The sequence below is a fragment of the [Clostridium] aminophilum DSM 10710 genome (genome assembly GCF_000711825.1).
GTDB lineage: Bacteria > Bacillota > Clostridia > Lachnospirales > Lachnospiraceae > Clostridium_R > Clostridium_R aminophilum.
Window position 1 is genome coordinate 115,343 of sequence record NZ_JONJ01000001.1, and the last position, 115,343, is coordinate 230,685.

General features: G+C 51.6%; 88 protein-coding genes, 2 tRNA genes and 3 pseudogenes (2 of these 93 running past the window's edge). 11 read left to right on the forward strand and 82 right to left on the reverse strand.

Features of this window, described 5'->3' with window-relative positions; all coding sequences use genetic code 11:
• The 23 genes from BR86_RS0100560 to BR86_RS0100675 form a co-directional block, all read right to left on the reverse strand.
• On the reverse strand, window positions 1-1,233 hold the 5' end (the start) of the coding sequence (locus BR86_RS0100560) for an EAL domain-containing protein (RefSeq protein ID WP_031471075.1). Its footprint begins 2,151 nt before the window's first position; 1,233 of the gene's 3,384 nt are visible here — the first part of the coding sequence; its start codon is at window positions 1,231-1,233; the stop codon falls past the left edge of the window.
• A 63-nt stretch (window positions 1,234-1,296) separates the two neighbouring features.
• Complete coding sequence (locus BR86_RS0100565; RefSeq protein WP_075034395.1) at window positions 1,297-2,955, reverse strand: ABC transporter substrate-binding protein; 1,659 nt, start codon at window positions 2,953-2,955, stop codon at window positions 1,297-1,299.
• Window positions 2,956-3,307: 352 nt separating this feature from the next.
• Window positions 3,308-5,965 carry a heavy metal translocating P-type ATPase gene (locus tag BR86_RS0100570; RefSeq protein ID WP_031471077.1) on the reverse strand — a complete coding sequence of 886 codons (2,658 nt, stop codon included), beginning with the start codon at window positions 5,963-5,965 and terminating at the stop codon, window positions 3,308-3,310.
• Window positions 5,966-5,987: 22 nt separating this feature from the next.
• Window positions 5,988-6,290, reverse strand: a complete 303-nt coding sequence (locus BR86_RS0100575; protein WP_031471078.1) for a metal-sensing transcriptional repressor — start codon at window positions 6,288-6,290, stop codon at window positions 5,988-5,990.
• Window positions 6,291-6,659: 369 nt separating this feature from the next.
• Window positions 6,660-7,211, reverse strand: a complete 552-nt coding sequence (locus BR86_RS0100580; RefSeq protein WP_031471079.1) for an NAD(P)H-dependent oxidoreductase — start codon at window positions 7,209-7,211, stop codon at window positions 6,660-6,662.
• Between the two features lie 29 nt (window positions 7,212-7,240).
• Entirely contained in the window at window positions 7,241-8,725 is a 1,485-nt protein-coding gene (locus BR86_RS0100585; RefSeq protein WP_031471080.1) for a leucine-rich repeat domain-containing protein, read from the reverse strand.
• 308 nt (window positions 8,726-9,033) lie between these two features.
• Window positions 9,034-9,792, reverse strand: a complete 759-nt coding sequence (gene aroD / locus BR86_RS0100590; RefSeq protein ID WP_031471081.1) for a type I 3-dehydroquinate dehydratase — start codon at window positions 9,790-9,792, stop codon at window positions 9,034-9,036.
• A 173-nt stretch (window positions 9,793-9,965) separates the two neighbouring features.
• On the reverse strand, window positions 9,966-11,492 hold the full coding sequence (locus BR86_RS0100595; protein ID WP_242841535.1) for a tripartite tricarboxylate transporter permease: 1,527 nt from the start codon (window positions 11,490-11,492) through the stop codon (window positions 9,966-9,968).
• Window positions 11,493-11,579: 87 nt separating this feature from the next.
• The gene (locus BR86_RS0100600) at window positions 11,580-12,128 is read right to left on the reverse strand and encodes a tripartite tricarboxylate transporter TctB family protein (RefSeq protein WP_031471083.1); all 549 of its coding nucleotides are present in this window, start codon (window positions 12,126-12,128) and stop codon (window positions 11,580-11,582) included.
• Between the two features lie 154 nt (window positions 12,129-12,282).
• Window positions 12,283-13,341 carry a Bug family tripartite tricarboxylate transporter substrate binding protein gene (locus BR86_RS0100605; protein WP_051684485.1) on the reverse strand — a complete coding sequence of 353 codons (1,059 nt, stop codon included), beginning with the start codon at window positions 13,339-13,341 and terminating at the stop codon, window positions 12,283-12,285.
• A 213-nt stretch (window positions 13,342-13,554) separates the two neighbouring features.
• A complete protein-coding gene (locus tag BR86_RS0100610; RefSeq protein WP_031471085.1) occupies window positions 13,555-15,330 on the reverse strand; it encodes a sensor histidine kinase in 1,776 nt (591 codons plus the stop codon).
• The gene (locus BR86_RS0100615; protein ID WP_161767249.1) at window positions 15,327-16,886 is read right to left on the reverse strand and encodes a response regulator; all 1,560 of its coding nucleotides are present in this window, start codon (window positions 16,884-16,886) and stop codon (window positions 15,327-15,329) included. Before BR86_RS0100615 ends, BR86_RS0100610 begins: the two co-directional genes overlap by 4 nt.
• 159 nt (window positions 16,887-17,045) lie before the next feature.
• Window positions 17,046-18,791 carry an ABC transporter ATP-binding protein gene (locus tag BR86_RS0100625; RefSeq protein WP_031471087.1) on the reverse strand — a complete coding sequence of 582 codons (1,746 nt, stop codon included), beginning with the start codon at window positions 18,789-18,791 and terminating at the stop codon, window positions 17,046-17,048.
• Complete coding sequence (locus BR86_RS0100630) at window positions 18,792-20,591, reverse strand: ABC transporter ATP-binding protein (RefSeq protein WP_031471088.1); 1,800 nt, start codon at window positions 20,589-20,591, stop codon at window positions 18,792-18,794.
• A gap of 202 nt (window positions 20,592-20,793) precedes the next feature.
• Window positions 20,794-21,429, reverse strand: coding sequence for a methylated-DNA--[protein]-cysteine S-methyltransferase (locus BR86_RS0100635; RefSeq protein WP_031471089.1), 636 nt, complete (start codon window positions 21,427-21,429; stop codon window positions 20,794-20,796).
• A 267-nt stretch (window positions 21,430-21,696) separates the two neighbouring features.
• A complete protein-coding gene (locus tag BR86_RS0100640) occupies window positions 21,697-22,209 on the reverse strand; it encodes a nitroreductase family protein (protein WP_031471090.1) in 513 nt (170 codons plus the stop codon).
• Between the two features lie 62 nt (window positions 22,210-22,271).
• Complete coding sequence (locus BR86_RS0100645; RefSeq protein ID WP_031471091.1) at window positions 22,272-22,709, reverse strand: flavodoxin; 438 nt, start codon at window positions 22,707-22,709, stop codon at window positions 22,272-22,274.
• A gap of 153 nt (window positions 22,710-22,862) precedes the next feature.
• Window positions 22,863-23,645 carry a 5'-methylthioadenosine/adenosylhomocysteine nucleosidase gene (locus BR86_RS0100650; RefSeq protein ID WP_081843940.1) on the reverse strand — a complete coding sequence of 261 codons (783 nt, stop codon included), beginning with the start codon at window positions 23,643-23,645 and terminating at the stop codon, window positions 22,863-22,865.
• A gap of 181 nt (window positions 23,646-23,826) precedes the next feature.
• Entirely contained in the window at window positions 23,827-24,978 is a 1,152-nt protein-coding gene (locus BR86_RS0100655; RefSeq protein WP_031471093.1) for a PP-loop family protein, read from the reverse strand.
• A 62-nt stretch (window positions 24,979-25,040) separates the two neighbouring features.
• Entirely contained in the window at window positions 25,041-25,811 is a 771-nt protein-coding gene (locus tag BR86_RS0100660) for a tRNA threonylcarbamoyladenosine dehydratase (protein WP_031471094.1), read from the reverse strand.
• Between the two features lie 185 nt (window positions 25,812-25,996).
• A complete protein-coding gene (locus BR86_RS0100665; protein WP_031471095.1) occupies window positions 25,997-27,106 on the reverse strand; it encodes an HNH endonuclease domain-containing protein in 1,110 nt (369 codons plus the stop codon).
• A 3-nt stretch (window positions 27,107-27,109) separates the two neighbouring features.
• The gene (locus BR86_RS0100670; RefSeq protein ID WP_031471096.1) at window positions 27,110-27,703 is read right to left on the reverse strand and encodes a class I SAM-dependent methyltransferase; all 594 of its coding nucleotides are present in this window, start codon (window positions 27,701-27,703) and stop codon (window positions 27,110-27,112) included.
• A gap of 18 nt (window positions 27,704-27,721) precedes the next feature.
• Window positions 27,722-28,234 (reverse strand): O-acetyl-ADP-ribose deacetylase, encoded by a 513-nt coding sequence (locus BR86_RS0100675; RefSeq protein WP_031471097.1) that lies wholly within the window; start codon window positions 28,232-28,234, stop codon window positions 27,722-27,724.
• A 93-nt stretch (window positions 28,235-28,327) separates the two neighbouring features.
• Between BR86_RS0100675 and BR86_RS15865 the strand changes: the two genes are divergently transcribed.
• Both BR86_RS15865 and BR86_RS0100680 read left to right on the forward strand, forming a co-directional pair.
• Entirely contained in the window at window positions 28,328-28,519 is a 192-nt protein-coding gene (locus tag BR86_RS15865; protein WP_154661352.1) for a hypothetical protein, read from the forward strand.
• Between the two features lie 204 nt (window positions 28,520-28,723).
• Entirely contained in the window at window positions 28,724-30,499 is a 1,776-nt protein-coding gene (locus BR86_RS0100680; protein ID WP_031471098.1) for a S41 family peptidase, read from the forward strand.
• Window positions 30,500-30,711: 212 nt separating this feature from the next.
• On the opposite strand, the gene BR86_RS0100690 is transcribed toward BR86_RS0100680, so the two are convergent.
• From BR86_RS0100690 to ftsH, 28 genes and pseudogenes are all read right to left on the reverse strand, one after another.
• Window positions 30,712-32,931: a clostripain-related cysteine peptidase gene (locus BR86_RS0100690; protein WP_161767251.1), complete on the reverse strand. Its 2,220-nt coding sequence runs from the start codon at window positions 32,929-32,931 to the stop codon at window positions 30,712-30,714.
• 176 nt (window positions 32,932-33,107) lie between these two features.
• Complete coding sequence (locus BR86_RS15875; protein ID WP_154661353.1) at window positions 33,108-33,260, reverse strand: hypothetical protein; 153 nt, start codon at window positions 33,258-33,260, stop codon at window positions 33,108-33,110.
• Window positions 33,261-33,373: 113 nt separating this feature from the next.
• Window positions 33,374-33,544: a hypothetical protein gene (locus BR86_RS15880; RefSeq protein WP_154661354.1), complete on the reverse strand. Its 171-nt coding sequence runs from the start codon at window positions 33,542-33,544 to the stop codon at window positions 33,374-33,376.
• An 18-nt stretch (window positions 33,545-33,562) separates the two neighbouring features.
• Window positions 33,563-35,740 carry an ATP-binding cassette domain-containing protein gene (locus BR86_RS0100705; RefSeq protein ID WP_051684486.1) on the reverse strand — a complete coding sequence of 726 codons (2,178 nt, stop codon included), beginning with the start codon at window positions 35,738-35,740 and terminating at the stop codon, window positions 33,563-33,565.
• A gap of 7 nt (window positions 35,741-35,747) precedes the next feature.
• A complete protein-coding gene (locus BR86_RS0100710; RefSeq protein ID WP_031471101.1) occupies window positions 35,748-37,904 on the reverse strand; it encodes a cysteine peptidase family C39 domain-containing protein in 2,157 nt (718 codons plus the stop codon).
• A 29-nt stretch (window positions 37,905-37,933) separates the two neighbouring features.
• The gene (locus BR86_RS0100715; protein ID WP_031471102.1) at window positions 37,934-38,515 is read right to left on the reverse strand and encodes a hypothetical protein; all 582 of its coding nucleotides are present in this window, start codon (window positions 38,513-38,515) and stop codon (window positions 37,934-37,936) included.
• A 314-nt stretch (window positions 38,516-38,829) separates the two neighbouring features.
• Window positions 38,830-39,591, reverse strand: coding sequence for a carboxymuconolactone decarboxylase family protein (locus BR86_RS0100720; RefSeq protein WP_031471103.1), 762 nt, complete (start codon window positions 39,589-39,591; stop codon window positions 38,830-38,832).
• An 11-nt stretch (window positions 39,592-39,602) separates the two neighbouring features.
• Window positions 39,603-40,649: an aldo/keto reductase gene (locus BR86_RS0100725; protein WP_031471104.1), complete on the reverse strand. Its 1,047-nt coding sequence runs from the start codon at window positions 40,647-40,649 to the stop codon at window positions 39,603-39,605.
• Between the two features lie 36 nt (window positions 40,650-40,685).
• Window positions 40,686-41,360: a flavodoxin gene (locus BR86_RS0100730; RefSeq protein ID WP_031471105.1), complete on the reverse strand. Its 675-nt coding sequence runs from the start codon at window positions 41,358-41,360 to the stop codon at window positions 40,686-40,688.
• A 61-nt stretch (window positions 41,361-41,421) separates the two neighbouring features.
• Window positions 41,422-42,036 carry a TetR/AcrR family transcriptional regulator gene (locus BR86_RS0100735; RefSeq protein WP_031471106.1) on the reverse strand — a complete coding sequence of 205 codons (615 nt, stop codon included), beginning with the start codon at window positions 42,034-42,036 and terminating at the stop codon, window positions 41,422-41,424.
• An 82-nt stretch (window positions 42,037-42,118) separates the two neighbouring features.
• Entirely contained in the window at window positions 42,119-43,057 is a 939-nt protein-coding gene (locus tag BR86_RS0100740; protein ID WP_031471107.1) for an aldo/keto reductase, read from the reverse strand.
• 119 nt (window positions 43,058-43,176) lie between these two features.
• Window positions 43,177-43,386, reverse strand: coding sequence for a hypothetical protein (locus tag BR86_RS15470; RefSeq protein ID WP_242841536.1), 210 nt, complete (start codon window positions 43,384-43,386; stop codon window positions 43,177-43,179).
• 55 nt (window positions 43,387-43,441) lie between these two features.
• Window positions 43,442-44,887, reverse strand: a complete 1,446-nt coding sequence (locus tag BR86_RS0100750; protein ID WP_143099279.1) for a hypothetical protein — start codon at window positions 44,885-44,887, stop codon at window positions 43,442-43,444.
• A 583-nt stretch (window positions 44,888-45,470) separates the two neighbouring features.
• A complete protein-coding gene (locus tag BR86_RS0100755) occupies window positions 45,471-46,490 on the reverse strand; it encodes a PDDEXK nuclease domain-containing protein (RefSeq protein ID WP_031471110.1) in 1,020 nt (339 codons plus the stop codon).
• 671 nt (window positions 46,491-47,161) lie between these two features.
• The gene (gene lysS / locus BR86_RS0100760; protein WP_031471111.1) at window positions 47,162-49,120 is read right to left on the reverse strand and encodes a lysine--tRNA ligase; all 1,959 of its coding nucleotides are present in this window, start codon (window positions 49,118-49,120) and stop codon (window positions 47,162-47,164) included.
• 152 nt (window positions 49,121-49,272) lie between these two features.
• Window positions 49,273-49,755 carry a transcription elongation factor GreA gene (gene greA, locus BR86_RS0100765; protein WP_031471112.1) on the reverse strand — a complete coding sequence of 161 codons (483 nt, stop codon included), beginning with the start codon at window positions 49,753-49,755 and terminating at the stop codon, window positions 49,273-49,275.
• A gap of 327 nt (window positions 49,756-50,082) precedes the next feature.
• A complete protein-coding gene (gene dusB / locus BR86_RS0100770; RefSeq protein WP_031471113.1) occupies window positions 50,083-51,036 on the reverse strand; it encodes a tRNA dihydrouridine synthase DusB in 954 nt (317 codons plus the stop codon).
• Between the two features lie 20 nt (window positions 51,037-51,056).
• The gene (locus tag BR86_RS0100775; protein ID WP_051684514.1) at window positions 51,057-51,467 is read right to left on the reverse strand and encodes a DUF6145 family protein; all 411 of its coding nucleotides are present in this window, start codon (window positions 51,465-51,467) and stop codon (window positions 51,057-51,059) included.
• 413 nt (window positions 51,468-51,880) lie between these two features.
• Window positions 51,881-52,855, reverse strand: coding sequence for a 6-phosphofructokinase (pfkA, locus tag BR86_RS0100780; protein ID WP_031471115.1), 975 nt, complete (start codon window positions 52,853-52,855; stop codon window positions 51,881-51,883).
• Window positions 52,856-53,087: 232 nt separating this feature from the next.
• On the reverse strand, window positions 53,088-56,579 hold the full coding sequence (locus BR86_RS0100785; RefSeq protein WP_031471116.1) for a DNA polymerase III subunit alpha: 3,492 nt from the start codon (window positions 56,577-56,579) through the stop codon (window positions 53,088-53,090).
• A 213-nt stretch (window positions 56,580-56,792) separates the two neighbouring features.
• Window positions 56,793-57,044 (reverse strand): HPr family phosphocarrier protein, encoded by a 252-nt coding sequence (locus BR86_RS0100790; RefSeq protein WP_031471117.1) that lies wholly within the window; start codon window positions 57,042-57,044, stop codon window positions 56,793-56,795.
• A gap of 14 nt (window positions 57,045-57,058) precedes the next feature.
• Window positions 57,059-58,024 (reverse strand): DNA-binding protein WhiA, encoded by a 966-nt coding sequence (gene whiA, locus BR86_RS0100795; protein ID WP_031471118.1) that lies wholly within the window; start codon window positions 58,022-58,024, stop codon window positions 57,059-57,061.
• Window positions 58,025-58,027: 3 nt separating this feature from the next.
• Window positions 58,028-58,900 carry an RNase adapter RapZ gene (rapZ, locus tag BR86_RS0100800; RefSeq protein WP_031471119.1) on the reverse strand — a complete coding sequence of 291 codons (873 nt, stop codon included), beginning with the start codon at window positions 58,898-58,900 and terminating at the stop codon, window positions 58,028-58,030.
• Between the two features lie 157 nt (window positions 58,901-59,057).
• A complete protein-coding gene (gene murB, locus BR86_RS0100805) occupies window positions 59,058-59,978 on the reverse strand; it encodes a UDP-N-acetylmuramate dehydrogenase (protein WP_031471120.1) in 921 nt (306 codons plus the stop codon).
• A gap of 27 nt (window positions 59,979-60,005) precedes the next feature.
• Window positions 60,006-60,935, reverse strand: coding sequence for an HPr(Ser) kinase/phosphatase (gene hprK, locus BR86_RS0100810; protein ID WP_031471121.1), 930 nt, complete (start codon window positions 60,933-60,935; stop codon window positions 60,006-60,008).
• Window positions 60,936-61,086: 151 nt separating this feature from the next.
• A complete protein-coding gene (gene uvrC, locus BR86_RS0100815) occupies window positions 61,087-63,015 on the reverse strand; it encodes an excinuclease ABC subunit UvrC (RefSeq protein WP_051684487.1) in 1,929 nt (642 codons plus the stop codon).
• Window positions 63,016-63,996: 981 nt separating this feature from the next.
• Window positions 63,997-64,230: pseudogene (locus tag BR86_RS16530) on the reverse strand (DUF1653 domain-containing protein); the annotation flags it as partial.
• Between the two features lie 132 nt (window positions 64,231-64,362).
• Window positions 64,363-66,675 (reverse strand): ATP-dependent zinc metalloprotease FtsH, encoded by a 2,313-nt coding sequence (gene ftsH / locus BR86_RS0100825; protein WP_081843944.1) that lies wholly within the window; start codon window positions 66,673-66,675, stop codon window positions 64,363-64,365.
• A 317-nt stretch (window positions 66,676-66,992) separates the two neighbouring features.
• On the opposite strand from ftsH, the pseudogene BR86_RS16535 reads away from it, so the two are divergent.
• Both BR86_RS16535 and BR86_RS0100830 read left to right on the forward strand, forming a co-directional pair.
• Window positions 66,993-67,445: pseudogene (locus BR86_RS16535) on the forward strand (DNA-deoxyinosine glycosylase); the annotation flags it as partial.
• A gap of 27 nt (window positions 67,446-67,472) precedes the next feature.
• Window positions 67,473-68,384, forward strand: a complete 912-nt coding sequence (locus BR86_RS0100830; RefSeq protein ID WP_031471125.1) for a radical SAM protein — start codon at window positions 67,473-67,475, stop codon at window positions 68,382-68,384.
• 90 nt (window positions 68,385-68,474) lie between these two features.
• Here BR86_RS0100830 and BR86_RS0100835 read toward each other — a convergent pair whose 3' ends face one another.
• From BR86_RS0100835 to BR86_RS0100855, 5 genes and pseudogenes are all read right to left on the reverse strand, one after another.
• The gene (locus BR86_RS0100835) at window positions 68,475-69,230 is read right to left on the reverse strand and encodes an amino acid ABC transporter ATP-binding protein (RefSeq protein ID WP_031471126.1); all 756 of its coding nucleotides are present in this window, start codon (window positions 69,228-69,230) and stop codon (window positions 68,475-68,477) included.
• A 73-nt stretch (window positions 69,231-69,303) separates the two neighbouring features.
• Window positions 69,304-70,017 carry an amino acid ABC transporter permease gene (locus BR86_RS0100840; RefSeq protein WP_031471127.1) on the reverse strand — a complete coding sequence of 238 codons (714 nt, stop codon included), beginning with the start codon at window positions 70,015-70,017 and terminating at the stop codon, window positions 69,304-69,306.
• Between the two features lie 88 nt (window positions 70,018-70,105).
• Window positions 70,106-70,735 (reverse strand): annotated as a pseudogene (locus BR86_RS0100845) (amino acid ABC transporter permease); the annotation flags it as partial.
• A 38-nt stretch (window positions 70,736-70,773) separates the two neighbouring features.
• On the reverse strand, window positions 70,774-71,808 hold the full coding sequence (locus BR86_RS0100850) for a uroporphyrinogen decarboxylase family protein (protein WP_031471129.1): 1,035 nt from the start codon (window positions 71,806-71,808) through the stop codon (window positions 70,774-70,776).
• A gap of 131 nt (window positions 71,809-71,939) precedes the next feature.
• The gene (locus tag BR86_RS0100855) at window positions 71,940-72,911 is read right to left on the reverse strand and encodes a transporter substrate-binding domain-containing protein (protein WP_031471130.1); all 972 of its coding nucleotides are present in this window, start codon (window positions 72,909-72,911) and stop codon (window positions 71,940-71,942) included.
• Window positions 72,912-74,797: 1,886 nt separating this feature from the next.
• Here BR86_RS0100855 and BR86_RS14930 point away from each other — a divergent pair.
• A complete protein-coding gene (locus tag BR86_RS14930; protein WP_051684488.1) occupies window positions 74,798-75,727 on the forward strand; it encodes a DUF5688 family protein in 930 nt (309 codons plus the stop codon).
• Between the two features lie 119 nt (window positions 75,728-75,846).
• Here the strand turns inward: BR86_RS14930 and uvrB are convergent, their stop codons facing one another.
• From uvrB to BR86_RS0100885, 3 genes are all read right to left on the reverse strand, one after another.
• Window positions 75,847-77,841 carry an excinuclease ABC subunit UvrB gene (gene uvrB, locus BR86_RS0100875; protein ID WP_031471133.1) on the reverse strand — a complete coding sequence of 665 codons (1,995 nt, stop codon included), beginning with the start codon at window positions 77,839-77,841 and terminating at the stop codon, window positions 75,847-75,849.
• 188 nt (window positions 77,842-78,029) lie between these two features.
• Window positions 78,030-79,277, reverse strand: coding sequence for a PP-loop family protein (locus tag BR86_RS0100880; RefSeq protein ID WP_075034384.1), 1,248 nt, complete (start codon window positions 79,275-79,277; stop codon window positions 78,030-78,032).
• A gap of 99 nt (window positions 79,278-79,376) precedes the next feature.
• Window positions 79,377-79,449, reverse strand: a tRNA-Gln gene (locus BR86_RS0100885).
• 435 nt (window positions 79,450-79,884) lie between these two features.
• On the opposite strand from BR86_RS0100885, the gene BR86_RS0100890 reads away from it, so the two are divergent.
• Together BR86_RS0100890 and BR86_RS0100895 are read left to right on the forward strand one after the other, a co-directional pair.
• Window positions 79,885-81,033 (forward strand): trans-sulfuration enzyme family protein, encoded by a 1,149-nt coding sequence (locus BR86_RS0100890; RefSeq protein WP_031471135.1) that lies wholly within the window; start codon window positions 79,885-79,887, stop codon window positions 81,031-81,033.
• A 108-nt stretch (window positions 81,034-81,141) separates the two neighbouring features.
• Window positions 81,142-82,323: a MalY/PatB family protein gene (locus tag BR86_RS0100895; protein ID WP_031471136.1), complete on the forward strand. Its 1,182-nt coding sequence runs from the start codon at window positions 81,142-81,144 to the stop codon at window positions 82,321-82,323.
• A gap of 195 nt (window positions 82,324-82,518) precedes the next feature.
• Here BR86_RS0100895 and BR86_RS0100900 read toward each other — a convergent pair whose 3' ends face one another.
• From BR86_RS0100900 to BR86_RS15480, 6 genes are all read right to left on the reverse strand, one after another.
• On the reverse strand, window positions 82,519-84,663 hold the full coding sequence (locus BR86_RS0100900) for a type 2 periplasmic-binding domain-containing protein (RefSeq protein ID WP_051684489.1): 2,145 nt from the start codon (window positions 84,661-84,663) through the stop codon (window positions 82,519-82,521).
• Between the two features lie 71 nt (window positions 84,664-84,734).
• Window positions 84,735-85,502, reverse strand: coding sequence for a response regulator (locus BR86_RS14425; protein ID WP_038287381.1), 768 nt, complete (start codon window positions 85,500-85,502; stop codon window positions 84,735-84,737).
• The gene (locus BR86_RS0100910) at window positions 85,499-89,812 is read right to left on the reverse strand and encodes a response regulator (protein WP_051684490.1); all 4,314 of its coding nucleotides are present in this window, start codon (window positions 89,810-89,812) and stop codon (window positions 85,499-85,501) included. Before BR86_RS0100910 ends, BR86_RS14425 begins: the two co-directional genes overlap by 4 nt.
• A gap of 510 nt (window positions 89,813-90,322) precedes the next feature.
• Window positions 90,323-91,846: an anti-sigma-I factor RsgI family protein gene (locus BR86_RS0100915; protein WP_143099281.1), complete on the reverse strand. Its 1,524-nt coding sequence runs from the start codon at window positions 91,844-91,846 to the stop codon at window positions 90,323-90,325.
• 2 nt (window positions 91,847-91,848) lie between these two features.
• Complete coding sequence (locus BR86_RS0100920; protein WP_242841538.1) at window positions 91,849-92,412, reverse strand: RNA polymerase sigma factor; 564 nt, start codon at window positions 92,410-92,412, stop codon at window positions 91,849-91,851.
• Between the two features lie 709 nt (window positions 92,413-93,121).
• A complete protein-coding gene (locus BR86_RS15480) occupies window positions 93,122-94,057 on the reverse strand; it encodes a LysR family transcriptional regulator (RefSeq protein WP_143099282.1) in 936 nt (311 codons plus the stop codon).
• Between the two features lie 172 nt (window positions 94,058-94,229).
• On the opposite strand from BR86_RS15480, the gene BR86_RS0100935 reads away from it, so the two are divergent.
• The 4 genes from BR86_RS0100935 to BR86_RS0100950 are packed head-to-tail and all read left to right on the forward strand — an operon-like array spanning window position 94,230 to window position 98,132.
• Complete coding sequence (locus tag BR86_RS0100935; RefSeq protein WP_051684491.1) at window positions 94,230-95,141, forward strand: MBL fold metallo-hydrolase; 912 nt, start codon at window positions 94,230-94,232, stop codon at window positions 95,139-95,141.
• An 18-nt stretch (window positions 95,142-95,159) separates the two neighbouring features.
• Window positions 95,160-95,660 carry a TRAP transporter small permease gene (locus BR86_RS0100940; protein WP_031471144.1) on the forward strand — a complete coding sequence of 167 codons (501 nt, stop codon included), beginning with the start codon at window positions 95,160-95,162 and terminating at the stop codon, window positions 95,658-95,660.
• The gene (locus tag BR86_RS0100945) at window positions 95,657-96,943 is read left to right on the forward strand and encodes a TRAP transporter large permease (protein WP_031471145.1); all 1,287 of its coding nucleotides are present in this window, start codon (window positions 95,657-95,659) and stop codon (window positions 96,941-96,943) included. The genes BR86_RS0100940 and BR86_RS0100945 overlap by 4 nt, the downstream gene beginning before the upstream one ends.
• Before the next feature lie 58 nt (window positions 96,944-97,001).
• Window positions 97,002-98,132 carry a TRAP transporter substrate-binding protein gene (locus BR86_RS0100950; RefSeq protein ID WP_031471146.1) on the forward strand — a complete coding sequence of 377 codons (1,131 nt, stop codon included), beginning with the start codon at window positions 97,002-97,004 and terminating at the stop codon, window positions 98,130-98,132.
• 66 nt (window positions 98,133-98,198) lie between these two features.
• On the opposite strand, the gene BR86_RS0100955 is transcribed toward BR86_RS0100950, so the two are convergent.
• From BR86_RS0100955 to infB, 17 genes are all read right to left on the reverse strand, one after another.
• Window positions 98,199-98,286, reverse strand: a tRNA-Ser gene (locus BR86_RS0100955).
• Between the two features lie 97 nt (window positions 98,287-98,383).
• On the reverse strand, window positions 98,384-99,469 hold the full coding sequence (mnmA, locus tag BR86_RS0100960) for a tRNA 2-thiouridine(34) synthase MnmA (RefSeq protein WP_031471147.1): 1,086 nt from the start codon (window positions 99,467-99,469) through the stop codon (window positions 98,384-98,386).
• Window positions 99,470-99,547: 78 nt separating this feature from the next.
• Window positions 99,548-100,729, reverse strand: coding sequence for a cysteine desulfurase family protein (locus BR86_RS0100965; protein ID WP_242841539.1), 1,182 nt, complete (start codon window positions 100,727-100,729; stop codon window positions 99,548-99,550).
• A gap of 17 nt (window positions 100,730-100,746) precedes the next feature.
• Window positions 100,747-101,580 carry an EFR1 family ferrodoxin gene (locus BR86_RS0100970; RefSeq protein WP_031471149.1) on the reverse strand — a complete coding sequence of 278 codons (834 nt, stop codon included), beginning with the start codon at window positions 101,578-101,580 and terminating at the stop codon, window positions 100,747-100,749.
• An 81-nt stretch (window positions 101,581-101,661) separates the two neighbouring features.
• Window positions 101,662-102,693 carry a threonine aldolase family protein gene (locus BR86_RS0100975; RefSeq protein ID WP_031471150.1) on the reverse strand — a complete coding sequence of 344 codons (1,032 nt, stop codon included), beginning with the start codon at window positions 102,691-102,693 and terminating at the stop codon, window positions 101,662-101,664.
• A 348-nt stretch (window positions 102,694-103,041) separates the two neighbouring features.
• Window positions 103,042-104,481 (reverse strand): amidohydrolase, encoded by a 1,440-nt coding sequence (locus BR86_RS0100990; protein WP_031471152.1) that lies wholly within the window; start codon window positions 104,479-104,481, stop codon window positions 103,042-103,044.
• 138 nt (window positions 104,482-104,619) lie between these two features.
• Window positions 104,620-105,348 (reverse strand): amino acid ABC transporter ATP-binding protein, encoded by a 729-nt coding sequence (locus tag BR86_RS0100995; RefSeq protein ID WP_031471153.1) that lies wholly within the window; start codon window positions 105,346-105,348, stop codon window positions 104,620-104,622.
• Between the two features lie 4 nt (window positions 105,349-105,352).
• Complete coding sequence (locus tag BR86_RS0101000) at window positions 105,353-106,132, reverse strand: amino acid ABC transporter permease (RefSeq protein ID WP_051684492.1); 780 nt, start codon at window positions 106,130-106,132, stop codon at window positions 105,353-105,355.
• Between the two features lie 111 nt (window positions 106,133-106,243).
• Complete coding sequence (locus BR86_RS0101005; protein ID WP_031471155.1) at window positions 106,244-107,239, reverse strand: transporter substrate-binding domain-containing protein; 996 nt, start codon at window positions 107,237-107,239, stop codon at window positions 106,244-106,246.
• Between the two features lie 135 nt (window positions 107,240-107,374).
• Complete coding sequence (locus BR86_RS0101010) at window positions 107,375-108,406, reverse strand: CPBP family intramembrane glutamic endopeptidase (protein WP_031471156.1); 1,032 nt, start codon at window positions 108,404-108,406, stop codon at window positions 107,375-107,377.
• The gene (gene ptsP, locus BR86_RS0101015; protein ID WP_031471157.1) at window positions 108,406-110,049 is read right to left on the reverse strand and encodes a phosphoenolpyruvate--protein phosphotransferase; all 1,644 of its coding nucleotides are present in this window, start codon (window positions 110,047-110,049) and stop codon (window positions 108,406-108,408) included. Before ptsP ends, BR86_RS0101010 begins: the two co-directional genes overlap by 1 nt.
• A 101-nt stretch (window positions 110,050-110,150) precedes the next feature.
• Window positions 110,151-110,408 carry an HPr family phosphocarrier protein gene (locus BR86_RS0101020; RefSeq protein WP_031471158.1) on the reverse strand — a complete coding sequence of 86 codons (258 nt, stop codon included), beginning with the start codon at window positions 110,406-110,408 and terminating at the stop codon, window positions 110,151-110,153.
• Between the two features lie 44 nt (window positions 110,409-110,452).
• A complete protein-coding gene (locus tag BR86_RS0101025) occupies window positions 110,453-111,385 on the reverse strand; it encodes a bifunctional riboflavin kinase/FAD synthetase (protein WP_031471159.1) in 933 nt (310 codons plus the stop codon).
• A 9-nt stretch (window positions 111,386-111,394) separates the two neighbouring features.
• Window positions 111,395-112,315, reverse strand: a complete 921-nt coding sequence (truB, locus tag BR86_RS0101030) for a tRNA pseudouridine(55) synthase TruB (protein WP_031471160.1) — start codon at window positions 112,313-112,315, stop codon at window positions 111,395-111,397.
• Window positions 112,308-113,279, reverse strand: a complete 972-nt coding sequence (locus BR86_RS0101035) for a DHH family phosphoesterase (protein WP_031471161.1) — start codon at window positions 113,277-113,279, stop codon at window positions 112,308-112,310. Before BR86_RS0101035 ends, truB begins: the two co-directional genes overlap by 8 nt.
• A 2-nt stretch (window positions 113,280-113,281) precedes the next feature.
• On the reverse strand, window positions 113,282-113,686 hold the full coding sequence (gene rbfA, locus BR86_RS0101040; RefSeq protein ID WP_031471162.1) for a 30S ribosome-binding factor RbfA: 405 nt from the start codon (window positions 113,684-113,686) through the stop codon (window positions 113,282-113,284).
• 87 nt (window positions 113,687-113,773) lie between these two features.
• On the reverse strand, window positions 113,774-115,343 hold the 3' portion of the coding sequence (infB, locus tag BR86_RS0101045) for a translation initiation factor IF-2 (protein ID WP_051684493.1). It continues 1,463 nt past the right edge of the window; 1,570 of the gene's 3,033 nt are visible here — the last part of the coding sequence; its start codon lies off the right edge, out of view; it ends in the stop codon at window positions 113,774-113,776.

The following is a 115,343-nucleotide window of genomic DNA, read 5'->3' on the forward strand; positions in this document are numbered from 1 at the left end:
CAGATCCGTCATCCGGTCATAGAGTATCTGATGATTCAGGTTCTCAATGTACTGCCGGATCTGATCTCTCATCCGCTTGAATGCGCCGGTCAGGGCACCGATCTCATCCCGCCCCTCATAATTCAGGTCAACCGTGTAATCGGCATCCGCAAGCCTCTGGGAAGCATCCGTCAGCTGTTTCAGCGGATGCATGATCGCTCCCATCAGGAACGACACCAGAACGGCAAACACACCAATGATCAAAATCGCAATCATCGCAATGTCACGGACAAGCCGGATCCACGGCGCATTGATTTCGTCGGTCGGCACAACACAGAAAAGTGTCAGACCGTTGGAAAGAGTGGAGTAGGACACCTGCCGGTTCACATTATCCGCAGTATAACGGATCAACGCATTGCCACTGTTTTTGCCCTGCAGGAGCTGCTCATCCACTCCAAACTGCATCTCATCCTTTCCGGTGCCGATCGGGAAATCCGGGTGATAGACCACCCTGCCGTTGGCCGCCAGAAGACATACATATCCCGTCTTGTAAATCCGGACGTCCTTCAGCTGATCCACCAGCGTATCGCAGGAAATATCCATGCCGATCAGTCCGATAAACGTCCCCGCCTTATAAATCGGCACAAAATAGGAGTACACCCACTGGTCTTCGAAGACATACGGTCCAACCCAGCCCGGCCGGCCCATGCTGACAGCCGCCTCGTACCATGTGGCGCCCAAATACTCCTCCGGTTCAAGATTTACAACATCCAGCGGCGTCTGTTCAATCAGTCCGGTTTTCCCGATCTTCCGGTAGTAGAATCCCTGTTCACTGCTGCTGAATTCCGGATTGATGCAGTAGAAATACGAAATGATTCCCTGCGTATTGTCCGCCACGCCGGAGAAAAGATCCTGAAGCCGGCCACAGTATGCGTGAAGATATTCATCAAGCGCTGTCTTCTGTTCCGGCGTCTGCTCCGAAGTCCCGGTCCGGACTGCACCGGATTCGGTCAGAAAAACGCTGTCCAGATCTTCAATTGCGACATTTGCCATAATCTCGGCAGACTGTTCAATACTGCCGAAATACTTCTCCAGTGTTTTTTCCCGGTCTTCATTGATCAGGTTCATCATTCTCACGGAATTCTGATCCGTCTCATTGTGACCGATGAGATAACTGGCCCCCAAAACGGCCATCGTACTCGTAAGAATAATCAGAACCGTGCTCACCGTAATGGTAAATCGTATCGAACGCATCCCTGCTCACCTCATTCCTGTCTGCCGCCGCGCTCATTCTGCGATCGTTTTATACCAAAAGAATTATTCCTTTTTATCGGTTATGGTCATCTCCCGATACTTGTTCTTGACAGAACCGTTCCAGGATGCCTGAATGCCGCCCAGTCTTTCCGACGTGACATAATAGCGCTCTCGGGAATACAAAGGAATCCAGGCTGCATCCTCCTGTACAATGGTCCGCTCCAGATCCTGATACTCGCGGATGCGATCCTTTGGATCCGCGATTCCCCTCGCGATCTGAATGCGGTTCATCACGCGGTGATCCGGATAGCACAGGCTCCGGTACGTCGTATTATGCTCATTGCCGAAGAAGGTGAAGATGAAATTATCCGGATCATTGAAATCTGCCATCCATTGCGCAGTATAGCATGTCAGTTTTCCCTTCTTGCGCCGGTCCATAAAATCTTTCTCGTCGATGACTTCAATATTCGCGTGGATTCCGATCTTTTCCCACATGGCCGCCGCCAGCCGGAGAACGGACAGCTCCCATTGGGTGGAAGCGGAATTCACGCTCACCGTCAGTTTACAGCCGTTCGGATATCCGGCCTCTTCGAGGAGTCTGCGGGCATTCTCCGGATCATAGGGAATCTCCGGAAGTTCCGGATTGAACCCATACAGCCCGTGCGGAAAAATACCGTTTTCCACCAAGCCCCGGTCTCCATACACTGCCGTCAGCAGCTGCCGCCGGTTCAACGCCATCTGCATCGCCATGCGAACCGCTTTCCGGTTCAGCGGCGCGATCGTCTCATTCATTGCAATATATGTGATGCCGATCCGCGGAACATGGAAAAGCCGTTCCTGATACCGGTCCCCGTGCAGAAAATACTCTGCCGCATTTCCGACTTCATCCAGATCGAGCACGTCGATTTCCCCGTTTTCAAACATTCTCCGGATTTCTCTTGCATCATTGGCAAACCGAAGGTCAAGGCCGTCACATTTCGGCGCCCCCTGCCAGCATGCTGGATTCGCTTTCAGAAGCATTCCTTCCTGCGGAATCCACTTCCAGAGGATGAAGGATCCGGTTCCGACCGTCCACTCCGGATCGGTTCCAAACCGGTCACCTGCCTCCGTGGTTGTCTCCTGATCCAGAATGGACGCGCCCGGCATGGAAAGACAGGCTAAAAACGCCTCAAAGGGCTGCGCCAGCGTGATCCGGAAATCATGGTCGTTCAGGATCTCAAATCCGGTCAGATGATCGGTTTCTCCGTTTTTCAGGGATTCCGCGCCCTCGATGATGTCCACGATATCGCTGTTACAGGAATCCGGATGCGTCAGGAGACGCTCAAAGGTATACAGCACATCCGATGAAGTCAGATTCTCTCCGTTGCTGAACGTCACATTATTTCTCAGATGAAACGTATAGCTTTTTCCATCCTCCGAAACATCCCAGGATTCGGCCAGCGACGGCAGAATCTCCATATTTCCGCCCGCATCATTTTCCATCTCGACAAGACGGTTGAACACATTCTGCGCAACCGTGTAGTGAATGGATGTGCACTGAAAATCGACCGTATCCGGTTCATCCTCCACGGCAACAAGAAAACGGCTCACATCCGGTTCCTGCTCTTTCTCCTTCCGGTTCGATTCGTCACCGGAAAATCCGGCTCCACATGCAGAAGCAGACAGTGCAACCTGTATCGCAAGAAAACAGGCAAACGTCCGTTTCAGAAGCGTACGTTTCATGACGGTCTCCTTTCCCTGGCCGATCGCCGGCAAATGATCAACAATGTGCGTGTTTTCCCCATGTTATGATTCTTTAATTGAATTTTACCATGCTTTTTTACAAAAATCTCCATTATTTTTGTAATATTCCATACATTTTCACAATACGCCTTCTTCCCTTTGCGGCGTGCGTATTCCCTCATTCCTAAGGGACGCGCACGGACTCTGCGCGCCGCCAGGGCCTCACCGAGGCGTGAGCTTTGGCGAGTCAGCCTCGTAAATGAAAAACAGGCTGCCGCATCCGCTTTCGCAGATGCAGCAGCCCGCCGCGTTCCCGGTTCATTCCGGTTCTTACCCGATTCATTTCCGGTTCTTACGCCATGCCGCCGTACTCATATCCGGCATCTTCCACAGCCGCCCGGATGAGTGCCTCATCGACCTCTTTGGAATTGGTGATGGTTACCAGATTCTCTTCATGGGACGCCGCTGCGCTCTCAATCCCGTCGATCGCCTCCAGCGCCTTTTTCACATGAGCCTCACAATGTGCGCACATCATTCCGTTAACCGTAATTTTCATTTCGTTTTCTTCCTTTCGTGTCTCTGTTGCTTTTGCATCCACTGCTTTTGCTTCCGCTGTATTTGTTTCCGCAGTTTTTGTTTCCATTGCTTTTTCATCCACAGCGTGTGTTCCCGCCGTTTCCGCGTCCACGGTTTCCGTCTGCTGTGACAGCAGTTTTCCGGTTACCGTGTTTTGGATCTTTTTGTCCTTTTTATTGTCATATACCCGCAGCAGGTTCAGCCTCAGCGCGTTGGATACGACGCAGAAACTGGAAAGCCCCATGGCGGCCGCACCGAACATCGGATTCAGTGTCCAGCCGAACGCGGCCACATAGCATCCTGCTGCCAGCGGTATACCAATAACATTGTAGAAAAATGCCCAGAACAGGTTCTCGTAAATGTTCCGGATCGTCGCCCTGGAGATGCGGATCGCTGCCGCCACATCCAGAAGGCTCCCCTTCATCAGAACAATATCCGCCGCATCGATCGCGATATCGGTTCCGGCTCCGATCGCAACACCGACGTCTGCCCTTGTCAGAGCCGGCGCATCGTTGATTCCGTCGCCGACCATGACGGTCTTCCCGTGATCCATCAGTTTTCGGATGACTTCCTCTTTTCCGTCCGGAAGAACACCGGCCACAACCTCGTCAACGCCTGCCTGATCCGCGATGGCTTTCGCGGTCACCGGATTGTCTCCGGTCAGCATCACAACATGCAATCCCATTTTCTTCATCTGGGAGATCGCTTCCGCCGAGTCATCCTTTATGGTATCCGCCACAGCGATCATACCGATCAGTTTATGGTCTTCCGCAAAAAGAACCGGTGTTTTACCTTGCGCTGCAAGTTTCTCCATCTGTGCGTTCTGCTCTGCGGTCAAACCGCCGGTCAGGCCGGAAATGAACCGGGCGTTTCCGCCTGCGTATCTCACACCTCCGATCGTCGCCTGAAGACCGTTACCCGGAAGTACCTCAAATTCATCATTTTCCAGCATGGCAGTTCCGTTCTCTTCCGCATACGCCACAATCGCCCGGGAGATCGGATGCTCGCTTTTTCCTTCCAGCGAAAAAGCGGCACGAAGAAGATCGTCCGGACTCACGCCCTCCATCGGGGCCACATCGGTCACACGCATCTGGCCGGTTGTGATGGTGCCGGTCTTGTCGAGTGCGATGATCTGCGCTTTCCCGGCCATCTCCTGCACTGCGGCCGTCTTAAACAGTATGCCGGTCCTTGCGCCGACGCCATTGCCCACCATGATCGCAACCGGAGTCGCAAGGCCGAGCGCACACGGGCAGCTGATGACGAGAACCGATACCGCCCGCGCCATCGCGTAGCCGAATGACTCGCCCGCAAGAATCCACGCAGCGAAGGTGACTGCCGCAATCGCGATGACCACCGGCACAAACACCCCCGATACCCGGTCGGCGATCTTGGCGATCGGTGCCTTCGTCGCCGCGGCATCGCTGACCATCCGGATAATTCCGGCAAGCGTGGTGTCTTCTCCGACGCGGGACGCCTCGCAGACAAGATATCCGGAGGTGTTGATCGTCGCCGCGGACACCTTATCGCCCGCCTGTTTTTCCACCGGGACACTCTCCCCGGTCAGTGCGGATTCATTGACCGCACTCGCTCCCTGAATGACGATACCGTCCACCGGTATGCTGTCGCCGGGTCTGACCGCAAACCGGTCGCCCACTTTGACTTCCTCGACGGGCACTGTCCGCTCGGTCTCTCCATCCAGAAGCACCGCGGTCTTCGGCGCCATCTTCATCAGTGATTTCAGCGCGTCGGTGGTCTTTCCCTTGGATTTGGCTTCCAGCGTTTTTCCCACGGTGATCAGCGTCAGGATCATCGCCGCCGACTCAAAGTAAAACTGATCCATGTAATACATGATTCCCGCTTCATTCTGCGCCATCACGGCGGAAGTCATTGCAAACAGGGCATAGACACTGTAGGCAAATGACGCCGACGCGCCGAGGGCAACCAGCGTATCCATGTTCGGCGATTTGTGGATCAGTCCTTTCCATCCACTGATGAAAAACTTCTGGTTGATCACCATGACGATGCCGGAGATCAGCAGCTCATACAGTCCCATTGCAGCATGATTGCCGTCCAGAAACGCCGGAAGAGGCCAGTTCCACATCATGTGCCCCATCGATACGTACATCAACGGGATCAGGAAAATCAGCGAGGCGATCAGTCGCTTTTTCAGCTTCGGCGTCTCGGTATCCTTCAGCGCATCCGCTTCGTTTCCCTGCGAAGCCTTTGCCGCGCCGGCCGTTTTCAGGCTTGCGCCGTATCCCGCCTCTTCCACCGCTTTGATGATTTGCTCCGGCGATGCATTTCCCTCGACCCCCATGGAATTGGTCAAAAGACTGACGGCGCAGCTTTCCACGCCCTCAACAGCGTTGACCGCCTTCTCCACCCGGGTCTGGCAAGCCGCGCAGCTCATACCGGTTACATTGTATTGTTTCATCGTGTCACACTTTCTATTTTCTTCACTTCATCAGTTTCTGCAGCGTAACGACAAGCTCATCGATGATCTCATCGTTTCCCTGACGGATATTGTCCGCCACACAGGATTTCATGTGATTGGCAAGAAGCACCTTATTAAAGCTGTTCAGCGCGCTGGTGATGGCGGAGACCTGCACAAGGATATCCGTACAGTACGCATTGTTCTCCAGCATGCCTTCCACGCCGCGGACCTGTCCTTCGATCCGCTTCAGGCGGTTCATCAGATCCTTCCGCTCTTTCTCATCCCTGTCCTTGTGTTTTCCGGAACAGTGCGGACAGGCTGTCATTTCTGCGGTTTCTGTTGTTTCTGTTGTTTCCATATATCCCGTTGTTATTTTGGTCTCCTCAGATTTGACGGATTCATTCATTCCGCCGGTCTCCGTTGCACAGTGTTTGCACTTCGTCATTTCAGGCCTCCTGTTGAAAACGTGTTAAAACACGACTTTGTCGTATCCTCGCGGAGCGTATTCATGTCATAGAAAATTCGGAGAGTTTTCCTATGACATGCTATCAGCATTTCGGGAAAATTCCCGATAAAGTACAATACCCCACAGGGGTATATATCGTTCTTGAATCACAATATATACCCCCGCAGGGTATTTGTCAATTCCTGTTTGCTTTTTTTCTATCTGTTTTTTCTGCTCTTTTATCCGGTTTTATTCGATCTCTTCTTTTGCTTCCTCGATCAATGCCTTGACATCCGCGCCTTCCACATCCAGTCCGGTTGCCTTGATCACCTTGAACTCCGGAATCCCGTAGAAGCCCTGGGCCAGTGCCTTCACATATCCTGCGCCGTATACTTCCGGAACAAACCCTCCGCCGGCCGTTGTAACATATGTCAGCTTCTTTGCCCTGCAAAGTCCGACAGGCACGCCTTCCGGTGAATAGGAAAATGTGATCCCTACCACATTGATCTGCTCGAAATACTGCTTCAGCGTGGCCGGAAATGACAGATCCCAGAACGGTGCCGCGATCACAATCTCATCCGCTTTCGCAAACTGTCTCGCCCGCGTAAACATGGGATCTTCCCATTTTCCTTCCGCAATCAGCCGGTCCCTCCGGTTTAGAAAATCCTCATCCGCAGACGGAAAGGTCTCGTTATGTAAAACCACTTCCTCCACCGGCTCATTCCGTTCTGCCAGGAGGCACTCTGCCAGCTCTTTTGTTCTGGATCCTTTCCGCACACACGCGTTGATAAATAAAATCATCGTCTACCTCATTTCCTTCATTATTTCCTTCATTTTGAAAAATGAACCGTCGCCTGCGTCAGGAATTCATTTCCTTCTTCGATCTCCACCGCCTTCCATTCCGCCTCGGTTCCCTCATAGTAAATATCCTTTAATCCGGCAGCGGTTATGAAGGCCTGCTTCCCGATCTTTTTCAGACTGTTCGGGAAGTACAGTGTCTCAAGACCTTCACAGTACGCCATAGACTGCGGACCGATCACTTTGATTCCCTCGGCATAATGTGCTTCTTTCAGTTCGCCCGCATAGATTCCCGGAACCGGCTCGATCTCCTGCGGCCCAATATAGGAGGACGGGAAATAGATCACCCGGAACGGCGACAGATGGATCGCTCCCGGTTTCAGATGCTCCGTTCCCGCCGGAATAGAATAGATCTCATCGTTTTTTGCCTGCGGGTACGAAATCATTTCCTTTCCGTCCTTCGTGAAGAGCACACCGTCCACCGCCTTGAACAGCGGATTGTTCTCTGCCAGTTCAAAGGACTCCAGCTTATGATTGCCGCCGAAGGCCTCGCTCATCTCTTTCACACTGGACGGGATACGGATTCGGGTAATTTCTGTCAGATTTTTAAAGCTCACCGGTGCCAGCGTCTCGACGCCTTCCGGTATCTCATATCCGGTCTTTCCGTTCAGGTTCGGGACACGGTAGATTGTTTTTCCGTCTCTGGAATACAAAATGCCGTCCTTCGACATATAACGTTCATTGCCTTCGGCCACATCATATGCCGAAATGGGATAATTCAGAAATGCGGAAGGAGCCATATCTTTCAGTGTCGATGGAAATACCACACTCACCCTGGAATCAATATCCGCAAAGGCATACTGATCGATATACTCGCACCCTTCCGGAATGACGATCCGGCCGGTATTTCCGCCGATTGAACTAACCGCAAAGCAGTCTTTTTCAAGAATTCTCACATGCGGCATGTTAACATTGTTCAGCTTTTCACAGTAGTAAAATGACGCCTCTCCCACGTAATCCAACGACTTCGGAAGTTCCGTGCTCTCCAAAGCGGTAAAATTCAGAAAGGCACATTTTCCGATTCCGGTAATGCCTTCGTCCACGATCACATGCTGTGCCTTGTCCTTATACTCAATCCACGGCGGATAATCCCCTTCATAGTCATGTTCCGCAAAAAGCGAACCTCCGTAGTCCTTCATCGGACCTGTCCCCCGGATCCGGATTGTTGCGGTACTGTCGTTATACTCCCAGGTCAGCCGGTCCTCTGTAACCACCGCTCTTTCTGTGTAATCTTTAACCTGTACAGTCTCAGACGTAGTCTCCTGCACCGCTGTCTCTTCGCCGGCGGCTCCGCTCTCACCGATCGCTCCCGCAGCGGTCTCCGCTCCGGACACGGCCCCCTCGGCAGACACCGGCGCCGCAGAAGAATCGGCTGCGCCGGATCCTCCACAGCCGGCGGTAGCGGCTAACGCCGCGATTGAACCGATGATCATAAGATATCCCAATCTTTTTTTCATAAGCAGGTCCTCCCCGTATGCTGGCAAAGCCTATTCCAAATTCATAAGTTGATGGTTTTCTACTTTTAAATTCATTATACATAATTCCCATTATGAAAGAACTAAGGAAACACTAATTATATCAGCGTTTCCTTAGAGCCTCCGACGGATGTCACGGATTTTCAAAGGAAATTGCTGCTTTGCAGCGAAAATCCGGCCGGGGAAACGCTTTGCTCAGCGTTTCCCTAAAAAAATCCCGCTGACAGAGCCCATACTCCGTCAACGGGATAGATGATTATAACATGCTTTTTATCGTATTTCCTTACCGCTTACAATGCGCTGTGCAGAATTTCCATCGACTCCCTTAACTGGCCTACCGGAATCTGGCCCGGTGCAGAGGCTGCGCCCACGGTTCCAAAGGTCATGGAGGATCCGAACACCTCTCCGCACAGGCGGGAGATCACGCCCGTTGCCGACATGGACATGGTGATGATCGGCCGGTCCGCATAACGCTTCATCTCTTCCGTCGCGGCAAGAAGCGTCAGAACATCGTCCTTATTCTGCGGCATCACCGCGATCTTCGGGATATCCGCTTCCATGTCCTGCATCTTCCGAAGGCGATAGATCAGATCGGCCTTCGACGGAGTCCTGAAAAAGTCATGGTTGGATCCGATGACCACTTTACCGGCCGTATGGATTGCTTCAATGTTCCGGCGGACCACATCATCGCCGCTGAAAATCTCCACATCCAGCGCATCGGCATTTCCGCTCCCGGCCACGGCGGCATTCATCTCCGTATAAGCATCGGCATCCATTGCCTTCTCTCCGCCCTCCTTCTTTGTGCGGAAGGTGAAGAGCAGTGCCTTCTCCCCCAGGGCCTCCCGAAGTTCTTTCAGGGTTTCCAGCACTTTTCCGGTGTCAAACACATCATCATAAAAATCCGCGCGCCATTCCACCATATCCAGATCCATACCGGAGAGTTCCTTTCCCCGGCTCACGATCTCTTCTCTGCTTCTGCCCACAATCGGAACAATAATCTTCGGCATGCCTTCGCCGACTTCAATGTTCCTGATTTTTACTGTGTTCATAGTTGTTCCTCTCTTTACTGTATACCATGCCTGATACCCGCCCGCGCCGAATCCGTCGCCGCAAAAATCATTTCAGCCGAATCCGTTTCCGCAAAATCATTTCAGCCGAATTCGCCGTCATAATCTCTGTCTCGTTTCTCCGCAGCGTTATCCCGGCATATCCGAACGCATCGTTATCCGAGGGCTTCCCTCTTCGTTTCCTTCTTTTCCTCCCTCTTTGCTTTCCAGTTCTTGTAGGTCTCCGTCTGTGTCGCGAAGAGGAATACCAGCAGTGCAAACAGAACCATGGAGATCGGGCTGGTAAAAATACTTCCCAGCATTCCCTGTACCGATCCCTCCAGCATGACGCCGCGGCGGTAATTCTCCTCGCAGAGTTTGGTGAGAATACAGCCGAGAACGATCGGCGCGATCGGATAGTTGTACCGTTTCAGGAAGTAACCGATCAGACCAAAGCCGAACATCCAGAAAATGTCATAGACACTGTTCCGGATTGCAAAGGAGCCGATAACGGACAGAATCAGGATCGTCGGCATGAGAATCCCCTTCGGGATCTCCACGATTTTGGTAAATGCCCGGATTCCGGTCAGTCCGAATACCAGCAGGAAAAAGGATGCAAGAAGCAGGCTCGCAACGATGAGCCAGAAAAGATCCGGTGTCTGGGCGATCAGATTCGGTCCCGGCCGGAGTCCCTGAATCGTCAGTGCACTGATCAGAACCGCCGTCACCGCATCGCCCGGAATGCCGAGCGTCAGCATGGGGATAAATGCGCCGCCGATGGCCGCATTGTTGGCAGACTCCGGGGCAATGATTCCTTCCACCGCTCCCTTGCCAAACGGAGCCGTCGGCTTCTTCACCGATCGTTTTGCCTGGTCATAGCTCAGAAGCGCTGCGATATCGCCGCCGGCGCCCGGAAGCGCACCCACGAGCACGCCGATAATCGATGACTTAATGGTCAGCGGCAGGAACCTGGCCGCCTCTTTCCAGGACGGAAGAATCCGGTCCACCTTCTGCTTCACCGGTGCCTGGGACATGTCCGTGATCTGACTGAGCGCCTCGGAAGCGCCGAAGAGACCGATCATGGCAACGACGTAGTCCACGCCGGAATTCAGATAAACGATGTCAAAGGTAAAGCGCTTTACCGCCGTCTGACCGTCCACGCCGACACAGCCCAGGAAAATGCCGATACAGCCGGCGATGAGTCCAAACTTGACGGATCGCCCGCTCAGGGAACCGACCATCATCAGTCCCATAAGGGAAAGAATCAGATAGTCAATGGAATGAAAATTGCGCGCAAGTCCCGCAACCAGCGGAGCGCAGGTTGCCAGCGCAAGTACGCCCAACAGTGTTCCGATAAAAGACTGGGAAGTCGCAAGTCCCATCGCCTCACCGGCACGCCCTTTCTTCGCAAGGGCGTATCCGTCCAATGCCGTGGCCACCGCCGCCGGCGCGCCGGGAATATTTAACAAAATGGCCGATCGGGAACCGCCGAATACGGAGCCGACGAATACGCCGATCATGACCGCCAGCGCACTGTGCGTCTCCCAGCCGAACGTGAATGACACCAGGAGCGAAACCGCCATGGTTCCGGAGAGTCCGGGAATGGCGCCGACATAGACGCCCGCGCAGGTTCCCGCCGCCACCAGAGCGATCAGCCACGGTTCCTGGAACACCACAGCCATATAAGATAATGCTTCCATCATATTAATCTCCATTCCGCCGCCTTCGATTGACGGCACAAACCGTGATGAAAGTTTCGACCTACCTCCACCCTGCTTTCACCTCATGATTTACGGAAATACGACGCTGAACAGCATCCGGAACACCAGGACAATGAACGCCATCACGATGGCGGTCCAGAGGATGTTCTTTCCATAATCTTTTCTTGTCAGATAGCACATGGCACCGTACAGAAACAGCGGTGTCGCAATGTAAAAGCTGATGCCCTGAAGCAACAGGACGCAGTACACGAGGATCATCCCAATGACCGCCATGACATTCATGGGAAGCGCATAGCCAATCGCGGCTTTTATCTTCTCCGCAATGCGCTTTTTGCCCGACAGCGGCGTGGACTGCTTTACATTTTCGATCACGGTGAGCAGCGCCATCAGGCTCCAGAGGCCGCTGACAAACACCGGAACCGCCGCTGCGGACGCAATCTTCGGTTCCTTCATTCTTCCCCACAGCTCCATCGCCATCGCGAACGCAATGAGCCCGGCAACCAGCAGCACAATCGCGAAAACCTTCTCTCCTGCCTCCAGCGGATGTTCCCTGACAAGGATCATCTCATCCGTACTGACCTCTTCCGCCGGTTCCAATGTCACATTTTCTTCCTTCATTCCGGCACTCCTTCCTACTGCAAAATTTATGGCTGAGATCCCGTCAGCCAGACGTTTTTCCCTTTCCGGTTCCTGTTTTTGGGTATAAAAGTGGCAGGGGCATATCGCCCCTGCCGGGGGGCCTACGATCAGAACCCGTCCTTGCATGTATGATTTACTTAATCGCACCGCTCTTCTTCAGCGCAGACACGGTGTTCTCTCTCCAGGAAGCGATATAATTCTTCGCCTCTTCACCGGTATAGCCGAGGAAATTGATGTTGAAGTTCTTCAGAACCTCCTGATAGCTCTGTTCCGGTCCTGCTTCAGAGAATGCCTTTGCCAGAGTCTCCGTGATCGCCGGATCGGTGCCTTCCTTTACAAATACGCCGTAGAACGGTCCCCACGGAAGGTATTTCTCAAAGTCCGGATATTCCTTTGTGATCAGCGGAACGTCCTTCATGATCTCTACCGGCTTCTCGGAAAGGAGACATAAGTAGTTCAGTTCGCCGGCTTTCCAGTCTTCGACGCCGGACTGAACCTTGCACACGGTGAAGTCGCACTCGCCGCTGATGACCGCTGTTTTCGCGGATGCATCGCTGTCATACGGAACCTGATTGAATGTTGCGCCGGTAATGTCGGTGATAAAGGATCCGACCTCCCACGGAAGTCCGCCGGTACCGGTTGTGGAAAGTTTAATGGTATCCGGAGCCGCCTTTGCCGCTTCGACAATCTCGGTAAAGCTCTTGTACGGAGATTCTTTTCCGACCACAATACCCACAACCTCGTCTCCGATCAGGTAGACACAGTCAAAGTTTTCGTAAGTCAGTTCACTGATGTCAAGGGCATCGTACAGTGCCGGATTTTCGGCGCCCATCAAAAGGTTATAGCCATCCGCAGCGGCATCATAGACATACTGTGTAGCGACCGAGCCGGTAGCGCCGGTCATATTCTGAATGACAATGGATTTGCCGAGTTTCTGTTCTGCCAGAGCGGAAAGCGGACGCATCAGGGAATCCGTACCGCCGCCGGCGCCCCACTGGACAATACCGTTTACGTTCTGCGTCGGATAATTTGCGGAATCTCCGGTATTGCCGGATGTGGATGCAGCTGCGGCTGCCGCCGTTGACGCTGCCGCTGTGGATTCCTGTGATGCGGTCTTCGCGGGCGAACTGCCGCAGGCCGCCATGGAAAGAGTCATCGCAATTGCAAGTGCTGCTGATAAAGCTTTTTTCATCTTACTTCCTCCTGTTTCGTTCGTTTGTAAAACCCTTACTGCCTACCTGATCCTTTCCTCATAGAATTCATTTCAATGCTCTGCGGCGGTACTGAGATAACCACCGCAGATTTTAGAGGATTACGACATTCCCCCCTGTCGTAACTTCATAATAACTTGCAATTCCTCAAAATAAAACCGAATATCTTGTTTCCCGAAGGTGGACTATTTTGATTACAGCGGTATCCGTATCTCCACTCGCATCCCGCCCCCGTCCGGCTCTTCCAGACTCATTGTTGCGCCGCCGGGGAAGAAAAGCTGCAGTCGGAGCAGAATATTCACAAGCCCGATGTGGTTTCCCCGGATTTCCGTCTTCTCCGGCTTTAACTCTGCCAGTTCCCGGTTCAGCTCTTCCATCTTTTCCGGTCCGCACCCGAGACCGTTGTCTTCCATGACGATCCGGAGCACATGATCTTCCACCTCTCCCGTCATTTTCAGACAGGAGCCGGCCTGTCGGCAGATCTGCCCGTGTTTGACCGCATTCTCGGCCAGAGGCTGAAGAATCATCTTCGGTACCACAATATGCTCCGCCTCAGGGCTCAAAAGGATGACCGGTTCCATGGTATTTCCAAAGCGTACGTTCTGAAGTGTCAGATAACTTTCCACATACCGGAATTCTTCCTTCAGCTCCGCGGTGGTCTTTTCCAGATCCATGCTGTAATGCATCCGGCTTCCGAGCAAAGTGATATATTGAAAAATTTCATCTTCTCCGTTCTGAAGCGCCAGCGACGCAATACTCTGAAGGGAATTGTACAGAAAATGCGGATTGATCTGCGCCTGAAGCATACGGGATTCCGCATCCCGCTGTGCTCTCGACAGGAGTTCCTGACGGCAGAACATTTCCTCGATCGTCTCGAGCATCCGGTCCGTCCCATCGATCAGCCTTCCCACTTCATCCCGATCGTGATAACGGACATGATCCCGAACGCGGTACGAGAGATCTTTGGTGCCCGACATATCTCTCATACAGAGATCCAGTTCCCGGATCGGGCGCGTCATCCGCCGGGAAATCATCATGATTGTCAGAATGCAGACAAGAAAGCCAAAGGAAATGAGGGCAATGTTCCACAGCATCAGCTGCCGCGCTCCGGCGTACAGCCTGTCATAGGGAATCAGCTTCACCAGATTGAGTTCCAGATTCCCGACACTGACTTTCCTGTAAAACGCGATGCCGTTCATTTTATCCTCTTTTACGACACCAAAGCCGTTTTTCCGGCAGGCATTCAGAATCCGTTCGGCCTGCTGATCCGAAAAATCCGAATTCTGCCGGATGACCGGCCCCATTCCGTAAGGATCGGTGAGAAAGCCGATCTCATCCTCGTCCGGAAAGGCGATCCGGCGTATTTCATCCACTTCTACGTCAAATGAGACCGCCCCGTATGCATTTCCCTCCGCCTGATCGTAGAGCCGACGCTGAAATGTATAGACCTCCGTGCCCTTTCCTTCCAGTGAAAATCCGTATGTGTTGGAGAGATGCGGCCCATAACAGTAAAGGCTCTCCCCGTATACAATTCCCGGAATGCCGATCGAATGGCGGCTGTGACCGGAAGCACTGCCGAACTCCCGCTGGATAAAACTCAGCCCGGAACGGTACAGCTGCAGATATATCTGATATTTTTCGATTCCCGCCCGCGAGTACATCATGGAGCGGAGAAACATGGTAATCCGATATCGTTCCACCGCGTCCAGCGTATTCTGCCGCATCAGCCGCCCGATCTCCGCATTGGCTCCGAATCCGTTCGCCTCACTGCTGATCTCCTGAAGCTGAAGTTCCAGCCGCTCCGCCTTGTTCCGGATTTCCATCAGCCCGTTTTCCACCGCCTGTTTTTCCAACCGTCTCCGGGTAATTATCTGAGTGGACGCCGTCACCGTGACAAGACACAGAAGCAGTGCGCAGAAAATGCTGACGGTAAGTTTTCCCTCAAAGCTGAAGTCCCTCCATTTTTTCACGCGCTGCCTCCCTTCGCAAACTCACGGTAGCCGGAGGGAGACATCCCTTTTACCTTTTTGAATACACGGCTGAAATATTTCGGATCCGGAATCCCAACCGCCGCGGCGACATCCGACGTGCGCATTCCGCTTTTCAGCAGCTCTTCTGCAGCGTCAGTCCGGATCTTCGTCAGATAATCGATGAGATTTGCTCCGATTTCCCTTTTGAACGTGCGGGAAAGATAGCTCTGGCTGATTCCCAGCCGTCTCGCCAGATCCTCAAGAGATATGTCCTCTGCATAATTTTCTTTCAGAATCGCCTGCGCTCTCCGGCAGAGTTCCGACGCGGATCCCGCCTCCGATCCCGCATGGAATTTTTCCCGGAGCGCCCGGAGGTCTGCGCACAGTACCCCGGTAAAATGCTCTTTGGAAAATCTTCCGTCCGGCAGGCAGAACGATGCCCGGAAATCCTGCGGAAGAAGCACCGTTTCCCCCAGTTCTTTCTGTTTTGCGAGAATCCATTTGCTCCGCTGACTGTTGTACATGGCGCGGAAATTCTCCAGCTGACGGATCGTCACAATCCCCGCCCGCTCCAGATGGCCGGAGAGCTCCGCCACCGTATTGCCGATGCGTTCTTCATTCCGCTCATCCAATACCGGGAACAGTACCTTTTCGATCCAGAGAACAGAGGTCGCCGGCGGAACCGGTGTCAGGCTGAACTCCGCGCTCTCCTCGGCGCAAAAGAGATTCGCGGACACGGCAAGGTCAAGCGCTTCCCGGTAGGCGTCTTCGATCCCGTCCGGCGCGGGAACCGTTCCGGAGATCCCCGCGTGAAGAACCAGCCCGAATTCTTTTTTTATCTCCGACAGCAGCTGAAGACAGGATGTCCGGACGTCCTCCTCTTCCCCGCCGGAAAGAAACAGCGCAATATCCGCGCTGTCCCCCCATACTGCTGCCGTTCCGGCGCGGTTTTTCCATAAAAACTCCTGCGCCGCAGCCTGAATCGGGAAAATGGCGATATTCTCCCCCGAAAGATGCCTTAAGCTCACCACTCCGATCCGGCAGTTCCGGTCCGTGCGTTCCCTCTCCCACGGGAGATAACTGCGGAACGAAGCAAAGAGCTCCGGTTTTCTCCCCGAGCTCATATAAACCGTAAAGAGATTCTGCGCCTGTAGCCGTTCCGCGTCTTCCTTCCGCCCCGCGGTCTCGCGGTACCTGCTCACCGCTTTCTCGACCGCCCGATTGACGCTTTCCCGCTCGATCGGTTTTAACAGATATTCCACGGAATCCAGCTGCATGGCTTTCTGCACGTAGGAAAAACGATCGTAGGCGGAGATAAAGATCACCTGGGCGACACTTCCCCCGTTTCGAAGCTTTTCCACCAGCTCCAGACCGCTCAATCCCGGAAGATTGATATCGGAAAGAATAATTTCCGGCCTTTCCGCTTCCAGAACCTCCATGGCCTGCTCCGCACAGACGCATTCAAAAACCGTATCGATCTGATATTTTTTCCAGTCGACCAGCAGTTTCACAACGGTGATGACCGGCGGCTCATCATCAATAATCAGTGCTTTCATACCTTCCCCCTCGCAAAGCTGAACTTCCTCCGCTTTTATCATACCATCCCCCAAAGTCCGGAAGAAGGAAATTCTTTTGCAGAGCCGCCGGGAAATTCACCGGTATTTCATCAACGTTGTCTTTTCCAAAAGAGGGCCGGGTGCCGGATTCCGTCTTTTTTACGCGATCCTCCAGCCGGCGCTGTCACTCTGAAGTTCTGCCATGCGCTTAAAGAAGCCGTCCGGTTTCTTCAGCAATTCTTCCGGATCTCCTTCCTCCGCGACCTTACCGTCCGCAAGAACCACGACCTTATCCGCCGCTTCCACCGTGCGCATGCGGTGCGCAATCACCAGAACCGTTTTTCCGTCCAGAAGGCGGGAAAGAGCCTCCTGAACCTTTGTCTCATTTTCCACATCGAGCGATGCTGTCGCCTCATCCAGCAGCACGATCGGCGCGTTCTTCAGAAGCGCACGGGCAATCGAAATCCGCTGCCGCTCGCCTCCGGAGAGCCGGGCCCCGTTTTCTCCGATGGCGGTCTGATACCCGTCCGGAAGCTTTTGCACAAATTCATCGCAATTTGCTGCTCTTGCCGCCGCCATCACCTCTTCATCCGTCGCGCCATGTCTGCCGAGACGGATATTCTCCATGACGGTGTCATCGAAAAGCACCACATCCTGGAACACCACGGAATAATCCCGAAGCAATACCTCCGGATCCACAGAATGGATATCCACGCCGCCGACCCGGATGGTCCCCTCCGGAATATCCCACAATCTCGCCGCAAGTCTCGCGCAGGTACTCTTGCCGGACCCGGACGGGCCGACCAGTGCCGTCACCTCGCCTTCTCTTGCCGTAAAGCTGACCGTCTTCAGCACCTTTTCGTCCTCATACGAAAACCCCACATGGTCAAACACAATGTCATGCCCCTTGGGTTCAAACGTCTCGGAGCCTTCCGCTGTTGCGGCATCGGAAATCTCCATCAGCCGGGCGGCCGCGACCTGAGACATCAGCATTTCCGCGATCAGCGCGAGCGCCTGGTCAAACGGTGCATAGATTCTCGTGATCAGCAGAAGGAACATGAATAACACCATAAAATTGATCTGACCGGCCGCAATCAGCTTCACACCCGTCAGAATCGTGGTCGCTACGCCAAGGCGCATGATGACACTGGCGGCATTGACAAAAATCCCGCACGACAGCTCGCCGGAAATCATCTTCTTCTCATGGTAATCGATTTTCCGGTTGAGCTCATCCAGGAATTTCTGTTCCTGATTTGTCGCCCGGATTTCCCGGATATTCTCGATGGTCTCCTGGATCCCGTCCGATACCTGAATGCCGGCTTCCTTGGTGATCTCGGAATTGCGCTGATTGATCTTCCGGCTTCCGAACAGAAGTAGGAACGCCACCGGGACTCCCCACAGGCACGCAATGGACAGCCTCCAGTCAAACGCAAACAGCATGACGCCGACGATCGCGGTCGAAATGTAAGACCCGTAGAGATATCCCAGACAATGGGACCACACATGCTCCAGTCGGTTCACATCGCCCATGATGGTCTCTGTCAGATCCGCCAGATCCCGTTTTCCGAAATATCCCAGCGGAAGCTTCCGCATCCGCTCTGCCAGAGAAATGCGAACGCTTTTCACCTCACCGTACACCAGCCCATAGGTTGCCCTGTACTGCTGCATATGGGTGAAAAATGACAGCAGAATAAACGCAGCGACCAGAAGCAGGAACACTGCCGCTCCGGGAAGCGGCGCACCGCCGGTCAGCGTCTCCATGTACATGGACATCATCCGGTACAAAATTCCCATACCGCCCATTACCGTCAGATTAACCACGACCGTCCAGAAGGTTGCCTGTCGGGTATTCTTTATCCCCTGATCCGTAAGCGCATATTTTCTCTGAAAATCTTTTCCGAACATTTACATCGCCTCCCCTGCCGAAATACGCCATTTCACAGCCCGGTTATAGTCCGCCCACATACGGGAGTACATTCCGTTCGCCCGCTGCAGTGTCTCATGGGTTCCCGATTCGAGCGCCCGGCCGTGATCCAGGACAATGATGTTGTCTGCTCCCACCACCGTGGACAGACGATGCGCGATCATGATAACCGTTCTTCCTCTGGTCAGCTCCGCAAACGCTTTCTGTATCAGGAATTCATTCTCCGGATCCGCAAACGCGGTGGCTTCATCCAGTACCACAATCGGCGCATCCTTGAGAATGGCCCTGGCCAGTGCAACCCTCTGCTGTTCTCCGCCGGACAGGTAGATTCCGTCTGTCCCGATGACTGTGTCCATTCCTTTTGGAAGTTTTTCAAGAATGTCATCGCACCGGGCCGCCGACAATGCTTTTCGCACTTCTTCTCTGGACGCATCCGGCCTTGCCGCGCGCACATTCTCAAAAATACTCGTCTTGAACAAGCGGTTGTTCTGGAATACAAAGGCGATCCGGTCCATCAGAACGCGCGGATCCATTTCCCTGACATCCACGCCGCCGACCAGAACCGAGCCGCCGGTCGCGTCCCAGAATCTCGGGATCAGGCTTGCGGCCGTGGTCTTACCTCCGCCGGACGGTCCCACAAGAGCGACCGTCTGCCCCGGCTCTGCCCGGAAAGAAACATGATCGATCGCCGGGATATCCGCCCCGTCATATACGAAGCTGACATCTCTGAATTCGATACTGTTGTCTTTCGGCTCCTGCGGATGATCCGTCACATTCAGAACCGGCGCATTCATGACCTGTGAGATTCTTCCGAGCGCCGTACTTGCCAGCATCATACCGCTGGCCGCAAACATGATTCTTGCCAGTGCCGTGGACACAATGGCAGAGAACACGGCATAGAATGCAAAATCCGTCACAAACCGCGCAAAATTCCCGGATTCCAGCGCTTTCGGTGCAATCAGCACCGCCACCGGGACCATGAAAATGAACGCGCCCTCCGTCGCAGTCAGATTGATCGACTGGGGAATCTGGCAAACGCCCATGGTGTAGGACTCCGCCTTCTGACTGTAATCTTCGATCGCCTCCCGAAATGCCCGGAAGGAATATACCGTCTGCTGAAACACCTTTACCACCGAGATGCCCCGGACATATTCCGTGCCCGCCTTGCTCATATAATCCTGCGCCGTCTGGTATTCCTGCATCATCTTTGCGTTCTTTCCGCCCATCATGGTGAACATGGCCAGAATCGAGCACACCGCCGCCAGAAGGCAGGCTGCCCCCATGCGCCAGTCAAACGCAACCATGATCACGATCATGCCGATAAACATGGTTACACTTCCCACAATATCCGCAAGGTTATGCGCCAGCAGAGTTTCGGTCTCGGAAGCCGCTCCATCCAGCCGGTTTCGCAGAAGTCCCGATGCGTTGGAATCAAAGAATCCCAACGGAGCTTTCATCAGATGCGCCATTCCCTGTTTGCGTATGTTCGACGCGGTCCGGAATGCCGCCAGATGCGTGCACATCAGTGCAGCAAAATACACGGCGATCCCGGCGATCGCAAAGCCGAATGCCCACCAGCCGTATTTGCCGACCTCCGACGCCTTTGCCCAATCAGGTGCCACCGCGATCAGATCCCTGGCCACGAGCCAGACACAGATATAAGGCAGCATACCGAGCACCATGGCGATCCCCGATAATGTTAGTCCCAGGAATGTCAGCGCCTTGTAATTTCCGGCATATCCCAGCAGTACGGAAAGATCACTTTTTTTCTTCTCCTCCATTCTTGATTACGCCCCCTTAGTATGAGAATTTCTGATTGTTAGTTATCCCTAACCAATAGTAACACCATTCGTTAGGGAATGCTAATTGTTTTTTATAAATTTTTATACCAAAAAAGGCAGTTCCCGTTTCCGGTCTGCTGCCTTTGCAATCATATTAAAATGTTCACCGTAAGGCGGTATCTTTCGCCCTGTAATCCTTTATCTATTCTGCGTCTGTTTTCCACTGATACCGGCGAAGATCCACCTTTCCGTCCACAACCGCAATGCCCTCGGCTTCCAGCAGTTTTTCCTGTGCTCCGGGACCGCCAAACGCAAATTCTCCCGCCAGCTCACCTTTCGCATTCACCACACGGTAGCAGGGAATATGCTCCGGATCCGGATTCCTGTGCAGCGCATTGCCGACCGCGCGGGCCATTTTCCTGTCCCCCGCAAGCGCTGCAACCTGCGAATACGTTGCGACATGCCCGTACGGAATCTTCTTTACCGCCTCAAAGATTCTTCTGGACGGAGAATCACTGATCAGGTCATAGCTCTCCGCAATCATGAGTTTCACATCCCGTTCCGGAATGCTGCCGTCAAGAAGAATCGTATTCCAGTGTTCCTTGTTCTGATGATATCCGGGAATCACCGATGAATAAACCTTGCGCCAGAAGAATGCTTTTTCCGGATCAACCTTTACATTCAAATTGATCAATCCGTTTCTCTCGTATATCCACAGAAACGCCTTGTCATTGCCATGATATCGCACCAACTGCCAGTTTTGATCCCGGAACGGCCGGTCCGTATAGGTCTCCGGAAACGCCAGTCCATATTTCAGTGCTTCTTCTCTTGTTGTCATTTGTCATCCACCTCTTGAAGAAATAAACCTCTCTTTGTCGCTTCTCCTATCGATATCATAGTATTTTTTCTTCCCTTGCGCTATAAATAAAAGTCTGCCAGCGGGCTTCGGCGAGCTCGCCGCGGAGCGATTTTTTTCATAGGGAATTTCGGAGAAATTTTCTATAAAAAAAATGGAGCCGCAAAAAGCGGCCCCTGAGTGTCGAAAACAGATTATGTACCATTTCGCCTGTAACAGCGATGAAATCAGGAATACGGCAATTGTACTTTAGATATAGCTTACCGTCTCAGACAGTTCTTTTCTGCTGTCGTGGTTATCCAGCGGTCCCGCTCCTTCAGCAGCATAGCCAAGGTCGAGAAGCATCAGAATCTCCTCATTCTCCGGAAGACCGAGGTCTTTTGCAAGCACTTCCGGATCAAAGAAATTGAGCCAGCAGCTGTTCACGCCTTCATCGGCTGCAGCCAGCATCAAATGTGTTGCCACAATGGACGCATCCTCAATACCGGAATCTCTTTTGCCGCCCGGATATGTGAATACATTATTCTTATCAAACGCCACCACAAGAACCGTCGACGCACCGTAGCGGCATGGGGTTGCTTTGTCAATTTTGGCAAGATTCTCTTCCGACTCCACCACATAGATGTGCTGCTCCTGAAGATTCTTTGCAGTCGGTGCCAGGCGACCTGCTTCAAGGATTGCAAGAAGTTTTTCTCTCTCCACCTTTTTGTCACTGTACTTTTTGCATGAATACCGGTTCTTTACTACTTCTTTGAATTCCATTCTGAAACTCCTTTCTCAAACGTTGCTTGTTCTTTGAATCCCACTCTATCGTTACAATTCGATCAGATTTCATCCGCGCTGTGCACAAGCTTTGCATCAACCGATGACGCCCCGGAAAGAGATGGAGCAAGTTTTTCCGCGGTCTTTCCGATTCCGCTTCCGCCGGACGTAGCAAACACATGGACGGTCTTTCCGGTCCAGTCATAGCCCTTTCCAAATGTATGAACGACTCTCGGAGCCTGTCCGTACCAGATCGGGAATCCGATATAAACCGTATCATACTTATCAAAGCCCGGAATGGTTCCCTTTACCGGAACATCCTTGCCGCCCATCTGTTCTCGGTTGCAGCGCGCAAGCGGATTGACCCACCGGATGTCTGCAGCGGTATATGGCTGCTCCGGAACGATCTCAAAAACATCCGCTCCGATTCTCTGCGCAAATTCCTTCGCCACTTTCGCTGTCGTGCCTTCCGCGCTGAAGTACGTCACGAGTGTTGACATGATCTTCCTCCTTTTCCTCAACTCATTTTCTTTCTATATTTTGTAACATTTAATTGCGTACAACCTATACTATACTTCATCTTAAAAAAAAATCAAGCCCCCGACATCCAAGTCAGAGGCCTGCCTCTTCTTTTCGCAAGGAATCATTCTGTTTTAGTGAGTAACCATATAGCGCACAGCCGCCGCACAGTTTTTTGCAGCCTGTTCTTTAAACTTTTCATAGTTCATCTCCTCGGATTCATCGGCCTTATCGGAGATGGCACGGAGAATGACGAACGGAGTCTTATTCAGATAACATACCTGCGCAATGGCGCCGCCTTCCATCTCGCAGCACAGGCCTCCGAAATCGGAGATGATCTTATCCCGCTGTTCTTTCGAGGAAATAAACTGGTCTCCGGTGCAGACTCTGCCTTCAAATACTTTCACCGCCGGAGCCGATATGCGGACCGCCTCTACGGCCGATTTATGCATGGCTTCGTCCGCTGGAAATGCAAACTGCCCCGTATAAGGGATTTCTCCCTTTTGGAAGCCGATTGCCTCCACCGTAAAGTCGTGCTGCACGGCATCGGTCGAAACGACGATATCGCCGATGTTAATCTGAGGATCAAGGGACCCTGCAACGCCCGTATTGATGATCTTCGTGCAGCCGAAGTTATTGATCAGCGTGTTTGCGCATACTCCGGCATTTACCTTTCCCATACCGCACTGCACGACAACCACATTCACTCCATCCAGTTTCCCCTCATAGAACTCCATCCCTGCCACAGAGGTTGTCTTCAGATCCGTGATTGCTTCTTTCATGGTAGCAACCTCTTCTTCCATGGCACCGATAATGCCGGTTCTTTCCGATACAGTTTTGCCGGAGCATCCTACAGGCATAAATACAAGAACCAACATGGACAGCATCAGACAAAAAGAAATGATTTTTCTGTTCATTGGCAACCTCCTTTGACCTCGTTTTCTATGGTTACATCCCCACTTTCCAAAGTATCTCTTAAAATTATTATGCCATCAAACTGACAATTATTCCACTCATTGCCGTGCGCATCCCGTGTAAAAAAAAGCGGCCTGCAATCACCGCAATGATTGCAAACCGCCCATTCACACATATTCTTTGTCATGCATCATAGTCATCGAGGAAATGATGCTTCTTTCCATCCGATGTCTTGTAACAAATAACGGTGCCAAGATGGACATTTTCCACACTTTTGAAAATGTTCGCTTCGATAAAGGGACTTCTCTCCTTTAATTCCGCAATGATACTCTTGATTTCCGCTCTTTTGCTGCCCTTTTCTGTTCCTCCGCAGCTGGCACAGCTTTCCGTAAGTCTGCATGCGCAGTTGATAAAGGTGAGATTATTGTAGTCTCTCCATTTTTTGATCTCTTCTTCCCGGATCAAATATAACGGCCTGATCAGTTCCATTCCCTCAAAATTGGTACTGTGGAGCTTGGGCATCATCGTCTGGATCTGGCCTCCGTATAACATTCCCATCATGATCGTTTCGATTACATCGTCATAATGATGTCCAAGCGCAATCTTATTGCAGCCAAGTTCCCTGGCCTTGCTGTACAGATATCCTCGCCTCATCCTGGCACACAGATAACAGGGGGATCCTTTCACCGAATCCACAACATCAAATATGTCGGAATCAAATACCGTGATCGGAATTTTCATGAGCTTTGCATTGCTGAGAATGGTCTCATAGTTCATCCGGTTATAGCCCGGATTCATGACCATATACACAACTTCAAAGTTCGTTTTTCCATGCCTGGAAAGTTCCTGGAACAGCTTTGCCATGAGCATCGAATCTTTTCCGCCTGAAATGCACACCGCGATTTTATCGCCGTCTTTTATGAGCCCGTAGGTGGATATCGCCTTGGTGAACTGACTCCAGATTCCCTTCCGGAATTTTTTAATAATGCTTCTCTCTATGTTCTGACATTTCGACTCAACCGTTTCATCATCCGGGAACTGACTGTTCATAAGATACAGATAACAGCTGTATATTCCTCCCTGAATGCTGTAAATCTCATATCCTTTTGGAGCCAGTTCTTCGCATATATCCATAGAGTGCTTTCCCGAATAGCAGATCAGATAAATGGGAACATCTTTTTTCAGCTCATCGATATGAGAATCGAACTCCTCGAAAGGAACGTTGACCGCCCCCGGGAACGAACCCTGCAGGAACTCTGATTCACTTCGTATGTCTATGATCTGTTTGTCTCTGCGATCAGAGACCATTTCCTCAATCTGTCTGGTGTATCGCATCGTCTACCAACTCCATATATCAGTTCCGTTTTCCAACATTTTCGCAACTCAGTCTCCATGGTTCAGGAAAAATCATGAACAACGTCTGCAAGATCGTTAATAATTTCTCCTGCAATGATCAGCCCCACAACGGACGGAACAAAAGCTGTGGAGCCGGGAATATCTCTTCTCTCGGTGCATTTCCGGGCCGTTCCCGGAGGACATATACAGTGCTGTCTGCAGCTAATGGACATATCTTCAAAGGGACGTATCGGTTTTTCCTTTGAATAGACTACTTTTAATGAATCGATCCCTCTTTTTCTGCATTCATGACGCATGACTTTCGCAAGCGGACATACCGAAGTCTCATAGATATCTGCCACTTCAAATCTTTTGGGATCCGTCTTATTGCCCGCACCCATGGAAGAAATAACCGGCACATTATGGTTTTTTGCATTTTCAATAATGGTCAGTTTCCCGGTCACCGTATCAATCGCGTCAACAACGTAGTCATAATCCCTGAAGTCAAACTGGTCCTGCGTCTCCGGAAGATAAAACGTCTTATATGTCCGTACCTGGCACTTCGGCGAGATATCATGTATCCTTTCTTCTGCAACATCCACTTTGTATTTACCGATGGTTTTTCTTGTTGCGAGAATCTGCCGGTTTATATTTGTAAGACATACTTTATCATCATCAATAAGATCCAATGCTCCGATGCCGGACCGGGCAAGCGCCTCAACCACATAGCCGCCTACTCCGCCAATTCCAAACACTGCCACCCTGCACTGCGCAAGTTCATCCATGGCTTCTTTTCCATACAAGAGCTGTGTTCTTGAAAACTCATTTAACATTTTTTCTGCCCCTCATACCTACAAGTTCAATAGGTTTTATAATATAAGCAGTCTTATTCAATGTCAATCAGAAAAATGAGCTGTAGGGACGGGGTCAATGGTTCAATACTCTTCGTCGCCTCCGCAAAGGTGGCATTTTGCGCTGCGGCATAATCACTCTGCAGTATATTCACTCTGCGGTATACTCACTCTGCGGTATACTCCCACTCCCGGAACCCGGCCGCTTTTGCAGACTGATATACCGGAAGCACGATTTCCGACAGTCTGGCGCCGAATTCTTCTCGGGACAGGTTCGGTGTATACAATCTTCCTTCTACAAGCGGAGAATTCAAATGTTTCCTCTTAATCTGTTCAAATTCTTTGCGAATCCTCTCAGACTGCCACATCAGCTGATATGACAGATACTCCAATCCGGCGAGTTTTTTAAAATACACCTCCCAACGCGGCAGATGATTGCTCTTTGCGGAATTGATGCTCTTTGTGGTCGGATGAAGATTCCATATCTCATCATTTGCCACATACGACCACGGCACAAAATGATCGATGGAAATGTCCCTGTCCGTGAGTTCTCCATTTCCGTATATTTCCACCACAGGCTTAACCGTCATGATCAGCTTCCAGTACTTCTGTATATCCTCCAGCTTCCGTTCCTGCGGCGGATAAAGCTTATTGATCACGCCCGGAACATTCGGGTTTCTTCTCTGAAGATACTCCACAAGGCTATATTTCAGCCATCCTTTAATGATGACCTGATTTCTGACGATGTACTCACTCCATCTCTCATCGAAATGAATCTTTGTATTCAGCCCGTCCAGCGAATCAAATTTATAGATCAGGCTGTAATAGGCGTTGATCCGATCGATCAGCTGCCTCTTTCCCACATTCCAGTCATCCGCCTTGAAATCCAGAAATGGAGCCTGAAGACGATACGGTACATTCGCCGTCAGTATCTTTTTATATCGCAGCACCTCCGGATCCTTGCAGTTCCGGATATACTGAAGCAGTGCCGCTTTGTCCTCTGCAGCCCGGAAGCCGGAAATTTCCACCAGCCGGTTGACCGCATATTCCAGATTATCTCTCGGGCCGAGATTCAAATGATACTCTGCTACCATATACCAGGCATCGGTGATCATCTCATCAATAATCTCCCCAAAGCTGGCCGACGTCTGTCCCGCAAGGATTTTCTCTACAATCACCTGAAACCAGAACATCTTATAGCACTCACTGGTGTTATCAAAGAGATGCCCGAAATATTCAATCCGTAAACCGTCTGATTCCGGTAAGATAAAATCCATACACTATCTCCGTTTCGTCCTCAGAATCATGTTCAGCCACTTTTCATTTTCCCTGCCGGGACGGACATCGGCCGTGATCCACAGCTGCTCCATCTCCAGCTGCCCGATATCGGAAACAAACGCCCGAAAGGAATCCTCCGTAAAATCCGTAAAAAATCTTCCGTTTCTCATTCCGGAAAAATCACCGTATTTGAATGAGGTGTAAATGATGCCGCCCTTATGGAGCGCGCGCTCCATGTGAACCAGGACATTTTTAAGCTCCTGTTTTGGCAAATGTAGTATGGAGGAACACGCCCATATCCCATCATACGCATCCCTCTCGTCAAAATCATTGAAATCCATCTGTATCACGGGAATTCCGGCTTTTTCCCCGGCGATCGAACACAGCTCCGCGGAGCCATCCATCGCGGTAACCCGATATCCCTTTTTCAGAAAACAGCAGGTATCCCGCCCGCTGCCACAGCCAAAATCAAGGATGGAAGCACCGTCTTTCAGTTCTGAAAGAAACCGTTCCTGCATCCCGGAAAAATCCACATCCGCAGTGCTTTCGGCAAAACTCCTTGCATTTTTCTCATAGTAGTCAATTGTCTCGCTCATATTGCTTTCATTCTTTCCTTATCTGAACAGCTTCTCATAAGCGGCCAGTTCCGCATCTCGAAAGCAGCACAGCGTTACGTTCATTTCAACATCCCGATGTGTGTCCAGCCATGTTCGGATTGCCCGAAGCGACACCTGCGCCGCTTCATCGATCGGATATCCGTACACCCCCGTAGAAATGCCCGGAAATGCAATGCTAACGCAGCCATTTTCCAGAGCCAGATCAAGACTTCTGATATAACAGGACGCAAGCAGCTCCGCGTCTTCTTTACTGCCGCGGTAAACCGGACCAACCGTATGGATGATATACTTCGCATTCCGGATGTTGTAAGCTTTTGTAATCTTCGCATCCCCGGTCCCGCATCCATGTAATGTCCTGCACTCTGCCAGCAGTTCCGGTCCGGCAGCCCGATGAATTGCGCCATCCACACCGCCTCCGCCCAGCAGGCTGTTGTTGGCCGCGTTCACAATGGCATCCACCTTCATTTCAACAACACTTCCGCGTATCAAAGAAATCCGACTCACTGTCATCCCTCCCTAATGTGATATACACTATTATACCATTTACATGATGACCGGTGTCCGATTCTGCCGGCTTTTTCGCTTCATCCGCGATGCCAATCTATGCAAACACGCCATCATTTACAGGTGCCGCCGTTGTCTTCTTTTCCGCCTTTGCCGCCTTTGCCGCCTTTTGCCGCCTTTGCCGCCTTTGTCGCCTTTGCCGCCTTTGCCGCCTTTGCCGCCTTTGCCGTGGGACTCTTTTTCTACATCGTAAGGATGTTCCGAAAACAACTGTCTGGTTTCACAATTTAATCTTTCGCCCGGATTATCAGAATATAATATAATTACACCGTTTATTTAAGGTAATTTATACATACCTCTTCAAAGCATTGGATTATTCTTCTTTTTCATCCAATTTGCATTGACAATAGCAGGGAGGATAATGTTTAAATGATAAGTAGGATGTCGTTTGAACGCCAAGGCTTCGAACAATGGTGAAGAATGGGGAGGGTTGATATGAGAAAATACTTAAAATGCATCGCGGTAACCATCCCGCTGGCGCTGGCTCTCGGAGGATGTGCAAACGCGCTGCCTTCCACGGAAACAAAAAGCGCTTCGGCCGGATCAACAGAAACATCAGAATCATTGGAAGCATCCAATGCGGCAGGATCAACCGGAACATCGGACTCATCCGGGACCTGCAAGATAACGGAAAAGAATGTGAAATTCTATCCCGGAGATCTGAGTAACGAAAAAGAACTGACGCTGTATTTCGTGAATGACGGTTCCATCCCTTATATTTCCATGGATGATATCTTCGGAATGATGAAAAAAGGAAAATATGAGGCATCCACAGATGACAGCGGAGATCACACGATCATTACCATTTCAGGAACCAAATATACTGCGGATTTTGATTTCGCGAATGATACGATCTACTTTTTCGATTATGATGCATTTTTCAAAGATGAGAACGGGCCGCTGGTCGACATCGGCACACTGGACGTGTTATCCCTCTCGGAAAAAATGGAAACTCTTACAAATGACCGTTACGGCAGGGAGCAGACATTCGATCTGAAGAAGTATGACATTGATCTTGTTCGGAATGGCGACAACTATTACATCCCGCTGCAGACTTTCAGCGACGTCATTCTTTCCTACAGTAACCTTTTTACGGTATACAACGGAGAAGCCGTATTTCTGACAAATGATCTGTACGGAGATATGGAAGCGGAGTACTATAAGGCAGCGCCGCAAGGAACGTTACCGGAGGATTTGGCGTTATTTTCCTATAATGAACTGTGTTTTGCCCTGGATCATCTGTATGGACTGAAAGAGGTCCATAATATTACGAGCTTTGACACGTTCTTCCGGGAAATCGGGGTGGAAAAGAAGTTGAAGGGCACGGATGTCCTAAAGAAGGATAAGGCCATGTTTGAGTTCATCACCTGCTATCTGGATGACCTTCACAGCTCATTCAATAACAATTCTTACCTGGTCGCAAAGTCGGACTTAAAAGAGAAGATCGCCGGAATTTACGGACCATCCAAGGAAAACTATAAAAATGACAGAGCCGCGTTTTCCGAGGCGAGAAAAAACGCATTCGGAGAGGAAATTCCGCCGTATCAGGAAGTTGGAAACACCGCGTATATTACGTTTGACGAGTTTACGGATCCGAGCAGAGAAATCGATTATACGACTCAGCCCAAAGAGGATGAGCTGTCGGATACCATTCGGCTTATGCAGTATGCCTGCGAAAAGATCCTGCGGCCGGGAAGCCCTGTCAAAAACGTGGTGCTGGATCTTTCACTCAACGGTGGCGGTGCCTGCGCATCGGCATCTTACGTAATAGGGACGTATCTCGGAACCGGGGAAATGAACACCATCAATACCCTGACCGGGGCGACCACAACCTTAAAGTATCGCATCGATACGAACCGGGACGGCGTATTTGATGAAAATGACACCCTTGCCGGAAAAGGTCTTAACCTTTATTGTATCACGTCCCCCGTCAGCTTCTCCTGCGGTAATTTCGTTCCGAGTGCTTTTGTGTATTCACCGCATATTACACTTCTGGGGAGAACTTCAGGAGGCGGCTCGTGCACGGTTCAGCCGTTATCCACCGCGTATGGATGTGCTGTCCAGATTTCGGGAAGCAAGCGGATGAGCGTGTTCAAGAACGGATCATTCTATGATATTGACCGTGGAGCGACACCGGATTATCCCATCAGCAAAATCGCGGATTTCTATGACCGGAAAAAACTGACGGATTATATCAACGGACTGGTGTAAACAGGGGGTAATGTTCCTGATCTCATGAGCTGTCACGCTTCGCTATGGTTCCGGTAGACAGACCAAGCTGAGTTGACAGCTCAGTCTTTCTGATCCCCTTTTCTTTCAGTGGCTTTTCCAGACCCTCATATGAGATCATTGACCCACCTCCTGAAATCTTTACTTCTTTTATCAAAAGCGATATTAAAAATAAAGATTTCAGGCCTTCAGACTCAAAAAAGTAAAGATTCCCGTTCCGCCGGCTTAAGATCATTTTCCCACATCTGCATCCGGTTTCCAAACACATCTCTCCAGTAACGCATTACCTTTACCGTTTCATACTGACCATAATCCGCTGCGGTATCCATTTTCCCTCTTACAAAAGCGGTATTTTTTCCATACAAAAAAGATCCTATTACAAATCGTTCCGGCGCTTCATCCTCGAATGCCATTTCATATCGGACGCCCTCCGATACCGAACCGAGGAACGATATCTCTTTTCCTTCCAGATCCCCGTCACCGCTTATATAATGTGTGATCCTGTCATATGGAAAATGATACCGGTAATAGCCTTTCACCCGTCCACGCGCTGCTCCTTCTTCAAACCGGATGGCGAGCATATGCATTCTTTGATCGATCAGAACCGGCGTCAGGATCGTAACACAGCCGTCAAAGACGTCCCCGCCTTCTGTCCCATATATAGGAATCAGAAATTCCGAATTGCCGTCCTGGGCAGAGAACCATCGGAACCCCCGATCCATTTTATCCGCTTCCTGTCGGAATACCTCCGGACAATCTGCCTCCCGGGGGAATGCCTCCGGACGATCCGGCTCCCGTCGGACCGTGTTCTGACCATCCGTCTCCTGTCCGTCCGCTCCCCGCCTGACATCCTTCAGATAACCAAGTCCTCTGTTTCGCGAATACCGGCCCTCCTCACCTTCGTAAATGTATCGGACTACCACATTCTTCTCAAAGATGCCTTCCCGGTCCTTTCGTATCTCCTCTGCCAGTTCCAATCGTTTTCTCTCTGACAGCAGACCGGCCTGGCCGCACAGAAATAATTCCCGGCTTATTCTGTCACAAAGTTCTGCGGTATCATTTTCCCGGTTTTCTTTAAGTCTGCCCGCTTCCCGCATGGCATTATGCAGCGCGGCAAGTTTCCAGTATCCGTCTTTAAGATAATCGTATTCGGGGCAGAAATCCTCCGCTTCCTCCCGGTCTTTGGGCGGTTCCAGTCCTGACGCGTAACCGTGAAAAGGCCAGGTCCGGAATCCATCTTTATGACTCACTCTGTGGCTGAAAAGATATTTCTCAAAGTTTGAGTTATCCGTAGTCGAGTCGGAATCCGGAAAAAACAGCGATATTCCGGATATATCCTTCGGGAAGAGTTCTGCGGAAGCATAGCGTTTCCGGGTCAGATTCCGGATGCTCTCTTCCAGTTTCTCATATTTTCGGACGATGGATGAATCGTCACGAAAATACGCCGTATTCACAAGATTCTTCGCCCAAAGTCCGAGATCAATGCTGTATTCATCGATCCGCTGCGATTGATTCCTGATACCGGATAAGAGCCGGTAAACTTCCATCGGTTTTTCCTGAAATCTTCCGGCAAGCGCTCCGGAAAAATCCTGAAAAGCTTCCTTAAATCCATCGATTTTGTCGTCCCTGAGATCGAGGACGGTCAAAATACACTCCTCACGTTTATAGATGTTCCGATAAATCTCCTCCAGTAACTCAGGAAAGATTCTATGGTCAAAAACATCGTCTGTAATCTCTGAATCGTATTCCTGACACGCCTTAAGAAGTGTTCCGATCATTTCTGCTCTCATCCATCCGATGCCCTGTTCATCCCCCTCGGACGCCACCATGTTCCGGGCACCTTCCGCCCAGGCGGTTACCGCTTCTATGTGCGACATCCTGCAGCTGTTATAACCGACAAACGCAAGTTTTTTCCCGCCGAGCAATCCTCGGATCACCGGCATCATCCTGCAGAGATCCGCGGAAATGATCATGTCATCATCATTTCTCTCATCCTCCCCGAATCCCCATAAAGGGCCGCCGCCGTGTCCGCATATGATCAGTGCATACTGCTCGGCCGGATAAGACGTTACCGCTTCCGTGATCAAATCCCTAAGTTCAATCACATTACCCTCTTCGTCTTTTTCCGTCATCAGAACAAGCCCTTCTTTTTGGGGAGATGACTGCAAGGGAACAATCGCATTCTCTTCTATTTTCCACCTCTCATTTTTATCCCAGGAAATCCGATCCAGAACTTTGAGCCTTGCGAGGTTCTCGGCCGATGCAATGCTGCCGTTTGCCGCTTTTTCCGCCAGCCGGTCCATCAGGTTTTGTTTCCGTTCCCTGTATCGCTCTCGCGCTTCATCTTCTACACCGCCTGTCACGGTGCACCGCGGATCAAGACAGCTTCCTCCTGTCTCTGCAAGAATCGCCACCTTGTCTGTCTTATAACCGGATATTCCCCGCATTACCTGCAGTAAAGTCCTCGTATAGACAAGCCCCCGCCTCTCGAGATTTCCTCCAACTATATATAACATCAGCGTAAGTTTATTCATGTCGTCCTTTACAAAAAGGTCCCCCTGCATACCGCAAAGAGACCTTTTTCCTAAAATCAGCTGTCCGCTCTGTTCTTATCCCGGATTCCGGATTTTCCGCCGGAGATGGCTTCAAGTTCCTCGTCACTTACCTCTTCGCTCTGAGATTCCGGAGTTTCTTTTACTTCTTCGGTTGCCTCTTCCGTTACTTTCTTCTCTTCTTTATTCATGTTTTGTCCTCCAGGCTCAAGCAGACAAGCTTGCTTGTCTATTTGAGCCGTCAATCAAAGTTTGAAAGTTTACTTTCAAACTTTATCTCCTTTCTCACAATTGATCCTGTCTGTCAACGGTCTGTTCGGTTCTTATCACGGATCCCGGATAATGTATTAAATCCACCGGAAGCAGCTTCAAGCTCTTCATCATTTACATCCTCGTCCTGGGATATGGTGTTTTCTTTTACATCTTCCGTTACCTCTGCTGTTTCCTTTACTTCCTTGTTTTCTTCTTTGCCCATGTTTACCTCCTTTCACTGCTATAATTGCTGCCGTTTTATAAGATTTGCAAAAAAACCGCCTTTCTTCAGCAGTTCTTGATAATTGCCTTCCTCAATGATCCTGCCTTTATCAAGAACCAGTATCCTGTCGCAGTTCTGTATGGTCGAAAGCCTGTGCGCTATGACGATCCGGGTACAGTTAAGTTGATCCAGCGAATCCTGCACCACTTTCTGCGTGATGTTGTCAAGAGCACTTGTGGCCTCATCAAAAATCAGAATATTCGGCTTTGCCGCCAATGCCCTGGCGATCATGATTCTCTGTCTCTGCCCTCCGGATATACCGCCGCCTCCCTGCGGAATAAGAGTCTTCATCTTCATCGGCATATTCCTGATATCCTCGGCTATTCCGGCTTTTTCTGCCGCCTCCCAGGCTTCCTCCATGCTGAGACCCGGAGCGGAAATGGCTATATTCCGGTAGATACTGTCATAAAACAGATTCCCGCTCTGCATTACCACGCCGATGCTGCGCCTGAGTGACCGCGGATCGATTCGTTCGACATCGATATCATCGTAGCTCACACTGCCCGAGACCGCTTTTTCGAATCCCATAAAGATTCGAACGAGTGTAGACTTGCCGCAGCCGCTTTTCCCGACGATCGCTACATACTCCCCCGGATGAACGGTGAAACTTACGCCATCCAGTATGAGCGGCAGATCCCTTCCGTACCGGAACGTCAGATCCTTCACTTCGATCTTTCCGCTCAAATGATCCACGATCAGCTTTTCCTTCGATACCTCCGGACACTCTTTCAGAATCTCATCTGACATTTTCAGAACAGGTTTTAGCTTTATGACATCCTTACTCTTGTTCGAAAACGCGGTGATACTTCCCGTGAGCATTCCAAACGCGGCGACAAAAGCGACAAACTGGGAGATCGATATGTTATCCGTAAACCCTTTATAAAAGGCGGCAAGCATCCCCATCATTGAGATGAACGCAATCATTTCCGTCTGAAATCTCACCGGAAAAACCGCGGGGTAGGCAACCTTCGCCTTCTTACTGTACAGTCCGGCCCATTTCGCCATGATTCTGGATTCGCTGCCGCTCAGTTTTATCCTTTGAATACCCTCATATACGGATATCGCCAGTCCCTGAATCTTTCTGTCCTGCTGCAGCTCAATGTTCAGCAGTCCATATGCCTGGAAGGTACCGATCGCCATGCAGACAAACTGAAGCAGAACAGTGATGACCGCAGGAACAAGCAGTTCGGGTACGATCACTGCTATCTGTATGATAAAAAGCATGGCCAGGCTTATATCAATTATCGGCACAATCACCGAATCGATCAGTATTTGCGGGATCTCCCGCAGGTTGTCGAATACCCGGTATAATTCTCCCGTTGATTTCGAGGCAAAAAAGGATGTCGGAAAGTTTATCATTCTCCCCATCACTCCATGAGTCAGATAGACCTCCATCCTCACCTTTACTCTGTCTGCATATCCCTGTTTTATCACCGCGATGATATAGGCTACCATTGCCGAACTGATCAAAAGAAAGGAAAAGGATCCGACAAGTGTCATCGCTCCTGTCGGTATCACATATTCAAAGACCATTTTTGTGGCAAACGGGATCAGGAGCGAGACTCCCACAATCCCGATCCCGCTGAGAACAAGCATGGCCAGATCCGCCGCCGCCATGTTCTTAAAAAGCAACCCGGTAAGCTCATTTGCGGATAAGGAGGAAAGCGGCAGCGGTTTATAAAAACAGATTGCCTCTTTTTCAAATTCTCCTGCATTATGACGGTCTAATTTTATTTTTTTATTCGATCGAAAGTCCGTATAATAATATCCGCCAAGCCGTCCCGGAATAAGCGCCAGAAGCTCATCGCTGTCCTTTTTGGATACCAGCAGCGGTCCGTCTCCGTTTTTCCACCAGTGATGTGTCAAAAGGATATGTCTGCGCATGATAGCAAAAGGCCGCGTGATATAATCCAGCATATCCTCCAGATCATTGTATTCCGGAACGTCCTGATCGGCCCTTACTCCCAGATAAAAACAGATTCTCTCTAATTCTTTTCTGACCTGCTCATCAGAGTTGATGCTGTAACGTATGCTTTCTCTGCCGGTCACAGCCTCATAAACATCCTGAAGCGCATTGTCCAGATCGATCTGATCACGATTTCTTCTTGCTAAAAACTGTTCACCAAAAATAGACATTTCTCACCTATTCCGTCCTGACGAGCCGACTGTAATATCCCTCTTTTGCCAACAGCTCCTCATGAGTCCCTGTTTCAACGATTTCTCCGTCATCAAGGACAATGATTCTGTCGCAGTCCCGGATGGTAGACAATCGGTGTGCGATAATGATGCAGGTGATTCCTCTCTGGGATATCGACCTGGCAACCTCAAATTCCGTCCTGGCATCCAGCGCGCTGGTCGCCTCATCCAGAATCAGGATGGACGGTTCCGCGGAAAGTGCCCTCGCAATCTCAAGTCTCTGCTTCTGTCCGCCGGATAGATTTCTTCCGTTTTCCAGAAGCATGGAATTATATCCGCCTTTTCTGCTTATGATATCCTCATGGATTCCCGCATCTCTGGCAGCAAGGATCATGTCGAAATCCTCAATGGTCTCATCCCACATCTTTATGTTATTGCCAATCGAATCCTCGAACATCACCTGATCCTGATCCACCATGGCCACCGATGCCAGAAAGATCTCTCTTGGTATTTCATCTATGGTTTTTCCGTCAAAGGTGATCTTCCCGTTCCATGGCCGGTACAATCCGGTCAGGAGCTTTGCCAGCGTGGATTTTCCGGAACCCGAACCGCCAACGATTGCGATCCTGCTGCCTTTTTCAATGTCCAGTGAAAAATCCTCAATCAGCGGCTCGCTGAGTTTTGAATATCCAAAGGTCACGTTCTCTATTTTTATGCTTCCAATCAGTTTTTCCGCCTTCTCCAGTTCCTTCCCGGATATTTTTTCAGGAGTTTTCTCTGCAGGATAGTTTATGACATCGTCTATCCGCTCCATATCAGAGCTCATCTCCTGGATATCTTCCTGCGACTCAAGAAGCTTTTCGACCGGTCTGAAAAAACCGTTTAACAGACCATACACTGCGACAAAGCTGCCTTCCGTTATTCTGCCGGTCATAATGAGTGCGGCCCCGGCGGAGATGCACACCGCCAGCGCGGCTCTTTCCACGAGTTCCGGCAATGGCGACAAAATCCGGTTCACCTCGGTAAACCGGGATCTGCTCGTGAGATAGGATGCATAATTTCCGGACCATTGTTCAAAAAAGCCGTTTTCCGCTCCACTGGCTTTGATGGTCTCGATCATGGAAATGCCCATGACGGTTACCCCTTCCACCTTGCCTTCATCTCTTTTGGTGACACGCAGAGCATCGGTTCTCTTCGCATTGGTAAGCCATGCTGCGCAAAAATCAGCACAGACGGCCAGTATTCCTACTGCTGTCAGAATCACACTGTATCGAAGCATGATTCCTGCATAAACCGCAAGAAACACAATCTGTATGACCAGCGGTGCGAAGGTCCCGGTCAGTATTCTGGCAACAACATCATTCTCGGTCTGTCTCTCTGTCAGATCTCCGGACATTCGCTGCGCAAAAAAATCCAGCGGATGTCCCAGAATGGTCCGGATAAACCTGATATTGGAAGTAATCGCCAGCTTTCCCATGGTTCTGCAGCTGACAATTACATTGATCCCGCCCATCAGAAGATGATATATTCCGGTAATTCCAAAAGCGAAGAGAAGCCCTGTCAGCGCTTCCCTGTCATTGAGTTCCAAAACCCTGCTCGCATAAATGTCCGAAAACACGGGCACCACCACTTCGCAAACAGCTACGATAAGCGCCGTCAGCGTAATCAGTCCGAAACCGGTCTTATGCTCTCTGACTCTGCCTGCAAGAAATCTCAGCGCACTCTTTTTTGCCCCCTGGGGAACATAGTCTTTGGCCGGTTCCATATAGATATACAATCCGGAATACGAGTTTACAAATTCTTCATAGGGAATTCTTACCTTCCCATAGGCAGGGTCATTCAAAAACGCCGTTCCGTTTTTGAAGCCGTTTAAAACCACAAAATGCTGTTCTTCCCACCAGACGATGCATGGAAAACGGCCTGCCTCGACGACCCTTTCGGGAGTATATTTTTTTACCGTGGTCTCAAATCCGTAATTACGCGCCGCCTTGACGATATTCAGCGCTTTACTGCCGTCTCTTGATACACCGCAGTCGCTCCTTACCTTCTCCAGCGGAATCCAGGATTTATAATATGCAAGTATCATCGCCAGGCAGGCTGCGCCGCATTCCAGCGCCTCCATCTGGAGAATGACCGGCGTGCTCACGACTTTTTTTCTTTTCATCGCACTTCCTCTGCAGGCATTGGGATAATCTATCGGAACAGATAATGAATCGGCGGAACGGTATCATATTCGATCACGATCTCTGCCGGCTCTCCGTATGACATGACCGGCAGTTTCTCATCGATCGTCACATCCACTATGTATCTGTAATCCCCCAGGTCAAGGCTTTTCTGCTCCCAATCCGTTGTAAAGTTCAATTCCTCCAACGTCTTCATCACTTCTTTGGAATTCAACGGTACCGTGTAGACCAGCTCCGTACGTCCCCTGATTCTCCTGCCGTCTCTGAGAATCACGTTAACCGGCTTGTCGTGAATGATCTCGCCCGTTATCTGATTCGGATTCACGAGACACAGAAAAGTATCGACGTCGTAATCTCCGCTTTCAATCATCGCTTCGGTTAACTCGTCCTTTTCTGTCCGGTGATCGTAATTATATCCAACGCCGGTAGTTGTCAGCTTTAACGGTACTCTCCCGACATTCCCCCATATCAGTACCACCCCCAGAAAGACCAGCAGTGTGGCGATGGAAAGCCATATGGACGGAGTCGCCACGGGTATATAATTCGTTATTTTCTCAGGGGATTTTCCCAGATTCTTGCCGGATAACTTCATCGCGATCCTCCCATTTCACATACAAACTGCCGGAAAATACATTATTTTCTTTATTCTATTGTAAATCACATTTTCTAAAAACAAAAATAAAAATAACCAATTTTACGAAAACTTTCCGCCCGATATTGTATGCTGTGCACTGCCCGATCGATTCCAAAGGCTTAACCGGTCGCAAAAAAAGCGCCAGACCGGTGCTTTGTTACAAACACAGACTGACGCTTCCGTTTCCTTCTTCCGTTTTCGAACAAAGTCCGCAAGCGGACTTCGGCTCCCCATCCCCTCAGTCCTGAGGGGAGCCCCGCGGACTTTGCGCGTTACCGCTCTGCAGCCTTAGAATACTCTTCTTCTGACACAGGTTCACACCACTCATTGGCTGTTTCTTCCCCGTCAATTTCAACCGCAAGATGAGAAAACCAGGAGTCCGGTGCCGCTCCATGCCAGTGTTTTACTTCCGCGGGAATATGGATCACCGTACCCGGAGTCATCGCAACGGCTTCTTTTCCCCACTCCTGGTAATAACCTCTTCCGCCGATGCAAATAAGCATCTGACCGCCGCCGGTCTTTGCGTGATGAATATGCCAGTTGTTTCTGCATCCGGGCTCAAAGGTCACATTGAACACCGCAACCTGCTCGGTTGAAACAGGAGCAAGATAACTCTGTCCTACAAAGAACTGTCCGTAAGGATTTGACTCGCCGATCGGAAAACAGATCGTATTCTGGTATCTGTCCTTCTCCGTGAGCTCCGGCACTTCTTCCTTCCATACTTCTTTTGCAAGGCGGAATACCGCCCAGCCCTTCGGCCAGCCAACATACATCGCGGCATGGGTTATGATCGCTGCCATTTCTTCCCTGCTGACTCCATGCGCCTTCGCATTCTGAAGATGGTATGTCAGAGAGGAATCCGTGATCCCCGATGCCATTAGAGCAACGACCGTAATGATGCATTTGGTCTTCACATCAATGGCTTCTGCATTCCACACCTCGCCAAAGAGCACATCATCATTCAGATGGGCAAACATCGGCGCAAACTCACCGAGCTGATCTCGTCCCGCTGTCTGGACTATTTTCTCTCTCATTGCCATTTTCCTCACTTTCCGATCTTCTGATCTCCTATCGACCATACATGTCTCTTTGCCGCGTCACTTCTCCCGTTCTGAGCCATCACACCGGCAAGCGGATGCGGTACGTATAACTCTTCCAGATACCGGATCTCATCGCCGGTCAATTCTAACCGGTCGGCCTTGGCTGCGTCTTCTATGTGGGAACGTTTTGTCGCTCCGACAACCGGTACCGTCACTCTGGTCAGAAGCCAGGCCAGCGAGATCTCCGTCATAGTCACGCCATGTCTCCCGGCCAGTTCCGCTACCCGGTCTATGATCACACGGTCCTGTTCTTTGACCGCATCATACTTAAACTTCGCATAGGTATCCTCGGCTGCTCTCCTGGTATCACCTTCCCCGGGCTTTCTGGAGAGTCTTCCGCTTGCCAGTGCACTGTACGGGGTAAGCGCGATATTTTCTTCTTCACAATACGGCACCATCTCACGCTCTTCTTCCCGGAAGATCAGATTATAGTGCCCCTGAACCGAGACAAATTTTGCAAACCCTTCCTTTTCCGCCAGCGCATTGGCCTTTGCAATCTGCCATGCAAAACAGTTTGAAATTCCGATATATCTTGCCTTTCCCGCTTTCACAATTCGGTTCAGGCCATCCATGATATCGTAAATGTCCGTATTCCAGTCCCACATGTGATAAATATAGAGGTCCACATAATCCATGCCAAGGTTCTGAAGGCTTGTATCCATCATGTTCTCGATATGCTGCTGTCCCGTGATCCCTTTTTCCATCTCCTCCGGTGTCCTTGGAAGAAATTTGGTGGCAACAACCACATCCTCGCGCTTTGCGAAATCCCTGAGTGCACGCCCGACATACTGCTCACTGGTTCCGCTCTGATAAGCGATCGCCGTATCATAGAAATTCACTCCGAGTTCCAGACCTCTTTTGATGATCTCCCTCGAATGCTCCTCATCGATTGTCCAGCTGTGCTGCCCTCTTGACGCGTCGCCAAATCCCATACAGCCCATGCAGATGCGTGAAACATTCAATTCCGAATTCCCGAGTTTTGTATACTTCATCGTCATGCCTCCTGCTTCTGTCTGCCACTTCGACGATTATCCAATTCCAAGTTTCCCGATCCATTTCACGAGCTCATCATCCGATGCACCCGCGCCGAATCGGCTGCCCGGAAGCCATGTGCCGGATCCTGCTTTTTCTGCAAGGTTATCACGGCTTTTCTCGATACCGCTTCCTCCCGAAGTGCAGAACGGTATGATCGTTTTTCCTTCAAAACGATAACTCTCTACAAACGTATCCATGATTCTCGGTTCTTCGCCCCACCAAATCGGATATCCAAGAAAAACCGTTTCATAATCATGTTCAACATCAATCCCGATGTCTTCAAATTCCGGTCTTACCGACGGATCATTCTGCTCTCTTGTCGTTCTGCTGCTCTTGTCATTGTAGTTGAGATCGGCATCACGATACCGTTCCCTCGGGACAATCTCGCATAAATCCGCTCCTGTGACCGAAGCGATTCTTTCCGCAATCCGCTTTGTGGTACCTGTTGCTGAAAAATAAATCACCAGCACTTTTTTCTCATTGCTTTCCTGTACTGTACCAACGTTTTTTTCTGTTTTCAGATTCGCTGCTTCTTTTGAGATCTCTTGTTCACTCATATTTGCGGAAGCTGAACTGACAGCAGCTTTGTCCGCTGACCGGCTCGAACACCCCATAACCGCCAACATCGCAAACAACGCGATCAACAGCACGGAACCTATTTTTTTCACCCGACAACCTCCTTCTTTCGGACTTCTTTCAAACTTCTCTCAGACTTCCCTCCGACTTCATTCATAAAACCAGCTTTAAAAACTGACAGGTCATTTCGTAAACCGTCACATCCCGATGGGACAGTTTCACGTCATCCATTGCTGATATCTGTTTTTCTGTGGGATACGCATACGGGTAGATTCCGTACATATAGGGAAAGAATGCATATCGTATCTGTTCCCTCTTCTGCTCGGACACTTTGAGATGCTTTTTCAGACATTCATCAAACAGTTCTATCGTCCTCTTAAAAATCCTCTTATACTCTACAAGCAGTTCATCCCTGCTGTTTTCCTCTATTTCGTACAGATTCATCGCAGAAATCTTCAGAAGCGTTTTTCGTTCCTCCATTGATTTTGCGATCGCTCCGGCCAAAGCATCCCGATCCATAACGGAATCTCTGTCCGTGATGTTTTTGAGGGCATCATTCCACTTCATATATTCGCGTGTCAGAAGACCTAAAAAGATTTCTTCTTTCGTCTGAAAATAATTGTAAATGGATGGCCTGGAAAAGCTGGTTTCCGTGCTGATCACCTTTATGTTAATGCTTTGAAAACCCAATGTTTCATATAGTTTTTCGCAGGCATCCATGATTTCCTCTCTTCTTTTGTCAATGGTCTCTTTCAGTTCTACTGCCATAATCCGTCTCCTCATAACTGTGTATCAATGCATTTTATATTAGCTTCCTGTTGACACGCAGTCAATCCCGGAGCAAAAAAAATCATTCCATCTTCTTTTCCCACATACGGATCAGGTTCAATTCCAGACTGTCTGCCGTATTCTCAAGCATCTTCATTTCATCCGGTGTCAGTTCAACACGGCATGCTTTCACTGCATCCTCAACATGTTCAACCTTTGTCACACCAATAATGGGCAGTGTTCCTTTTGCAATTGCCCATGCCACCGGTATCTGCGCAGGGGATACTTTATACTTATCCGCCACTTCCTGCAGCCTGGCATTCATGATCTCGAGTTTGTCCAGTACCGGATTATACGTTTCCGCCCGTCCGGAGCCTGCAGGCATCGGATGCCCGGTATCATATTTTCCGGAAAGCGCGCCCTGCTCCAGAACCATATACGACCAGAACGAAATGCCGTTTTCTCTGCAGTACTCAACAATACCGGAATCCTCGGAGGACCGGTTGAGCAGGCTGTAATGATTCTGTACCGCGCCCAGCCGGAGACCATGCGCTCTCAGTATTTCGTCTGCTTCTTTGATCTCGGCAAGATTGTGATTGGATACACCGATCACCGGAACATCGGCTTTTCCTTCGAAATACTTTGCCACCTCTGCGATCCACTTTGGAGCATCCACAGGATTATGTACCCAGTAAATATCCATGTTGCCGATTCCCAGCATCTGATATTCCGTCTTCAGCATATCCTCAACCGGTGTCTTCGAAGAATAGTCGGCACACTGAGGTGTAAATTTGTCCGATATGATGTAGGAATCTCTGGAATAATCTTTCAGAAAACGTCCCAGAATCTTCTCGGATGTTCCCATGCCATATACATAAGCGGTGTCCCAGAGATTGAGGCCCGCCTTCATTGCGGCATCAAATATCGGTTTCAGAGAATCCGCTGTCAGGTGATCTCCAAACGTTCCATCGTTGCCCCATGCCCATGCGCCAAGTGCAATCTTAGGTAATGAATTTGCCATACTGTCTGCCCCTTTCTGTTGACACTGTGTCAGTTATTGGTTGGATCATAACACCGAATTGACTCCGTGTCAACCGCGAATTAAAAAATATGCAGGCCCCGCTCCTGCATATCGCATTTTCACCGGTTCCAGATCTCATACCCCTGACGTCTGGCGGAGTCATACACCGGCTGCATATTCTTTTGCAGAATGTTGTAAAACTCTTCCTGCGTATTTCCCTTTCGGTACAGCTCCTGTCCGGCCCAGATGGAATGCAGATTGTCCCTGTAGCTTGAATCCCCCAAAGTATAAGGAAGCAGCACCACAGGATTCTCATAGACAGGAATCACATGAATCCGTCCTTCCTGATTCGGATATCCCGTCATAAGGAGCTGACAGCAGACGTTATCTGGCGCTTTGCATTCCGTCTGCGATTTTACTCACGTCAACAAATTCATAAGTGGTCCCTCTTCCAAGCGCATAAGTGACAGCGCCGCAGGTAACATTTGCCAGAAGAGCGTCACAGCGCGTCAGTCCTTCAAGAGTCGCGATATAATCAAGGGTTCTCGCAATAGGATCATCCTCATGGTCATCCGCAAAGACCTCAAGCAAAAGCTTATCCTGATATTCTTCCTTGCGGAAGTCAATACGCTTCTGTTTCGTGAAAATAAGCCTGTCCTTTAGTGCGCTGCCGGTAAACAGTTCAAGAATCCCCTGCTCCTCCGTTGCCAGATATACGAAATCGAACCCCTTTTCATCCACATATTTTATTGCTTTGTCAAGGGTTTCCCGGGCTGAGAGACCGTGCGGTACATACTTTGAAGTTCTTGGGATCAGATAATCGCTTCCTCTGACAACAACCGCCAGGATACGTTTTTTGTCTTTGGGAAATACCGCATCAAGCACTTCATTGGTGTGTTCAATCACATCCCGACGGTACTGCAGATCTTTTCCGTAAACCAGCTCTGCCCGCTGATTGGAAAATGTAAACTCGGTCATATATGGATTCAGTGTCAGGTTTGAATTCTGATCCAGGATAACATGCTGTGAGTTATAAACCTCCTGCAGAGTATATTCGGAAATCTGTTCAAAAAACATCCCCCATACATCTTCTCCGCTTACTCCGGCGAACTGATTGGGATCCCCGGCAATACCAAGATCAACGACCGGGATGAACTCCGGACGGAGACTTCGGATTTTCTGCTTGACCCCGATCACATTGTTAATCACAGCAGTAAGGCCGTTTTCCTTTACAGGCTGTTTTATCAGGTAGAAGGTCTTGTCCGGATTCTCGGGGCCGTAATAGAATTCCCTCTTGAGCCAATACAAACTGCTCATGATTGTGTAGCTGGGAACCTTCCCCATGAAAACCCCCTGTACGTCCCATTTGAGTTCGGGAAAGGCCCGGATCGTCCTAAGCGCTTTAAATTCGGGATGCTTTTTATACAACGCTTCTTCGCTGTCCGCGATAACCAGCTTTTCATTTTCCGAAAAGAAAAATGATGCATATTTATCCAAAAATACGATCACAATCTGCGGATTATGCGCCTGCACGATTCGGGCGGAATGGTAGCTGTATTCTTCAAGTTCCTCAAAGATCATCAGCTGGTAACGATCCACATAGGAATAATCCAGACCTTCATCAGAGGTTGAATAATCCCAGTAATTTGAAAGATGCATCTGAACCTTGGGATCATCCGGATTCAGATTCGTCGGATTATTTTTGTTCCATCCGAAACAAAAAACCGGTTCGCCATTATCATAAACGACAACCTTATGATGACGCATATCCTTGTTCCGGTGATAAAAATCCCTTGTCTTGATAAACACCTCCGGTTCAAGTTCAAACACTTTTCTTATTGTTCCTGGGATTTCTTCTTTTGGAAATATGGAAATCAATTGCAGCCTCCTCATAAAAATCATAAATCAGTGATGGTTTGTTTCAGTGCGCCAGTTTTCGGCTGTCCTCTACTTTCTTTCACACTATGCAAACAACTGCCCGGTGTCAAGCCCGCAGTTATGACCGGACAGCGTAACTTTGCTTGCGGCAGACTCCGGCTGCTTTGGGCAGTCTTTTCTTCTGATGCATGCCAGAAGATCTAAATCCACCACAAGGACCTTCTTACCCTGATCTGCAAGACCTGCATGTGGCAGCATCAAACCGGGGATCCAAACGGTATCTGAACATAAATCATCTGTTCGATCTGGAACTTCAGCGCAAGGTTGACGATCAGTCTGCAGTCAGTTAACGATGGTGAGCCGACGGGTGAAAATGAATTTGCGAAAAATTATTGACACTATCCATTATTCAAGTTTCTGAGAATACACAGCCGCTGCCAAGAAGCCTTGAGTCACTGATTGTGACATCAAAAAAAGGAACAGACTATTATATCTGTTCCCCTTTCTACAATTGTGCAAGCGGACTTGCACAATTTCATTCACATTTATATTTATCAATTATTCTAGATTCCATATCTTCCAAACTAGGTACAGTATCCTGCAACTCTGTAGGAATATCTTCCAGCAACTTGTACTCGCTGACTCCAATAGGTTTAGTCATATCTTTCAGAGCATATTCTGCAACAAGACGATTTTCATCCCTACATAGTATCAATCCTACAGATGGATTATCCGCAACACTCTTAACTTGATCATCCAATACTGATAAATAGAAATTCATTTTACCAGCATACTCCGGTTTAAACTTTCCTGTCTTAAGCTCTACTGCAAAGAAGCAGTGCATTATATAGTTATAAAACAACAAGTCAATATAAAACTCTTCATCCTGAACCTTAAGCTGAAATTGCTCTCCGACGTATGCAAAGCCTTTTCCAAGCTCCAACAGCAATTTTGAAACATTTTTCACCATCTCATGCTCAATATCTGTCTCTATCATCCGATCAGTCATCTGAACAAAGTCAAAAATGTATGGATCCTTCATTGTCTGTATTGCCAGTTCACTCTGTTTATCCGGCAATTTACCTGTGAAATTCTGAATCTTCTTTACACTCTGTCTGTCGTACAGATTACTTTCAATCTGCATAACCATCACGTCACGAGTCCATCCGTTTTCTATTGCCTTTCCCATATACCATAGATACAACTCTTTGGTATCAGTTTTGTCCATAAGTGCTATATGGTGATACCATGTTAGCCCAGAAAATCCCATAGAATCAATTTCATTCTCGTTAAACATCCCAGAGAATTTCTTCATATACTTAAGATTTCTTACCGAAAAGCCAGTTGCTTCAGGAAATTGAATTTTAATATCGGAAGCAAGATTGTCTATGAACTTATTTCCCCACTCACTCTTTTCAATGATAATCTGCCCCAGCTTCCAGTTCCTATGAAGCAAAACATTGTTCGTATTAACAACCGCCTCATAGCGAGCTGAGCTAATACATTCAAATGCCTTACTTAAAGCTTCTTTATACTCTGAATTATTGATTAACATATTGCTCCTTAGTTTGTGCAAGCCCACTTGCACAATTATAAATAGCTATTTTTACTGCTTTATAGGTTATCATTTTACATCAAATAATTCTATATCTTATTTATCGCTCAACAACCTTATTCATATCCTGCAGAATCCTAAACTGATTAAGTGCTACGCTTCTGAGCATAGGATTATGAAAACTGTCGAAGATAGATACAACCTCATCATATATCTTTAATCTTACTGTTATAGACTTAAGTGTAAATTCTTCACCCGATATTTTTATCAACACCTCTGGAGTTACTTTTAGCCAAAAGGTTATGGCTGACTTAAATTCCCCCGCTAATGTACAATTTTGTCTTGATCCATCTCAAAAGATTTTTGCTATAAAGGTTTGCAGAAGCTGTGAATCCAAATCTGCGCCTTTTGCCAGGAAATCCACAAAAACTAAGGGAACATTATCCATTTCTAATAAAAATCTTCACAAATGCCTATCAGCATTAATCCCTAACTACAATCCAGATACACGATACAAGCTTTCCGGTGAATATGACCGAGAGCACCACATTATGTTTTTTGATATAAAAGGAGCTGCTAAATGTGAATATCAGCCCTTTAAAAAAATAATTATTTATAACTTGTAATATTAATAAAGCCCTATAGCAGTTTTTCTGCTACAGGGCTGCATTTTAGTATAACTTTGCACCAGCTGGGATGTGGTTATCAATCATAAGAAGGTGAAGCTCTTCACCATCTGAATCCTTAAGGTTATTTACTGCAGAAAGCAGCATACCGCAGGATTCGATGCCCATCATTGCTCTCGGCGGAAGGTTTGTGATGGCGATCAGTGTCTTTCCAATCAGATCCTCCGGCTCGTAGAAAGCGTGAATTCCGCTCAGAATGGTGCGATCCTTGCCGGTTCCGTCGTCCAGTGTGAACTGGAGAAGCTTCTTTGACTTCGGAACTGCCACGCAGTCCTTAACTTTAACCGCACGGAAATCGGACTTGGAGAACGTCTCAAAATCAACCGTTTCCTCGAACAGCGGCTCAATCTTCACATTGCTGAAGTCGATCTTGCTGTTCGGAGCGAAAAATCCGTTGTCATCGGACGCAGCCGATGCAGAGCTCTTCTCCGGGTTAAGGGACTTAAGCGTCGGGAACAGGATTACATCGCGGATGGCTTCGCTGTCCGTGAGCAACATACAGAGACGGTCGATTCCGTATCCGATACCACCTGTCGGCGGCATACCAACCTCCAGTGCATTCAGGAAGTCTTCGTCGGTATGCTGTGCTTCCTCATCGCCTGCTGCGGACAGTGCGTCCTGAGCGGCAAATCTCTCTCTCTGATCGATCGGGTCATTCAGCTCGGAGTAAGCGTTGCACATCTCCCAACCATTGATGTACATCTCAAAACGCTCAACCTTGGACGGGTCGGACGGCTTCTTCTTGGTCAGCGGAGAAATCTCGATCGGGTGATCCATGATGAAGGTCGGCTGGATCATCTTATCCTCGCAGAACTCGTCGAAGAAGAGGTTTACGATGTCGCCCTTCTTGTGGCGCTCCTCGAACTCGATTCCCTTCTCGGCAGCGATCTTCTTTGCTTCCTCGTCGGTTGCAACCTGATCAAAGTCAATGCCGGTCTGCTCTTTGATGGCCTCGTTCATGGTCAGTCTGCGGAACGGCTTGGACAGGTCAATGGTAACACCCTTATAACTGATCACGGAACTTCCGCATACCTTCTCCGCCAGATAACGGAACATATCCTCGGTCAGATCCATCATGCCGTTGTAATCGGTATATGCCTGATAGAGCTCCATCAGAGTGAATTCCGGGTTGTGCTTGGTATCGACACCCTCGTTGCGGAATACACGGCCGATCTCGAAGACTCTCTCAAGGCCGCCGACGATCAGTCTCTTCAGATAGAGTTCCAGAGAGATTCTCATCTTTCTGTCCTCGTCAAGGGCATTGTAATGTGTGATGAACGGTCTTGCAGCCGCACCGCCGGCATTTTCCACCAGCATCGGAGTCTCAACTTCCATGAAGTCTCTTGCATCCAGGAAGTTACGGATCTCGCGAAGGATCTTGGATCTCTTGATAAATGTCTCCTTTACGTCGGCATTCATGATGAGATCGACATATCTCTGTCTGTATCTGGTATCGGTGTTGGTCAGGCCGTGGAACTTCTCCGGAAGCGGCTGAAGAGACTTGGAAAGCAGGGTAATGGACTCTGCATGAACAGAGATCTCCCCTGTCTTGGTCTTGAATACCTTACCGGTTACACCGATGATATCGCCCATGTCGTACTTCTTGAAGTCCTTGTAAGCTTCCTCACCGATGCTGTCTCTTGCGACATAGCACTGAATGTTGCCGAGTTTGTCCTGAAGATTGGTGAAAGAAGCCTTACCCATAACGCGCTTGCTCATCATACGGCCGGCAATGGATACCTCTTTATCTTCAAAGTTTTCAAAATCATTCTTGATATCGGTGCTGTGCGCCGTCTGATCAAACTTGGTGATCTGAAACGGATCCTTGCCTGCAGCCTGAAGTTCCGCCAACTTGTCACGGCGAACCTGGCGAAGCTTGTTGACATCTTCCGGCTTGTTATTCTGCTGGTTCTGCTGAACCTGCTCGTTCGCATTCTGTCCCATATTCTTTCCTTCTTCCCTTAGGATCACTGCCGGTGCCGCACACCTCCGGCGCCTGTCCGGAGTATGGCCGCAGCCATTGTGTTTTTGTTCTATAGCGCAGAAAAACCGCCGGCAATGCCTGCGGACTTTTCTGATATTCTTACTCTATAAGATCAGTTCTGATCTGCGTGCTCGATGGAGATAACCCTGTACTGCAGGGAGCCGGACGGTACAACAACCTCAACAATATCGTCAACCTTGTGGCCGATCAGCGCTGCGCCGACTGGGGAAACGTTGGAGATTCTGTGCTGCAGGGTATTGGCCTCGGAAGAGCCGACGATGGTGAATTCCATCTCCTCGTCCTCATCCTCATCGTAAACCTTAACCTTGGTTCCGACACCGATTTTGTCCAGTGTAAGCTCGGAAGCGCCGACAACTTCTGCGTTCTTCAGCATTTCCTCCAGCTCTGCGATACGAGCCTCGATATCACGCTGCTCATCTTTTGCTGCATCGTACTCTGCATTCTCAGAAAGATCGCCCTGCTCTCTTGCTTCCTTAATCTTCTCCGCAATCTCACGTCTTGCGTTAACCTTCAGATTGTAAAGCTCGGCTTCTCTCTCTTTGAATCCAGCTTCTGTCAAGACAACGTTCGCCATCGTATATCCTTCTTTCTTCTTTATAAATATCACAAAACAGGCATTCTTTCCAAGGATGCCTGCTCTGTTACGTTCTCCGCATACTGCGCAATTATACAGAAAGAATCCTGCCATGTCAAGACGAAATCACACGAAGATCCGCAGAATTCCGCCAAAAATCGCCGGTTTCGAAGCAGTCTGAATCTGTTTCCAAAGCCCGGAACGCTCTCCGCAGGATCTCCAGTTTCGGAACAGCCTAAACTCTCTTCTCCGGTGGCCCGGAATCGTTCCGCAGGGCCGCCAGTTTCGAAACAGCCTGAACTCACTTCTCCGGTGGCCCGGAATCGGTCAAAAACGCCGGTCCAGAAGCTCCAGAAGCCCATCCAGCGTCTCCACCATATTGATGTCATTTCGAAGCTGCGCGGAGTTTGGAATCCCGGCGGTGTACCAGAATACATGCTTTCGCATTTCGCGGATCGCAATGTATTCTCCCTTGACATCCACCATCATCTTCGCCTGCCGGCGGATCATGGCGAGGACCTCTTCCCTGGTCGGCTCCGGCAGAAGCTCACCGTGCTCCAGATAATGCACCACTCTCTTAAAAATCCATGGATTTCCCTTGGCACCTCGGGCAATCATCACACCGTCGCACCCGGTCTCGTCCATCATTTTTTTTGCGTCTTCCGGCTGGAAAATATCGCCGTTGCCGAATACAGGAATCGACACGGCCTCTTTCACTTTCCGGATAATTTCCCAGTCCGCCTTCCCACGGTAGTATTCTTCCCGGGTTCTGCCGTGCACCGCCACGGCGGCAACGCCGGCCTGCTCCGCCATCTTTGCGAATTCAGGCGCGTTGATGGAGTCATCATTGAATCCCTTCCGGAATTTAACTGTCAGCGGCTTATGGAGTTTTTTTGCCATCGCCGACAGGATCCGGAACGCAAGATCGGGATCACGCATCAAAGCGCTTCCCTCATGATTATTCACGACTTTTGGGACCGGGCACCCCATATTGACATCAATGATGTCGTACGGACCTTCTTCCAGACGGACCGCAATCTCCGCCATGATGTCCGGATCGGAGCCGAAGAGCTGAACCGCAAGCGGATGCTCTTCCGGAACGGTGCGAATCAGTTCATTGGTATTTTTGTTGCCGTAGTAAATGGCTTTTGCGCTGACCATCTCCGTGCAGGTCAGTCCCGCTCCCATCTCCTCACAGAGAATACGGAACGGAAGGTCCGTCACCCCGGCCATCGGACCGAGCGCAACATTGTGCTTTAATTCGATATTGCCGATTTTCATGCGATTTGTCCGATGTCCTCTCACCTGGTCTTCTTCATGTTCTCGTAGAGCTGTCTGGCCGGTCCGTCTCCGCCGACTTCCTCGATCGGCTTTTTCAGAACGATCAGCTTATAGTAAAGTTCGAGCGACTCCAGGAATTCCGCCTTCTCCCGGCGGATCTGCTTGATCTTCAGGTCGCTTCCGATATCATCGAAGAGGAAATCGTCCTGTTTTGCCATCACCTTGAGATTCAGCGTTCCGTCCGGCGCAAATTCCATAAAGAACTCGCCGCCGACATCCTCCGTAAAGAGCACGCAGGTTACGTGGAGTTCCTGCTGGATCTGCTCCGGAAGAATCGCAAACTGCTGGTTAAAGAAGTATTTCTGTGTATAAGACGATGCGCCGCAGAGAACCACGTTCTCGCCGTCTTTGTTGTCATTGACATTCTGCATCTCTGCCATGATTGATTCCTTTCTCTGATCGTCCGTTTCAGGATTATGGATGTTTACCCGATCTGTCTTGTTTAATTTCGAACTGATTTTGTTTTTTCAAACTGTTTTGTCTTTGTTCGAACCGTTTTGTCTTTTCTCTCTATTTTCTGCGTCCGCCGATTATAACACAGTTTCCTTTCTGTGCACAATACGTTGCCGGTCACTCTGTATCTGCCGAAACAATTCTCCCTGTAATTCTCTCATCTTCTTGCAACGGCGTGTATATCTTTGCGAGATATTTTCGGAAATGACAATTGCAAAAAATTGCGGCGCAAGATCAGATCGAACCATTTCCATCATTCCGCTCACATTTAAAACCGCCGGGCAACGCCCGACGGTTCACACTTTTGATATATCGTTTTACGTCTTTTCTGTCAGCGAATCAGCTGTTTACTGATCTCATACTCATCCTGCGGAAGATCCTTGGTCATTGCAAGCGCCTCCTGGATATCAAAGTCGACATACGCGCCGCCCTTATATCCGATGACGCGGTTGGTCTTACCCTCCATCAGGAGCTGAACGGCCTTGGAACCCATGATGGACGCGTATACTCTGTCCTTACAGGTCGGTGAGCCGCCGCGCTGCATGTATCCGAGGATGGTGGCACGGGTCTCGATTCCGGTCGCCGCCTCGATCCGGCGCGCCATGGATGCGGAGTGCCCGATACCCTCGGCGTTGATGATGATGTGATGCTTTTTGCCGCGCTTTCTGGAATCAATGATACGATTGATGAGCTGCTGCTCGTCACCGTCATACTTCTCCGGAAGAAGGATATCCTCCGCGCCGTTTGCGATACCGCACCAGAGGGCAATGTATCCGGCATGGCGCCCCATAACCTCGATAATGGAGCAGCGCTCGTGAGAGGTGGACGTATCTCTTACCTTGTCGATCGCCTCCATCGCGGTGTTGATCGCAGTATCAAATCCGATGGTGTAATCCGTACAGGCGATATCGAGGTCGATGGTTCCCGGCAGTCCGATGGTATTGATGCCGAGCGCGGAAAGCTTTCCGGCGCCGCGGTAGGATCCGTCGCCGCCGATGACAACCAGGCCGTCGATTCCATGTTTTTTACAGATCTCCGCGCCTCTCTTCTGACCTTCTTCCGTCATGAATTCCGGACATCTGGCTGTATAGAGAATGGTACCGCCGCGCGCGATGATATCCGCCACGCTCAGCCCGTTCATATCCACGATCTCTTCCTGAAGGAGTCCCGCGTATCCGCGCATGATTCCCTTTACCTTCAGCCCGTTGTTGATGGCGGTTCTGACGACTGCACGGATGCAGGCATTCATTCCCGGCGCATCGCCGCCGCTGGTCAGTACGCCGATCGTCTTCACACTATTAGCCATAGTCCTTCCTCCTCCGGATCGTCCCGTATGTTTGCAAATTCTGCACCGTTTTCTTCGGCAGGATTCGTTAATTTTTAAACACTTTAAAATATTTTATAGCAGTTTTTGTATCTTGTAAAGAACAAAGTCCTTAAGCGGTCTCCGGCTCTCCATCCCTATTCCTGAATGCTTGCTGACTCCGGGGCCTCATGCCTGAAAAGAGTTTGTGGTCTCCTGACCCCGTCCCCAGGGCTCATCGCATTCCGAAGCCCGCGCGTCCGAAGGAAATCTTTGATGCGACGACGCTGACATTGTCCTCGCCGACCCCGGCCTTCAGTGCGTCAAGCAATGCCGGCCCCGCCTTCACGCTCATGTTCGCCGGCAGAACTTTCTTCGCCTTTTCTTTGGCAACATAGACCACAACGCTGTCTTTTCCGTCGCTTCCGGCGATAACCTTTTCCATCCAGGCAGCCTTCTCGCGGTACTCTTCCATGTCCGCAAACCGGACCCACACCTGACTCGGCACGTCCTCAAACGGAACGATCCGCTCACAGATGAGTTTTCCCTCCGGGTCATCCCCGATGCTGACTCTTCCGCGGATAAAGACCTTGCTGTCCTCCGACGTAAACAGCCGGTACTGCTCGTAGGTCTTTGGGAAAATGAGGCATTCCACGGTTCCGGCCATATCCTCAACGGTGACAAAGGCCATAATCTGATTCTGCCGCGTCGTCTTGACTGTCTTTGCCGTGATCATACCGCCGATCACCACATAATCGCCGTCAGTCACGCCGGCCTCGCCGGTATCCTCGTCCACCAGAAAGTCTACCGTTCTTGCGGTGATATTTTTCTTCCAGATCTCCTCGTAAGCCTCCAGCGGATGTCCGCTGACATAGACGCCGAGAGTTTCTTTTTCAAACGCCAGAATCTCCTCTTTGGAGTACTCGCCGACCTTCGGCATGGAGATCTGGAATTCTTTCTTCTGATCCTCGGACACAATATCGAACATGGAGATCTGTCCCGCCATCGAATTTTTCTTTTCCTTGGCCTTCTGATCCAGAAGATCACCGGAAATCAGGAATTTCTGTTTTCTGGTTCCCGGAAGTCCGTCCATTGCGCCGGACTTGATAAAGCCCTCCAGAGTTCTGCGGTTGACGTCTTTGCCCGCCATCCGGTCCACAAAGTCCTCGATGGTGCGGAACGGACCGTTATTCGTCCGCTCTTCGATCATCCGCTCCACCACGGACTGGCCGATGCTCTTGATCGCAGAAAGGCCGTACCGGATTGATCCGTCTGAAACGGAGAATCCGACTTCACCTTCGTTGATGTCCGGCGGAAGAATCCGGATGTCCATCTGCCGGCAGTCGGAGATGTACTCCGAAACCTTCGTGTTATTGTCGCGGACAGAGGTCATGAGCGCTGCCATGAACTCCACCGGGTAGTAGCATTTCAGCCATGCGGTCTGGAAGCAGACCACCGCATATCCCGCCGCATGGGATTTGTTGAACGCATATTTGGCGAAATCGATCATGCCGTCGTAGATATGGTTCGCCACCGCCTCGGAGATTCCGTTGGCAACGCAGCCCTTGATCCCGAGCTCTTCATTGCCGTACACGAAGTTTTTGCGCTCCGCCTGCATTTCGTCCTCGTGCTTTTTACTCATCGCGCGGCGGAGCTGATCGCTTCGGCCCCAGGAGAAGCCTGCCAGATCGCGGACGATCTGCATAACCTGCTCCTGATAGACGATGCAGCCGTACGTCGGCGCGAGGATGTGCTCAAGTTCCGGGCACTCGTAGGTGATGGATGAGCGGTCATTTTTCCCCTTCAGATACTGCGGGATGAAATCCATCGGGCCCGGTCGGTAGAGGGAAATGCCCGCGATGACATCTTCCAGACTCTCCGGCTTCAGTTCCTTCATGAAGGACTTCATGCCGTTGGACTCGAGCTGGAAGACTCCCTCGTCTTTTCCGGTTCCGACCATATCCAGAACCTTCCGGTCGTTGAAATCGATCCGATCCATATCGATTCTGGTTCCGCTGCTCTTTTCCGCCATGCGCGCGGCGTCCTTGACGACGGTCAGCGTGCGAAGCCCCAGAAAATCCATCTTCAGAAGACCGAGTTCTTCGATCGTCGTCTTCTCATACTGGGTGGTGATCGAGCCGTCCGCGCCCCGCGAGAGCGGCACGTACTCGTCTACCGGTGCCGCGCAGATCACAACGCCGGCGGCATGGATCGACGTATGGCGCGGCAGTCCCTCGAGCCGGCGGGACATATCAATCAGATATTTCACTTCCGGATCCGTATCATAGAGCTGCTTCAGCTCCGGATTGGCCTTCAATGCCTTGTCCAGCGTGATTCCGAGATCCGTCGGGATCATTTTCGCGATCTGGTCACAGCGGGCGTACGGGAGATCCAGCGCGCGTCCGACGTCGCGGATGACGCCTCTTGCCGCCAGCGTACCGAAGGTGATGATCTGGGATACGCAGTCACGGCCGTATTTTTCCGTGACATAATCGATCACCTCCTGCCGGCGCTCGTACTCGAAATCGATATCGATATCGGGCATGGATACACGTTCTGGGTTCAGGAAACGCTCGAAGATCAGCTGATAGCGGATCGGGTCAATGTTGGTGATGCCCATGCAGTAGGAGACAATGCTTCCAGCCGCACTTCCTCGTCCCGGTCCTACCGCGATATCGTGGGAGCGGGCAAAATTGACATAATCCCACACGATCAGGAAATAGTCGACAAAGCCCATGTGCTGAATGACGCCCAGCTCGAAATCGAGCCGCTCCCGGATGGAGGCATCCCCGTCCGGGTACCGCTTTTCAAAGCCCTCGGTACAAAGCTTGTTCAGGTATTCCCAGGAAGTCATACCGTCCGGCACCGCGTATTTCGGAAGTTTCCGCTCGCCGAATTTAATCTCGACATTACAGCGCTCCGCGATCCGGTGCGTGTTGTCAATCGCTTCCGGCGCATAGGGAAAGAGCGCCCGCATCTCTTCTTCCGACTTCACATAGAACTGGCCGCCCTCATAGCGCATACGGTCGGTATCGCTAACCTTCTTCGCGGTCTGAATGCACAGAAGAATGTCGTGCGATTCCACGTCATCGGCATTGATATAATGGCAGTCGTTGGTCGCCACCATCGGAATTCCGGTCTCCTGATGCAGGCGCATCACGCTGGCATTGACCTTTTTCTGCGCCGGAATGCCGTGATCCTGCATCTCAAGGAAGTAGTTCTCCTCGCCGAAGATCTGCTGATAGTGAAGAGCCGCCTTCTTCGCCTCCTCATAGAGATCCGCGGTCAGAAGTCTGGCCACTTCTCCGGCAAGGCAGGCGGAGCAGCAGATGATGCCTTCATGGTATTTTTCCAGCGTCTCGTAGTCGACCCGTGGCTTGTAATAGAATCCCTCGACAAAGCCGACGGAGACGATCTTCATCAGGTTTGCGTATCCCTGATTGTTCTCTGCAAGCAGGATCAGATGATAATAGCGCTGCTCATCCGATCCGACTTCGCGGTCATGTCTCGATCCCGGCGCCACATAGACCTCGCAGCCGATGATGGGTTTGATCCCCCGTTTTTTCGCTGCACGGTAGAATTCAATCACACCGTACATATTCCCGTGATCCGTGATGGCAATGCTGTCCATCCCAAGTTCTTTCGCCCGGTCCATGAGCTCATCGATCTTACTCGATGCGTCCAAAAGGCTGTATTCCGTATGCAGATGCAGATGGGTAAATGCCATCCCGGTCCTCCTTACATTCAAAACTGATATGTGCTCGCGCAGAGCAGATCCGCTGTTCTTCCATTGCAGAGGCCTGCGCATCCCCGCGAAGCGTTTTTGCGGGATAGAAATTCCGGAGAAATATCCTATGCCACAATGGAAACAGTCCGCCGCAGAATACTCCGCGGCGGACTGTGCGTTTTTTTATTCTGCCGATCGGCAAATCCGATCTTCTTATGATGTCAGGTAATCCTCAATTCCCTTCAGAGCAGCCTCTTCGTCGCCGCCCTCCGCGGTGACCGTAATCATCTGGCCGTTTGTCAGAGCCAGGGACATCATTCCCATGATGCTCTTTGCATTCACCTGACGGGTTCCGCTGACAATATGAATGCTGGAATTCTCAAACTGGCTCGATACCTGTACCAGCATTGCCGCCAGTCTTGCTTCCATTCCCTTTTTCAGATTGATTGTAATATCTCTGGTCATGCCTGTTACTCCTCTTACTCCGGCGAGATCCCCTGCTCCTGTCTCAGTTTCTCCGCGATCTCGCTGATTCTCCTGAGTCGGTGGTTAACACCGGACTTTCCGACCGGCGGCTCCAGCATGGTTCCGAGCTGCACAAGCGGTGCATCCGGTGCATTGAGCCTGAGTTCCGCCATCTGCTTCAACGGTACCGGCAGTGATGCCAGTCCCCTGGTGTCCCTGATATACTCGATATCTTTCAACTGCCGTACCGCCGCGGATACGGTCTTGTTGATGTTCGCAGTCTCACAGTTTACCTGTCGGTTGACACTGTTTCTCATGTCCTTGACGATGCGGATATTCTCCATATCCATCAGGGCAGTATCGGCGCCCATCAGTCCAAGCATATCACGGATTTGGTCACCTTCTTTAATATATACCACATAATACTTCTTCCTGACAACAATTTTTGCCTCGATGGAAAAGGTCGAAATGATGGTACAAAGCTGATCTGCGCGCTCCGGATCGGACGTCACCAGCTCATAGTGATAACTCTTTTCCGGATCGCTGATGGAACCGGCCGCAAGAAAAGCGCCGCGGATATAACTGCGCCTGCAGCAGTCCTGCCGCAGGACGATATTCCGGACTCGCGCGAAATCCTCGCCGATCTCGCCGTCTTCCGAGATCATTTTCACCGCTTCCAGAACCCGTCTCGTCCCCTCGCTGTCGCTCACATAGACGATGTACGTCCGGTTCTTTTTGGAAAAATGGCTCTGCCGGACAGCAATCTCGCTCCGGACCTGAAAAGCCTCTTTCAGAAGAATGAAGAACTTTCGCGCAACGGTCACATTTTCCGTATGGATCCGGAGAGTATAGCGGCCGCTCTCATCGGCCGAAATAGTGCCGCACATGCCCAGAAGCGCCGCCGTCTCGGCGATCTGGCAGTGTCTGGCTGCCGGCACCACTCTTGATAATTCATCCTTCACGCGGGAAGAAAACGACATCGGTCACCCCTGCTTTCCGTCCCGGTCCGCGTCTCTGTGCTCGATTCGAAGACCGATCTCCTGATGTGATTTCAATGCTTCATGCAAAAGGTTTGCCACCGTCACGCTGCGGTGTTTTCCTCCGGTGCAGCCGATCGCGATGACCAGCTGATTTTTCCCCTCTTTCACATAGTACGGAATCAGGAAATCCAGCAGATCGGAGATCCTCTGCAGGAACTCATCGCAGGTGCCGCCCTGCCGCACATAGTCCTGCACCTCTTTCTCGTTGCCGGTCCGGTGCTTCAGCGCATCCACATAATACGGATTCGGGAGGAAACGGACATCAAACACAAGATCCGCGTCGCGCGGGATCCCGTACTTAAAGCCGAAGCTGAGCACCGTCACAAACAGACTGGAGAATTTCTCATTCTTCACAAAGATCCTTCCGAGTTCGTCCCGCAGATCTCTGGTCAGAAGCGCGGACGTGTCAATGATGTAATCCGCTCTCTTTTTCAGAAACTCCAGCTGTTTCCGCTCTTCGCGGATTCCTGTCTCCACTCTTCCGCCCGGTGTCAGCGGATGCGCACGGCGGGTCTGTTTGAACCGGCGCACCAGCGCGTCCTCGTTGGAATCCAGAAAGAGGATGGAATACGGAATTCCATTCTTCGTCCACTGATCCAGCGTGTTCGCCAGTTCCGGCAGCTCATCGCCGCTCCGGATATCCACGCCGAGCGCCGCCGTGCTGATTCCGCTGCCGGAATCCCGGACCAGCTCTGCAAATTTATCGACCAGCGGAATCGGGAGATTGTCCGCACAGTAAAAGCCCATATCTTCCAGCGTTTTCAATGCGGTCGTCTTACCCGCGCCGGACATTCCGGTCACGATTACCAGTCTCATATCTCACTCACCTCTTCTGCTGTTGATGACCATCCGATCCATCGGCTTTCCACTTTTCTCCGATCAGTAAACCCGGTCTGCCCTATCCTCTGTCTCAGCGCTTCAGCACCTTGATCCGATATGCTCCGGGTTTTGGGAAATACTTCCTGCCCCAGTCTCAGCAGTCAAATCCGAGCATCATGACTTCCGGCTCCAGCTTTACGCCGGCGTCTTCATAAACGCGCTTCTGTACACCGCGGATCACTGCCAGCACGTCTTCCGCCGTGGCGTCGCCGCGGTTGATGACAAACCCGCAGTGTTTCTCGGAAACCTGTGCGCCGCCAACGGTAAAGCCGCGAAGTCCCGCGTCCTGAATCAGCTTTCCGGCAAAATAGCCTTCCGGTCTCTTAAACGTCGAACCGGCGCTCGGGAATTCCACCGGCTGTTTTTCTCTTCTTCGGCCGTTCAGGTCATCCATGGTCTCCCTGATGGTCTCCGGATCGCCTTCATGAAGGACGATCTCCGCGGAGAGCACAATCCACTCATTTTCTGGAATGCTGCTGTGACGATAGGAGAGATCCAGATCTTCCGCCGCAATCCGCTCTGTGCGTCCATCCCGTGTAAATACGCGGGCCGAACGGACGATCTGCTTCATTTCGCCGCCGTAGGCGCCGGCGTTCATCACCAGCGCGCCGCCCAGAGTTCCCGGGATTCCCGACGCAAATTCAAATCCGGTCAGCGATTCCTTCAGCGCCCGTCTCGCGATCGATGCGAGAAGCGCGCCCGACCCCGCCTCGATCACGACACCGTCCGCCTCCTCCCGCACTTCCATTCCGGAGAGGTTGACGCCGCTGTGAACGATCACGCCGCGGTATCCCTCATCACTCACCAGGAGATTGGAACCGTTGCCAAGAATGAAATACGGAACCTCCTCCCGTCTGCAGAGCCGGACAACCTCCCGGAGCGATGCCTCATCCGCCGGTGCCGCGTACCAGTCCGCCGGTCCGCCCACCCGGAATGTGGTGTGATTCTTCATCGGCTCGTCTTTCAGCACACGGCCGCCATAGGCCGCGCTCTGCAGTTCTCTCTCAAAACTCATGTTATGTTCTCCGTTCGTTCTTTCCTTTTATTCGGTCTTTGCGACCATGGCCTCCTGAACTCTGCGGTAGAGTTCCTGCGCCGTATTGTAGCCCATGCCCTTCTGTCTCTGGTTGACTGCCGCTGACTCAACGATAATCGCGAGGTTACGGCCCGGGCGGATCGGGATCGAGTGACATACGACTTTATTGCCCAGAAATTCCATAAACTGGTCTTCCAGACCGAGACGGTCGTATTCCTTCTCTTTATCCCACTCCTCCAGTTTGATGACCATATCGATGGTCTTCTGGTCTTTCACCGACTGTACACCGAACAGCGTCTTGACGTCAATCACGCCGATTCCGCGCAGTTCGATAAAATACCGCGTGATGTCCGGCGAAGTTCCGATCAGCTGGGAGTCGCTGGTCCGGCGGATCTCCACCACGTCATCACTGACCAGACGGTGTCCGCGCTTGATCAGCTCCAGCGCCGCCTCACTCTTACCGATGCCGCTCTCGCCCATGATCAGAACGCCGACACCGGCAACGTCGACCAGAACGCCGTGCACGCTGATCATCGGTGCCAGGCGGTCCGTCAGCCACAGAATAATCTCCGCCATCAGGTGCGATGTCGGCTTCTCACTCATCAGACACGGCACCTCATAGTGCTCGCAGAGGCTGATGATATCGTCCGCCGGTTCGATGCCCCGGCTGTAGAGAAGGCACGGAATTCCCGATGCCAGCAGTTTCTCAAAAACTTCCAGCCGTTTCTTGTCCGGAAGTCCGTTTGTATATGCAGTCTCAACATTTCCGATGACCTGAACACGGTCACTGTCGAAATGTTCCAGATAGCCGGTCAGCTGAAGCGCCGGCCGGTTTACTTCGGCATTTTTCAGAACGATCAGGTCCGTATCGATCTGAGGAGTCATGTTCTTCAGGCCGAGTTTGTCAATCAGTTCCGTGATGGTAACGTCTGCCATAAATCCCCCATTCCCAGCAGAGTCTGCTGTATGATTCTATCTTCCCGTCTGTGTTTATCATTTCTTCATTTGTATCGGTTCTTTTGTATCGGTTCATTTGTCTCGATCCGTTTCCCCGTTTTCTGCAGGACGTCCATATCCGCCCGCATTTTCAGTTTGCGCGGTTCTGGATTTCCACAACCTCATGGGGCGCCGCTTCGGGGTCTGCCTTATGGAAGAATCGGTACACTTCCTCCGCAGATGCCTGATTCATCGACGGGCATTTCGCCAGCTCTTCGACGCTCGCATCGCGGACGGCTTCAAAGGTCTTGAATTCGCGCATCAGCGCCAGTCTCCGCTTCGGGCCGATCCCCGGGATATCATCCAGAACCGAGTGTACCTGCTCTTTTCCGCGCAGGCTCCGGTGATACTCGATGGCAAACCGGTGCGCCTCGTCCTGAATCCGTGTCACTAATTTAAAGCCCTCAGAATGAGTATCGATCGGAATCTCCACATTATTATAATAGATTCCGCGCGTTCTGTGTCGGTCATCCTTCACCATACCGCAGACCGGAATCGATAAATTCAGATCGTTCAGCACTTCCAGCGCGATATTGACCTGACCACGGCCTCCGTCCATCATCAGAAGATCCGGAAAACGCGTAAAGCTTCCGGAGGCGACATCGCCTCCTTTTCTGCGGATCTCCTCCGCCTCGTCAATGCCGTGCTGAAAACGTCTCGTCAGAACTTCCCGCATCGACGCGTAATCATTCGGTCCCTGCACCGTGCGGATCCTGAATTTTCGGTAATCGTTGCGCTTCGGCTTTCCGTTCTCGAAGACAACCATGGAGCCAACGGATTCAAAACCGCTGATGTTGGAGATATCGAACGCCTCCATCCGGTGAAGTCCCGCCAGTCCTATCCACTCACCGATCTGGTTCATGGCGCCGATCGTCCGGAGTTCCTCGCGCTTGATCTTCTCGCTGTCCTGATCCAGAACCATGCGGGCGTTTTTCTTCGCCAGCGCCACCATTTTCTCCTTGTCACCCTTCTGCGGCACCACGATCCGCACTTTCTGCCCGCGTCTTGCGCTCAGATAGGCTTCGATCGTCTCCTGGTCCTCGATGGGCTGCTCAATCCAGACCTCATGCGGGATAAACGGCGTTCCGGAATAATACTGCTTCACAAAACTTGACAGAATCTGCCCGTTGTCCTGCACGTCCGAAACGGTCAGGTGGAAATGGTCCCGGCCGATCATTCTTCCGTCCCGGATGAAGAACACCTGCACCACTGCATCCAGATCTTCCTTTGCCATCGCAATGATGTCGCGGTCGTCCATGCTCTGGCTGGTGATCTTCTGCCGCTGCTCGACCGCCTGCACGCTGTGGAGCAGTTCCCGGTATTCGATGGCTTTCTCAAATTCCAGATTGTCGCTGGCTTCCATCATCCGCTGCTCGAGTTCTCTCGTCACCTTTTCGTACCGGCCGCCCAGAAATGCCAGCGCCTCAGCGACCTTTTCCCCGTATTCTTCCTTTGAGATCCGGTTCATGCACGGCGCATCGCACTGCTGAAGGTGATAATACAGGCACTCCCGCCCTTTTCCGATGTCCTCCGGAAGCCGGCGGCTGCAGTTGCGGATGTGATAGAGCTTATGAATCAGGTCAATGGTGTCTTTCACCGCCGTCGAATCCGTGAACGGTCCGAAATATTTCGCACCGTCCCGCATCATTCGGCGTGAGAACAGAACCCGGGGATATTCTTCATTGACCGTCACTTTTACATACGGATAGGTCTTGTCGTCTTTGAGCATCGTGTTGTATTTCGGCCGATGCTCCTTGATCAGATTATTTTCCAGAATCAGGGCTTCGAGCTCCGAATCGGTCACAATATACTCAAAATACCAGATCAGCTGAACCATCCGGGTGATCTGCGGCCCGCGGTTCACGATCTTTCGGAAATACGACCGGACACGGTTATGGAGATTCACCGCCTTGCCGACGTAGAGAATCTTGTCCGTCTCGTCGTGCATGATATAAACGCCCGGCTGTTTCGGGAGCTTCTTCAATTCCTCTTCCAGAACAAATCCCGGTTTAAATGCCATGTTTCCCTGTCTTTCTATATATGTTTCTCATCCGCGGGACCGCATATGCGGTGCATCGAAATGCTGCTGCAGAAGGATGTATTTCCGGATCGCATCCAGCTGATCCTCGACTCCCGCACCGGTGTATTCCAGGTCGAGCGCCGCGCACATCGCGACGACTTCCCGTTCGCTCACAATCCCGCTCATTTTCCGGAGAACTGCAAGTTTCTCTTCCACATCCGCCGCATCCAGGAAGTCATAGAACAGCGGGTTGAGTGACTGCTGCCCTTCCGATGCGGTCCGGGCAGTCTCCCGGGGCTTCTGCACCGCCGCTGCGTCCCGGCCGGCTTCCGTCTGCATCGCTGCTGACTGTACCGACGCCGTCTTTACTGCTGTATTCTGCATCGCCGCGGTATGCCTTGCCGCGTTCTGTACCACTGCGTCCTGCATCGCTGCAGGCCGTCCCGCTCCCGTCTGTACTGCCGCCGGTTTCGAAGCAACCGTCCGTCGCTCGGTCACATAGTTTGCCCGGCCGATAATCTCGTGCCGGTTCGAGACAACCGGAATCTTTGCGCCCACAAACCGGCCCCGTTTCTCCCAGATGTCTCCGCGGGTGTCCTTTGCATTCCCTGTGTCCCGTGCGTCCTGTGTGTCCTTTGTATCTCTGACATACGCTGCATCCCGTGCATCTTTTGCGTCATTTGTATCTTTCGTGTACGCTGTGCCCGGTGCGGCTTTTGCGTCATTTTTATCTCTGGCGTACGCTGTGCCCGGTGCGGCTTTTGCGTCATTTGTATCTTTGGCATACGCGTTGCCCGGTGCGGCTTTTATATCTTTTGTGTCGCTTGCATACACTGTCTGGGCCGCCGTCTGCGCAGCCGGCACGTCTGTCTTTCTTCCTTCGGAATTGATCCGGCGATCCGCTGCCACGGCCGATAACGCGGATTCTGAAGCCGGCTTTCCCGCTTCCTCTCCGGCGTACTCGCCGACCATTCCGTTGGGCACTTCCGCCACCCGCTCAAACCGCCAGTGCTGCTCCACCTCCGGATACTTCTTCCGGTCAACCGGACTCATAAACATATCGAGCGGTCTCACATACACTCCGAAGTCGTCGTATAAAGCCTGGTAGACGACCATCTTCTCCCTGCTCTCCGAATGCGTCGCCACCGCAATGATCTGATAATACCTGTTCTTAAAATGGCGGTAACGCTCGCCCGGTTTCGGCCATTCGCGCATCGTCTGCCTCCTTCCGGCATTTTCCGGCCTGAAGCGCCGGTTTCCGCCGTCCTGTCTGCTTTTTTATCTCTAATGTCAAATATTCCCCCGGGGCCGACGGCCTCGGGAGAATACGTAATGTCACCTCATGGATTACCGGTTCTGATCCGGTGTCTCTTCATTTACCACATGCTCTGCGGTGTCTTTGCGGTCCTCTGTGTCGGCATCCGCCGCAGCCACGTCTTTTTCATCCGCTTCTGCGGTGGTCGTCTCTTCCCCATCCGTTTCCGCCGCGGTCACTTCGCTTTCGTCCGTTTCTGTCACGGCTTCCGTCGCGTCGGATTCCGCCGGGCTTTCCTCGGCCGTAATCTCTACCGCGCCCGCATCAGCCGCATCCGTACCGGTCGCATCACCCGCCGAACCGTTTTCTCCTTCCGCAGCTTCCGCTTCGTCCGCCGGAGCGCTCCATTTCAGACGGTTCGCTTCCGCCGCCTCGTGCTCGGCCTGCATTTCCCGCAGAACCTCGCCGGCTTCCTGCTGACGCGGAGTCATATCGGAATCCTCTTCCGTCTTCTCCTCCTCGTCTCCGGTTCCCTCAACCTGATGAAGGATCTTCATAAACTCCTTGCCGGTGATGGTCTCTTTCTCGATCAGGTGAGCCGCGATCTTATCCAGTGCTTCCCGGTGATCGCCGAGAATCTGCTTTGCTTCCGCATAGCACTCTTTCAGGATCCGGATCACTTCCTTATCGATCTCTGCCGCCGTCGCGTCACTGCAGTTCAGCTGTGAACGCCCGGACAGATACTGATTTTCAATCGTCTCCAGACCGATCAGGCCGAACTTCTTCGACATTCCGTAGCGCGTTACCATCTGGCGCGCCACACTGGTCGCCTTCTCGATATCATTGGCCGCACCGGTCGTCACACTGCCGAAGACCACTTCCTCTGCGGCGCGGCCTCCAAGGAAGCCGACCAGCATCGCATGGAGTTCCTTCTCGGAATTGAGGTATTTCTCCTCTTCCGGCACCTGCATGACATATCCGAGCGCCCCCATCGTTCTCGGAATGATGGTGATCTTCTGAACCGGCTCCGCATCCTTCTGGATCGCGTTGACAAGGGCATGTCCGACCTCGTGATAGGACACAATCCGGCGTTCTTCCTGACTCATGATGCGGTCCTTCTTCTCTTTTCCGACAAGAACGACTTCAACCGCCTCAAAGAGATCTTTCTGGCAGACTGCCTTTCTTCCATTTTTGACGGCCATGATCGCCGCCTCATTGATCATGTTGGCGAGATCCGCGCCGACCGCGCCGGACGTAGCCAGAGCGATCTCATTGAAGTCAACGGTCTCATCCAATTTGACATCTTTTGCGTGAACTTTCAGGATCGATACGCGGCCCTTCAGATCCGGCTTGTCGACGATGACACGGCGGTCAAAACGGCCCGGTCGAAGGAGCGCCTTATCCAGAATCTCCGGACGGTTCGTGGCCGCCAGAACCAGAAGTCCCTTGGACGCGTCGAAACCGTCCATCTCGGAGAGCAGCTGGTTCAGTGTCTGCTCGCGCTCATCATTTCCGCCCATACGGCTGTCTCTGCTCCGGCCGATGGCATCGATCTCATCGATGAAGATAATGCACGGTGCCTGCTGTGCCGCCTGCTTGAAGAGATCGCGCACACGGGACGCGCCGACGCCGACAAACATCTCGACGAACTCGGAGCCGGAAATGGAGAAGAACGGAACTTTTGCCTCTCCGGCAACCGCCTTCGCCAGAAGTGTCTTACCGGTTCCAGGAGGTCCGACAAGAAGGGCACCCTTCGGGAGTTTCGCACCGATGGTGGTATATTTTGCCGGATTGTGCAGAAAATCGACAATCTCGGTCAGAGATTCCTTCGCCTCGTCCTCACCGGCCACATCGGCAAAGGTCACGCCGGTCGCCCGCTGAACATATACTTTGGCGTTGTTCTTGCCGACGTTCATCAGACCGCCGCCACCGCCGACCTTCTTCATCATGAAATTGAAGAGGAACATCATGACCGCAATCGGAAGAATCCACTCGATCAGCATACTGATGATGCTCATCGTCGGGTCCACCGCCTGCTGCTCATAGCGCGCCACGCCGGAATCGCTCAGCGTCTGCTCCAGATCCGGGTCATACATCGGCACGGTGTAATACTCCATGCCAAGGATTCCGCCCTCACTCAGTTCAGAACTCTTGCCGTTCTTCGAATCCTCTTTCGGTGTGATCGTGATCTTGGAATTGCTGACCACAACCGATTCGATCTCACCGTCCTTCAGCATCTGTTTGAACTGGCTGTAAGGAATCATTTCCGAGCGGCTCTGCTGCCACCAGCTGTGCATCGCGCCCACGATAAATAGCGTGAACACAAGGGTTACAATCAATGCGGTATAATTCTGTTTTTTCTTCGGATCCCGTCCCCCGCGGTTGTTCTGATTATTTTCGTCCATATCTTATTCTCCAGGATCATGCATGAGCCGGCCTGATCCGGCCTCGCATCCGATCCGCTAAATAAAGTCTGAAAGCACTCTTTCAGACTTGTACTCCGTCAACGCTGTACGCGCTGTATTTTTCGCCGTATCTTACTTTCGAGATATCGCCGCGGACAATTTTCTCCGGTCGGCATTATCTCCTTTTTGAGCAGTTTCGCCGATTTTCACGGTTAGCTGCATAAAATAGATTATAACAAACTGATTTCGTACAATCAATCGAAATCTATGCTATACTTGCGGGAAGAAAGGAGCCGATTATGGCGAAAAATGAACTCATGCACGTGGAGCATCCGTTCCCGGCAATTTATGATAAAGACTCTCGGATTCTGATTCTCGGATCGTTTCCGTCCGTAAAATCCCGCGAGATCAATTTCTTCTACGGGCATCCCCGAAACCGCTTCTGGAAGCTCATCTCCCACCTCTGCGGCGAGGCCTGTCCGGAGACGATCGAGGAAAAGACCGCATTTCTCCACCGGAACCACATCGCGCTTTGGGATACCATCGCCAGCTGCGATATTCACGCCTCCAGCGACAGTTCGATCAAAAATGCGGTTCCGAACGATCTGACTCCCATCCTGAACGGAAGCCGGATCGAAGCCATCTACACCAACGGCAACGCTTCCTATCAGCTGTATGAAAAATACATCCGGCCGGTTCTCGGGATTCCGGCCACAAAGCTTCCGTCCACGAGCCCGGCAAATGCCGCCTCGAAATTTGACGATCTGGTCAATGCATGGCGCCGGGTGACCTTCCATCTGAAGAGCACGCTCAGCTACCGCGAATGCCGCCTCTGCCCGCGCAACTGCGGCGTAGACCGCCTGAAAACACGCGGATACTGCCAGAGTCCGGCTTATGCCGTTGCGGCCAGAGCGGCGCTCCATCCGTGGGAAGAACCCTGCATCAGCGGCGGCCGCGGAAGCGGAACCGTATTTTTTACCGGCTGCACACTCCGCTGCTGTTTCTGCCAAAACTATAAAATCAGCCAGGAAGGCTTTGGAAAACCGGTCTCCTCGGGCCGTCTTTCCGAAATCTTCCTCGAACTGCAGGAAAAGGGTGCGCACAACATTAACCTGGTCACCGCCGCCATGTATGCGCCCACAGTCCTCGAAGCCCTGGAAGCGGTACGCGGAAAACTCACCATTCCGGTGGTTTACAACAGCGGCGGATATGAAAAGCCGGAGATCATCCGGGCTCTCGCACCGTATGTCTCCGTCTGGCTTCCGGATCTGAAATATTGCTCGCCGCATCTTGCAAAGAAATATTCCGGCGCAGAAAACTATTTTGAATATGCCTCAAGAGCCATCCGCACCATGATTGAGGTTGCGGGCGAACCGGTATTTGAAACGGATAATGACACTACCCTGCTTCAGCGCGGCGTGATCATCCGCCATATGGTTCTTCCGTCCCACCGGGACGACTCGATCCGCCTGCTCGAATGGATCGCCGGCGAACTCCCGAAGGGGAAATACCTCATCAGCATTATGAGCCAGTACACCCCCTTCTATCACAGTACCGATTTCAGGGAAATCAGCCGGCGCATCACCTCATTCGAATACAACCGTGTCATTGACGCCGCCATCGAGCTGGGGCTGACCGAGGGCTTTATGCAGGAAAAGAGCAGCGCGAAAGAAGAATACACGCCGCCCTTTGAACTGGATGGAATCTGACAAAGTCCGCAAACAGGCTTCGGCTCCCCGTCCACTCACTTCTGCGGGGAGCTTGAGTAACTGCATTGGATGATTGCTATGACATGAACATCAGATCGCATAATCAAAATCCTGACGGAGAATCCGCTTCAGAAAACGAACCGTCTTCTCATCCTTCGGATGACTGAAGATCTCCTGCGGAGATCCTTTTTCTACCACCACGCCTCCTTCCATGTAAACAACTTCCGTCGCCGCCTGCTGCGCAAAACTCATCTCGTGGGTGACAACAATCATCGTTGCCCCCTCTTTTGCAAGATCCTTCATGACATTGAGAACCTCGCCGACCAGCTCCGGATCCAGTGCGCTGGTCGGTTCATCAAAGAGGATCACCTCCGGATTCGATGCAATCGCTCTCGCAATGCCGACGCGCTGCTGCTGTCCTCCGGAAAGCTGGGACGGATAGTAGTCGCACCGGTCGCCGAGGCCGACCCTCTCCAGCGCTTTCTTCGCCGTCTCGATCGCCTGCGCTTTCGGGATCTTCCTGGCAACAATCAGGCCTTCGGTTACATTTTCCAGAGCGGTCTTATTGGCAAAGAGATTGTAGTTCTGGAACACAAATCCGGTCCGTCTGCGGATTTCACTGATGTCCTTTTTCGATGCGTTCTTCAGGTCCGCGTGAATCTCGTCGAAATCCACGGTTCCCTGATCCGCCCGCTCCAGATAATTGATGGTCCGGAGAAAGGTCGTCTTGCCGGAGCCGCTCGGTCCGAGAATGACAATGATGTCTCCCTTCTTCACTTCCAGGTCCACGCCCTTGAGAATCTCATTGTTTCCATATGATTTGTGTACATTGTGCAATTTCAGCATAGCGGCACCGCCTTTCCTTTTTTCGTTCCTCACCGGAACATAAGCCTACATTTCATCTATTATCCCACATCTGTCAGGCGACAGACGTTCTCCGGAATGCCGAGATCCGTTTCTCCGCCACCCGGAAGAGAAGCTGTACCACGGTACAAAGAACGATGTAGAGAATCAGCACCACCAGATATGCCTCAATGTAGTTGTATCCAAATGCAGCTTCCTTCTTCGCAATCGCCATGATATCCTGTACGGTCATCATGTACGCGAGCGATGTGCTTTTCAGAACGCTGATGGTTGTGTTGCAGATATTCGGCAGCGCCGCCGTCAGTCCCTGCGGAACAATGATCCGTCGGTACGCCTGTCCGGTTGTCAGTCCCACCGAAAGCGCCGCCTCCATCTGACCTGGGCCGATGGAAAACAGTGCTGACCGAAATACCTCCGTCAGAACCGCCGTCGTGTTCAGGGTAAAAACGGCAAACGCATATACGATCGGATTCATGTCAAAAATAGGGAGATGAAGTCCGAGTATCGTATTAAACACGTGATTCAGCGTGGTCGGAAGAAGACTGTAAAAAAACAGGATCTGAAGAACGATCGGCGTTCCTCTCACGAAGGAGATGTAGCCGCGAATAATCCGGTTCCCTTTCTCCCCTCCGGCCAGCCGCCGGATGGCAAAGAAGAACGCGATCGGCGAAGACAGGAGCATGGTCACGATCGTGATGATGAGTGTTGTCGGTATGCCCTTCATCGATTCCATCAGAGCCTGCAGGATAAATTCTGTGTTCAGTTCCATGCTCTTTCCCTCCTGTCTCCGGATGATTTCTCTTCTTTCCTCTCGCCAGAACACTCTCCAGCATTCCGAACGTCTTCTCCAAAATCAGTGTCAGACTCCAGTAGATCAATGCCAGCGCAATATATACTTCCAGTCCGTACGAGCCGTGATTTATACCGATCATCAGCTGTCCCTGACCCATAACGTCAATCATACCGATGGTGTAGGACAGGGAACCTTCCTTCATCAGGCTGACCAGCGCGTTGCAGAAATTCGGAAGCGCCACAACTGCGGCCTGCGGAAGGACAATTCTTCGAAACGCCTGCAGTTCACTCATTCCGGCTGCCAGCGCTGCTTCGCGCTGGCCCGGATCGATCGCCTCATAGGAAGAGCGGAACACCTCCGCCATGTTTGCGGAAAACAAAATTGAAAAGGTAGTGATCACAAAGAACCATTTGCTCGAATCATTGATATTCACACCGAACGATAACAGCAGCTCCGGAAGCCCGTAATACACAATGAACAGCAGCACAATGGACGGGATGCATCGCACAATATAGATATATGCCTGTGCAACTGCATTGGAAATCTTTCTGTTCCGGATTCTCGCTCTCGCCACAATCAGCCCGATCAGACCGCCGAAAAAACACGTTCCCAGCATGGTTCCAAGCGTCACGCCGATATATGGCAGAATGCTTGCCAGCGCCGTGAGAATAAATGAAGGATGAAACGGCCTCATATATGGTCACCTCCTGCTCAAATCATTTTCCCTGTTCTTTACGCCGCCTTTACTTTTACAAAGAGTTCTGCCGCCTCTCTTACCCACTGGTAATGCTCAACCGGCGTATCTGCCGGAACGGTGCAGTCTGCGCCGAGAATGATTCCGGTTGTGCCGGACTCCTCCAGAATTCTTCTGGTCTCATCCTGAATCTCTTCCTTACTGCCCTTGTAGAGAATTCCGTCCTTTGTATTGTTGAAGCCGCCGATCACCGCTCTTCCGCCGAAAAGCTTCTTCGCTTCGCCAAGGCTGAGCCCTTCTACGGTTGCCGCATAGTTGATCGCCTTTGCCGGATAGTCAACATAGGTTGTCAGGTCATTGACCGCACCTTCATAACCGCAGATATGGAGAATGTTGTAGTCGCCGGCCGCATTGGCAGCCTCCAGCACTTCCAGCTCGCTCGGTGCGATCAGTTCCTGATACTCCTCCTTGGAAAGTCCCGCTCCCTGAATATTCTGGAAGCTGTAGTAAATGCCGTCTGCGCCGCCTTCGCGGATCACTGCCGCTGCCAGCTGCTTCACATCCTTTGCGATCTCGCTGAGTGCAATCCGTACCGCCTCCGGATCTTCCTTCAGGAACTGATTGAACAGCGTTCCGACAAAATTGGTGCCGGAACCCGGAATCGCATTGTTATAATCCAGAATCCATTTCAGGTATGTCGCCGGAGCGAAGACATTGTAGAATGTCGCCAGCTTGTGATCCAGTTTCCGGTTCACTTCCTTTACCAGATGAACCTGCTTGTCGATCCAGTCCTGCGGATCCGCCGCTTTGACATTTCTCAGATCTGCTGCAGTCTTCACGGCATCCACCGTCGGGTTCGGGTAACGGAAATATCCGTCACTCATGATCTTCACAAAGTCCGGATGGAAATCATCGAAGAACTTCTGATGACCTGCCAGGTTTCTGGAAAGGATCTTCGGGCTGTCCTCATACAGTGCGTCAAATGCGTAATGATACCAGAATCCGACCGGAACTCTCTCTACCGGCTTGTTGTCAAGTGCATCCAGTACCAGCTGTCTCTTATTCTCTGCCATAATGTTGTCCTCCTCTTCCTGTTCGTTCTTTTTTCTCTTTTTTCTTTTTCTCTTTTTTACTTTTTACTTCTTTTTATTTACCTGTTCATTCCATGTTGTTTCAGGACATTCTCCCCGGTTATTCACTGAAATCAGAGCTGATCGCCCTTCTTGTAACCCTTCGGAACCAGTTCAAACAGATCGTATCCGAAATACTCTTTGGAAAGCTTGGACAGCGTTCCATCTGCTTTCAGCTTTTCGATCGCCCCGTCGTATGCATCTGCCAGTTCCTGATTGTTCTTATTGAAGAGCGGCCAGGTCGGGATGCCTTCATACGGTACATAGGAAAGCTTGTCGACGTAATCGTGATACTCGCCGTCATCGCCTACGATGTTCGCCTCGTAGGATGTGCGAATCTCGAAATATGCGTCATATCTGCCCTCGGTTACCCACTGATATGCGTCGGATACCTGGAAGGCATCGGATGCTTCCAGTTTGATCTGAGAATCCGGATGATTCTTGTTAAAGTTCTCTACGATGTTGTACTGCGCGTTCTGCGGAGCGATCGGAACAAGTTTGCCTCCGTCCTTCGCGAATGCCTCCAGATCGGTGTACTTGTCTTTGTCCTCTGCCCGGAACAGAATTCCGATAACCGATGCACCGATGTAATTCTTCGGGAAAACATAGGTTTTCGATCTCGCTTCGGTCCACCAGACGCCCTTGGTTCCGACATCGTATTTTCCGGATTCGACTCCGACGAGAAGGTCATCATCGGTAGTCGGAGTGAATTTAAATTCGTACTGCGGAAGAAGTTCGTCGACCGCTTTCATGACCGCTACTTCATATCCGTCAGATCCGCCGTCCGGTGTCTGGAAATCATACGGCTTGTAATAATTGGTATGTGCTACCTGAATCGTCTGTACTTCGCCGGTGGAAGGATTCTCGCTTTTCACCGTCTCGGCGGCTGCTTCCGTTGCCTTTGATGTCGCCTCAGCGGAAGCGGCGCCTGCAGAGGCCGCCCCCGTGGATGCTGTGTTTGCCGCACTGCTTCCACATGCGGCAAGTCCTAAAGTAAATGCTGCTGCAAGCCCAAGTGCTGCTGTTCTCTTCATGTTTTTCTTCATCAGCCAGTTCCTCCATTTCCCATTCCCCGTTATTTTCGGATGTTAATCTTTATATCTCCTATCTGTTTAGTAGGATTATGGATAGGAGATTATCACAAACCATTTCCGGCGTCAACAAAAAAACTATATACACTAATAGTGTAACTATAAATCGGATTACTGATATGATCAGGGGAAGTATGGAAACACGCTATTTATCACACTTTCCAGATCTTTTCATCCGGGTCTTTGGAGATGTTTCACGCATAAACGAAGCAAATCCACTAGGCTCGAGAAAACCAGCCTCAGCACGCATGCGTCGCCAAGTGGATTTCCATGGTACGCACTAAGCTCGAAAACACCAGCCTCAGCACGCTATTTCACTAAGCAGCATAGCTGCTAAGTGAAATATGCGTCGCTAAGTGCTCCACCAAAAAGAGGAGACGAGATCACTCGTCTCCCCAAAGTTCAATATATCGATCAAATCTCGGCAGCCTGATCCTCAGGTAGCCTCTGGTACCGCCATCTATGATATGTTTATTGATAAGCCGCTCTCTCACAACAGAGTAATTTGCCTTATTGGTCATCAGTTCCTTGATATCACTGGTTTTTCCGGTTTTTGATCTGTATATACAGCGAATCAGTTCTTTTTCTCTCTCTGAGATACTTTTCCAGATCAAATCATAGGAATCCCGGAAAAGAATCCGTCATCTTCATTTTTATCCCTCGCTTGTTATTATTTTCTTATCTTGTTATCTTTTGTTATTCTTTTGCTGTTTTTGTCATCTTTTGTTATTCTTTTGCCGTTTTTGTCATCTTTTGTTATTATTTTATCTCGTTTGTTATCATTTTTTAAATCGCATATTCCCCACATGCGAGGGGAGACCCCAATTTTAGACAAAACTTCGATTTCTCTATCATTAAAAGTTTTCTTTATACAGCCTTGATATTCTGCTAATAATTTGATTTTTATTATGACCTTTCATAATAACCGTCTACATTCCCGATTTTGGGCACACAAAAATAGGGTATCGATAACTTTCTTTACAATTATCGATACCCTATCGTTCTACATTATCCAATGGTCTGTACCTCGTAGAATTTGCTGTATTCAGTTTTCTCTTCGCAACTCCTTTATCCACATCGCCGAACTATCGATTTATTTACTTTCCTGATTGCTCTGAATCGCTTCTTCCCACTAATACTTTCTCGTCATATTAATGAACCGAATCCTGTTCAGTTGTTCAATACTTGGAATTGTTCGGTGTTCTTCTTCCTGTCTGCTGGAGTTGTTGGCCTTGTCTTATCCATTTTGTTTATATCGGTCGATCTATGTAAATATATCTTAACGAAATATCTTTACTCTTCTTCCATCTGTCCTTTTCCAACTTCTGGGTTTTCTACCTGACCTTTATAAACGTTATATCTTTGGTAAGACGAACTATCCTGTACTTCGGACTCACATCCTTTCTTTTTTTAGTATGGTTTTTTGCTATCAACTCTTATCTTGACCTAAGTATAGCGAATGCGGTTTCATTTGTCAATACTTTTTTCAAATATTTTTCAGATTATCTTTCTACTTGTTATCACGATTATTATATTTACACAATTTATTTGAATTGTATATATTTTTGTGTTGGACGCGAAATTCCCGATTTGACGTTCTGACACTCTTTCCCTTCTACGCTTTTCCGGTTGTCTCCTTGCCGCAAACATCCTCCGCCGTACACATTGACTTCTCTCATACGGGTGCTATAGTTAGAATATCCGGGCGCTGTTCCGCGCCTGCCCGCGACCGTTATGTCGCACATTTCTTTCGCGTGCCCGCCAATCTGCACGCGCCACACATTTCTTTCGCGTGCCCCCGACCTGCACGCGCCCTGCTTCCTGTCTTTGGAGGTTCATCTATGAAATACGAATTCTTTCTCGACACTTTATTGTCCCTTGTCTCAGACCGCATGAAGGACCGCTGTGAAGTCCGGCCGATTCAGGTTCTCAAGAACAACGGCTGCCGTCTGGACGGTCTGTCTTTTCTGACACCGGGCTGCAGCATTTCTCCGACAGTGTATCTGACACCGCTTTATTCGCTCTGCGAGGACGGAATGACCGTCGATGAACTGGCTGACCGGATCGTCCGTACCGCAGAGGAGACGCCGGCTCCGCTTCCGGTTTCCATCCCGGACCTGACCAGTGAGAACACCATTCGAACCAATACCTGTCTCCGTCTGGTCAGCCGCGACCGCAACACCGAGTTTCTGGCGGATGTTCCGCATATCGATTTTCTGGATTTTTCCATCATTCCGTATCTTTGCCTCGGCGAGCACGAAGACCGGCGGATGACGGCAGTTCTTCACCGAAGTCATCTGCAGAATTTCGACATCACGGAAGAAGAGCTGATGCAGCTTGCGTTGGAAAACACGGTGCGGCTTTTCCCGCCGACGCTTCACTCGATGGACGAGGAACTTCACCTTGAAAATGTCGACGATCCGCTTCCTCTCTACGTTCTGACGAACCCCTGGGCCGCATCCGGCGCAGCCGCTATCCTGTACCCGAATCTCCTGAAGAATTTTGCTGACTCCCTCGGCGAGGACCTGTTGATTCTGCCGTCGAGCATTCACGAAATCCTGCTTCTGCCGAGTTCGATGGTATTGAGCCTGAACGACGTGGACAAGATGATCCGCGAGATCAACGCGACACAGGTTTCTCCGGAAGAACGGCTTTCCGATCACCATTATCTCTTCCATCGAAAGGACAATACGATCTCTGCGCCGACCTGTCCGGAGATTCCGGCGCAGTCGCTAAATTTCGCACAGATGATGCCGTGCGCGGTTGCCTGAAGAATACAGGGGAGCTCCACGAATCAGAAAACAGCCCTGCCGCGTCATTTCCGGCGCAGTCAGAGCTGTTTTCAGCATACATTTTTTGGTTTCACTTCAAGACAGGCGATGTCACATATTCAACCGCCGTTTTCGAGATCCAACAGCACTTTCCTGATCTCAACGATGCGGTCGCGAAGAGCTGCGGCCTCCTCAAAGTTGAGTTCTGCCGCTGCCTGACGCATTTTCCTGGTGAGCTTGTCGGAGAGCTTCTTCAGCTCGTCCATGCTCATACTCTCCGGATCTTTCTCGACCCGGTTCGTGATGCCGTCCGCCGCCTGCGAGATCGTGATCAGGTCGCGCACGGCTTTGCGGATCGTGGTCGGCGTGATGCCGTGTTCTTCATTATACTGTTTCTGGATCGTGCGGCGTCGCTCGGTCTCTTCGATCGCACGCCGCATGGAATCCGTGATGGAGTCCGCGTACATAATGACGTGACCATCGGCATTTCGGGCTGCACGGCCCACCGTCTGAATGAGCGAAGTCTCGGAACGAAGGAAGCCTTCCTTGTCCGCGTCAAGAATTGCCACCAGTGTGATCTCCGGAATGTCCAGACCTTCCCGCAGAAGGTTGATGCCGACCAGAACATCAAATACATCCATTCGCATGTCACGGATGATCTCGGCGCGTTCCAGCGCAGCGATGTCCGAGTGGAGATATTTCACGCGCACGCCGGCCTCCCGCAGATAATCCGTGAGATCTTCCGCCATGCGCTTCGTGAGTGTCGTGACCAGAACTTTGTTGTGATGATCGGTCTCTTTCCGGATCTCGCCGAGAAGGTCATCGATCTGCCCCTTTGTCGGACGGACTTCGATCTCCGGATCCAGAAGTCCCGTCGGTCGGATGAGCTGTTCGGTCCGGAGAAGCTCGTGGTCGGCCTCGTACTGCGCCGGCGTCGCGGAACAGAACAGGATCTGATCGATCTTCCCTTCCCACTCCTCAAAGTTCAGAGGACGGTTGTCCAGAGCGGACGGAAGGCGGAAGCCGTATTTCACAAGGACACTTTTCCGGGAGCGGTCGCCGTTGTACATGGCGCCGATCTGCGGGATGGTGATGTGCGACTCATCGATGATCGTCAGGAATTCATCCGGAAAATAATCAATCAGCGTGCACGGCGGGTCCCCCGCTTTTCCAAAATTGAGCTGCCGGGTGTAGTTCTCGATGCCGGAGCAGAATCCGGTCTCCCGCATCATCTCAACGTCAAAGTTCGTTCTCTCGGCAATTCTCTGCGCTTCGATCAGCTTGTCCTCACTCTTGAAAAATGTGACCTGCTCGTTCATCTCCTCCAGAATATTTTCCGTCGCCCGCATCATCTGATCGTGCGGAACCACATAGTGGGACGCCGGAAAAATCGCCACATGCTGAAGAAGGGACTTGATCTCGCCCGTCGTGGAATCGATCGCCGCGATCCGGTCCACCTCATCGCCGAAGAATTCGATCCGGTACGCTTCACCGGAGGAATACGCCGGATACACCTCAAGGGTGTCGCCGCGGACGCGGAAACTTCCTCGCTTGAAGTCCATGTCATTTCTGCTGTACTGAATCTCAATCAGCTTTGTGATGACCTCATCCCGGTCTTTTTCCATTCCCGGGCGCAGTGAGACGACCATCTTCTTATAGTCGATCGGCGATCCGAGGCCGTAAATGCAGGAGACCGAAGCGACAATGATGACGTCATTTCTCTCTGAGAGGGCGCTTGTGGCCGAATGCCGCAGACGGTCGATCTCATCGTTGATGGCAGAATCTTTCTCGATATAGGTATCCGTCTGCGGAATATATGCCTCCGGCTGATAGTAATCGTAATAGGACACAAAATACTCTACGGCGTTTTCCGGAAAGAATTCCTTAAACTCGCTGTAAAGCTGCGCCGCCAGCGTCTTGTTGTGGGCAATGATGAGCGTCGGCTTGTTCAGCCGCGCAATCACATTTGCCATGGTGAACGTCTTTCCGGAACCGGTGACACCCAAAAGGGTCTGCGCCTGATTTCCTTCTTTGAAGCCGTCTACCAGCGCATCGATCGCCTGCGGCTGATCGCCGGTCGGCGAAAACTCGGAGTGAAGAACAAAATGATCCATGGGAACCTCCCTATCCTTAAGCGGACTCTGCCATCGCTCTGCCGTATGTTTCCAGTTCTTTTGCATGATCTGCGGCAGATAATCTCCTTAATGCCTGATCTGATCGTTTTCAGAATTTCCGTGTTGTCTGATGTGATGTCTCTTCCTTCGGCTGAACGTTTGCCTTAATCTTAGCCCGAACGTTTTCCTTATCCTTCACCCGGATCAGCCTGTTTCCGTACCGCCGCCTTTCGGATCTCCTCCACGGCATCCCGGCGGACGGAAAAGCCCGGTTTCACCGCGTCTTTCTCATCATAGTCATCCAGAAAGCTGTACTCCCACTCGTCCGTATGATAACCGATCATGGTTTTCAGACTGACATTGGTGGTCGCGTGAAAGATATTGCGGTCGACGTTCGGATCCTTTTTGCGGAGTTCCTCCACGAGCGCTTTCATGTCCGCACGGCGGGATTCCTTGCCGTTGTCCGCTGTCGCACAGTTTTCCGTAAAACGGCACGCACACTGAATGAAATGAAGATGATTGTAATCCCTCCACGCTTTCACATCGTGTTCATGAACAAAATACATCGGGCGGATCAGTTCCATCCCCTCAAAGTTCTTGCTGTGAAGCTTCGGCATCATGGTTTCAAACTTTCCGGCAAACAGCATTCCCATGAGCACCGTCTCCACGACATCGTCAAAATGATGTCCGAGCGCGATTTTATTGCATCCGAGTTCCTTCGCTCTCGAATAGAGATAACCGCGCCGCATTCTCGCACAGAGATAGCAGGGGCTCTTCGGAATGTCCGCGACGACATCGAAGATCTCGGAATCAAAGGATGTCAGCGGAATGCCCAGAATTCTGGCGTTATTCTGTACGATCGACCAGTTTTCCTCATTATATCCGGGATTCATGCACAGAAAAACCAGGTCAAAATGTACCTTGCCGTGTTTCTGCAATTCCTGCATCAGCTTGGCCAGAAGCATGGAATCCTTTCCGCCGGAGATACAGACCGCAATCTTATCGCCCTTTTTGATCAGCTCAAAATCATGCACAGCCTTGGTAAAGGGTCTCCAGACGGAGCGGCGGTAGGTCGTGATGATGCTCTTTTCGATCGCCGCGGTTCTCGCGTGAAGCTCCTGTTTTTCATCCGATCCGGTTTCCCGCTTCAGAGCCAGGCGGAGCCAGGAACGCCAGCCGCCGTCAATATTGAACGCATCATATCCGTCTGATTGGAGCTGGTCGGTAAACCCGGCGCTGGTCTGGCCGGTATAACCGAGAAGATAGACCGGATATTCGCGGGAGATTTCATTTTTTCTGTCTCGGAATTCCTCCGCCGGAATATTCACGGCGCCCGGAATCGTTCCGCCGGCAAAATCCTCCGTTTTCCGGATATCCACGACCGTCCGGTGCTCTGCGGAGATCTTCTCCAACTCTTCAACTGTAATTGATTTCATCGATCAACCTCAATTCATCTGTAATCTTCGATTTACAGGACATGCGAAGCATTTTCCTATGATATCGAAAAAGCCCCGGGATGTATCCCGAGGCACTCACTGGGCTAGAAGGATTCGAACCTTCACAATGACGGAGTCAGAGTCCGCTGCCTTACCATTTGGCTATAGCCCAATATTCTGTTTCGCAGTGGTGCGTCGCCCGACTGCAGAAGTTATTATATCACTCTATAGAAAAGTGTCAAGCATTTTTTTAAATGATGTAATTTTTTGTTTTACACATACGAAAGAAACGATTCGCGTTCCCTCCGTTCTTTTGAATCGGGCTTCTGAATCAGGCTTCTGAATCAGACTTCCGAATCGGACTTCCGAATCAGACTTCTGAATCGGGATATTTCTTCTTGACGAAATGTGACGAATCAAATACAATCATAGCAATTATAAATTACCTATAATTTTCATAGTTATTGTAGTAATTCCTTTTGCGAATATCCTACCGGTATTCCGGAAGGCTCCCGGCTTCCCGCAAACAGAAGCTTTGGCCTGCTGTCCGGCCGATCCGATGGATTCCGCAAATCATCTCAATGGAAGGACGTCAGGAGGAGACAGCATGGCATATCATTTTGAGACACGATGTATTTACGGCGATAAATCCAATGTAAAGGAGCACCCTTACCGGTCGATCCCGACTCCAATCTTTCTGGCATCCGCATTCGGTCATGAGAAGATCGGGGACTTCTCGAGCTACAGCTACAGCCGCGTCAGCAATCCTACCCGGAGTGATCTGGAAGAAATCATCTCTTCTCTGGAGGGCGCTGCCGATACGGTTGCCACCTCTTCCGGCATGTCTGCCGTCTCCATTGTCCTGGATCTGTTTTCCATCGGCGATCACTTTGTCTGCTCCGAGGATCTGTACGGCGGTTCCTTCCGTCTCTTCGACAACATCGGAAGACCGCACGGTCTTGATTTCTCGTTTGTCAACACCGCGGATCCTGCTGCCGTGGAAGCGGCGGTCCGTCCGGAAACCCGCGCGCTCTACATCGAAACACCCAGCAATCCGACCATGCAGGTGACCGACCTCCGCGCAATGCGTGAGATCGCCGACCGGCATCATCTTCTCCTGATCGTGGACAACACATTCATGACGCCGTATTTCCAGACACCGTTTGATTTCGGCGCCGACATTATCGTCCACAGCGGAACCAAGTACCTGAGCGGCCACAATGATGTTCTCGCCGGATTTGTTTGCTCAAAAGACCCGGAGCTGGCCGAGCGCATCCGCTTCATCTATAAGTCCACCGGTTACAACCTGTCTCCGTTCGACAGCTATCTGTGTCTTCGCGGTCTGAAGACGCTGGCCGTCCGCCTGGACCGCCAGCAGGAAAATGCCCTTGCGATTGCCCAATGGCTCCGCACACAGCCGCGTGTAAAACACGTATACTATACCGGACTGAAAGATCATCCGGGACATGACCTCCACTGCAGTCAGGCAAGAGGATTCGGCGGCATGATCTCCTTCCATGTAGATTCCGAAGAGACCGCCCGGAAGATCCTGCTGAATGTTCAGCTTCTCACCTTCGCAGAGAGTCTCGGCGGCATTGAGTCTCTCATCACTTATCCGATGTGTCAGACTCACGAAGATCTCCCGATGGAGCAGCGGGAACGGCTGGGAATCAATAACACATTCCTCCGGATCAGTACCGGAATCGAGAATTCAGAAGATCTGATCTCGGATCTTGACCGGGCGATGAATTCCTGAGAAACTGAAATCAACAGGACAGACAATCGATATATCGCGGGCACAGTGCGGACGGTATCGGCTCAGCCAATGATTTCCGAAGCGCTCTGCCCCCAAAAGAGGTGCAGCATGAAATACAACTTTGACGAAATAATCGACCGGAGAAACACGAAATCCATCAAATACGATGTTTGGAAACAGCGCGGTCATCAGGAGGATGAACTTCCGATGTGGGTTGCGGATATGGATTTCCGGACCGCGCAGCCGGTCATCGACCGCCTCGCGGAAACCGCCGCGCACGGAATCTACGGCTACAGCGAGCCGGCGGATTCCTATTATCAGGCCGTCATCGACTGGTTTACCCGGCATCACGGCTGGACGCCGGAACGGCGCTGGTTCATCAAGACGCCGGGAGTCGTTTTTGCGATCTCCGCTGCTATCCGCGCCTTCACAGACGAGGGAGATTCCGTTCTGATTCAGCAGCCGGTCTACTATCCGTTCTCCGAGGCCATCAAAAGTAACGGAAGAACCCTGATAAACAGCCCGCTAATGGAACGGAACGGTCACTATGAGATTGATTTCGATGATTTTGAGAAAAAGATCACGGAGCACAACGTAAAGCTCTTTCTTCTCTGCAATCCGCACAATCCGGGCGGCCGCGTCTGGACAGAGGAGGAACTCCGCCGGGCCGGTGAAATTCTTCTGAAACACGGCGTTAAAGTCGTATCCGATGAGATCCACTGCGATTTCACCTTTCCGGGTCACAAACACCATGTGTTTGTATCCCTCGACGAACGGTTCGCCGGGATCACCATGACCTGCACCGCTCCGTCCAAAACCTTTAATCTTGCCGGCACACAGGTATCCAACATTCTGATCTCCGATCCGGAGATGCGCCGCGCATTCCGCCGTGAGATCAATGCCGCAGGATACAGCCAGATGAACGTCTTCGGCCTGACGGCGTGTGAAGCCGCCTATTCCGAAGGCGAAGAATGGTATCAGCAGATGACCGCCTATCTTCTGGAGAACCTGACATTCATGGAGTCCTTCATCGAAGAACGGCTTCCGGAGCTCCGTATCATGAAACCGGAAGGAACCTACCTCGTATGGGTGGACTTCCGGGAGCTCGGCCTGTCAGAGGAAGCGCTCGAGACGCTGATCCGCGAGAAGGCAAAGCTCTGGCTCGACAGCGGCGCGATGTTCGGCCCGGAAGGCGAAGGCTTTGAGCGCTTCAACATTGCCTGCCCGCGCAGCTTGCTGGAGAAGGCGCTGACGCAGTTGGAAGGCGCGATCCGTACACTTCGCTCCTGACCCTGAACACTGATCCTGAACATAATCTCAGAGGGGCATCGTACTCATCCCTTGGTACGATGCCCCTCTCATTTATGTGTCTAACTCACCAAAGCCACGCGCCCCGGTGAGGCCCTATCGACTGCCGCTAAACACCCGAAAACCGCGAAGCGGGTTTCGACTCTTTTTGCGTTCGGATTCTCAGCTTCCATCCCTTCACTCCGTCTTTCCCAATGTGCCGGTCTGAAGTCTGGTCCATGTCTGCTGCTTGACCTCCAGATATTCCTGACCGCCTTCTCTCCGGATCTCGGCCGCAAGCTGATCCGCGTTTTTATCGCCGAATCCGTCAATGATCACATCGACAAACCGGTTCTCCCCGTTTTCACTCTGAGAGAATAAATCTTCCAGTTCTTTATGGATGCTGAGAAGATCCAGCTCCCTCTTCGTGGCCGGAAATACCGTCGGAACGGAGGTATACCATGGATTGCTCGTGATCTCCAGCTCCGGATGTTTGATCACACCGAGCGAGATGGCCGCCGAGATCTGGTCGGCGCCTTTTTTGCCGACACTGCTCAGACACTGATACTCAAATGCCTGGCTCTTCTCAAAACTCAGTGTGGATCCGAGGTAACGCCGGCAGTAATCCGTATAATTGCCGCCGGAACGCGTCCACAGCTCATTGTATGTCGCGTCGGAAATCTCCGGCATCATTTCCCCCCGGAAGGAAAACAGCATGGTGCTTCCGTCCTCTGCCCGCTTGATAAATTCATCCGGTCCGTAGGACATCAGAATCTTCCCTCCCGGGCTGTAAGCGTAATCAATCAGTTTTAATGCCGCACAAAGACGGTCCGGATGGTCTTTCACTCCCTCCGCGGATATCGCCCATCCAATCTGCTTCACGCTCCGCCAGGATTCCGTGAAACGCATATATTTGTTCCCGTTCACGCTATCCTGCCAGCTGGAAATCGGCAACAGCACCGCCATATACTGCTCTCCCGCATTTTTTTGAAGAACCGTCTCATTGTATACCGTCTGGGTCTGGTTATAATCATACTGCATAAAGCCCTGATCATTCCGGAGCATTTCTTCACTGGTCATGGGACGCTTGTTCGCAAATGATTCCGACAGCAGACCTTCGCTCAGCAGATCATGCATCCGTCCGAGCGCGCGATAGGAATCCGGCTCCTGACGCGCGTCGCGAAGCCGTCCATAGACATCAATATAGAGATAGTCCTGGCATGCCTCCATGCCTCTCACGCCAAAAAGCTGCCCCGCGAGCCGGTACATGTCATCCCTGCGCTGGTTATTGCCGTCATCGCGGGTGAAAATCCCCTGCACGGAGGCTGTTCCGTTCAGCGTATACGCATTGGCCTTCACACACCGGAGCAGTGCAACCAGCTCATCCGCATCCCAGGCCGCATTCTGTCCGGCAAACAGATCCGATCGTTTGCTTCCGTAATAACCGTGATATGTGCGGTCAATGTAATTGCGGAACATATTGACCGCTCTTACTCCCGACATCGATCCGACGGCGTTCATGCTCCGGATGATATTGCCGCCTGCTTCATAATCCTTGACCAGTTTTTCGACGTCTGAGCCGTCCGGCGTCACGACGTAGACCACCTTTTTCCCGGAAATGGGCATATACGGCTGATAATAACACTTCCCGGTTCTGCCGCAGATTTCCGCTTCGAACGGTCCCTCTCCGTCCAGAAGTTTCTCAATCCAGTCCGTCCGCATCAGCGGCATCCGTTCGACGTCGTCGTGACCGTCCGAATACGGTGCGACATAAAAGGATCCGATATCGGTATTTCCGGTTATGGAGAGCCGCACGATCGGATTCTTCTCCAGATAGTCTCTCAGATTCGGCATCAGTGAAAGATATTTGGACAGGTCAATCAGCCTGCCCGCCTCTCCGTATTCGGTCAGGCTGTCCGTGGAACCGCTGACCATATCGATCTCATCCATCCGGTCTTTCCAGAAAGCAAGTTCCATTCCGGAACTGTTTCCCTGATACTTATCTTCAATCCGGATCTGCAGCCGTTTCTCCAGTTCTTTCCAGGTCGGCTTCAGATCACCGGCGTGATAGGTAACGCCGTCGGCCAGCGTCACGCCGTCCCCGGCTGTCTCCTTATCAAAACTGAGTCCGGTCTGCCTCGAATTATAACCGGTCGCCATCCTGAGAACGGTGCCATTCGCATAAGTCAGTTTTTCCGGAAGCTCCTGTAAACTCTGTTTTTCCGTTTGGTCCGGTGTCACAGGCATCGTCATGTTCAAAGCCTTTGGACCCGATACGCCGAGACAACCGCCCAGTATGCCGGCTGCAAGAAGCGGTCCGGCACATTTCAGCCATTTTCTCATCGCAAGTCCTCCCTCATCTCAATATTTCCGTAATGAGCGGTATCCCTGTGAATTCATATGCAATACTCCTGTCAGCTGTGATCCCATTCTCCCTTTTCAAAGAAACGGTCAACGGAAGCGATGATATTCTCCTTGGACTGGGATTTTAAGAGATACCCGTTCGGCTTGAGACTCATCACCTTCATCACGCTCTCGCGGTCATTGCGTCCGGTGAGGAAAATCACCGGAATGGATGCGGTAGCCGACTCGCTTCGGATCATTTCCAGAACCTGCGGCCCCGATGTGACAGGCATATCATAGTCCAGGAGGATCAGATCCGGCTTGTTGGAAGCCAGATACGTGATGGCCTGCATGCCGGATTTGGTGGCGCTGACCTTATAGGAATCTCTGAGCCAGTTTTGCATGGTCTGAAGAAACATGACATCGTCGTCCACAAGCAGAATCTGTTTTTCCTCCGTCTGCGCCTCACCGTCCCGGAACAGAGCGCAGATCTCCTCCGCAACATTCCGGATATTGAACGGACGGACGAATTCTTTCAAAATGATCTCCCGTGGGATGTTTTTCTTCACTGTCGCAATCTCATCTCCGCTCCCCACAAGACACAGCTGTTTATGATCCTCCTGACAGAGGTTTCTCAGAAATATCGAAATTTCCAGAGATTCCAGGACATAGATTCCCGTAACCATAATCACCAGCTCGACGCCTTCCGCCGCCGCTTTGATCCGGTCAGTCTCCGGTGCCGCATGACGCACTTCGATACCGGCATCTTTCATCAGATTTGTCAGTGTGTTTACGATCAGCGCACCTCCCTGGTGAATCACCAGCACTTTTTTATTCATCCGTTCTCTCCTCCTCTTTTCAGCAGTTCTGTCACTTCATCCCACTCAAAACTGCCGATCGCTTCTTTGATTTTCTTCATGCGTTCACGCTCGTTCTCCGGAAGACGATATCCTGCCAGAAAATCGAATACATACTCCGCGCTCTGCACATCCATGGACGCGGCACAGCCGTTCAGTTCCTCATACGCTTCTTGCAGTTCCTCATCCGAGATCATCGGAAGCGATTCATCTTCCGTCTCCTCGTCTTCCGATTCACAGAGCGGTGAAAGTGAACGGCAGACACTGCGGATACGATCCAAAAGTCCGCCGAGCTCCGCTCCCATGGTCTCCCGGTCTCCGGCCTTCCCGGCATATTCGAGTTTCTCGGCAAGAGCACCGATCTCTGTCGCACCAATGGTTCGCGACAGACTCTTGATCGCATGAACCTTGACGGTTGTGTTCGCCAGATCACCGGAAGTCCAGAAATTCTCAATCTCTCCGGCGGAGGCTGCCGCATTGGCCGCATATATTTTCAGGGTTTCCAGATATGTCGCCTCATCTCCGCAATACTGGAGTCCGGTGTCCACGTCAATCTCACCGATGTCGCGCAGCCATTCCGGGACTCCGGCTTCCGGAGTTTCCTCCGTCTCTTCTGCCGTCTCTGTCATATAGTCATCCAGAGACCGCTCCGCTCTCTTCTGATCTTCCTCAACAGATCGCCACAGCCGGTCGTTGCCTTTCCATATATGGATATCGGCGGTGTTCTCCTTCATCACATAGTCTTTATCCTCATCGATCATGTCCAGCATGACTTTCGCGATCTCCGGATCAAACTGCGTTCCGGCGCACCGCTCAATCTCCGCGCGGACTTTTTCCTGCGGTTTCGGAGTGGAATAGGTTCTCGTCGAAGTCATGGCGTCATAACAGTCTGCAATGCAGATGATACGGGCAACCTCCGGTATCTCCTCCCCTTTCAGCCGGTCCGGATATCCCGTACCGTCATATTTTTCATGGTGCGAGCGCGCACCGTCCGCAAGCCCCGGCATCTCGGTGATCAGCCGGAGAATGTCGCTTCCGATCGCAGGATGCTGTTTGATCGTCTGGAATTCCTCGTCGGTCAGGCGGGAGTTCTTATTGATAATTCCCTCCGAAATCCCGATCTTTCCGATATCATGGAGAAGTCCCATCTCGTAGATATGTTCCTGTTCACTGGGGCTCTTTCCCATCCGGCGGGCGATCTCCGCAGAATACGCCGCCACACGTTCGGAGTGACCGTTGGTGTAATGGTCTTTCGCATCGACTGCTTTACTGAGTGCAAGCATGATCTCACGGGTCAGGCGCTCCGCCCGGTCGGTCTGATGCCGAACTTCCTGCTGCAGATTTCTCTGGAGATGATCCAGTTCAACAATTCTCCGGATTCTCTGACGAAGCACTTCCGGTATGAACGGCTTGCGCACAAAGTCCGCCGCTCCCTCCCGGAATCCCCGGATTTCAGCGTTCTCATCGCTGTCGCCGGTAAGAATGACCGTCGGAATCTCGCTGGTAACCGGATTCTTCCGAAGGATCTTCATCACGTCAAACCCGGTCACGGAACCGAGATTGATATCCAGCAGGATGAGGTCCGGCTGAAGAGCCAGCGCCCGTTCCTCGGCCTCATCGCCGCGCAGACAGGATTCCACGCGATACTCGTTGCCAAGAAGATTGGCAGCCAGTTTTCCGATCATCGGATCATCATCCACCACGAGAACCACGGTCGCCTCCGGCTTTCGGGAGAATTCCCCTTTCTTTTCCGCCTCCGCCGGATTGTCGCGGAACGGCTTTTCTGGCTCCGCCGTCTGAATCTTCTCCTCCGGCAGATACCGCATGATCATGGCTTCCAGATTCTGCGCCTTGATCGGTTTGGTCAGATAGTCGTCAAACCCGGCCGCAATGTAGTTTTCGCGCGCGCCGGAGATGGCATTTGCCGTCAGGCAGATGGTAACCGTGTGCGCGTTCGGATTCTCTTCTTCCGCCCGGAGTTCCTGGAGCGTCTCAATGCCGTCTTTATCCGGCATCATATGATCCAGGAAGATCAGATCATATGTTTTTTCCCTTGTGAGAGCCAGCGCCTCGTCTCCGCCGGTCGCCGTGTCAATGCGGATGCCGGTCCGTTTCAGAAGGTTTTTGAAAACCATCAGGTTCATCGGCGTATCATCCACAACAAGGACGAGGGCATCCGGCGCGCGGAACTGTTCTTTATATTTCTCCCGGCTTGCGATCGCTTCACGGTATGCCTTTTCATAATCACCGAGTTCATCCCACCGGACCACTTTCTGTTTCAGCCGGAAGGAGAATGTCGAGCCTTTTCCGTACTCGGTCTCGACCTGCAGGGCGCTTCCCATCATTTCCAGAAGGCTCTTGGTGATATTCATTCCAAGACCGGTACCCTCGATGTTGCGGTTTCGCTTTTCTTCAATGCGGACAAACTCGGAGAACAGTTTCTCCACGTCTTCCTTCTTGATGCCGATACCGGTGTCTGTCACGGAAACGATGAGAACAATTTCCTCCGGATCCTCAGTCTTCTCGTAACCGACTCCGAAGGTCACACTTCCCTCCTCGGTGTATTTCACCGCATTGGTCAGAAGGTTGGTGATGACCTGTTTGATCCGCACCTCATCACCGTACAGCATTTTCGGCGTCTTTTCATCAAATGCAAGGTGAAGGACCAGGCCCTTGCTGTCCGCCCTTGTCCGTATCATATTGACCAGGTCATTGAGCACGGAAGAAAGATCATAATCCGCCGGCGTGATGACCATCTTCCCGGCCTCGATCTTGGAGAAATCCAGAATATCATTGATAATGCTGAGAAGCGTATTGCTCGCCATTTTCACATTTTCCGCATACTCCAGAACGGCATCATCCTCGCTTTCGCGCAGGATCATCTCATTCATGCCGAGAACGGCGTTAATCGGTGTGCGGATCTCATGAGACATATTCGCAAGGAAATGTGACTTCGCCGTGTTTGCGTAATCCGCTTCCTCTTTGGCCTCTTTGATCTGTTCGTACTGCCGGCGGATGACCCGCTGATAGCTGTCGGACGTGCGAATTCCGATCACAAGAGAAAAAATCAGGAACCCGGATGCGATCAGTACCACACGGAGCAGGAAATCCCGGACGTAGTCTCGAAGATTCTGCATGGAGACGTCAACCCCCGCGTAAGCGACGCAGTTGCCGTCGGAATCCCAAATCGGCTGATAGACCGTAAGCAGCCATCCGTAAGAGTCATTGCTCTCGATCGGCTCAACGTGACCGCCGGCAAGGAGAGTCGAGACATGCGGCAAAAACGACGGATCAAACGGAATCACATCGCCCGGCTGATTCGTATCGTCTCCCGGCTCCGAGGTATCAAACACGACGTGACAGCCGTCCTCCTCGATCCGGTATACATAGACGTATTGCAGGTCAGGAGTATTATCCCGAATCCCCTGCAGAATGTTTCGAACTTCCTCATAACTCTGCGCTGACGTCCCCCGTTCGAGGTAGACGTCGACCAGTCTCGGATCAACCGAATTGACTACCTGCTGCGCGGCGCCCCTCGCCACCATAATGCGTTCTCTTCGCGCATTCTGGGTATAGAGTGACACGCTGATCCAGGCGCAGGCCGCAACAAGACCGATCGCCTCCACGGCAACAGAGATCAAAACCCGGCGGTACTGCCGGTTCATATCAAAATTTTCAGACTGGTCGCTTCGTCCCCGAACCATGGAAAAATGATAGAACCGGATCGGATGTTTCCGGACCGTCGCCCAGACCGCCACTGTCGCGATCAGCTTATCTGCAATATTGATCAGAATATTGACCAGAAAGAATCCGATTATCTTATTACTATGTATTCCTGACAGGACCGAATCCACCATCGGGACCGACTGAAACGCAATCGCAATCTCCTTGTTCAGTATCCATCCGACACAACCGCCGGCCACGCTGCCGATGAGAGTGATCGTTCCCCAGAAAATCAAAAACCAGTTTTTCCGTCTTACCACGCCTTTGTCAAACATTCTCGATGCACTGATGGCAATCAGCATGTTGACGATCATGAAGTAGATGGACATGCTGCTGAACGGTATGCTGATCATGCTGGAAATCAGCGCAGTCGCAATCGCAGCCAGCATTCCGCACTCCCAGGCAGTCAGAATCGTGCCGATCGAATCGAGGTACAGCGGAAGTCCCATCTTCTGCGCGGCAAAGGAAAGAACAATATTCAGCGTGACGCCGCAGAGCACAATGAACTCGCGTGCCAGCATATCCCGATCAAAATGGATCTTTCCCGTTATCCCATGTCTGTACAGCATGTATCCTTCTCCTTTCCATATATCCGTATCATCGTCCGAATTATCGTAAAACGTTAGTATTTTTTAATGAAAAATGATAACTTATGCCGGCAATCATTCTGCCGGATGGTTCTGAAGTCGGTTCATAACATGTATTTTTTCTGATACATTAAAGATACTCGTATTTTCAGCCGAAATCAACGATGCGAAACATACTGCGCGGATTCCGCCCTTTATCGCGGCAGCCGCCATGGCCTCGTGCCGGCAACAGCCTTTGGCGAGGCAGGCGTGCGCAACAGAAAAGGCCGTGTACAACAGACGCTGACGTACGCAGCAGAATCGGCCGTGTACAACAAACGCTGACGTGCGCAACAGAATCGGCCGTGCATAACATGGGCAGCCCCGGAAAGCCTGTGCTCTCCGGGGCTGCCCATGTATTCTTCGATATGATATTATCCATGCCAATGCGAAAACCCGCTCTGGCTCTCCGCACTCCTGCACCGGAAGGAAAAACTCCCCTCCGGAACCTTCTTACTCAGACTCCGCCGAGGAATCCTTCGCCTCCTCTGACGAATGGTTTTCCGTCTCCGGATCCGTGTCCGCCTCGGTCCGCTCCGCGGCTGACGTCTTCTTTTCCGCCCGGGTCGTCTCTTCGCTGTCGTCCTCGGAATCGCGCTCCTGTTTCTCCGATTCCTTCCAGGTATCCGGCATCGCGCCGTCCGCGATATCCGGCGTCTCAAACCGTCCGCTCACGCTCGTGTAGCTGTGCTTTCCGCGAAGGCTGACGCCCGCCAGCGTAAAGCTGCATTTCTTTCCTCCCGGCAGTCCGCTGACATCGATCTCGCAGTCATTTGCACTGGTATCGATCACGCGGGCAGAGTAGCTGTCCCCGTCACAGAGAACAGATACCGATGCGTTCTTCCACTCGACCTTATCGGCAAAGGTGACGGTGATCACGCCGGATTCATAATCCACATAGTTCACATGAATCGTTCCGGTGTTGACCGGTTCTTCCTCGGTCGGAACCGTCTCCGCGGCGGTCGTTTCCTCCGCGGTGGTCTGCACCGAAGTGCTGCCGGTTGTCGACGCGGCCTCCTGCGTCGTCTCCTCTGCGCTCTCCGAAGTCTCTTCCGCACTTCCGGACTCTTCCGCGGATTCCTCCGTCACGGCTGCGGCTGTCACTTTCACAACGTCGGTTTTTTCTCCGCCGTCACCCGCTCCGCGGATGATTAGAGACTGGTCGTTGATCTCTCCGGCGATTTTACCCATCGACATTCCCGCAAATTTCTCGATATCACTCTCTTCGAGACCATTTTCCCGGATAAGTTCCTGAAGGAAATATGCCTTGCCGTAGGAAATGCCGTAGCGGTCGGCAATCTCCCGCACCGCAGCATCCTCTTTTTCACCGGACTGCTGATCGTAGACCACAGCGGAAACATTATGTTCCTGAAGGGAATCCGCAATCTCGTCCACAACATTCTTCCGGACTTCGGTTGCCTTGTCTTTATCGCTGTTGGTTACCGTAACCAGAATTGCATTCTCGTCCATCTCATCCGGAATCAGATATCCGTGCCGCACCATGGAACCGATCACCGCATTGACCGCGATATTCATGTCCACACGGCTGAGGTCCATATCGTCCAGAATCTCCTCACCGTCCCGGTTAAGCGGCCTCGCCTCCAGAATCTTGTCATTCCGGTTGACCGAGAGCTGAATACTCGGATTGACATCCAGCCCGATGACGGAATCAACCCTGCTGTTCTGATACAGATTATAACCGGCACCGCCGCCGATCAGAGCAAGGCATGCGGCAGCGGCCACGGCAAACGCCCTCATCCGGCGGTACATTTTCAGAATCTTTCCATTCTCATCTTCCCGTCTGTCCCGTCCGTACGCGTTGTGTGCCGTTTCCGGCGTATCCATGTCGATCGGTCCCGGGTCCTGCGGTGTGCTGAGATCCAGTTTATCGAAAATATCCGGAGTCAGGCTGTCCATTGCCGACTTCAGATGTGCTTCTATCTCTTCATCGTCCCATTTGATATTCCTTGCTGGCAATGTCATCCCTCCTCTCTCAGATATTTCTGCAGTTTCTTCATCGCCCGGTTGTACTTGGAAAGGACTGTGGAAAGCGGCAGTTCCATCGCATCGGCGATCTCCCGGTGCTTCATGCCGGACGCGGCGTGAAGCAGCACAATCTTCCTCTCATCTTCACCGAGAATATTCAGTGCGGCGTTCAGCGCATCCCTGTCCGCGGCGTCTTCCAGCTGCGAGCAGTGATCCACCAGTTCACCCTCACTCAGTTCCTCCAGGTTCAGATCCGACTCCCGCTTTTTGGCCCGAAATGCCATATAGCAGAAATTGCGGGCGATGGTAAACATCCATGCCAGCGGCTTCCCCTGCGGCTGATAACTCTTCGCGGAAGTCCAGATCTTCATATAGGTCTCCTGAAGGATCTCGTCCGCCTCGGTCGGATTTTTCATCAGTGAGAGGATATAGCTGTATACTTTCCGGTATGTATTCCTGTAAAGTTTTTCAAAGGCAGTCCGGTCGCCCTCCGCTGTCTGAAGAAGGAGTTTCTCATCGCCCATCTCCTCCAGCGGATCCGTTTCCGGAACTGCCATCAGCAATCCCATAAAAAACATGAAGGAAGTTCCTTTCTATATTGGTAATGCGCAGGCGCGCGTGATTATTGCATTTTTTTCAAAAATATATTCAAGTCCCGCCGCGCCGGCCCCTCAATTCCCATCATATTATACACGAAAAGCACGAGCCGGGCGAGCACTTGTGCTCATCCGGCGACGCTACGTGATCACAGGATCGAAGATTCTGTGATACACGAAAAGCAGGAACCAGGCGAGTGCTTGCGCTCATCCAAAAATTTCAGTTTTCATGCGGGAAGGTCCGTGCTACAATAAGAAACCGTCAAAACTATTTCACTTATCTTCAGGAGGACTCATCATGGGTAAGCTCGGAAAAAAGAATAAGGCCAGCAAAGAGGCAGAAGCAAAGAAAATGGCGCAGCAGCTGGCGGCATTAAACAGAAAAAACGCCAAAAAGAAGAAATGATCCGTGCAGGAAGCCGCTTGCCAGAAAAAAGAGCTGCTTTTTAGAATCTTGTTTTCTAAAAAGCAACTCTCGTTTCTTAGCGTTTTCTGAATGTAAGATCAGTTTTTTGTGTGGTCAATCACCGGACAACAGTTAATAATCAAAATCATCTGTGGTCATCATCCGTTTAGAATAATGTCCATCTCCTGCCATTTTCGCCGCTCCTCTTCCACTTTGGATTGATGAAAATCAGGCGTTAGCTCATCAATCGCTTCTTTTTGAAGTTTAATCTCTGGTATCCGGAGGAAGATTATAATAATCGAGTACATAATCCCAAAAGTCGGCCGCCGCCTCTGAGAGGAGTACTCTCTTTTTCCTCAAGAGTGCAACATTTCGTTTCGCATGGTATCCCTGAATCTTCATCGCTTTTAGCCCCGGACACAATGCACGTGCATTGTCCAGACAGCATTGAGGAAGAAATGCAATCGCATTTCCGGAATTAATCATCTGCATTTTCATCACAAAATCATCTGTTTGAAAATATGTGTGTGGCCAAAAACCGGCATTCTTACATATCTGATACGTTATATCATGAAAAAACGGCGAGTCTGTTTTCATTGTGATAAACGGTGCATCTTTCAGTCTGGTCAGATCCACCGTATCCGTGTGGTCAGTAAGCTCATGAAATTGCGGAAACATCGGTCCGATCACCAGAAGGTTCTCTTCTGAAAACAGCTTTTGCCGAACCCAAAACTGATCCGCTACATGCTCCTCCGAAAAATCTGCATATCCCCGCAGGATAAAATCAATCGTCTGATCACTTTCCGGCATTTTCTGATCGTACAAACTCTGGAAAACCATAAAATCTGTTTTTGGATTCAACCGCGAATACCCATCGATGCATCTCCATAAAATAGGTGCAAAACACCAACAGGAGATAGAAATCGTTCCCGTAACATCATATTCCGTTTGCTTCGCGCTTAAAATGCCGGAGTCCAGGTAATTCATTGATAATCGTACGTTCTCGTAAAACCTTCGTCCATTCTGATTCAACCGAATGCGGTTTCCTACCCGGTCAAAAAGAGAAACGCCCAGCTCCCTTTCAAGGGAACCAATCGCTTTACTAAGTGTCGGCTGTGTGATATTCAAAAAATCTGCTGTTTTGGAAATATGTTCATTTCGAACAACCTCAATAAAATAACGAATCTGTCTTAAATCCATCCACTTATCTTCCTTATATTGCACAACTATACGTCTGTTTCTTTATTCCTTTTTGGCTATATTAGCATAACATCTGCAAAATTGTAAGTATATGTAATTTGTCTTACTCTATATATGTAACAAAAAACAAGGCAAGCGCGCACAGCCGGCATTATAGCAAAGAAGGAATAAAATGACCCAAATCAATCGTTTTGGAAATATGATGCCTCCGCCGGAAGCGGTAGCTCACCCCTATCTTCTTGACAGAACACCCTTTCAGATTGCCGGAAACCTCTATTTTGTCGGAAATGAATGGTGCAGTTCCCATCTTATCGACACCGGTGCAGGGTTAATTCTCTTAGATGTTCCGACCGCCTCGGGTCTCCCCGGGCTCCTCTACAATATTGATTACCTCGGATTCCATATCCGGGATGTGAAGTACATCGTCATTTCTCACGCACACAGTGATCATTTCGGATGCGTAAACGCTCTGATCCACCGCACGCATGCAAAAACATTTCTTAGTGCTATAGACTCTGAGGATATGCGAAGAAACTTCGATCGGATCGAAATGATGAACCGTGATCTTGGCCCATACAACGAATCCTTCATACCGGACGTTGAGTTACAGGACGGAGACCGGATTGAGCTCGGAAACACATCCATACGCTGTGTTCTCACCCCCGGCCACACGGTTGGTGTTATGTCACACTTTTGGGATATGGATTACCACGGTGAGACAGTCCATGTGGGAATATACGGCGGAGCAGGTTTTATCTCGCTCTCAAAGGAGGCACTCCATCGAAATCATCTTCCGCTCTCACTTCAGCAGGCTTTTCTGGATTCGATCGACAAAGTTTGGGATGAGCCGGTTGATCTGATGTTGGGAAACCATCCTTTTCATAATGATGTCTACCAGAAATACATGCGCCGATGCCGTGGTGAGGACGATCCATTTCTGGATCCAACAGAATGGCACCGTTTTCTACAGGAACTGAAAGATCGGTTTCACGATTTCCTGAAAATGACGCCGGCAGAAATACAGGAAATGTATCGGCAAAGCCAGCTAACCGAATACTATCGAAGCTGTTTTGAACGTCCATAAAGAGGAGGATCTGAAAATATGAAAGTGCTGAAGTGGCTCAATCGTTATATCGAAGAATTCCTGCTGATCGCAATTCTTTGTTCTATTGTCATTGTCATGCTTTACCAGATTATTCGGCGGTATATCTTTAACTCTTCTTTAAGCTGGTCTGAAGAATTTTGCCGATATGCATTTATCTGGTTTATTTTCATTGCACTTCCATACAGCATTCGATTAGGAACTGAATTACGCATGGATGCCGTTATCTCCGCTCTACCGGAGAAAGTAAACCATTCGCTGAAACTGACTTTGTCAGTAGCAAGTCTGATCTTTACGCTATTTCTTTTTTCCCAGTCAGTTGATACCGTTTACGAAGCAGTTATCGCCAAAGAAGTCAGCACCGGCCTTCATCTGCCAAAGCAGTATATCTATATGTCCATGCCAACGGGCTTTGGTCTATCGATCGTTCGATATACCCAGATGATCCTGAAACAGGTTCAGCATCAGAAACATAAACATGAAAAGGAGGCGTATTCATGACACTCGCTCTGTTTTCTTGCTTTTCAATCACTCTATTGATTGGTCTTCCGCTCGCATGGGTCCTGATTTTTTCCGCAATGGTACCCGGAATCATGGATCCTTCTTTCATCGGCAACGTACAGTTTGTGATGCGCAGCATCATCGGTGGTGCGGACTCAAGCAGCCTTTTGGCAGCGCCCCTGTTTATTCTTTCCGGAGTTATTATGGCGAAAGGCGGTATTTCCAGAAAAATATTCAATGTCTTTGCCTATTTTCTCTGCAGAGTCCCCGGCGGAATGCCCTGCGCAGTAATTGTTACCTGCCTGTTCTACGGAGCGATTTCCGGATCCGGGACTGCAACTTGTGCTGCAGTCGGAGCAATGACCATTCCCATTCTTCTTGAGCTTGGATATGACACCAAATTCTCCGGTGCACTCGTTGCAACAGCGGCCGGTCTTGGTGTCATTATCCCACCGTCGGTACCTTTCATCATGTACGGAACAGCAACCGGTGTTTCCATCGGAAAACTGTTTATCGCCGGTGTAATCCCCGGTATTGTTATCGCGCTCTGCCTAATGATATATTCTATTGTTTTCTGTGTCCGGAAAGGTGAAAACCGCGAACAGATTTTGAAATCGACTGCGGATATCCGCAAAAATGGCTTTTGGCCTTTATTCAAGGACGGAATCTGGGCACTTCTTACACCGGTTATTCTTCTTGGCGGAATCTATTCCGGCATCGTGACCACAACAGAAGTAGCATGCATCTCTGTCGTTTACGCTCTTCTCGTTTCCATCTTCGTTTATAAAACGGTAAAGCTGTCTGAAGTACGGAATCTTTTGACCGAAGCATGTAAGACACTTGCGCCGCTTGGTCTTATTCTGGCCGTGGCAACTGCATTTGGTCGAATTCTTACACTTCTTCAGATTCCTATGCTGCTGTCCGGTTTTATTACAACGCACTTCACTTCGAAGATCGCGGTCCTGCTGATAATGAATATCCTGCTTCTTCTCATCGGTATGGTAATGGATACCGGACCTGCCCTGATGATCCTTGGTCCCATGCTCTTACCAATGACATCCGCCCTTGGAGTGGATCCGGTACACCTTGGCATTATCATGACGGTGAACATGGCAATTGGATTCGTGACCCCGCCGTTTGGCGTTACTTTGTTTGTTGCCGCTCCGATCGTCGAAGAATCCCCTATGGCATTGGGGAAAAGAGCAATGCCGTTTATCGCAACGTTTCTTGCTGCATTGCTTTTAATTACCTTTATCCCTCAGATTTCCATGTTCCTTTTGTAAGATAGAAAGTCACTTTTCGGAATTTAGCCATCAAATTACATCGTAAAGGAGAATTGCCATGAAATTAAGAACAATCCGCACACTCATCGCAACTGGAATTCTGGTATCCGGCCTCTCAGCCTGTGGCGCCTCTCAGCCCACAGCCCCATCAACTCAACAGACAGCATCCGCAAACAAAGAAGCGGTCACATCGGATACCGGACTCAATTACAAAGATTATCTTTCCGCACAGTATCCATCCATTCCTGCAAACGGACCGGAAATTGCCCTGACGATTGCCCACGCCGGCGCAGAAAATTCAGGCCAGCAGGTTCTTATGAACGCCCTGAAAAATACGCTCGAAGAAAAAAGTAACGGTAAACTGAAAGTGACAGTTTATCCAAATGGCCAGCTTGGGAGTGATGCAGAGATCATCACATCATGTCTGAAAGGAGATATTGACATTGCCTATCAGTCTGGATCAACGCATTCCAGTCAGGTCCCGGAAACACAGATTTTCGACACTCCTTTTCTCTTTTCCGGACTCAGCAAAGATAAAGTGATGAAAATCATTACGGACAGCGAATTCCGAACTATGTACAACGAGGCAAATGAGAAGGCCGGATTAAAATGCCTGATGCTCCGCGTTTGGGGATCCATGAATCTGACATCGAACCGCCCGGTTAACAGTCTTTCGGATCTCCAGGGTCTTAAGATCCGCACCGCTCAGGCGGAGTCCCGAATGGCAGTCTGGAGCGCTCTGGGTGCAAATCCAACTCCACTCGCATTCAGTGAGCTTTACATGGCACTTCAGAATGGCACCGTGGATGCACAGGATAATAACCTGGAAAATGCTGTGGTATCCGGCGCCGCCGAAGTCCAGAAATATCTCATTCCAACCCAGTCCATGATGCCCAGCTTAGATGTGTGCATGAATAAGTCGAAATTTGATTCCATGCCGGCAGAATATCAGCAGTTACTGTTACAGGCTTGTAAAGATCTGGAAAAATACGATTATGATGTGACAGAAATGGCAGAACAGCATTTCCACGATCAGCTGATCAACGACTATCATCTGAAAGAATGCACGCTCTCTGATGATACACGCGCCCAAATGCGTGAAGCCGCCAAACCTGCGATTGATACGGTTAAGCGAGCGGTAAAAAATGACGCCATGTATGCTGTAATTGAAAAACTGATTAAAGACTAACAAGAAAAAGAGCTCATCGGAATACACCGGTGGGCTCTTTTTCTTGCAATCAGGATTGATGTAACGCGGAGGACAAGGGATTTGAACCCTCGCGCCGGTTACCCGACCTAGCGCATTTCGAGTGCGCCCCCTTCGACCTCTTGGGTAATCCTCCGAGTGTCAGTATTATACTGCACGAGTGTCATTATACTAAAGATCGGAGGGTTTGTCATCCAGTTTTCGAGGAATTATCAGAATTTATCGGCGTACACTCACAGAATCGTTCCGCCGCCGGCAATCCAGTCGTCCTGATAAAAGACAGCCGCCTGCCCCGGCGTGATCGCGCGAACCGGCTCATCAAATATGCACTCGGCTCTTGTCTCGTCAATGCGGCGCACCGTCGCCATGGAGCCGCGATGCGCATAGCGGATTTTGACCAGCGCGCGCATTTCCTCTCCGATCGCCGGCTCCGGAACGCCCATCCAGTTGAGGCGGTCACAGACCAGACGGCTGGAAAAGACATCCTGTCCCTCACCGACGACGACTTCATTGGTCTCCGGTCGGACTTCCGTCACGAAAACTCTCCGTCCCATCGGAAGATCCAGCCCTCTGCGCTGGCCGACCGTATAATGAATGATCCCACGGTGCCGGCCAAGGACGTTTCCGTCTTTATCGACAAAATTGCCCGGAACCGCGCGGTAATCGCTGTTCTCCTCGATATATGACGCATAATCTCCATCTGATACAAAACAGATTTCCTGGCTGTCCGGCTTGTTCGCCACCGGAATTCCGGCCTCATCGGCGATCCGCCGGATCTCCGGTTTTGTATAGGCCCCGTCCGGAAAGAGCGTATGCTCCAGCTGGAACTGAGTCAGGTTATACAGCGCATACGTCTGATCCTTCTCCGCGGTCACCGAATTGCGCACGGCATATCTTCCGTTCGGCAGGAGTTCTTTCCGCGCGTAATGGCCGGTCGCAATGAAGTCCGCACCGATCTCCATACTGCGCCGAAGAAGCGACTCCCACTTGACATAACGGTTGCACGCGATGCACGGATTCGGCGTCCTTCCCTTCCGGTACTCATCGATGAAGTAATCAATGACATTCTTCCGGAATTCATTCCGGAAGTTCATGACATAATAGGGAATTCCGATGGTCTCGGCCACACGTCTGGCATCCTCGACCGCGCTGACGCCGCAGCAGCCGCCATTCTCCTCCACCGCACAGGCGTCCTCGCTCTGCCAGATCTGCATGGTCACGCCGATCACATCATATCCCTGTTCTTTCAGCAGCCATGCCGCCACGGAGGAGTCGACGCCTCCGGACATTCCCACTACCACTTTCTTCTTTTCTGACATGTATTCTCCTGTCTCTGTCTTCAGACGCTCTTCCGCGTCACTCTTCCGAAATAATCCTGGCGGTCCGTTCTCCGGATATCACCGGCCACTGCTGTGTTCCGCCCCGCGCATTCTGCGGATTCTCGCCACGATCTCTTTCAGCCGGTCTGCCGCGTAATCCATCTCTTCCTCTGTATTCTCATAGCCGACCGTCAGCCGGACGGCCGCCCTCGCATCCTCTTCCGACCGTCCGATGGCCGTCAGAACATGGGACGGATCAAGAGATCCCGATGCGCACGCGCTGCCGCCGGACGCGCAGATTCCCTGCATATCCAGCATAATCAGGATGGACTCGGCGTCTGCGCCGCGAAATGTGACATTGATGTTATTGGAAAGCCTGCTTTCCGCTCCGTTGAGAACGGTATCCGGAATCTCCGTGAGAATCCGGCCGAGCAGATGGTCGCGCAGTTTCCTTTCGGTTTCCGCGTGTTCATCCAGCTCCGCAAAGGCAAGTTCTGCCGCCTTTCCGAAGCCGACAATGCCCGGCGTGTTTTCCGTTCCCGCTCTCCGGCCGTGCTCCTGCGCTCCGCCGCGAATGTAAGACCGGACTCTGACGCCGCGTCGGATATAGAGAAAGCCGACGCCGCGCGGTCCGTTCAGCTTGTGCGCCGATGCACTCATCATATCGATCCCGCATTCCTTCACATCGATCCGCATATGTCCGTATGCCTGAACCGCGTCGGTGTGAAAGAGGATTCCGTGTTTTCGGGCGATCATGCCGATCTCACGGACCGGCTCGATCGTTCCGATCTCATTGTTGGCTGCCATCACCGAGATCAGGCAGGTATCCGGGCGGATCGCCGCCTCCACCGATTCCGGAGAGACGCAGCCCTGCTCGTCCGGACGAAGGCAGGTCACATCAAATCCCCGCTCTTCCAGATAGGAGCAGGTATTCAGAATCGCATGGTGCTCGATCGCCGTCGTAATGATATGTTTTTTTCCTTCTTTTTCGCCCAGCTCCGCTGCCGCCGTGAGCGCCCAGTTGTCCGACTCCGATCCGCCGGATGTGAAATAGATCTCCGACGGCGCGGCACCGATGCTGTCCGCGAGAATCTTTCTCGCCGCGGCAATGGCCCGTTTCGGCTCCGCCGCAAATTCATAGACGGAGCTCGGATTTCCGTATAACTCAGTAAAATACGGCAGCATCGCGGACACGGCTTCCTGCCGGGTCCGCGTTGTCGCCGCATGGTCCAGATAAATCCGGTTATGACGCTGTTCCAACAATATTACTCCCTTGTTCAGATAAACACTTCCGGTTCTTTTCGCTTCGTATAATTCTGATCCAGCATCGCGATGTGCGACAGGAACGCCTCATCCTCGAAGTATTTTGCCCGCTGCGGACATTTGCGCACGCAGGCCATACACTTGATACAGACGCCCGGAACCGAGTAGACGTCCTTCGGGTCAATGGATCCGAGCGGACAGACTTCCGCACACAGTCCGCACTCGTCGCACCGCTCCGGATTGGTCAGCGGCTTTGCCTTGAGAAAGACTGCCGGCTGACCGTCTGTGCCCAGTGGACGGTAGTAAGGGCCTACGGGATCATTTCCCTTAACCTGTACCGGACTTCCGAGATCCTCTGTCTTCCGCGCATCCTTCAGTTTCTGCGCCGCTTTATCCGCAAAGCTGCTCAGAACCTCCATATCCGCCTGATCCGGCCGAAGCAGGTTGATCTTATTGGAAAATACATGTCTGCAGGAAAATGCCGCCGCCGCAAACGTGCGGAAGCCGTTGTGCTCCAGCTCGTTGCGGAGCTCCGCCAGCGAGTCATCGTAATTCCGGTTGCCGAAGGTGACGATCGGAACTGCCGGCGTTTCCTCGCCGTGGAACAGCTCCTTCACGAACGGAAGAACCTTGTTCGGAACACGGCCCGCATAGGTCGGAACACCGAACACGACCAGTTCATCACCTCCGAAAGAATAGGAATGCGTCCTCGCTGCCGGAAGCGTAAAATCCAGAACCTCCATCGGCACAGCGAGTCTGGCTGCCATCACTTTCGCGACTGCCTCCACCACTTTTTTCGTGTTTGCCACCGGGCTGAAATAGACCGCTTTTATTGTTTTGATCTGCATAATCCACCTCTCCTGAATTCCGTATTATCACAAAACCGTTCCCTTATCTGACATTTCTTCCGCCGCTTCCCGGTTTCGTCCTCAGATCCGGTCGATCACCTTCCAGAGCTCGTCCAGATCTTCTTCGGTTGTCGCCCAGTTTGTCGCGAAACGGTAAACGGTATGGTCTTCATCCGCCTTCTCCCAGTAAGAGAGGACGACTTCTTTCTGAAGCCGGTCCGCAAAGCCGTTTTCGAGCACGACAAACTGCTGATTGGTCGGAGAGTCCAGCCAGAAGCGGAATCCTCTCTTCTCCAGTTCCCGGCGGAGTTCCCTCGCTTTTTCGATCGCATTGGCAGAGATCCGTCCATACAGGCCGTCGCGAAAAAGCGTCTCAAACTGTGCCCCCATGATCCAGCCCTTTGCCATCAGCGCGCCATGCTTTTTGATCCGGTGAACAAAATGAGTCGGTGTGTTGTGCTTTGTGAACACCAGCGCTTCGCCCAGCATTGCGCCGACCTTGGTGCCTCCAATGTAAAAGGCATCCGTCAGCTCCGCGATGTCGCGAAGCGTCACATCGGTATCCGCGGCAAGTCCGTAACCGAGACGCGCGCCGTCCAGATAAAAGATCATGTGATACTCACGGCACACGGCTGCGATATCCTCCAGCTGTTTTTTCGTATACAGCGTGCCGTACTCTGTCGGAAAGCTGATGTAGACCATGCCCGGAAATACCATGTGCTCGTGATTTCCGTCCTGATAAAAGGTCTCAACAAAATCCTTCAGTTCTGCGGCGTCGATCAGACCGTTGTGTCCCGGAACGTGCATCACCTTGTGCCCCGTATACTCGATCGCTCCGGCCTCATGTGTGTTCACATGGCCGGTATCGGCGGAGATCACACCCTCATACTCTTTCAGCATGGTATCGATGGCAAGCTGATTGGTCTGTGTTCCCCCGCTGATAAAGAAGATATCCTCCGGATCGGTCCCCGTCTGTTCCGCGATTCGCTTTTTCGCTTTCTCGCAGATATCATCGGTTCCGTACCCGGTGTGCGTCGTTGTCATCGAATCCTGAAGAGTCTTCAGGATCTCCTGATGACAGGTTTTGATATAGTCACTGCTGAAATTTAACATCGCCGTTTCTCCTACACTGATAAACATCCCACCTGCGGCAGTTCCTGCCGCTGTCTTTTTCATTATATCCCAACCGAAAGATACCCACAAGACTGCAGCCCGTTTCCCCTGCCCGGCGCGTCACCCGATCCCGGCGGTCTGTCTTCCGCCGTGCGAACAGTTTCATTTTATTCCATTCCGGCTTATATCCGTCTTCCATATCCCGACGATTCGCATTTTCCTTCAGACTGTTTCGGACTCACAGCGTCTTCCACATTCCGACAATCCGCATTTTCCTCCGGACCGTTTCGGACTCAAAGTGTCTTCCATATTCCGACAATCCGCACCTTCCTTCAGACTGTTTCGGACTCACAGCGCTGTCGGCACCGCTCCGTCCTCGATCGGGCACACATATCCGCCCGCAGTTCTCTCTTTAAACTCCTCTTTTGCCTTCGCCAGAACTTCCGGCTCGCGCATCAGATCAATCGCCGTGCAGGCCAGCACTTTTCCCGCTTCCAGAAGCGCTTTGTGACCGATCGTTGAGCCGCCGCAGGAAACATTCTGCCAGCTGTGACCGGCCGCGCCGCTGACAAAGCCCGCACAGTGAATCTGCGCGGTCGGCGTCTGCCAGCTCACATCGCCCACGTCCGTGCTTCCGGCGCGGAAACCGGTAGAATGATAAAGCGGCATCAGGAAGTCGTTGATGGCTTTCCTGCCGTGATCGCTCAGCTCCGCTGCCCGGCGCGCGATGGCATCGTCGAACTTCGACGCGGTACCCGGCGCCGGGTTCTCGTTGCAGGTTGCCCGAAGTGCCTGTGCAAATGCAAGCTCTTCTTCCGTGTATTCCGGAAGCCCCACTTCCTCGAAATTCCGGTAGAGCAGCTCTTCCAGCGCAAAGTTCGGCACGAGATTCGCCGTGCCGTCGATAAACTGCCGGGTAAATGTCGTCTCCGTCATCATGGCCGCACCCTCCGCAATCTTATCGACCCGCGCGAGAAGTTTTACCGAATCCTTCACGTCGATGGAGCGCACCATGTAGAGAACGGAGGCGCGGTCCTGCACCACATTCGGCGATACGCCGCCGGCGTTGAGAAAGGCGTAATGTACCCGGCAGTCGCTGGTCATGTGCTCTCTCAGATACTGAACGCCGGTGTTCATCAGTTCCGCCGCATCCAGCGCACTCCGGCCGTCCCACGGATCTCCCGCCGCATGCGCCGAGACGCCGTGAAAATCGTAAAGAATCTGAATGCAGGAATTGCAGGTTCCCGTGCGGACTTCATTGACATCCTCCGGATGCCAGGTCAGCGCCGCGTCAAGTTCCGCCCAGACGCCGTCTCTTGCAAAAAACGCTTTGCTGGCGCCGCCCTCTTCGCCCGGACAGCCATAGAAGAATACCGTTCCGTCCCGGTCCGGATTCTCCGCGAGATACGCGCGGACCGCGCAGGCTGCGGCAAATGCACCCGCTCCGAGCATATTGTGTCCGCAGCCGTGGCCGTTACCGCCCTCCGTGATCGGCCGGTGTTCCGCGGCTCCCTTTTCCTGACTCAGTCCGCTGAGAGCGTCATACTCACCCAGAATTCCGATGTACGGACGGCCGTGACCGAACTTTCCCATCACGGCAGTCTCGATGCCAAAGGCGCCCTCCGTCACCTCAAAGCCCGCATTTTTCAATGCTTCCGCATAGATTTTCTCCGCCTTGAATTCCTTGAGGCTCAGCTCCGGATTCGCCCAGATCTCATCGCTGATACCGGTAAAGATCTTTTTATTCTTGTCAATGTAGTCCACTGCGCTCTGTTTGAAGCGGTCCATATTTTCTCCCTTTCTGCTTTCCGGTCATCATCATAGACCGGCAGTTTCGCTTTTTTGTGCCGCAGGACGTTCGCAGAAACCTCCCATGGCGCACAACCAAAACAGCCGCCGGCCAGACACGGGCCGACGGCATTATCATTACAGTACTTTGCTCAGGAAATCCTTCAGTCGATCACTCTTCGGGTGATTGAAGATGTCGTCCGGGGTTCCCTCTTCGATCAGTCTGCCGTCTGCCATGAACAGAACACGGTTGCCCACTTCACGGGCAAATCCCATCTCATGGGTCACACAGACCATCGTCATTCCTTCCTCGGCAAGCTCTTTCATAACGTCCAGAACCTCGCCGACCATCTCCGGGTCCAGCGCACTGGTCGGCTCATCAAAGAGCATGACTTCCGGCTCCATCATCAGGGCCCGGACAATCGCCACACGCTGTTTCTGACCGCCGGAAAGCTGTACCGGATAGGCGTTCGCACGATCGGACAGTCCGACTCTTGCCAGAAGTTCCTTTGCCTTTTTCTCGGATTCCGCGCGATCCGCATGTTTTACCATGACCGGCGCAAGCACAAGGTTCTCCAGAATGGTCTTGTGCGGGAACAGGTTGAAATGCTGGAACACCATTCCCATATTCTGGCGGAACTGGTCAATGTCAATCTTTGTCCCGACGATCTCCTCACCCTTATAGACGATGGAACCGCCGGTCGGCTCTTCCAGAAGATTCAGGCTGCGCAGAAATGTGGACTTTCCGCTTCCGGACGGTCCGATCACAACCATGACGTCGCCGCGATTGATGTCGACGGTCACTCCGTCCAGAGCCTTGATCTGTCCGTAATTATAGTGTTTTTTCAGATCGCGGACCTCGATCATTTTCTCAGCGTTTGTCACTTGCACGCATCCTCCTCTCGAAATACTGGATAATCTTTGATGTCGGGAAGCACAGGCAGAAGTACAGGAATGTCGCAACGATCAGCGGCTCCGGAATAATGAAGCTTGCGGACTGAATGCTCTTGATGTTGAACATGATATCCTGAACACCGATCGTATAGCAGACGGAACTCTCCTTGATGATGGTGACGAACTCGTTGGCTACCGCCGGAAGAATGTTCTTCACCGCCTGCGGGAGGACAATCGTCATCATGGTCTGCTTCTTGCTCATGCCGAGGCTTCGCGCCGCCTCCGTCTGGCCGGCATCGACGCCCTCAATACCGCCGCGGATGACGTCACTCATGTATCCGCCGCTGTTGAGCGCAAGCGCAACGGCCGCCGGGAAGAACCGCTCGAACTGGATGAATCCGAGGAACGTAAACTTCGGAAGTGTGATCAGTCCGAATACAACATAGTAAACAAGGAAGATCTGCACCAGCATCGGTGTGCATCGAACAAACTGCACATACGCTCCCGCGATCATCTTGACCGGGTTAAAGCGGGCGAAGAATTCATGACGCTTCATCTGTTCAATGTTATCGGTCTGAACCCTTCCGAAACTCCGGAACGGACGGATATCCGACAACAGCATCATTGCCAGAGCGAATGCGAGGAAAAATCCAAAGAATACGGTACACAGGGACAGAAGTACAGTTACGATCAGTCCCTGCTGAAGCATTTTCCCGTAATCAAGGACAGAAAGAAGATGTTCCATGCTGATTACCATGGGCGCGGCCTCCTTTATAGACACAATGATTCCCCCCGGATGGGACCGGGGAGAATCGGACAAAAAGTGATCTTATTGAAACGTTATTTCTGTGAAAAATATCAGAAATGATTACTGAGCCTTGGTTGTCTCTGCAGCAGCCTCGGTTGTCTCCGCAGCATCTGCTGTCTCTCCCTCAGCCTCTGCCTTAACCTTGCCGTTCTCGTCAAGCTGGCCCTGGTACACATTTGCGTCATCAGAAGCAAGCTCCTGAGCCTCTGTAACGAACTTGTCCAGAGAACCATCCGCCTGAAGAGCCTTGATCTCTGCGTTGACCGCATCGAGAAGTGCCTGATTGCCCTTCTTTACGGCAACTGCGGAACCCTCGGTATCATACGGAACCTCCCATGCAATGGCAAGATCCGGATAATTCTTTGCGTACTGCTCTGCTACTGCGGTCTCCATGAATGCACCCTCAAGCTTTCCGGTGGTCAGCTCGGATACGATGTCCGTAACCTTCGGAAGACCGATGATGTTGGCATCCGGAGTATTCTTCTCTGCGAGACCGTACTGAATGGAACCGGTCTGAGCGCCGACGGCAAGTCCCTTGAAATCCTCAAAGCCCTTGTACTTGTCCAGATTCTTCTTCGATACGCAGAAGCTCTGTCCGCCCTTGTAGTAGATGTCGGAGAAGTCAAATACCTTCTGTCTCTCCGGATCCGGGGAGAAACCGGAAATTCCGAGATCGATGCTTCCGTTCTGAAGCTCCATCAGAATTCCGTCGAAATCCATGGTTGCAAACTCAACTTCAAGGCCGAAGTCATCTGCCATCTTCTGAGCAAACGCGATATCAAATCCGGCCAGCTTCGGCTCACCGTCCTTCTCAATGTGATAGAACTCATACGGAGCAAAATCCGGGCTGGTTCCGATGACGAGTTTTCCCGGCTTGATGGTCTCGAAAGAAACCTCTGCCTTCTTTGCCTCACCGCTCTGAGACTCTGCTGCCGCAGTTGTCTCCTCTGCCTTGGATGCTGCTGCGGTTGTTGCAGCTGCGCCGCTTCCGCCGCATGCTGCCATGGAAAGTGCCATTACTGCTGCCATTGCACCGGCAAAAAACTGTTTCTTCATATGTTTTCCTCCTCCGATCGTCTGTGATTCTTCTGTTTCATGACCTTTTGGGGTCATCTGCTGCACAGAAGGATCATTTTTATGCACATTCTTTGCATAAATGCAACTTTTATTCGTCAAGCTACTGAATATGAATTATAACTCATATTTCTGATAAATCAAGGGATTTTTATGCATTACCGTCCGAACCCCGACAAGAAGGAGAAACGCGCAGGCCGCCGTCTGGAAAATGAGCTCCGCGCCCGCTGTTTGCGCGGAAAGAAAGCATGCATCCGCCGCGTTGTTCACCGCGTGGGCGGCAATCCCCGGAAGGATGGTTCCGGTCCGTATAAAAATTCCTCCGAGGAGCAGTCCCATCCCGAGCGCCCATCCGATCTGAAGAATGGTCACAGGGACAGGCTGCCCGGAAAAAAGATTTCCCGCATGCACGAGTGCAAAGACGGCAGCGCTGATCCAGACAGAAGTCTGCGCCCGTTCCGCGTCAGAGCTGATCCGGGCAGATACCTGCGCCCGTTCCGCGTCAGAACTGGTCCGGACGGATGCCTGTGCCCGTTCCGCGTCAGACTCATAGCAGACTTTCCCGCCGGAAATGTTCCTCCGCGGCTCTCCTTTATTCACCGGTGACAGGAGATTCATACATAACCGGATCGCAAAAACCCGGAATGCCGCCTCCTCCGTCAGCGCCGCGGCGACAGCGGTCACAGTCAACGCACAGAAGAGATCCTCCCCCGTGCGGAGCGGCGTCCGGCTGCTGATGTGAAAGAGGACTGTCCCCGCTGAAATCACAAAAACAGGGATCATTCCCCGCATTCCTGCGCTGAAATTCCGCAGTGTATACGCCTTCCGAAAAACCGCGCTGTAACTTTTCTGCGTGGTTTTTCCCGTGTTTTGTCCATCGCTGTACGGTTTGCATCCGTTTTCCCGGTCTTCACCACAGCGCCGGAAAAACGGAAACAACATCCCGCAGCACGCATAAAGCACAAACGGCATCACGACACTGATCATCAGCGTCGTGATACCGTATAATGCCGTGCCGGGGAAAAAGGGCGCCGGAATCCTCGGAAGATACACGAGATTCATAAAAAGCGGCGCCAGAATTCCTGTCAGAAGAAAAGCCAGCCATCGTCGTCCCGACCGGCCGTCTCCATTTTCTCCCCTTTTTTTCATTACTGCTCCTGCGGTTTGGAAAGGTCGATGCTGCGGATCTTCTTGCGAAGCGGAAGAACGCTCGTCGGGTTGACGCTGAGTTCATCGATGCCCATGCGCAGGAAGCTCTCGGTCAGCGACAGATCCGCGCCGAGTTCACCGCAGATGCCGACCCAGATGCCGTGCCGGTGTCCCGCCTCCACTGTCATACGGATCGCGCGGAGCACCGCCGGATGATGCGTATCGGCGAAAGGCTCAAGCTTTGCATTCTGGCGGTCGATCGCACAGATATACTGTGTCAGATCATTGGTTCCGATAGAGAAGAAATCGCAGTTCTCCGCCAGCTCATCCGCGCAGAATACCGCCGCCGGGGTCTCCACCATGATGCCGACCTGAACGTCGCCGACCTTCTTGCCTTCGCTGATCAGGTCATTGCGGCAGATATCCAGAATCTTACGGCACTCATTGAGTTCTGCAGCGCTGATGATCATCGGGAACATGATCGCCAGATTGCCGTAGGCCGCCGCCCGTAAAAGCGCGCGGAGCTGTGTCTTGAAGAAATCTCTTCTGGTCAGGCAGATCCGGATCGCGCGATAACCGAGCGCCGGGTTCTCTTCCTTGTCCAGATTCATGTAGTCCACCTGCTTGTCCGCGCCGATGTCGCAGGTACGGATGATCACCAGTTTCGGTGCAAGCGCCTCGACTGCCTCTTTGTACGCCGCAAACTGCTGCTCCTCGGTCGGAGCGGTGGAACTGTTCAGATAGACGAATTCCGAGCGGAAAAGGCCCACACCGCCGGCGTCATTTAATTTAACCGCCTCAATATCGGACGGACCGCCGATGTTGGCATAAACGTTGATCTTTGTTCCGTCGATGGTCGTGTTGGTGCGTCCCTTCAGCTCCTGAAGAAGGGCTCTCTGCTTGTCGTCCTCGGTCTTTCTCGCCAGAAGATTCCTCCGAAGATCGTCGTTCGGGTCGATATATGCGCAGGCATTGTATCCGTCGATGATCACCTCATGACCGTCCCAGTCGTCGGAGATCTCCCTGCACTGCACCAGCGCCGGGAGATTCATGCTTCTGGCAAGAATCGCCGTGTGGCTGTTCAGACTTCCCTCTTTTGTGATAATGCCGAGAAGAAGGGACTTATCGAGACGCACGGTCTCGGACGGAGCGAGATCATCCGCCACCAGAATCGCCGGTTCGCCTCCCTGCTTGCTCCCGAGATCCATGCCCAGCAGCACGCCGAGAACGGCATTTTCAATGTCGATGATGTCGGCGCTTCTCGCGCGGAAATAGGCATCTTCCATCTCGGCGAACACCTTCGCCTGGTTGTCGAACGCGGTCTTTACGGCATACTCGGCCGTATGTTTTTCCTCAGAGATAATCTCATTGACCGCATCCACAAGGTCCTCGTCATCCAGAAGCATCGCGTGAACGCTGAAGATCTCCGCGCTCTCTTCTCCCGCACTCTCAACGGCGCGGTCATGAAGCTCGTTCTGCTGGTCAATTGCCGCAAGACGTGCCGCCTCAAATCGTCCGAGTTCCATCTCAACCTGTGCATCGTCAACGGTCTTTTCACTGATCTCAAACTTCGGTGCCTTATATACCCTGATTCTGCCCACCGCGATGCCGTTCAGTACGCTTTTTCCTGTAACTACCTGCATATTTTTTCCTCCGGGCTCTGACACGGTCCGGATGTATCCGGGCCCGCAACTGAACCGTCAAGTGTAATTTGAGTAATCCCTTTCCGACGTCAGACTGTTCTTCAGAGATTCTCAGAGATTTTCTTTCCGATCTCTTCCGCTGCCAGTTCCTCATCTTCGCCGTCGATCAATACCCTGATGGTATCCCCGCATTTTGCGCCGAGCTGCATCAGCTGGATCATTTTCCGCATATCCGCCTTCTCTTCGCCCTTTTCCACGATGATTCGGCTGGAAAACTCTTTAGCCGCCTTTACAAGAACTCCGGCCGGACGCGCATGGATTCCAATCTCATCTTTGATTACGTACTCGAATTCTTTCATACCGATTCTTCTCCTTTCAAGACTCTCCCGCCTGTTATATAACATTATACTCTGTTTCGCTTTTCGTGTTCCTGTCTTCCGCGCACTTTATCGGAATCCACCTGCGCACGGAGCTGATTCAGGCTGTCGAATTTCATCTCCGGCCGGAAAAAGTCCAGCATCCGCACTTCGATCGTTTTTCCGTAAATGCTCTGATCGAAATCATAAAGAAAAGTCTCTGCGCTGACGGGGTGAAGCCCTTCAATGGTCGGCTTGCGTCCGATATTCGTCAGGCTCGGGTACCACACGCCGTCCACTTCCGTCTCGGAGAGATAGACACCGAATACCGGCAGATGCTTCTGTGCCGGCGGAAGGATATTCGCCGTCGGAAAGCCGAGCGTCGAGCCAAGGTGCTGACCGTGAACCACCTCTCCGGAAATGCTGTATTCATAGCCGAGGAGTTCATTGGCCTTCCGGATATGTCCCGCCGCCAGCTCTTCCCTCACATAGGTGCTGCTGATCTCCCGGTCACCGTCCATGAGTTTGTCCACGATCACGGCGCGGAAACCGTATTCCGGTCCCAGTTTCCGGAGGAGGGCCGCATTGCCCGCGCCCTTATAGCCGAAACTGCAGTCCGTGCCGGCAATCACGGCTCTCGCGTGCATCTGGTCAGTGAGAACTTTGCGTACGAAATCTTCCGGAGACATGTGCGCAACCGTCGTGTTGAAGGGATATTCCACCAGATAGTCGATTCCCGCCTGTTCAAGGTTTCTGCGCCGCTCTTCGTTGGTTGTGATCATCGTCTGCATCCGGCCCGACATCAGCGAACCCGGTGCCGTCTCAAACGTAAACACCGCAGTCTTCATTCCCGCCTTGCGGAAACGGAACACTTCATCGAGAAGTTTCATATGCCCCCGGTGGAGCCCGTCAAATTTACCGATGGTCACCGCGGTCGGCTCTTCTATCTGAAACTCTCTTGTTCCGATTATATACTGCATTCCTGTCTCCTATTTAAAAATCCGTACTGCTTTCCATTTTTTTTCGTCCGGCCGGTAGCCGTAGACACCGATAAAACGTCCCTGACCGTCATACATCCGAACCTCGGCATCGTCTCCGTATCCCGACGGGTCCAGAAACTCCGCGCCGAAGGGATTGCCGTTATCCAGAAGCCGGTCCAGAATCTCATTCTCCGAGCGAACGGCCGGAAGATCCGCCAGGATCCCGTCAATCGGGATCACCGCCTCCTCTGCGCGCCCTTCCCGGGCCAGCGTCTCAAGCTCTCCGAGCCGGATCGCGCGGTCAACCGCAAAGTTTCCGACCTTCGTGCGGAGAAGATGTTCCATGCATCCGCCGCAGCCGAGTTTTTCGCCGATATCGTGACAGAGTGTCCGGATGTAGGTTCCCCGGGAGCAAGTCACGGTCATCGTAACGCGCGGCAGCGCAATGCTGTCCACCGTCAGGTCATAGATATGCACCGGACGGGCCGCCCGTTCCACCTCTTTTCCCTCCCGGGCCAGCTCATAGAGCCGTTTTCCGTTCACTTTCAGGGCGGAGTACATCGGCGGAATCTGCGCATAATCGCCGATAAATGACAAAGCGGCACTTCTCACCGCCTCCTCCGTGAGAGTCCCGGACCGGATCATTTCATCCACATCCGCAGAGGCAGTGACCTGTCCGGTCGTGTCCTGCGTGTCCGTCACCTGTCCGAGCAGCATCACGGCCTGATAGGTCTTGTGCGTCTCGTCCGTCAGCATGCTCACCAGCTTGGTCGCCTTTCCGAGGCACACCGGAAGCACGCCTTCGGCCGCCGGATCCAGCGTCCCGGTGTGACCGATCTTCTTCATGTGAAGAATCCCGCGCATTTTGATCACCACATCATTCGACGTGAAGCCGGGTTCTTTGTAAATATTGATTACACCATCAAACATTCGGTTTATCCTTTTTGATTGCCTCCGCAACAGCATTGGTGATCACCGCAGTCACCGTGTCCGCATCTCCTCTCAGCGTGCAGCCCGCCGCGCGGATGTGCCCGCCGCCGCCGTGACTCTGCGCGATGGCAGAGACATCGAGCCAGTGATTGGAGCGGAGCGAAGCCTTGAATTCGCCCTCTTTTCCCTCATAGAGAAGCACCGCGCACTCGATGCCGTCGGTGTTGCGCATCTGGTCAATGATGCCGTCCATATCCTGCGGGCCGGCGCCATTGTCCTCCATGTTGTTTCTGGTCACCACCGAGATCATACAGTCGCCGTCCAGAATCCGGCGGCTCTTTAAGAGCGCGATCCCCAGCATTTTGTTCTGCACAAAACTCCGGCGGTAAAAACTGCCGTCAATGATGTCGCCAAAGGGAATCCCCTTCTCCATCAGAAATCCTGCGGCATCCATCGTCGCGCGGGATGTGGATGAATACTTGAATACGCCGGTGTCGTGAATGATGCCGGTGTAGATGCACTCGGCCGTATTGCGGCTGATTTTATCTCCGTCGAGAAGTCCGAAGAGCACTTCCGAGCAGGAGCTCGCCTCCGGGACTACCAGATTCTCCTCCGCAAATCCCGGGTTGGTGCGGTGATGGTCGATGCACAGGGTGTGCGCCGCCGTCTCAAAATACGGCAGGAACACGCCCAGGCGTTCGGTATCGCTCGAATCGAGGCTGATACATAGTTCGTAGGTCCTGCCCTCTTCATATTCGGTGCGGATCTCCTCGAAACCGGCGAGATAGGAAAACTTCTTTGCCGGATCGTCGAGATAGAGATCCACCTTCTTTTCCGGATAGTTCTCTTTCAGATAATTGTACAATCCGAGCGTCGAACCGATGGCATCGCCATCCGGGTGAAGATGTCCCAGAAGCACAATGTTCTCACGGTTCTCCAGCGCGGAGATCAGAATATTGTCCATCTTTATTCCTCGGATTCATTTTCCTCTTCCGCATCGGTTCCGGTGCTGTTTGCACGGTCATTCTCCGTCACCTCATCGATGAGCTTCGACATGCGGACGCCGTACTCGATTGAGGTATCCAGAACAAACAGGAGCTCCGGAGTGTTTCTGAGATTCAGACGTTTTGCCAGTTCGGAGCGAACGTGGCCGTTCGCATTTTTCAGTCCCTGCATGGTCGCCTTCTGCTCTTCCTCCGAGCCGAGAACGCTGACAAACACCTTGCAGTATTTCAGATCAGCGGTCACTTCCGCGGTCATAACGCTGGCCATCGGGCTGATCCGCGGATCCTTCAGGTCGCGGATGATCATGCTGAGTTCCTTCGCAACCTCCCCGTTGATCCGGTTATTTTTCACGCTGTTTCTGCGCATATAATCGTTCCTCCATTTGCTTTGCAGGGAGTCCCTGCGGAAATTGCACTCTACATTTTCCCGGAACTCCCTGCAAGCTGTCTGTCTTTATTCCTGAGCCGCCTTCGCTGCTGCAGCTGCCTGCGCCGCCTTGGCTGCCTTTACTTTATCTCTCGGAACTTCGACCATCGCGTAAGCCTCGATCTGGTCGCCTTCCTGAACATCGCTGAAGCCTTCAAATACAACACCGCACTCGTATCCGGCATTGACATCCTTGACATCGTCCTTGAAACGCTTCAGGGACTCAATGTTGCCGTCAAAGATCTGCTTGCCGCCGCGGGAAACGCGGGCCTTGCAGCCTCTGCTGAACTTTCCGTCCAGAACATAGGTACCGGCGATCATGCCGACCTTGGATGCCTTGAATACCTGACGAACCTCACCGTGACCGATGATCTGCTCCTCATATACCGGCTCGTACATGCCGCTCATCGCATCGCGGACATCGTCGATTGCCTGGTAGATAACCTTGTAGAGACGCACATCAACCTTCTCATGCTCGGCGAGCGCCTTTGCGGTCGCGTCCGGACGTACGTTAAATCCGATGACAATCGCATTGGATGCGGATGCAAGGCTGATATCGGACTCGTTGATCGCACCGACACCGCTGTGGATGATCTTTACCAGAACCTCGTCGTTGGAGAGTTTCTCCAGAGACTGGCGAACCGCCTCGACGGAACCCTGAACGTCCGCCTTGACTACGATCGGCAGTTCCTTTACGGTTCCGGCCTTGATCTGGCTGAACAGATCGTCCAGAGACAGTTTCATCTTGGTCTCTTCGATCAGCTTGTTCTTGTGCTCTGCGATGAAGGTCTCGGCAAAGCTTCTTGCCTCCTTCTCGCTGTCGAGTTCCATGAATACCTCACCGGCAGCCGGAACATCGTTGAAACCGATGACCTCAACCGGAGTGGACGGGCCTGCTTCCTTCAGTCTGCGGCCGTTTTCATTGGTCATCGCACGAACCTTACCGTGGCAGTGGCCCGCAACGATCGGATCGCCGACATGGAGAGTACCCTTCTGAACCAGAACGGTCGCTACCGGACCGCGGCCCTTGTCGAGGCTCGCCTCGATGATCAGACCTCTTGCATTTCTCTTCGGATCTGCCTTCAGCTCGGAGATCTCCGCAACCAGAAGGAGTTCCTCCAGAAGATCCTGAATACCCTGACCGGACTTTGCGGAAACCTCCACAACCGGAACGTCGCCGCCCCAGTCCTCGGTCAGAACGCCGTACTGGGAAAGTTCCTGCTTAACCTTGGACGGATCTGCGCTCGGCTTATCGATCTTGTTGATCGCAACGATCATCTCAACCTTTGCCGCCTTTGCGTGGTTGATCGCCTCTACGGTCTGCGGCATTACGCCGTCGTCCGCTGCAACGACGAGAACCGCGATATCGGTCGACTGCGCGCCTCTCATACGCATGGCGGTAAATGCCTCATGTCCCGGAGTATCCAGGAAAGTGATCTTCTTCTTGCCGTCCGCAACCTTGACTTCAACCTGGTAAGCACCGATTCTCTGGGTGATGCCGCCTGCCTCTTTCTCGGTTACAGCGGTCTTACGGATCGCATCCAGAAGGGATGTCTTACCGTGATCGACGTGACCCATTACGCAGACAACCGGCGGT

What these genes read in the sequence shown, in the direction of transcription:
- BR86_RS0100720 (WP_031471103.1), bottom strand. Translation starts at nt 39,591, where the DNA reads ATGAGAGAGAAAATAGTCCAGACAGCGGGACGAGATCAGCTCGGTGAG.
- BR86_RS0100950 (WP_031471146.1), top strand. Translation starts at nt 97,002, where the DNA reads ATGAAATTAAGAACAATCCGCACACTCATCGCAACTGGAATTCTGGTA.
- BR86_RS0101010 (WP_031471156.1), bottom strand. Translation starts at nt 108,406, where the DNA reads ATGAAAAAAAGGGGAGAAAATGGAGACGGCCGGTCGGGACGACGATGG.
- BR86_RS0100605 (WP_051684485.1), bottom strand. Translation starts at nt 13,341, where the DNA reads ATGAAAAAAGCTTTATCAGCAGCACTTGCAATTGCGATGACTCTTTCC.
- mnmA (WP_031471147.1), bottom strand. Translation starts at nt 99,469, where the DNA reads ATGTCAGAAAAGAAGAAAGTGGTAGTGGGAATGTCCGGAGGCGTCGAC.
- BR86_RS0101035 (WP_031471161.1), bottom strand. Translation starts at nt 113,279, where the DNA reads ATGGACAATATTCTGATCTCCGCGCTGGAGAACCGTGAGAACATTGTG.
- BR86_RS0101025 (WP_031471159.1), bottom strand. Translation starts at nt 111,385, where the DNA reads ATGCAGTATATAATCGGAACAAGAGAGTTTCAGATAGAAGAGCCGACC.
- BR86_RS15880 (WP_154661354.1), bottom strand. Translation starts at nt 33,544, where the DNA reads ATGGGCAAAGAAGAAAACAAGGAAGTAAAGGAAACAGCAGAGGTAACG.
- BR86_RS0100655 (WP_031471093.1), bottom strand. Translation starts at nt 24,978, where the DNA reads ATGCGATACACCAGACAGATTGAGGAAATGGTCTCTGATCGCAGAGAC.
- whiA (WP_031471118.1), bottom strand. Translation starts at nt 58,024, where the DNA reads ATGTCGTTTTCTTCCCGCGTGAAGGATGAATTATCAAGAGTGGTGCCG.
- lysS (WP_031471111.1), bottom strand. Translation starts at nt 49,120, where the DNA reads ATGGGACAGAATGCGAACGAGCAGGTTCAGCAGAACCAGCAGAATAAC.
- BR86_RS0100570 (WP_031471077.1), bottom strand. Translation starts at nt 5,965, where the DNA reads ATGAAACAATACAATGTAACCGGTATGAGCTGCGCGGCTTGCCAGACC.
- BR86_RS0100790 (WP_031471117.1), bottom strand. Translation starts at nt 57,044, where the DNA reads ATGACCAGAGATATTACAATCAATCTGAAAAAGGGAATGGAAGCAAGA.
- BR86_RS14425 (WP_038287381.1), bottom strand. Translation starts at nt 85,502, where the DNA reads ATGAATAAAAAAGTGCTGGTGATTCACCAGGGAGGTGCGCTGATCGTA.
- BR86_RS0100995 (WP_031471153.1), bottom strand. Translation starts at nt 105,348, where the DNA reads ATGATCGAGGTCCGCGATCTGAAAAAACACTATAATTACGGACAGATC.
- uvrC (WP_051684487.1), bottom strand. Translation starts at nt 63,015, where the DNA reads ATGGCATTTAAACCGGGATTTGTTCTGGAAGAGGAATTGAAGAAGCTC.
- uvrB (WP_031471133.1), bottom strand. Translation starts at nt 77,841, where the DNA reads ATGGATCATTTTGTTCTTCACTCCGAGTTTTCGCCGACCGGCGATCAG.
- BR86_RS0100675 (WP_031471097.1), bottom strand. Translation starts at nt 28,234, where the DNA reads ATGACAGTGAGTCGGATTTCTTTGATACGCGGAAGTGTTGTTGAAATG.
- BR86_RS0101000 (WP_051684492.1), bottom strand. Translation starts at nt 106,132, where the DNA reads ATGGTAATCAGCATGGAACATCTTCTTTCTGTCCTTGATTACGGGAAA.
- BR86_RS0100880 (WP_075034384.1), bottom strand. Translation starts at nt 79,277, where the DNA reads ATGAAATCAATTACAGTTGAAGAGTTGGAGAAGATCTCCGCAGAGCAC.
- BR86_RS0101020 (WP_031471158.1), bottom strand. Translation starts at nt 110,408, where the DNA reads ATGAAAGAATTCGAGTACGTAATCAAAGATGAGATTGGAATCCATGCG.
- BR86_RS0100890 (WP_031471135.1), top strand. Translation starts at nt 79,885, where the DNA reads ATGGCATATCATTTTGAGACACGATGTATTTACGGCGATAAATCCAAT.
- BR86_RS0100665 (WP_031471095.1), bottom strand. Translation starts at nt 27,106, where the DNA reads ATGGATTTTATCTTACCGGAATCAGACGGTTTACGGATTGAATATTTC.
- BR86_RS15875 (WP_154661353.1), bottom strand. Translation starts at nt 33,260, where the DNA reads ATGAATAAAGAAGAGAAGAAAGTAACGGAAGAGGCAACCGAAGAAGTA.
- BR86_RS0100900 (WP_051684489.1), bottom strand. Translation starts at nt 84,663, where the DNA reads ATGAGAAAATGGCTGAAATGTGCCGGACCGCTTCTTGCAGCCGGCATA.
- ftsH (WP_081843944.1), bottom strand. Translation starts at nt 66,675, where the DNA reads ATGGACGAAAATAATCAGAACAACCGCGGGGGACGGGATCCGAAGAAA.
- truB (WP_031471160.1), bottom strand. Translation starts at nt 112,315, where the DNA reads ATGTTTGATGGTGTAATCAATATTTACAAAGAACCCGGCTTCACGTCG.
- BR86_RS0100715 (WP_031471102.1), bottom strand. Translation starts at nt 38,515, where the DNA reads ATGAAGTTATCCGGCAAGAATCTGGGAAAATCCCCTGAGAAAATAACG.
- BR86_RS0100705 (WP_051684486.1), bottom strand. Translation starts at nt 35,740, where the DNA reads ATGTCTATTTTTGGTGAACAGTTTTTAGCAAGAAGAAATCGTGATCAG.
- murB (WP_031471120.1), bottom strand. Translation starts at nt 59,978, where the DNA reads ATGAGTTTTGAGAGAGAACTGCAGAGCGCGGCCTATGGCGGCCGTGTG.
- hprK (WP_031471121.1), bottom strand. Translation starts at nt 60,935, where the DNA reads ATGGCAGACGTTACCATCACGGAACTGATTGACAAACTCGGCCTGAAG.
- aroD (WP_031471081.1), bottom strand. Translation starts at nt 9,792, where the DNA reads ATGAACACAGTAAAAATCAGGAACATTGAAGTCGGCGAAGGCATGCCG.
- BR86_RS0100840 (WP_031471127.1), bottom strand. Translation starts at nt 70,017, where the DNA reads ATGGAACTGAACACAGAATTTATCCTGCAGGCTCTGATGGAATCGATG.
- BR86_RS0100740 (WP_031471107.1), bottom strand. Translation starts at nt 43,057, where the DNA reads ATGGCAAATTCATTACCTAAGATTGCACTTGGCGCATGGGCATGGGGC.
- BR86_RS0100600 (WP_031471083.1), bottom strand. Translation starts at nt 12,128, where the DNA reads ATGAAGGAAGAAAATGTGACATTGGAACCGGCGGAAGAGGTCAGTACG.
- BR86_RS0100755 (WP_031471110.1), bottom strand. Translation starts at nt 46,490, where the DNA reads ATGTTAATCAATAATTCAGAGTATAAAGAAGCTTTAAGTAAGGCATTT.
- BR86_RS0100725 (WP_031471104.1), bottom strand. Translation starts at nt 40,649, where the DNA reads ATGAAGTATACAAAACTCGGGAATTCGGAATTGAATGTTTCACGCATC.
- BR86_RS0100635 (WP_031471089.1), bottom strand. Translation starts at nt 21,429, where the DNA reads ATGACAACAAGAGAAGAAGCACTGAAATATGGACTGGCGTTTCCGGAG.
- BR86_RS0100910 (WP_051684490.1), bottom strand. Translation starts at nt 89,812, where the DNA reads ATGCTGTACAGACATGGGATAACGGGAAAGATCCATTTTGATCGGGAT.
- BR86_RS0100970 (WP_031471149.1), bottom strand. Translation starts at nt 101,580, where the DNA reads ATGCAGATCAAAACAATAAAAGCGGTCTATTTCAGCCCGGTGGCAAAC.
- pfkA (WP_031471115.1), bottom strand. Translation starts at nt 52,855, where the DNA reads ATGGCTAATAGTGTGAAGACGATCGGCGTACTGACCAGCGGCGGCGAT.
- BR86_RS0100670 (WP_031471096.1), bottom strand. Translation starts at nt 27,703, where the DNA reads ATGAGCGAGACAATTGACTACTATGAGAAAAATGCAAGGAGTTTTGCC.
- BR86_RS0100660 (WP_031471094.1), bottom strand. Translation starts at nt 25,811, where the DNA reads ATGTTAAATGAGTTTTCAAGAACACAGCTCTTGTATGGAAAAGAAGCC.
- ptsP (WP_031471157.1), bottom strand. Translation starts at nt 110,049, where the DNA reads ATGCAGGTAGTTACAGGAAAAAGCGTACTGAACGGCATCGCGGTGGGC.
- BR86_RS0100935 (WP_051684491.1), top strand. Translation starts at nt 94,230, where the DNA reads ATGACCCAAATCAATCGTTTTGGAAATATGATGCCTCCGCCGGAAGCG.
- BR86_RS0100945 (WP_031471145.1), top strand. Translation starts at nt 95,657, where the DNA reads ATGACACTCGCTCTGTTTTCTTGCTTTTCAATCACTCTATTGATTGGT.
- BR86_RS0100650 (WP_081843940.1), bottom strand. Translation starts at nt 23,645, where the DNA reads ATGAACAGAAAAATCATTTCTTTTTGTCTGATGCTGTCCATGTTGGTT.
- greA (WP_031471112.1), bottom strand. Translation starts at nt 49,755, where the DNA reads ATGGCGAACGTTGTCTTGACAGAAGCTGGATTCAAAGAGAGAGAAGCC.
- BR86_RS0100585 (WP_031471080.1), bottom strand. Translation starts at nt 8,725, where the DNA reads ATGAAAAAAAGATTGGGATATCTTATGATCATCGGTTCAATCGCGGCG.
- BR86_RS0100630 (WP_031471088.1), bottom strand. Translation starts at nt 20,591, where the DNA reads ATGGAGGAGAAGAAAAAAAGTGATCTTTCCGTACTGCTGGGATATGCC.
- BR86_RS0100680 (WP_031471098.1), top strand. Translation starts at nt 28,724, where the DNA reads ATGAGAAAATACTTAAAATGCATCGCGGTAACCATCCCGCTGGCGCTG.
- BR86_RS0100850 (WP_031471129.1), bottom strand. Translation starts at nt 71,808, where the DNA reads ATGGCAGAGAATAAGAGACAGCTGGTACTGGATGCACTTGACAACAAG.
- BR86_RS0100895 (WP_031471136.1), top strand. Translation starts at nt 81,142, where the DNA reads ATGAAATACAACTTTGACGAAATAATCGACCGGAGAAACACGAAATCC.
- dusB (WP_031471113.1), bottom strand. Translation starts at nt 51,036, where the DNA reads ATGAAAATCGGCAATATCGAATTAAAGCACAATGTTGCGCTCGGTCCG.
- BR86_RS14930 (WP_051684488.1), top strand. Translation starts at nt 74,798, where the DNA reads ATGAAATACGAATTCTTTCTCGACACTTTATTGTCCCTTGTCTCAGAC.
- BR86_RS0100595 (WP_242841535.1), bottom strand. Translation starts at nt 11,492, where the DNA reads ATGATGGAAGCATTATCTTATATGGCTGTGGTGTTCCAGGAACCGTGG.
- BR86_RS0100640 (WP_031471090.1), bottom strand. Translation starts at nt 22,209, where the DNA reads ATGGAATTCAAAGAAGTAGTAAAGAACCGGTATTCATGCAAAAAGTAC.
- BR86_RS0100920 (WP_242841538.1), bottom strand. Translation starts at nt 92,412, where the DNA reads ATGGCAGTTCCGGAAACGGATCCGCTGGAGGAGATGGGCGATGAGAAA.
- BR86_RS0100835 (WP_031471126.1), bottom strand. Translation starts at nt 69,230, where the DNA reads ATGCTGAAATTGCACAATGTACACAAATCATATGGAAACAATGAGATT.
- BR86_RS0100775 (WP_051684514.1), bottom strand. Translation starts at nt 51,467, where the DNA reads ATGCAGAATGTCAATGACAACAAAGACGGCGAGAACGTGGTTCTCTGC.
- BR86_RS0100735 (WP_031471106.1), bottom strand. Translation starts at nt 42,036, where the DNA reads ATGGCAGTAGAACTGAAAGAGACCATTGACAAAAGAAGAGAGGAAATC.
- BR86_RS0100785 (WP_031471116.1), bottom strand. Translation starts at nt 56,579, where the DNA reads ATGGCATTTACCCATCTGCATCTGCATACGGAATACAGCCTTTTGGAC.
- BR86_RS0100990 (WP_031471152.1), bottom strand. Translation starts at nt 104,481, where the DNA reads ATGGACCGCTTCAAACAGAGCGCAGTGGACTACATTGACAAGAATAAA.
- BR86_RS0100940 (WP_031471144.1), top strand. Translation starts at nt 95,160, where the DNA reads ATGAAAGTGCTGAAGTGGCTCAATCGTTATATCGAAGAATTCCTGCTG.
- BR86_RS0100975 (WP_031471150.1), bottom strand. Translation starts at nt 102,693, where the DNA reads ATGTTAAATTTCAGCAGTGACTATATCAAAACCTGTCATCAGGAGATC.
- BR86_RS0100580 (WP_031471079.1), bottom strand. Translation starts at nt 7,211, where the DNA reads ATGATTTTATTTATCAACGCGTGTGTGCGGAAAGGATCCAGAACAAAA.
- BR86_RS0100575 (WP_031471078.1), bottom strand. Translation starts at nt 6,290, where the DNA reads ATGACAGCCTGTCCGCACTGTTCCGGAAAACACAAGGACAGGGATGAG.
- BR86_RS0100565 (WP_075034395.1), bottom strand. Translation starts at nt 2,955, where the DNA reads ATGAAACGTACGCTTCTGAAACGGACGTTTGCCTGTTTTCTTGCGATA.
- rbfA (WP_031471162.1), bottom strand. Translation starts at nt 113,686, where the DNA reads ATGCGCAGAAACAGCGTGAAAAATAACCGGATCAACGGGGAGGTTGCG.
- rapZ (WP_031471119.1), bottom strand. Translation starts at nt 58,900, where the DNA reads ATGAGACTGGTAATCGTGACCGGAATGTCCGGCGCGGGTAAGACGACC.
- BR86_RS15865 (WP_154661352.1), top strand. Translation starts at nt 28,328, where the DNA reads ATGCAAACACGCCATCATTTACAGGTGCCGCCGTTGTCTTCTTTTCCG.
- BR86_RS0100625 (WP_031471087.1), bottom strand. Translation starts at nt 18,791, where the DNA reads ATGTTCGGAAAAGATTTTCAGAGAAAATATGCGCTTACGGATCAGGGG.
- BR86_RS0100710 (WP_031471101.1), bottom strand. Translation starts at nt 37,904, where the DNA reads ATGAAAAGAAAAAAAGTCGTGAGCACGCCGGTCATTCTCCAGATGGAG.
- BR86_RS15480 (WP_143099282.1), bottom strand. Translation starts at nt 94,057, where the DNA reads ATGGATTTAAGACAGATTCGTTATTTTATTGAGGTTGTTCGAAATGAA.
- BR86_RS0100855 (WP_031471130.1), bottom strand. Translation starts at nt 72,911, where the DNA reads ATGAAGAAAAACATGAAGAGAACAGCAGCACTTGGGCTTGCAGCAGCA.
- BR86_RS0101005 (WP_031471155.1), bottom strand. Translation starts at nt 107,239, where the DNA reads ATGAAGAAACAGTTTTTTGCCGGTGCAATGGCAGCAGTAATGGCACTT.
- BR86_RS0100645 (WP_031471091.1), bottom strand. Translation starts at nt 22,709, where the DNA reads ATGTCAACACTCGTGACGTACTTCAGCGCGGAAGGCACGACAGCGAAA.
- BR86_RS0100615 (WP_161767249.1), bottom strand. Translation starts at nt 16,886, where the DNA reads ATGAAAGCACTGATTATTGATGATGAGCCGCCGGTCATCACCGTTGTG.